At 73.2% G+C, this 103,028-nt stretch carries 100 protein-coding genes, 3 tRNA genes and 1 pseudogene; 48 read left to right on the top strand and 56 right to left on the bottom strand.

The genetic code is table 11. The features are described from left to right. Nucleotides 1-57: 57 nt before the first annotated feature. Together AB0J53_RS38635 and AB0J53_RS38640 are read left to right on the top strand one after the other, a co-directional pair. Nucleotides 58-2,196 (top strand): elongation factor G-like protein EF-G2, encoded by a 2,139-nt coding sequence (locus tag AB0J53_RS38635; protein WP_364181643.1) that lies wholly within the window; start codon nucleotides 58-60, stop codon nucleotides 2,194-2,196. Nucleotides 2,197-2,323: 127 nt separating this feature from the next. Continuing rightward, on the top strand, nucleotides 2,324-3,892 hold the full coding sequence (locus AB0J53_RS38640) for a family 10 glycosylhydrolase (protein WP_364181646.1): 1,569 nt from the start codon (nucleotides 2,324-2,326) through the stop codon (nucleotides 3,890-3,892). Nucleotides 3,893-3,901: 9 nt separating this feature from the next. On the opposite strand, the gene AB0J53_RS38645 is transcribed toward AB0J53_RS38640, so the two are convergent. Next, nucleotides 3,902-4,432: an HIT domain-containing protein gene (locus AB0J53_RS38645; RefSeq protein WP_364181648.1), complete on the bottom strand. Its 531-nt coding sequence runs from the start codon at nucleotides 4,430-4,432 to the stop codon at nucleotides 3,902-3,904. Nucleotides 4,433-4,515: 83 nt separating this feature from the next. Between AB0J53_RS38645 and AB0J53_RS38650 the strand changes: the two genes are divergently transcribed. Then, on the top strand, nucleotides 4,516-4,989 hold the full coding sequence (locus AB0J53_RS38650) for an Asp23/Gls24 family envelope stress response protein (RefSeq protein ID WP_364181651.1): 474 nt from the start codon (nucleotides 4,516-4,518) through the stop codon (nucleotides 4,987-4,989). 25 nt (nucleotides 4,990-5,014) lie between these two features. Here the strand turns inward: AB0J53_RS38650 and AB0J53_RS38655 are convergent, their stop codons facing one another. From AB0J53_RS38655 to AB0J53_RS38665, 3 genes are read right to left on the bottom strand one after another with little or no spacing between them, the layout of a single operon-like run. Beyond that, on the bottom strand, nucleotides 5,015-5,815 hold the full coding sequence (locus AB0J53_RS38655; RefSeq protein ID WP_364181654.1) for an alpha/beta hydrolase: 801 nt from the start codon (nucleotides 5,813-5,815) through the stop codon (nucleotides 5,015-5,017). A gap of 27 nt (nucleotides 5,816-5,842) precedes the next feature. Then, nucleotides 5,843-6,262 (bottom strand): hypothetical protein, encoded by a 420-nt coding sequence (locus AB0J53_RS38660; RefSeq protein ID WP_364181656.1) that lies wholly within the window; start codon nucleotides 6,260-6,262, stop codon nucleotides 5,843-5,845. 54 nt (nucleotides 6,263-6,316) lie between these two features. Beyond that, entirely contained in the window at nucleotides 6,317-7,303 is a 987-nt protein-coding gene (locus AB0J53_RS38665; RefSeq protein WP_364181659.1) for an RNA polymerase subunit sigma-70, read from the bottom strand. 50 nt (nucleotides 7,304-7,353) lie between these two features. Here AB0J53_RS38665 and AB0J53_RS38670 point away from each other — a divergent pair, with 50 nt between their 5' ends. Then, the gene (locus AB0J53_RS38670) at nucleotides 7,354-8,073 is read left to right on the top strand and encodes a PIG-L deacetylase family protein (RefSeq protein WP_364181662.1); all 720 of its coding nucleotides are present in this window, start codon (nucleotides 7,354-7,356) and stop codon (nucleotides 8,071-8,073) included. 48 nt (nucleotides 8,074-8,121) lie between these two features. Here the strand turns inward: AB0J53_RS38670 and thrS are convergent, their stop codons facing one another. From thrS to AB0J53_RS38685, 3 genes are read right to left on the bottom strand one after another with little or no spacing between them, the layout of a single operon-like run. Continuing rightward, the gene (thrS, locus tag AB0J53_RS38675; RefSeq protein ID WP_364181664.1) at nucleotides 8,122-10,107 is read right to left on the bottom strand and encodes a threonine--tRNA ligase; all 1,986 of its coding nucleotides are present in this window, start codon (nucleotides 10,105-10,107) and stop codon (nucleotides 8,122-8,124) included. A 21-nt stretch (nucleotides 10,108-10,128) separates the two neighbouring features. Continuing rightward, the gene (locus AB0J53_RS38680; protein ID WP_364181667.1) at nucleotides 10,129-10,734 is read right to left on the bottom strand and encodes a GH25 family lysozyme; all 606 of its coding nucleotides are present in this window, start codon (nucleotides 10,732-10,734) and stop codon (nucleotides 10,129-10,131) included. Nucleotides 10,735-10,764: 30 nt separating this feature from the next. Continuing rightward, the gene (locus AB0J53_RS38685; RefSeq protein WP_364181670.1) at nucleotides 10,765-11,667 is read right to left on the bottom strand and encodes a TIGR03564 family F420-dependent LLM class oxidoreductase; all 903 of its coding nucleotides are present in this window, start codon (nucleotides 11,665-11,667) and stop codon (nucleotides 10,765-10,767) included. A 99-nt stretch (nucleotides 11,668-11,766) separates the two neighbouring features. On the opposite strand from AB0J53_RS38685, the gene pgm reads away from it, so the two are divergent. Further along, nucleotides 11,767-13,395 carry a phosphoglucomutase (alpha-D-glucose-1,6-bisphosphate-dependent) gene (pgm, locus tag AB0J53_RS38690; protein WP_364181673.1) on the top strand — a complete coding sequence of 543 codons (1,629 nt, stop codon included), beginning with the start codon at nucleotides 11,767-11,769 and terminating at the stop codon, nucleotides 13,393-13,395. 105 nt (nucleotides 13,396-13,500) lie between these two features. On the opposite strand, the gene AB0J53_RS38695 is transcribed toward pgm, so the two are convergent. Continuing rightward, nucleotides 13,501-14,190 (bottom strand): DUF2786 domain-containing protein, encoded by a 690-nt coding sequence (locus AB0J53_RS38695; protein WP_219502131.1) that lies wholly within the window; start codon nucleotides 14,188-14,190, stop codon nucleotides 13,501-13,503. 19 nt (nucleotides 14,191-14,209) lie between these two features. Beyond that, nucleotides 14,210-15,448: a hypothetical protein gene (locus AB0J53_RS38700; RefSeq protein WP_219502130.1), complete on the bottom strand. Its 1,239-nt coding sequence runs from the start codon at nucleotides 15,446-15,448 to the stop codon at nucleotides 14,210-14,212. 359 nt (nucleotides 15,449-15,807) lie between these two features. Here AB0J53_RS38700 and AB0J53_RS38705 point away from each other — a divergent pair, with 359 nt between their 5' ends. The 3 genes from AB0J53_RS38705 to AB0J53_RS38715 are packed head-to-tail and all read left to right on the top strand — an operon-like array spanning nucleotide 15,808 to nucleotide 17,999. Further along, on the top strand, nucleotides 15,808-16,977 hold the full coding sequence (locus tag AB0J53_RS38705) for a cytochrome P450 (protein ID WP_219502128.1): 1,170 nt from the start codon (nucleotides 15,808-15,810) through the stop codon (nucleotides 16,975-16,977). Nucleotides 16,978-16,995: 18 nt separating this feature from the next. Beyond that, complete coding sequence (locus tag AB0J53_RS38710; RefSeq protein ID WP_364181678.1) at nucleotides 16,996-17,739, top strand: HAD family hydrolase; 744 nt, start codon at nucleotides 16,996-16,998, stop codon at nucleotides 17,737-17,739. Continuing rightward, nucleotides 17,736-17,999 (top strand): DUF4031 domain-containing protein, encoded by a 264-nt coding sequence (locus tag AB0J53_RS38715; protein ID WP_219502124.1) that lies wholly within the window; start codon nucleotides 17,736-17,738, stop codon nucleotides 17,997-17,999. The genes AB0J53_RS38710 and AB0J53_RS38715 overlap by 4 nt, the downstream gene beginning before the upstream one ends. Here the strand turns inward: AB0J53_RS38715 and AB0J53_RS38720 are convergent. The 4 genes from AB0J53_RS38720 to AB0J53_RS38735 all read right to left on the bottom strand — a co-directional run bounded on the left by AB0J53_RS38720 (nucleotide 17,962) and on the right by AB0J53_RS38735 (nucleotide 19,942). Continuing rightward, a complete protein-coding gene (locus tag AB0J53_RS38720) occupies nucleotides 17,962-18,594 on the bottom strand; it encodes a metal-dependent phosphohydrolase (protein WP_364181681.1) in 633 nt (210 codons plus the stop codon). The genes AB0J53_RS38715 and AB0J53_RS38720 overlap by 38 nt on opposite strands. A 49-nt stretch (nucleotides 18,595-18,643) precedes the next feature. Continuing rightward, entirely contained in the window at nucleotides 18,644-19,360 is a 717-nt protein-coding gene (locus AB0J53_RS38725) for a hemerythrin domain-containing protein (RefSeq protein ID WP_364181684.1), read from the bottom strand. Beyond that, entirely contained in the window at nucleotides 19,357-19,575 is a 219-nt protein-coding gene (locus AB0J53_RS38730; protein ID WP_364181687.1) for a hypothetical protein, read from the bottom strand. The genes AB0J53_RS38725 and AB0J53_RS38730 overlap by 4 nt, the downstream gene beginning before the upstream one ends. A 76-nt stretch (nucleotides 19,576-19,651) precedes the next feature. Next, nucleotides 19,652-19,942: a DUF3040 domain-containing protein gene (locus AB0J53_RS38735; protein WP_364181689.1), complete on the bottom strand. Its 291-nt coding sequence runs from the start codon at nucleotides 19,940-19,942 to the stop codon at nucleotides 19,652-19,654. 136 nt (nucleotides 19,943-20,078) lie between these two features. On the opposite strand from AB0J53_RS38735, the gene AB0J53_RS38740 reads away from it, so the two are divergent. Beyond that, nucleotides 20,079-20,501, top strand: coding sequence for a MarR family winged helix-turn-helix transcriptional regulator (locus AB0J53_RS38740; RefSeq protein WP_219502117.1), 423 nt, complete (start codon nucleotides 20,079-20,081; stop codon nucleotides 20,499-20,501). 27 nt (nucleotides 20,502-20,528) lie between these two features. Here AB0J53_RS38740 and AB0J53_RS38745 read toward each other — a convergent pair whose 3' ends face one another. The 4 genes from AB0J53_RS38745 to AB0J53_RS38760 form a co-directional block, all read right to left on the bottom strand. After that, complete coding sequence (locus AB0J53_RS38745; RefSeq protein ID WP_219502116.1) at nucleotides 20,529-20,819, bottom strand: hypothetical protein; 291 nt, start codon at nucleotides 20,817-20,819, stop codon at nucleotides 20,529-20,531. Next, nucleotides 20,816-21,274 carry a hypothetical protein gene (locus AB0J53_RS38750; protein WP_364181692.1) on the bottom strand — a complete coding sequence of 153 codons (459 nt, stop codon included), beginning with the start codon at nucleotides 21,272-21,274 and terminating at the stop codon, nucleotides 20,816-20,818. Before AB0J53_RS38750 ends, AB0J53_RS38745 begins: the two co-directional genes overlap by 4 nt. 6 nt (nucleotides 21,275-21,280) lie before the next feature. Beyond that, a complete protein-coding gene (locus tag AB0J53_RS38755) occupies nucleotides 21,281-22,678 on the bottom strand; it encodes a hypothetical protein (protein ID WP_364181695.1) in 1,398 nt (465 codons plus the stop codon). A 180-nt stretch (nucleotides 22,679-22,858) separates the two neighbouring features. Continuing rightward, on the bottom strand, nucleotides 22,859-23,446 hold the full coding sequence (locus tag AB0J53_RS38760; RefSeq protein ID WP_364181698.1) for an ABATE domain-containing protein: 588 nt from the start codon (nucleotides 23,444-23,446) through the stop codon (nucleotides 22,859-22,861). A gap of 88 nt (nucleotides 23,447-23,534) precedes the next feature. Here AB0J53_RS38760 and AB0J53_RS38765 point away from each other — a divergent pair, with 88 nt between their 5' ends. Next, complete coding sequence (locus AB0J53_RS38765) at nucleotides 23,535-24,302, top strand: MBL fold metallo-hydrolase (RefSeq protein WP_364181701.1); 768 nt, start codon at nucleotides 23,535-23,537, stop codon at nucleotides 24,300-24,302. A gap of 53 nt (nucleotides 24,303-24,355) precedes the next feature. On the opposite strand, the gene AB0J53_RS38770 is transcribed toward AB0J53_RS38765, so the two are convergent. Next, entirely contained in the window at nucleotides 24,356-25,693 is a 1,338-nt protein-coding gene (locus AB0J53_RS38770; protein ID WP_364181704.1) for a Dyp-type peroxidase, read from the bottom strand. 127 nt (nucleotides 25,694-25,820) lie between these two features. Here AB0J53_RS38770 and AB0J53_RS38775 point away from each other — a divergent pair, with 127 nt between their 5' ends. Continuing rightward, complete coding sequence (locus AB0J53_RS38775) at nucleotides 25,821-26,789, top strand: MBL fold metallo-hydrolase (RefSeq protein ID WP_364181707.1); 969 nt, start codon at nucleotides 25,821-25,823, stop codon at nucleotides 26,787-26,789. 169 nt (nucleotides 26,790-26,958) lie between these two features. On the opposite strand, the gene AB0J53_RS38780 is transcribed toward AB0J53_RS38775, so the two are convergent. Further along, a complete protein-coding gene (locus AB0J53_RS38780) occupies nucleotides 26,959-27,933 on the bottom strand; it encodes a DUF5937 family protein (protein WP_364181709.1) in 975 nt (324 codons plus the stop codon). A 78-nt stretch (nucleotides 27,934-28,011) separates the two neighbouring features. Between AB0J53_RS38780 and AB0J53_RS38785 the strand changes: the two genes are divergently transcribed. Together AB0J53_RS38785 and AB0J53_RS38790 are read left to right on the top strand one after the other, a co-directional pair. Then, nucleotides 28,012-28,470: a cupin domain-containing protein gene (locus AB0J53_RS38785; RefSeq protein WP_364181711.1), complete on the top strand. Its 459-nt coding sequence runs from the start codon at nucleotides 28,012-28,014 to the stop codon at nucleotides 28,468-28,470. After that, the gene (locus tag AB0J53_RS38790) at nucleotides 28,470-29,780 is read left to right on the top strand and encodes an FAD-binding oxidoreductase (protein WP_364181714.1); all 1,311 of its coding nucleotides are present in this window, start codon (nucleotides 28,470-28,472) and stop codon (nucleotides 29,778-29,780) included. The genes AB0J53_RS38785 and AB0J53_RS38790 overlap by 1 nt, the downstream gene beginning before the upstream one ends. Here AB0J53_RS38790 and AB0J53_RS38795 read toward each other — a convergent pair. Continuing rightward, complete coding sequence (locus AB0J53_RS38795) at nucleotides 29,762-30,589, bottom strand: MBL fold metallo-hydrolase (RefSeq protein WP_364181875.1); 828 nt, start codon at nucleotides 30,587-30,589, stop codon at nucleotides 29,762-29,764. The two genes, AB0J53_RS38790 and AB0J53_RS38795, sit on opposite strands and share 19 nt — an antisense overlap. 170 nt (nucleotides 30,590-30,759) lie before the next feature. Here AB0J53_RS38795 and AB0J53_RS38800 point away from each other — a divergent pair, with 170 nt between their 5' ends. Then, nucleotides 30,760-32,187: a PLP-dependent aminotransferase family protein gene (locus AB0J53_RS38800; RefSeq protein WP_364181717.1), complete on the top strand. Its 1,428-nt coding sequence runs from the start codon at nucleotides 30,760-30,762 to the stop codon at nucleotides 32,185-32,187. A 5-nt stretch (nucleotides 32,188-32,192) separates the two neighbouring features. Here AB0J53_RS38800 and AB0J53_RS38805 read toward each other — a convergent pair whose 3' ends face one another. Then, the gene (locus tag AB0J53_RS38805; RefSeq protein ID WP_364181720.1) at nucleotides 32,193-33,548 is read right to left on the bottom strand and encodes an FAD-dependent oxidoreductase; all 1,356 of its coding nucleotides are present in this window, start codon (nucleotides 33,546-33,548) and stop codon (nucleotides 32,193-32,195) included. 95 nt (nucleotides 33,549-33,643) lie between these two features. Here AB0J53_RS38805 and AB0J53_RS38810 point away from each other — a divergent pair, with 95 nt between their 5' ends. Further along, on the top strand, nucleotides 33,644-34,063 hold the full coding sequence (locus tag AB0J53_RS38810; RefSeq protein ID WP_364181723.1) for an NUDIX domain-containing protein: 420 nt from the start codon (nucleotides 33,644-33,646) through the stop codon (nucleotides 34,061-34,063). Nucleotides 34,064-34,079: 16 nt separating this feature from the next. On the opposite strand, the gene AB0J53_RS38815 is transcribed toward AB0J53_RS38810, so the two are convergent. Then, the gene (locus tag AB0J53_RS38815) at nucleotides 34,080-36,812 is read right to left on the bottom strand and encodes a BTAD domain-containing putative transcriptional regulator (RefSeq protein ID WP_364181726.1); all 2,733 of its coding nucleotides are present in this window, start codon (nucleotides 36,810-36,812) and stop codon (nucleotides 34,080-34,082) included. 121 nt (nucleotides 36,813-36,933) lie between these two features. Between AB0J53_RS38815 and AB0J53_RS38820 the strand changes: the two genes are divergently transcribed. The 3 genes from AB0J53_RS38820 to AB0J53_RS38830 are packed head-to-tail and all read left to right on the top strand — an operon-like array spanning nucleotide 36,934 to nucleotide 39,374. Then, nucleotides 36,934-37,386 carry a carboxymuconolactone decarboxylase family protein gene (locus tag AB0J53_RS38820; protein ID WP_364181728.1) on the top strand — a complete coding sequence of 151 codons (453 nt, stop codon included), beginning with the start codon at nucleotides 36,934-36,936 and terminating at the stop codon, nucleotides 37,384-37,386. Beyond that, nucleotides 37,380-38,072, top strand: a complete 693-nt coding sequence (locus tag AB0J53_RS38825) for an SDR family oxidoreductase (RefSeq protein WP_364181730.1) — start codon at nucleotides 37,380-37,382, stop codon at nucleotides 38,070-38,072. The genes AB0J53_RS38820 and AB0J53_RS38825 overlap by 7 nt, the downstream gene beginning before the upstream one ends. A gap of 12 nt (nucleotides 38,073-38,084) precedes the next feature. Beyond that, nucleotides 38,085-39,374 (top strand): FAD-binding oxidoreductase, encoded by a 1,290-nt coding sequence (locus AB0J53_RS38830; protein ID WP_364181733.1) that lies wholly within the window; start codon nucleotides 38,085-38,087, stop codon nucleotides 39,372-39,374. 259 nt (nucleotides 39,375-39,633) lie between these two features. Here the strand turns inward: AB0J53_RS38830 and AB0J53_RS38835 are convergent, their stop codons facing one another. After that, complete coding sequence (locus AB0J53_RS38835) at nucleotides 39,634-40,899, bottom strand: hypothetical protein (protein ID WP_364181735.1); 1,266 nt, start codon at nucleotides 40,897-40,899, stop codon at nucleotides 39,634-39,636. A gap of 955 nt (nucleotides 40,900-41,854) precedes the next feature. Here AB0J53_RS38835 and AB0J53_RS38840 point away from each other — a divergent pair. Further along, nucleotides 41,855-43,378, top strand: coding sequence for a gamma-glutamylcyclotransferase family protein (locus tag AB0J53_RS38840; RefSeq protein WP_364181737.1), 1,524 nt, complete (start codon nucleotides 41,855-41,857; stop codon nucleotides 43,376-43,378). A 974-nt stretch (nucleotides 43,379-44,352) separates the two neighbouring features. After that, nucleotides 44,353-44,895, top strand: a complete 543-nt coding sequence (locus tag AB0J53_RS38845; protein WP_364181740.1) for a tyrosine-type recombinase/integrase — start codon at nucleotides 44,353-44,355, stop codon at nucleotides 44,893-44,895. Nucleotides 44,896-45,069: 174 nt separating this feature from the next. Here AB0J53_RS38845 and AB0J53_RS38850 read toward each other — a convergent pair. Then, nucleotides 45,070-45,144 (bottom strand) — tRNA-Val (locus AB0J53_RS38850). Between the two features lie 444 nt (nucleotides 45,145-45,588). Here AB0J53_RS38850 and AB0J53_RS38855 point away from each other — a divergent pair. Further along, the gene (locus AB0J53_RS38855) at nucleotides 45,589-46,005 is read left to right on the top strand and encodes an SsgA family sporulation/cell division regulator (RefSeq protein ID WP_049570603.1); all 417 of its coding nucleotides are present in this window, start codon (nucleotides 45,589-45,591) and stop codon (nucleotides 46,003-46,005) included. A gap of 1 nt (nucleotide 46,006) precedes the next feature. Here the strand turns inward: AB0J53_RS38855 and AB0J53_RS38860 are convergent, their stop codons facing one another. Further along, entirely contained in the window at nucleotides 46,007-46,615 is a 609-nt protein-coding gene (locus AB0J53_RS38860) for a DUF305 domain-containing protein (protein WP_364181742.1), read from the bottom strand. A gap of 82 nt (nucleotides 46,616-46,697) precedes the next feature. Here AB0J53_RS38860 and AB0J53_RS38865 point away from each other — a divergent pair, with 82 nt between their 5' ends. After that, a complete protein-coding gene (locus AB0J53_RS38865; RefSeq protein WP_364181744.1) occupies nucleotides 46,698-48,074 on the top strand; it encodes a hypothetical protein in 1,377 nt (458 codons plus the stop codon). Here AB0J53_RS38865 and AB0J53_RS38870 read toward each other — a convergent pair. The 4 genes from AB0J53_RS38870 to AB0J53_RS38885 are packed head-to-tail and all read right to left on the bottom strand — an operon-like array spanning nucleotide 48,068 to nucleotide 51,578. Further along, nucleotides 48,068-48,808 (bottom strand): hypothetical protein, encoded by a 741-nt coding sequence (locus tag AB0J53_RS38870; protein WP_364181747.1) that lies wholly within the window; start codon nucleotides 48,806-48,808, stop codon nucleotides 48,068-48,070. The genes AB0J53_RS38865 and AB0J53_RS38870 overlap by 7 nt on opposite strands. A gap of 48 nt (nucleotides 48,809-48,856) precedes the next feature. Continuing rightward, the gene (locus AB0J53_RS38875; RefSeq protein WP_364181750.1) at nucleotides 48,857-49,687 is read right to left on the bottom strand and encodes an aminotransferase class IV; all 831 of its coding nucleotides are present in this window, start codon (nucleotides 49,685-49,687) and stop codon (nucleotides 48,857-48,859) included. Next, the gene (locus tag AB0J53_RS38880; RefSeq protein WP_364181753.1) at nucleotides 49,684-50,694 is read right to left on the bottom strand and encodes a chorismate-binding protein; all 1,011 of its coding nucleotides are present in this window, start codon (nucleotides 50,692-50,694) and stop codon (nucleotides 49,684-49,686) included. Before AB0J53_RS38880 ends, AB0J53_RS38875 begins: the two co-directional genes overlap by 4 nt. Beyond that, on the bottom strand, nucleotides 50,664-51,578 hold the full coding sequence (locus AB0J53_RS38885; RefSeq protein WP_364181756.1) for a LysR family transcriptional regulator: 915 nt from the start codon (nucleotides 51,576-51,578) through the stop codon (nucleotides 50,664-50,666). Before AB0J53_RS38885 ends, AB0J53_RS38880 begins: the two co-directional genes overlap by 31 nt. Nucleotides 51,579-51,635: 57 nt before the next feature. Here AB0J53_RS38885 and AB0J53_RS38890 point away from each other — a divergent pair, with 57 nt between their 5' ends. Further along, a complete protein-coding gene (locus AB0J53_RS38890) occupies nucleotides 51,636-52,799 on the top strand; it encodes an NAD(P)-binding domain-containing protein (RefSeq protein WP_364181759.1) in 1,164 nt (387 codons plus the stop codon). Here the strand turns inward: AB0J53_RS38890 and hutH are convergent. Then, entirely contained in the window at nucleotides 52,796-54,346 is a 1,551-nt protein-coding gene (gene hutH / locus AB0J53_RS38895) for a histidine ammonia-lyase (protein ID WP_364181762.1), read from the bottom strand. The genes AB0J53_RS38890 and hutH overlap by 4 nt on opposite strands. A gap of 17 nt (nucleotides 54,347-54,363) precedes the next feature. Next, nucleotides 54,364-55,098 carry a winged helix-turn-helix domain-containing protein gene (locus tag AB0J53_RS38900; RefSeq protein WP_219502032.1) on the bottom strand — a complete coding sequence of 245 codons (735 nt, stop codon included), beginning with the start codon at nucleotides 55,096-55,098 and terminating at the stop codon, nucleotides 54,364-54,366. 85 nt (nucleotides 55,099-55,183) lie between these two features. Here AB0J53_RS38900 and AB0J53_RS38905 point away from each other — a divergent pair, with 85 nt between their 5' ends. The 8 genes from AB0J53_RS38905 to AB0J53_RS38940 all read left to right on the top strand — a co-directional run bounded on the left by AB0J53_RS38905 (nucleotide 55,184) and on the right by AB0J53_RS38940 (nucleotide 59,880). Beyond that, nucleotides 55,184-55,918: an SDR family oxidoreductase gene (locus tag AB0J53_RS38905; protein ID WP_364181766.1), complete on the top strand. Its 735-nt coding sequence runs from the start codon at nucleotides 55,184-55,186 to the stop codon at nucleotides 55,916-55,918. Nucleotides 55,919-55,954: 36 nt separating this feature from the next. After that, on the top strand, nucleotides 55,955-56,428 hold the full coding sequence (locus tag AB0J53_RS38910) for a hypothetical protein (RefSeq protein WP_357587552.1): 474 nt from the start codon (nucleotides 55,955-55,957) through the stop codon (nucleotides 56,426-56,428). Nucleotides 56,429-56,462: 34 nt separating this feature from the next. Then, nucleotides 56,463-56,537: transfer RNA gene (locus tag AB0J53_RS38915), tRNA-Gly, on the top strand. A gap of 1 nt (nucleotide 56,538) precedes the next feature. Continuing rightward, nucleotides 56,539-56,610: transfer RNA gene (locus AB0J53_RS38920), tRNA-Val, on the top strand. Nucleotides 56,611-56,664: 54 nt separating this feature from the next. Beyond that, complete coding sequence (locus AB0J53_RS38925; RefSeq protein ID WP_364181770.1) at nucleotides 56,665-57,429, top strand: helix-turn-helix domain-containing protein; 765 nt, start codon at nucleotides 56,665-56,667, stop codon at nucleotides 57,427-57,429. Next, entirely contained in the window at nucleotides 57,426-58,046 is a 621-nt protein-coding gene (locus AB0J53_RS38930) for an epimerase (RefSeq protein WP_364181773.1), read from the top strand. Before AB0J53_RS38925 ends, AB0J53_RS38930 begins: the two co-directional genes overlap by 4 nt. A gap of 75 nt (nucleotides 58,047-58,121) precedes the next feature. Continuing rightward, nucleotides 58,122-59,225, top strand: coding sequence for an LLM class flavin-dependent oxidoreductase (locus tag AB0J53_RS38935; protein WP_219502268.1), 1,104 nt, complete (start codon nucleotides 58,122-58,124; stop codon nucleotides 59,223-59,225). Nucleotides 59,226-59,238: 13 nt separating this feature from the next. Next, the gene (locus AB0J53_RS38940; protein ID WP_357587556.1) at nucleotides 59,239-59,880 is read left to right on the top strand and encodes an FMN reductase; all 642 of its coding nucleotides are present in this window, start codon (nucleotides 59,239-59,241) and stop codon (nucleotides 59,878-59,880) included. 69 nt (nucleotides 59,881-59,949) lie between these two features. On the opposite strand, the gene AB0J53_RS38945 is transcribed toward AB0J53_RS38940, so the two are convergent. From AB0J53_RS38945 to AB0J53_RS38960, 4 genes are all read right to left on the bottom strand, one after another. Continuing rightward, nucleotides 59,950-62,244 (bottom strand): DUF4132 domain-containing protein, encoded by a 2,295-nt coding sequence (locus tag AB0J53_RS38945; RefSeq protein ID WP_364181777.1) that lies wholly within the window; start codon nucleotides 62,242-62,244, stop codon nucleotides 59,950-59,952. A gap of 316 nt (nucleotides 62,245-62,560) precedes the next feature. Further along, the gene (locus AB0J53_RS38950) at nucleotides 62,561-64,600 is read right to left on the bottom strand and encodes a bifunctional aldolase/short-chain dehydrogenase (protein WP_364181780.1); all 2,040 of its coding nucleotides are present in this window, start codon (nucleotides 64,598-64,600) and stop codon (nucleotides 62,561-62,563) included. Further along, complete coding sequence (gene rhaI / locus AB0J53_RS38955) at nucleotides 64,600-65,745, bottom strand: L-rhamnose isomerase (RefSeq protein ID WP_364181783.1); 1,146 nt, start codon at nucleotides 65,743-65,745, stop codon at nucleotides 64,600-64,602. The genes AB0J53_RS38950 and rhaI overlap by 1 nt, the downstream gene beginning before the upstream one ends. 13 nt (nucleotides 65,746-65,758) lie before the next feature. Next, on the bottom strand, nucleotides 65,759-66,070 hold the full coding sequence (locus tag AB0J53_RS38960) for an L-rhamnose mutarotase (protein WP_364181786.1): 312 nt from the start codon (nucleotides 66,068-66,070) through the stop codon (nucleotides 65,759-65,761). 170 nt (nucleotides 66,071-66,240) lie between these two features. On the opposite strand from AB0J53_RS38960, the gene AB0J53_RS38965 reads away from it, so the two are divergent. The 6 genes from AB0J53_RS38965 to AB0J53_RS38990 are packed head-to-tail and all read left to right on the top strand — an operon-like array spanning nucleotide 66,241 to nucleotide 71,335. Beyond that, nucleotides 66,241-67,560, top strand: a complete 1,320-nt coding sequence (locus AB0J53_RS38965; protein WP_364181878.1) for a rhamnulokinase family protein — start codon at nucleotides 66,241-66,243, stop codon at nucleotides 67,558-67,560. Further along, a complete protein-coding gene (locus tag AB0J53_RS38970; RefSeq protein ID WP_364181789.1) occupies nucleotides 67,541-68,545 on the top strand; it encodes a LacI family DNA-binding transcriptional regulator in 1,005 nt (334 codons plus the stop codon). Before AB0J53_RS38965 ends, AB0J53_RS38970 begins: the two co-directional genes overlap by 20 nt. 32 nt (nucleotides 68,546-68,577) lie before the next feature. Next, nucleotides 68,578-69,159: a hypothetical protein gene (locus AB0J53_RS38975; RefSeq protein WP_364181791.1), complete on the top strand. Its 582-nt coding sequence runs from the start codon at nucleotides 68,578-68,580 to the stop codon at nucleotides 69,157-69,159. A 28-nt stretch (nucleotides 69,160-69,187) separates the two neighbouring features. Continuing rightward, nucleotides 69,188-69,793 carry a cyclodeaminase/cyclohydrolase family protein gene (locus AB0J53_RS38980; RefSeq protein ID WP_364181793.1) on the top strand — a complete coding sequence of 202 codons (606 nt, stop codon included), beginning with the start codon at nucleotides 69,188-69,190 and terminating at the stop codon, nucleotides 69,791-69,793. After that, nucleotides 69,790-70,623, top strand: a complete 834-nt coding sequence (locus tag AB0J53_RS38985; protein WP_364181796.1) for a bifunctional 5,10-methylenetetrahydrofolate dehydrogenase/5,10-methenyltetrahydrofolate cyclohydrolase — start codon at nucleotides 69,790-69,792, stop codon at nucleotides 70,621-70,623. Before AB0J53_RS38980 ends, AB0J53_RS38985 begins: the two co-directional genes overlap by 4 nt. Nucleotides 70,624-70,657: 34 nt before the next feature. Beyond that, nucleotides 70,658-71,335, top strand: coding sequence for a type 1 glutamine amidotransferase (locus tag AB0J53_RS38990; protein ID WP_364181798.1), 678 nt, complete (start codon nucleotides 70,658-70,660; stop codon nucleotides 71,333-71,335). 18 nt (nucleotides 71,336-71,353) lie between these two features. Here the strand turns inward: AB0J53_RS38990 and AB0J53_RS38995 are convergent, their stop codons facing one another. From AB0J53_RS38995 to AB0J53_RS39005, 3 genes are read right to left on the bottom strand one after another with little or no spacing between them, the layout of a single operon-like run. Continuing rightward, complete coding sequence (locus AB0J53_RS38995; protein ID WP_308125652.1) at nucleotides 71,354-72,094, bottom strand: sulfite exporter TauE/SafE family protein; 741 nt, start codon at nucleotides 72,092-72,094, stop codon at nucleotides 71,354-71,356. A 9-nt stretch (nucleotides 72,095-72,103) separates the two neighbouring features. Next, nucleotides 72,104-73,444: an NAD(P)/FAD-dependent oxidoreductase gene (locus AB0J53_RS39000; RefSeq protein ID WP_364181801.1), complete on the bottom strand. Its 1,341-nt coding sequence runs from the start codon at nucleotides 73,442-73,444 to the stop codon at nucleotides 72,104-72,106. Nucleotides 73,445-73,480: 36 nt separating this feature from the next. Beyond that, nucleotides 73,481-74,605 (bottom strand): alpha/beta hydrolase, encoded by a 1,125-nt coding sequence (locus AB0J53_RS39005; RefSeq protein ID WP_364181804.1) that lies wholly within the window; start codon nucleotides 74,603-74,605, stop codon nucleotides 73,481-73,483. A 126-nt stretch (nucleotides 74,606-74,731) separates the two neighbouring features. Here AB0J53_RS39005 and AB0J53_RS39010 point away from each other — a divergent pair, with 126 nt between their 5' ends. Further along, the gene (locus tag AB0J53_RS39010; RefSeq protein WP_364181807.1) at nucleotides 74,732-75,403 is read left to right on the top strand and encodes an endonuclease V; all 672 of its coding nucleotides are present in this window, start codon (nucleotides 74,732-74,734) and stop codon (nucleotides 75,401-75,403) included. A gap of 36 nt (nucleotides 75,404-75,439) precedes the next feature. Here the strand turns inward: AB0J53_RS39010 and AB0J53_RS39015 are convergent, their stop codons facing one another. After that, nucleotides 75,440-75,814 (bottom strand): hypothetical protein, encoded by a 375-nt coding sequence (locus tag AB0J53_RS39015; protein ID WP_219501997.1) that lies wholly within the window; start codon nucleotides 75,812-75,814, stop codon nucleotides 75,440-75,442. 624 nt (nucleotides 75,815-76,438) lie between these two features. Beyond that, the gene (locus tag AB0J53_RS39020) at nucleotides 76,439-77,098 is read right to left on the bottom strand and encodes an NAD(P)-binding domain-containing protein (protein WP_364181811.1); all 660 of its coding nucleotides are present in this window, start codon (nucleotides 77,096-77,098) and stop codon (nucleotides 76,439-76,441) included. An 82-nt stretch (nucleotides 77,099-77,180) separates the two neighbouring features. On the opposite strand from AB0J53_RS39020, the gene AB0J53_RS39025 reads away from it, so the two are divergent. Next, nucleotides 77,181-77,534, top strand: coding sequence for a helix-turn-helix domain-containing protein (locus AB0J53_RS39025; protein ID WP_308125651.1), 354 nt, complete (start codon nucleotides 77,181-77,183; stop codon nucleotides 77,532-77,534). Here AB0J53_RS39025 and AB0J53_RS39030 read toward each other — a convergent pair. Continuing rightward, nucleotides 77,524-78,321 (bottom strand): HAD family hydrolase, encoded by a 798-nt coding sequence (locus AB0J53_RS39030; RefSeq protein WP_364181814.1) that lies wholly within the window; start codon nucleotides 78,319-78,321, stop codon nucleotides 77,524-77,526. The genes AB0J53_RS39025 and AB0J53_RS39030 overlap by 11 nt on opposite strands. A gap of 209 nt (nucleotides 78,322-78,530) precedes the next feature. Between AB0J53_RS39030 and AB0J53_RS39035 the strand changes: the two genes are divergently transcribed. Beyond that, nucleotides 78,531-78,851 carry a hypothetical protein gene (locus AB0J53_RS39035; RefSeq protein WP_364181817.1) on the top strand — a complete coding sequence of 107 codons (321 nt, stop codon included), beginning with the start codon at nucleotides 78,531-78,533 and terminating at the stop codon, nucleotides 78,849-78,851. Here the strand turns inward: AB0J53_RS39035 and AB0J53_RS39040 are convergent. Then, nucleotides 78,848-79,342: a hypothetical protein gene (locus AB0J53_RS39040; RefSeq protein ID WP_364181820.1), complete on the bottom strand. Its 495-nt coding sequence runs from the start codon at nucleotides 79,340-79,342 to the stop codon at nucleotides 78,848-78,850. The genes AB0J53_RS39035 and AB0J53_RS39040 overlap by 4 nt on opposite strands. Before the next feature lie 159 nt (nucleotides 79,343-79,501). Between AB0J53_RS39040 and pyrF the strand changes: the two genes are divergently transcribed. Next, on the top strand, nucleotides 79,502-80,308 hold the full coding sequence (pyrF, locus tag AB0J53_RS39045; RefSeq protein WP_364181823.1) for an orotidine-5'-phosphate decarboxylase: 807 nt from the start codon (nucleotides 79,502-79,504) through the stop codon (nucleotides 80,306-80,308). Here the strand turns inward: pyrF and leuA are convergent. After that, a pseudogene (gene leuA, locus AB0J53_RS39050) lies at nucleotides 80,272-81,959 on the bottom strand (2-isopropylmalate synthase). The gene pyrF and the pseudogene leuA overlap by 37 nt on opposite strands. Nucleotides 81,960-82,162: 203 nt before the next feature. On the opposite strand from leuA, the gene AB0J53_RS39055 reads away from it, so the two are divergent. Beyond that, nucleotides 82,163-82,852, top strand: coding sequence for an FCD domain-containing protein (locus AB0J53_RS39055; protein ID WP_364181826.1), 690 nt, complete (start codon nucleotides 82,163-82,165; stop codon nucleotides 82,850-82,852). 15 nt (nucleotides 82,853-82,867) lie between these two features. Here the strand turns inward: AB0J53_RS39055 and AB0J53_RS39060 are convergent, their stop codons facing one another. Further along, on the bottom strand, nucleotides 82,868-83,107 hold the full coding sequence (locus tag AB0J53_RS39060) for a hypothetical protein (RefSeq protein ID WP_364181829.1): 240 nt from the start codon (nucleotides 83,105-83,107) through the stop codon (nucleotides 82,868-82,870). Between the two features lie 101 nt (nucleotides 83,108-83,208). Here AB0J53_RS39060 and AB0J53_RS39065 point away from each other — a divergent pair, with 101 nt between their 5' ends. After that, nucleotides 83,209-83,814 (top strand): DinB family protein, encoded by a 606-nt coding sequence (locus AB0J53_RS39065; protein WP_364181831.1) that lies wholly within the window; start codon nucleotides 83,209-83,211, stop codon nucleotides 83,812-83,814. A 33-nt stretch (nucleotides 83,815-83,847) separates the two neighbouring features. On the opposite strand, the gene rbsK is transcribed toward AB0J53_RS39065, so the two are convergent. The 10 genes from rbsK to AB0J53_RS39115 form a co-directional block, all read right to left on the bottom strand. After that, nucleotides 83,848-84,732, bottom strand: a complete 885-nt coding sequence (gene rbsK, locus AB0J53_RS39070) for a ribokinase (protein ID WP_364181834.1) — start codon at nucleotides 84,730-84,732, stop codon at nucleotides 83,848-83,850. Then, nucleotides 84,729-86,057, bottom strand: coding sequence for an ADP-ribosylglycohydrolase family protein (locus AB0J53_RS39075; protein WP_364181836.1), 1,329 nt, complete (start codon nucleotides 86,055-86,057; stop codon nucleotides 84,729-84,731). Before AB0J53_RS39075 ends, rbsK begins: the two co-directional genes overlap by 4 nt. A gap of 1 nt (nucleotide 86,058) precedes the next feature. After that, nucleotides 86,059-87,198 carry an ADP-ribosylglycohydrolase family protein gene (locus AB0J53_RS39080; RefSeq protein WP_219501974.1) on the bottom strand — a complete coding sequence of 380 codons (1,140 nt, stop codon included), beginning with the start codon at nucleotides 87,196-87,198 and terminating at the stop codon, nucleotides 86,059-86,061. Then, nucleotides 87,195-88,163, bottom strand: coding sequence for an ADP-ribosylglycohydrolase family protein (locus AB0J53_RS39085; protein WP_364181839.1), 969 nt, complete (start codon nucleotides 88,161-88,163; stop codon nucleotides 87,195-87,197). Before AB0J53_RS39085 ends, AB0J53_RS39080 begins: the two co-directional genes overlap by 4 nt. Nucleotides 88,164-88,168: 5 nt before the next feature. After that, nucleotides 88,169-89,167: an ADP-ribosylglycohydrolase family protein gene (locus AB0J53_RS39090; protein WP_364181841.1), complete on the bottom strand. Its 999-nt coding sequence runs from the start codon at nucleotides 89,165-89,167 to the stop codon at nucleotides 88,169-88,171. After that, complete coding sequence (locus AB0J53_RS39095; protein WP_364181843.1) at nucleotides 89,164-90,474, bottom strand: sugar ABC transporter substrate-binding protein; 1,311 nt, start codon at nucleotides 90,472-90,474, stop codon at nucleotides 89,164-89,166. Before AB0J53_RS39095 ends, AB0J53_RS39090 begins: the two co-directional genes overlap by 4 nt. A gap of 10 nt (nucleotides 90,475-90,484) precedes the next feature. Then, the gene (locus AB0J53_RS39100) at nucleotides 90,485-91,303 is read right to left on the bottom strand and encodes a carbohydrate ABC transporter permease (protein WP_219519715.1); all 819 of its coding nucleotides are present in this window, start codon (nucleotides 91,301-91,303) and stop codon (nucleotides 90,485-90,487) included. Then, entirely contained in the window at nucleotides 91,300-92,211 is a 912-nt protein-coding gene (locus AB0J53_RS39105; RefSeq protein ID WP_219519717.1) for a sugar ABC transporter permease, read from the bottom strand. Before AB0J53_RS39105 ends, AB0J53_RS39100 begins: the two co-directional genes overlap by 4 nt. Beyond that, a complete protein-coding gene (locus AB0J53_RS39110; protein WP_364181848.1) occupies nucleotides 92,208-93,278 on the bottom strand; it encodes a LacI family DNA-binding transcriptional regulator in 1,071 nt (356 codons plus the stop codon). The genes AB0J53_RS39105 and AB0J53_RS39110 overlap by 4 nt, the downstream gene beginning before the upstream one ends. Before the next feature lie 165 nt (nucleotides 93,279-93,443). Next, nucleotides 93,444-94,664 carry an MFS transporter gene (locus AB0J53_RS39115; protein WP_364181850.1) on the bottom strand — a complete coding sequence of 407 codons (1,221 nt, stop codon included), beginning with the start codon at nucleotides 94,662-94,664 and terminating at the stop codon, nucleotides 93,444-93,446. Nucleotides 94,665-94,688: 24 nt separating this feature from the next. Between AB0J53_RS39115 and AB0J53_RS39120 the strand changes: the two genes are divergently transcribed. The 3 genes from AB0J53_RS39120 (at nucleotide 94,689) to mihF (ending at nucleotide 96,841) form a co-directional block, all read left to right on the top strand. Beyond that, entirely contained in the window at nucleotides 94,689-95,894 is a 1,206-nt protein-coding gene (locus tag AB0J53_RS39120; RefSeq protein ID WP_364181853.1) for an ROK family protein, read from the top strand. Between the two features lie 152 nt (nucleotides 95,895-96,046). Continuing rightward, nucleotides 96,047-96,430 carry a heme-binding protein gene (locus tag AB0J53_RS39125; RefSeq protein ID WP_364181856.1) on the top strand — a complete coding sequence of 128 codons (384 nt, stop codon included), beginning with the start codon at nucleotides 96,047-96,049 and terminating at the stop codon, nucleotides 96,428-96,430. A gap of 105 nt (nucleotides 96,431-96,535) precedes the next feature. Further along, nucleotides 96,536-96,841, top strand: a complete 306-nt coding sequence (gene mihF, locus AB0J53_RS39130) for an integration host factor, actinobacterial type (RefSeq protein WP_049567253.1) — start codon at nucleotides 96,536-96,538, stop codon at nucleotides 96,839-96,841. Nucleotides 96,842-97,001: 160 nt separating this feature from the next. Here the strand turns inward: mihF and AB0J53_RS39135 are convergent, their stop codons facing one another. Both AB0J53_RS39135 and AB0J53_RS39140 read right to left on the bottom strand, forming a co-directional pair. Further along, a complete protein-coding gene (locus AB0J53_RS39135) occupies nucleotides 97,002-97,649 on the bottom strand; it encodes a response regulator transcription factor (protein WP_049567262.1) in 648 nt (215 codons plus the stop codon). Continuing rightward, entirely contained in the window at nucleotides 97,640-98,887 is a 1,248-nt protein-coding gene (locus AB0J53_RS39140) for a sensor domain-containing protein (protein WP_364181860.1), read from the bottom strand. The genes AB0J53_RS39135 and AB0J53_RS39140 overlap by 10 nt, the downstream gene beginning before the upstream one ends. A gap of 185 nt (nucleotides 98,888-99,072) precedes the next feature. Here AB0J53_RS39140 and AB0J53_RS39145 point away from each other — a divergent pair, with 185 nt between their 5' ends. Together AB0J53_RS39145 and AB0J53_RS39150 are read left to right on the top strand one after the other, a co-directional pair. Beyond that, nucleotides 99,073-100,341, top strand: coding sequence for an acyltransferase (locus AB0J53_RS39145; protein ID WP_364181863.1), 1,269 nt, complete (start codon nucleotides 99,073-99,075; stop codon nucleotides 100,339-100,341). A 44-nt stretch (nucleotides 100,342-100,385) separates the two neighbouring features. After that, nucleotides 100,386-102,884, top strand: coding sequence for a DUF3516 domain-containing protein (locus AB0J53_RS39150; RefSeq protein WP_364181866.1), 2,499 nt, complete (start codon nucleotides 100,386-100,388; stop codon nucleotides 102,882-102,884). Nucleotides 102,885-103,028 lie beyond the last annotated feature (144 nt).

The following is a 103,028-nucleotide window of genomic DNA, read 5'->3' on the forward strand; positions in this document are numbered from 1 at the left end:
CCAGAACCCCTCCGCGCGGGCGCGGCGTTGGCACGCACCGACGACGCGGGAGGCGAAGTGGCGGACAAGAACGCGAACGCGGCCATGGGAGCCGCGGGCAGGGCACCAGCGGCCGACAAGGCGGACGCGATACGCAATGTCGTCCTGGTCGGCCACTCCGGATCGGGCAAGACGACCCTCGTCGAGCAGCTCCTGGCCGCCACCGGCACCATCCAGCGGGCCGGCCGCGTGGAGGACGGCAACACCGTCAGCGACTTCGACGAGGTCGAGGTGCGCCAGCAGCGCTCGGTCAACCTGGCCCTGGCCCCGCTGACGCACAACGGCATCAAGATCAACCTGCTCGACACCCCCGGCTACGCCGACTTCGTCGGCGACCTGCGCGCCGGGCTGCGGGCCGCCGACGCCGCGCTGTTCGTCGTGTCGGCCTGCGACGGCGTCGACGGGCTCACCCAGATGCTGTGGGAGGAGTGCTCGCGCGTCGGCATGCCCAGGGCCGTCGTCATCACCAAGATCGACCACCAGCGGGCCGACTTCGACGAGGTGCTCGCCACCTGCCAGGACGTCTTCGGCGACGGCGTCGCCCCCCTCTACCTGCCCGTGATCACCAACGGGCGCGTCAACGGCCTGATCGGGCTGCTGACGCAGAAGTTCTACAACTACGCCACCGGCTCGCGCACCGAGAACGCCCCCGGCCCCGAGTACGAGACCCGCATCGAGGAGTACCGAGGCCCGCTGATCGAGGGCATCATCCAGGAGAGCGAGGACGAGTCGCTCATGGAGCGCTACCTGGAGGGCGACCCGATCGACACCGGCGTGCTCGTCGACGACCTGGAGAAGGCCGTCGCCCGCGGCAGCTTCTACCCCGTGCTCTGCACCGGGCTCGGCGTCGGCGCCCAGGAGCTGCTGGAGCTCATCACGCAGGGCTTCCCCTCCCCGCTCGAACACCCGATGCCCGAGATCACCACGCTCGACGGCAAGCCCGTCACCGGCATCGCCTGCGACGCCGACGGCCCCCTGGTCGCCGAGGTCGTCAAGACCACCAGCGACCCGTACGTGGGCCGCATCAGCCTGGTGCGCGTCTTCTCCGGCACGCTGCGCCCCGACATGACCGTGCACGTCTCCGGGCACGGCCTGGCCGAGCGCGGCCACGAGGACCACGACGTCGACGAGCGCATCGGCACCCTGACCTGCCCGCTCGGCAAGCAGCAGCGCCCCGCGGCCAAGGGCATGGCGGGCGACATCGTGGCCGTGGCCAAGCTGTCGCGCGCCGAGACCGGCGACACCCTGTCGGAGGTCGACCGGCCGCTGCTGATGACCTCCTGGGCGATGCCCGAGCCGCTGCTGCCGGTCGCCATCCGCGCCAGGTCCAAGGCCGACGAGGACAAGCTCGCCCAGGCCCTGGGCCGCCTGGTCGCCGAGGACCCGACGCTGCGCCTGGAGAACAACGCCGAGACCCGCCAGCTCGTGCTGTGGTGCATGGGCGAGGCGCACACCGACGTGCTGCTCGACCGCCTGGCCAGGCGGCACGGCGTCGAGGTCGAGCGGATCGAGCTGCGGGTGCCGCTGCGCGAGACGTTCGGCGGGCGCTGCCAGGCGATGGGGCGCAACGTCAAGCAGACCGGCGGCCACGGCCAGTACGCGATCTGCCACCTGGAGGTCGAGCCGCTGCCGTCCGGAGGCGGGTTCGAGTTCGTCGACAAGATCGTCGGCGGTGTGGTGCCGCGCCAGTTCATCCCGTCGGTCGAGAAGGGCGTGCGGGCCCAGATGGAGCGCGGCGTCGTGGCCGGCTACCCGATGGTGGACGTGCGCGTCACCCTGTACGACGGCAAGGCGCACTCGGTCGACTCCTCCGACATGGCCTTCCAGATCGCCGGCCAGCTCGCGCTCAAGGAGGCGGCGGCCAAGGTGCCCACGCTGCTGCTGGAGCCGGTCGACGAGCTGTCGGTGCTGGTCGCCGACGACTACGTGGGCCCGGTGATGTCGGACCTGTCGTCGCGGCGCGGCCGGGTGCTCGGCACCGAGCCCGTCGGCACCGGCCGCACCCTGGTCAAGGCCGAGGTGCCCGAGCTGGAGATCACCCGTTACGCGATCGACCTGCGCTCGATGTCGCACGGCACGGGCACCTTCCAGCGCACGTTCCTGCGCTACGAGCCGCTGCCGTCGCACCTGGCCGACAAGGTGGCGGCCGCCGACTGACCGGCGTCCCGGGAGGGCGCACGGTCCTCCCGGGAACCACCTGCCCCGGCGATAACAGAAGTGTCACGGCCCGATTTCGTTTTTCCGGTCAGAGCACGTCAGCGGGGATGCCACACTGGTGGGCACTATGCGAACCGGACGCCCCCTCCTAGCCGCAGCCGCCCTCGCAGTCGTCGCCACCGGAGCCGCCTACACCTTCGGGCCAGGCGCCGTGGCCGACCAGGGCAAGGCCAAGGCCCAGAAGAAGCCGGCCGCCGACACCGTCGTGACGGCCGCGTGCACGCCCGACGCCCGCCACCCCAAGCGCCAGCTGCGCGGCGTGTGGATCGCCACCGTGCAGAACATCGACTGGCCCTCCCGCACCGGCCTGTCCGCCGAGCGGCAGAAGGCCGAGTACGTCAAGCTGCTCGACGCCGCCGCCAAGCGCAAGTTCAACGCGGTGTTCGTGCAGGTGCGGCCCGCGTCCGACGCGCTGTACAAGTCGTCGATCGAGCCGTGGACGCGCTTCCTGACGGGCACCGCGGGCAAGGACCCGGGCTGGGACCCGCTGCCGTGGCTCATCGAGGAGTCGCACAAGCGGGGCATGGAGTTCCACGCCTGGTTCAACCCGTACCGGGCCTCCTACGACGCCGACATGTCCAAGCTGCCGGCCAACCACCCGGCCAAGCGTCACCCCGGCTGGACCGTCAAGTACGGCGACCGCCTCTACTACAACCCCGGCCTGCCGCAGGTCCGCGAGCACGTGACGAAGGTCGTCACCGACGTGGTCAAGCGCTACGACGTCGACGGGGTCCACTTCGACGACTACTTCTACCCGTACCCGGGTGAGGGCGGGACGTTCGACGACGCCGCCGCCTTTACAAAGTACGGCAAGGGCAAGAAGCTCGCCGACTGGCGGCGGCAGAACGTCAACAAGCTCATCGCCCAGGTCGACGAGGCCGTGCACGCGACCAAGCAGCACGTGAAGTTCGGCGTCAGCCCGTTCGGCATCTGGCGCAACAAGTCCGACGACCCGAGCGGATCGGCGACGGGCGGCATGTCCGCCTACGACTCGATCTTCGCCGACGCCCGCGCCTGGATCAAGGCGGGCACCGTCGACTACGTGATGCCGCAGCTCTACTGGTCGCGCGGCCACAAGACGGCCAGTTACAAGGCGCTGGCGCCGTGGTGGGCCGACGCCGTCGAGGGCAGCGGCGTGCACCTGTACATCGGCCAGGCCCTCTACCGGGTCGGCGCCCGCGACGAGGCCGCCTGGACCAAGCCCGGCGAGCTGTCGGCGCACCTGACGCTCAACCGCCGGCACGAGCAGATCAGGGGCGACGTCTACTTCAGCGCCAAGCAGCTGCTCACCAACCCGCTCGGCGCGATCGACCAGGTCGCCAAGACGCACTACCGCCGCCCGGCGCTGCTGCCCCTGATGAAGGAGCGCGGCGGCCAGGCGCCCGCCAAGCCCGCCGGGGTCAAGGCCGCGGGCACGGCCGTCACCTGGACGGCCTCGCCCGGGGCGCGCTCCTACGCCGTCTACCGGATGCCGAAGTCGGGCGACGACTGCCACACCACCGACGCCCGCAACCTGGTCGCGGTCGTCAACGGCCCGTCGTTCACCGCCCCGTCGGCCGGCACCTACCTGGTGACCTCGCTCGACCGCCTGCACAACGAGAGCAAGGCCGTCAAGGTCAAGGTCGACCCCGTCTAGCCGCGGGGATCAGACCCAGGCGTCGGCCAGCATCTGGCGGGTGTCGCGCAGCAGCTGCGGCAGCACCTTGGTCTGGGCCACGACCGGCATGAAGTTGGTGTCGCCGCCCCACCGGGGCACCACGTGCTGGTGCAGGTGGGCGGCGATGCCGGCGCCCGCCACGTGGCCCAGGTTCATGCCGACGTTGAAGCCCTGCGCGCCGCTGGCCGCGCGCAGGGCGCGCAGCGAGCGCTGGGTGAAGTCGCCGAGCTCGGTCAGCTCCGCCGGGCCGAGGTCGGCGTAGTCGGAGACGTGACGGTACGGCACGACCATGAGATGGCCGGAGTTGTACGGGTAGAGGTTGAGCACGGCGTAGACCGTCTCGCCCCTGGCGACGATCAGGCCCTCCTCGTCGCTCATCTTGGGGATCGCGTCGAAGGGGCAGCCGTCGCCGGGCCCCTCCCCCGTCGGCTTGTTCTCGCCCTTGATGTAGGCCATGCGATGCGGGGTCCACAGACGCTGGAAGTTGTCGGGCGCCCCGGCCCCTGCCTGATCGTGCATACGTAGCAGCATAGGGCCACGACTTGGCGGACAAACGAGGCGTACATCCGGCACAATCCAGACACGCCGTCTAGGAGGCAGCCATGAGCGAAGCCATCGCCGAGCACGCCGACCTTCCCGCACCCGCCGAGGCCGCCGGCCCCGTCCAGCCGCCCGCCGCCCCCGTCGTCAAGGGCCGCATCACGGTGGCGGACGAGGTGGTGGAGAAGGTGGCCGCGCTGGCGGCGCAGGAGGTGGCGGGCGTCGCCGACATGGGCGGCGACCTCGCCCGCGCCTTCGAGTCCGTACGCGACCGCGTCGGCATCGGGTCGCGGCGCGGCAACCAGGGCGTGAGCGCGGAGATCCACGACCGGCAGGTGGCGATCGACCTGACGATCGTGGTCGAGTACGGCCACGTGGTGATGGAGGTCGCCGCCGAGGTCAAGGCGAACGTGGCGCGGAGCGTGAGCCGGATGCTGGGCATGCGCGTCATGGAGGTCAACGTGACCGTGGACGACGTCCGCCTGCCGGGCGAGGGCCGCGCGGCGCAGGACCCCGCCGACGACGAGCCGTTCTGACCGCACGCCGGGAGGCCCGGCCGGCTCAGGAGGTGTCGCGGACCCGGTCGGCCAGGTCGACGACGGCGCCGATCAGCTCCGGCCCGGTCAGCAGGGCCAGGTCGTTGTGGCCGGCCCCGGCGACCTCGACGACGGTGACCGGCCCGCCCGCCGCCCCGGCGACCGCCCTGCTCTGCTCCGGCGGCACGATCGTGTCGGCGCTGCCGTACACGACCACGACCGGCGCCCGCACGCCGGCCAGGAGCCCGCTGACCGGGAAGCGGTCGCGCAGCAGCGCCCGCACCGGCAGGAACGGGTAGCTGACCTGCCCGGCCGCCGCCAGGTCGGTGAACGGCGAGCGCAGCACCATCCCGGCGGGCGGCCGGACGGTGGCCAGCCGGGTGGTCACGGCCGCCCCCAGGCTCTCCCCGAAGTAGACCACCGGCCCGTCGCCGGCGAACTCGCGCGCCGCCAGCGCGTCACGCAGCAGCCCCTCCTCGTCGGGGCTGCCCGGGTTGCCGCCGTAGCCCCGGTAGTCCATGAGCAGCACCGGCAGCCCGTGCGCGGCCAGCGCCCTGGCCAGCGGCGCCCGGTGCAGCCGGTTGCCCGCGTTGCCGCCCGCGACGAGCACGGTCACCGGGTGGTCGCCGGGCACGTGCCAGGCGCCAAGCCGCAGCCCGTCGCCGGTGGTCAGCACGACGTCGCGGGCGCCCGGAACGACCTGCCCGGCCGGCGGCACCGGGCCGCGGTCGGGCAGGTAGACCAGCTTCCGCTGGAACAGCCAGAGCAGCCCGGTGAGCAGCGCCAGCACGGCCAGGACGACGAGGGCTCCGAGGGCGACGCGCACGGGCCCAGTCCACCACAGGCCGGGGCCTCACTTCACGCGGGTCATGTCCGACTGGTAGCCGCCCCCGCCCGGGTACACCCAGGCGCCGGTGACGGTGTCGCCGTCGGCGGAGAACGTGCCCCGGTAGTAGGCGGGCGAGCCCTTCTCCAGGCCCCAGATGGTGAGCGTGTCGCCCTCCAGCTCGTAGATGTAGTCGAGGGTGTTGCCGTTGCTGTCGTAGTAGCGGGACTTGATGTCCTCGCTCGGCTTGTCGGCGCCGAACGGGCGTTCGCGGCCGATCATCTCCACGCCCTTGACCGGCTGGCCCTCCTGGACCAGGTCGACGTCCTGGACGAGGAAGAAGCCGCCGTCGAGCCAGCGGTAGGTGACGGTGCCCTCCGCGCCACCGGTCACGTGCCAGGTGCCGATGAGCCGGTCAAGGGCCTTGAGCTGCATGTCTTCAGTCATGCCCATATGACGGCACGGCGCGGGAAAAGGAATCGGTCCGGCGGGAGAAATTTCTCAGAGAGTCGCGGGCAGGCCGAAGGCGGCGAACACCTCCGGGCCGAACGTGATGATCTCGGCGATCCGCCCGTCCTCCACCCGCAGCACGTCGAGGTTGACCGCGGTGAAGACGGTCTCGCCGGGCCGCCGCACGTAGTTGGCGGCGGCGGGCTGCCGGTTCGCCGTCGCCTCCAGAGCGCGCCACTCGCCCCACGCCTCGGGACCTTCGAGGACCGGGGCCCACAGGCCGAGGATCGCGGCGCGGCCGTCGTACAGGCGGGTCGCGGGCGGCATCGTCTGGCGGGCGTCCTCGCGCAGCAGCTCGGCCAGCGCGGTGAGGTCGCCCGTCTCCGAGGCGCGCATGTAGCGGCGCAGCACCGCCCGCTCCTCGGCGCTCGGCTCGGTGGCGGGGCCCCATTCGGCGCGCCGCTCGGGCAGGTGGGTGCGCAGCGTCGCGCGGGCGCGCTGCAACGCGCTCTTGACCGCGGCCACGCTCAGCTCCAGCGCCTGCGCGGTCTCCTCGGCGGGCCAGCCGGCCACGTCCCGCAGGATGAGCACCGCCCGCTGGCGCGGCGGCAGGTGCTGGATGGCCGCCAGGTAGGCCAGCTCGATCGTCTCGCGGGCGACGGCGAGCGCGTCGGGCTCGCCCTCCCCCGGCCCGGCCAGGTCGAGCATCCGGTCCGGGTACGGCTGCAGCCACGGCACCTCGGCGGGCGTGCCGCCCATCGTGACCACGACCTCGCGGGAGCGCGCCGGGCCGGACAGCGCGTCGAGGCAGACGTTCGTGGCGATGCGGTAGAGCCACGCCCGCAGCGACGAGCGGCCCTCGAACGTGTCGCGCCTGCGCCACGCCTTCAGCAGCGCCTCCTGCACCATGTCCTCGGCGTCGGCGTAGGAGCCGAGCATGCGGTAGCAGTGCACCTGGAGCTCGTGCCGGTGGCGCTCGGCCAGCCGCGCGAACGCCGCCTGGTCACCCGCCGCGATCGCCTTGGCCGTCTCGTCCATGCTCGTGCCTCCTCCGCTCCGCGGGCCATCGTACGTTCTAGGGTGGGCTCATGGAGCAGCTGGAACCCATGCCCGGCGACTGGCGGCGCGCCCTCGCCGTGGTCGCGCACCCCGACGACCTGGAGTACGGCTGCGCGGCGGCCGTGGCGACGTGGACCGGCGAAGGCCGGGAGGTCTCCTACCTGGTGGCCACCAGGGGCGAGGCGGGCATCGACACGCTGCCCCCGGCCGAGGCCGCCCCGCTGCGCGAGCGCGAGGAGCGGGCCGGCGCCGCCGTCGTCGGCGTGACGTCCGTGGAGTTCCTCGACCACGCCGACGGGGTGATCGAGTACGGGGTCGCGCTGCGCCGCGACATCACCGCGGCCATCCGCAGGCACCGGCCCGAGCTGCTCATCACGCTCAACTTCGCCGACACCTGGGGCGGCACCGCCTGGAACACCCCCGACCACCGGGCCGTCGGCCGGGCTGCGCTCGACGCCGCCGGCGACGCGGGCAACCGGTGGATCTTCCCCGACACCGAGGCCGAGCCCTGGGACGGCGTGCGCTGGGTCGCCGTGGCCGGCGACGACGACCCCACCCACGCGGTCGACGTCACCGCGGGCCTCGAGGCGGGCGTCCGGTCGCTGGCCGAGCACCGCGCCTACATCGAGGCCCTCACCGACCAGCCGCCGCAGGACTACGCCCGCTCGCTCGTCGAGGGGTTCGCCGCCGAGACGGCCGGGCGGTTCGGTGGCCGCCCGGCGATCCCGTTCAGGCTCTTCAGCCGCTGACCGGCCGGCCGCCGGCCAGCGGCTGGTCGGCGGCCGATCAGCGGCTGGTCAGACCTGGGCGCGGCTCTCCACCGCGTTGACGATCTCGGCGATCGCCTCGTCCACCGCCACGCCGTTCTTCTGCTCCCCGCTGCGGTAGCGGAACGACACCGCGCCGTTGGCGATGTCGTCGTCGCCCGCGAGCAGCATGTACGGGACCTTCGACTTCTGCGCGTTGCGGATCTTCTTCTGCATGCGGTCGTCGGAGGCGTCGATGTCGACCCGGACGCCGCGCTCGCGCAGCTTCTTGGCCACGTCCTGAAGGTAGGGGACGTGCGCGTCGGCGATCGGGATGCCCACGACCTGGACCGGCGCCAGCCACGGGGGGAAGGCGCCCGCGTAGTGCTCGGTGAGCACGCCGAGGAAGCGCTCGACGGAGCCGAACAGCGCCCGGTGGATCATGACCGGGGTCTGGCGGCTGCCGTCGGCGGCCTGGTATTCGAGGCCGAACCGCTTGGGCTGGTTGAGGTCGAGCTGGATGGTGGACAGCTGCCAGGTGCGGCCGATGGCGTCCTTGGCCTGCACGGAGATCTTCGGCCCGTAGAAGGCGGCGCCGCCCGGGTCGTCCTTGAGCGTCAGCCCCGACTCGGTCGCCACCTGGCGCAGCGCCTCGGTGGCCTCCTCCCACTCGGCGGGGTCGCCGATGAACTTCTCGGAGTCGTCACGGGTGGACAGCTCCAGGTAGAAGTCGGACAGGCCGAAGTCGCGCAGCACGCTCAGCACGAACCGCAGCAGCGACTTGATCTCGTCGGCCATCTGCTCGCGGGTGGTGTAGATGTGCGCGTCGTCCTGCGTCATGCCGCGCACCCGGGTCAGGCCGTGGACCACGCCGGACTTCTCGTAGCGGTAGACGGAGCCGAACTCGCACAGCCGCAGCGGCAGGTCGCGGTAGGAGCGCCCGCGCGCCCGGAAGATCAGGTTGTGCATCGGGCAGTTCATCGGCTTGACCCGGTATTCGACGCCCTCCAGCTCGAAGGCCGGGAACATGTCGTCGGCATACCACGGCAGGTGGCCGGAGGTCTCGAACAGCGACGACTTGGTGATGTGCGGCGTGTTGACGAACTCGTAGCCCGCCTCGGCCTGCCGCGCCCGCATGTAGTCTTCCATCTCCTTGCGGATGATCCCGCCCTTGGGATGGAAGATCGGCAGCCCGCTGCCCAGCTCCGGCGGGAAGCTGAACAGGTCCAGCTCGGCGCCGAGCTTGCGGTGGTCGCGCTTCTCGGCCTCCTCCAGCAGCTTGAGGTATTCGTCCTGCTTGTCGCGGGACTCCCAGGCGGTGCCGTAGATGCGCTGGAGCTGCGGGTTCTTCTCGCTGCCGCGCCAGTAGGCGCCGCCGGAGCGCATGAGCTTGAAGGCCGGGATGGACCGGGTCGACGGCACGTGCGGGCCGCGGCACAGGTCCTTCCAGTGGAGCTCGCCGGTCTTGGCGTCGAGGTTGTCGTAGATGGTCAGCTGACCGGCGCCGACCTCGACGGCCTCCTCGTCGGCCGCGCCGCCCTTGAGGCCGATGAGCTCCAGCTTGTAGGGCTCGTCGGCGAGCTCCTCGCGCGCCTCGTCGTCGGTGACGGGGCGGCGGGAGAACACCTGGCCCTGCTTGACGATCTCGCGCATGCGCTTCTCGACGCGCTTGAGGTCGTCGGGCTGGAACGCCTGGTCGACGTCGAAGTCGTAGTAGAAGCCGTTGTCGACCGGCGGGCCGATGCCCAGCTTGGCCTCGGGGAACAGCTCCTGCACCGCCTGGGCCATCACGTGGGCGGTGGAGTGCCGGATGATCGCCCGGCCTTCCTCGCTGGACGCCTCGACGGGCTCGACCACGTCGCCGTCGGCCAGCGGGTGGGCCAGGTCGCGCGCCTCGCCGTTGACGCGCGCCGCGACGACGGCGCGCCCGTCGGCCTCCAGGGCCTCGCCGGCCGTCGTGCCGGCCGCGACCACACGCTCGGCTCCGGCGAGGGTGATGCGTAGCTCGGCTGACACGGTGACTCCCTGGGATAGCACGCGGATCGGTGGGATCCGATGCTATCGCGGGTCGTACCCCAGCCTGGTCAGCTCCCGGCGGGTGCCCTCGAACACGTTGCGGTCGATCGGGCTGTTGGCGTGCTGGTGGATGGTCCACTCGCGCCACGGTCTCGGCACGGCCGGCCTGCCGCGCGGCTGGTGCGGGCTGGCGATCCACAGCGGGTATTCGGCCAGGCCGGCGCAGTTGCCCGCGCCGGCGAACGACTGGAAGGTGTAGATGAACGGGCGCACCCCCGCCTGCCGCTCGACCGCCCGGCACCAGCGGCGGGCGTAGCGGGCGACCTCGTCCGGCTTGAGCCCGTCGCCCGTCTCCAGGTCGAGCGCGAGCAGGTCGCCGCGGCGCAGCCCGCCCGCCTGGCGGATCGTGCCCAGGAAGTGGCGCGCGTGCTGCTCCGGGTCGCCCTTGGGCCGGCCGAAGTGGTAGGCGCCGCAGACGATCCAGTTCTCCCGCATGCCGTCCCAGTTGCGGGCGAACCACCGGTCCGTCCAGTCTCCTCCCTCGGTGGCCTTGGCGAAGGCGAACGCCACTCCGGACCGGGCGTGGTCAGCCCAGTCGACGGAACCCTGCCAGTTGGACACGTCGATGCCATGCAGCAAGCGCTTCACCTTTGCGGAGTCTAGGCAGGCGCCCGCCGCTCACCCACGGGACGCGCCGAGGAGCACCTGCCGGGCGCGCTCGCGGTCGCCGTAGACGGAGGCCACGAAATCGGTCACCCCGGCCGCGGCGAGGCCCTCGATCTGCTCCCGGACGGAGTCCTCGTCGCCGATGACCGCCACGTCGCCGGGTCCCTCGGCGCCCTCGCGGTCCAGCATGGCCCGGTAGGAGGGCAGCTTGCCGTACATCGCGAAGATCTCGTCGGCGCGCGCCCGCGCGGCGGGGGCGTCGTCGGTGACGCAGACCGGCAGCGTGCAGACGATGCGCGGCCGCTCGCGGCCGGCCTCCTCCGCGGCGGCGTTGATCGTGGGGGCGATGTGGCCGGCGACGGTCTTCGGGCCGGTCATCCAGAGCACGGTGCCGTCGGCGACGGTGCCGGCGAGCCTGAGCATGCGCGGGCCGAGCGCCGCCACGAGCACCGGCAGGCCCGCGCCGGGCGTGCCCAGGCGCACGTTCGCGCGGAGCGTCTCGCCGCCGTAGGAGACCTGCTCGCCGCGGGTGGCGGGCAGCAGGATCTCCAGGTACTCCTTCATGTGCCGGGCCGGGCGGTCGTAGCTGTAGCCGAACACGTCCTCGATGACCACCTTGTGCGACAGCCCGATGCCGAGCGCCAGCCGCCCGCCGAGCGCCGCGTTGACGGTCATGGCCTGCTGCGCGAGCACCACCGGGTGGCGCGGGTAGGTCGGCACCACGCCGGTGCCGAGCTCGATCCGGCCGCCCGCCCGGCTGCCGGCGACGGCCAGCGCGGTGAGCGCGTCGAGGCCGAAGATGTTCGACATCCAGGCCGAGTCGAACCCGTCGCTCTCCGCCTGGGCGATCCGCTCGCTCAGCTCGGCGAACGGGTCGTCCCCCTGGGGCTCGTTGATCAGAAGTCCGAATCGCATCGCTACAGAACTCCATTCTGGTGGCCGCAGGCGCGAGTCTAACCCGATCACCCAGGGTGTTGGCGGAGCCGTGCGGGCGGCGATTTGTAAAGTGGCCCCATGACCCACGAACGCGCGGGGAAGCCCGCTCAGCCCGCCGACCTGGTCGACGTCGCCAGGCTGGTGACCGCCTATTACACGCTGAAGCCGGATCCCGGCGAGGTCGCGCAGCGGGTGGCGTTCGGCACCTCGGGGCATCGCGGGTCGTCGCTGAAGACGGCCTTCAACGAGGACCACATCCTCGCCACCACCCAGGCCATCTGCGAATACCGGCAGGCGCAGGGCACCGACGGGCCGCTCTACCTGGGCATCGACACGCACGCACTGTCGGAGCCCGCCCGCGTGTCGGCGCTGGAGGTGCTCGCCGCCAACGGGGTGCGGGTGCTGATCGACTCGCGCGACGGCTACACGCCCACGCCCGCCGTGTCGCACGCCATCCTCACCCACAACCGCGGCCGCACCACCGGCCTCGCCGACGGCGTCGTGATCACGCCGTCGCACAACCCGCCCTCCGACGGCGGCTTCAAGTACAACCCGCCGCACGGCGGCCCCGCCGACTCCGACGCCACCTCCTGGATCCAGGACCGGGCCAACCGCCTGCTGGCCGCCGGGCTCAAGAACGTCCCCCGGGTCAGCTACACCAAGGCGCTCGCCGAGGCCGGACGGCACGACTTCCTCGGCGCCTACGTCGACGACCTGCCCTCCGTCATCGACCTCGACGCCATCCGCGCCTCCGGCGTGCGCATCGGCGCCGACCCGCTCGGCGGCGCCGCCGTGGCCTACTGGGGGGAGATCGCCGAACGGCACCGGCTCGACCTCACCGTGGTCAACCCGCTCGTCGACCCCACCTGGCGCTTCATGACGCTCGACTGGGACGGCAAGATCCGCATGGACTGCTCCTCGCCGTACGCGATGGCGTCCCTCATCGCCGGGCGCGACGCGTACGACATCTCCACCGGCAACGACGCCGACTCCGACCGGCACGGGATCGTCACGCCCGACGGGCTGATGAACCCCAACCACTACCTCGCCGTCGCCATCTCCTACCTGTACGGGCACCGCGACGGCTGGCCCGGCGACGCCGGCGTCGGCAAGACGATGGTGAGCAGCGGCATCATCGACCGCGTCGCCGCGTCGCTCGGCAGGCGGCTGTACGAGGTGCCGGTGGGGTTCAAGTGGTTCGTGCCGGGGCTGCTCGACGGGTCGCTCGGGTTCGGCGGCGAGGAGAGCGCCGGGGCGTCGTTCCTGCGCCGCGACGGGTCGCCGTGGACCACGGACAAGGACGGGATCATCCTGGCGCTGCTCGCCTCGGAGATCCGCGCGGTCACCGGCAGGTCGCCGAGCGAGCACTACCGCGACCTCACCGCCGCCTACGGCGAGCCCGCCTACGCGCGGGTGGACGCGCCCGCCACCCGGGAGGAGAAGGCAGTGCTCGGCAAGCTGTCCGCCGACCAGGTGACGGCCTCCACCCTGGCCGGCGAGTCCATCACCGACGTGCAGACGGCCGCGCCGGGCAACGGGGCGAGCCTCGGCGGGGTGAAGGTGTCCACGGCCAGCGCCTGGTTCGCGGCCCGGCCGTCGGGGACCGAGGACGTGTACAAGATCTACGCCGAGTCCTTCAAGGGGCCCGACCACCTCGCCCAGGTCCAGGAGGAGGCCCGCTCCCTGGTCTCCGCCGCCCTGAACTGACCCACCCACCCCCGGCCCCAGACACGCGCCCCACCAGGAGACGGCCACCCCACGGAGGTCACGGGCCTACGGGAGGGGGTGGTCAGTGGCCGGGGAGGGCGGGGGTCACGGGAGTTGGCGGGTCGGTGGGGTGGGGACGCCGGTGCGGCTGAGGTCGGCGCGGCGGCCGGCGGCGACGCCGTCGCGGTAGCCGGTGCCGCTGGTGCGGGGGACGCTGAGGCGGACGCGCGGGTAGACGGCGGAGACGGCGCGGTCGACCTCGGCGCGGCGGTCGGCGAGGACCAGGGCGGTGCCGGCGACGGGCGACTCGTCCTCGGCGCGCCGTTCGGCCTCGCTCAGCAGCCGGTAGACCTCGTCGGTGAAGCCGAGCAGCCAGGAGCGGCGGTAGGCGCGGACGGCGTCGACCCCGTCGGGCAGCCGGACGCGGGCCAGCCCGGAGGCCATCTGGAGCAGCAGCGACGTGGCGAGCAGTTCGGCACGTTCCAGGTCGGCGGCGAAGCCGAAGACGTGCACCCGGTGCCCGCCGTCGCCGCGCCCGATGAGCAGCGGCCGGCAGCGCAGCGCCTGCGCGACGAGGCTGACGAGCCGGGCCTTCTCCCTGGCCCACGGCCCGGGCAGGGTGACGATGCGGTCGCCGGGCCGCCGGCGGGGCTGTTCGGGGTCGAGCGCGTCGATGCCGTACTTGGCCATGAGCGCCGTGGCCGCCGCCATGAACGTGGCCCGCTCGTGCTCGTTGTCCGTGCGCTCGGCCTTGGCCAGCAGTTTCCTGACCCGTTCGAGCGTCCGCTCGCGCACCCTGGCGCCCCCGTTCCGTTCAGGACTTGGTCAGCACCCGCCCGTCGTCGGCGATGGCGGGGAAGGCGCCGGTGTCGACGATGCCGTGCTGGTGGAACAGCGCCTCGATGAGGGCGTGGGCCCGCGGCTCCAGCTTCCACAGGGCACGATACTCGCGCGCGGTGGCGAGCGAGATGCCGATCTCCTGGGCGATGTCGACGGTGCGCGGGACGATGCCCTTGGCGATCTGCCGGTCCCAGTAGGCGCGGGCGGCCCGCATGAGCGCGGCCCGCTGGGCGGTGTCGACGACCTGGGGGGTGGCGTCGAGCACGTCGACGTCCTCGTCCTCCTCGTCGACGAGTTCGGCCAGGGCCGGGGGGAGTGCGGGGCGGGCGGGCACGGGCTGGTGGTCGGGGTCGGGCTCCCAGGGCACGCGGGGGGCGGCGTCGATGAGCGCGGAGGTGTTGTAGAGGGCGGCGATCTGGGCGAGCAGGGCTTCCTGGCGGGCCTGGTCGACGGCGAGGCCGGTGTGCTCGACGGCCTGGTCCATGGCCTTGTCGAGCTTGGCGAGGGCGGCGCGCATCTTGCGTTCGGAGCCGCCTGACTCGCGCAGCGCCTTGGCGCGCTTGGCGGCCAGGGCGACGCGGGTGAGCCTGCGGTGCGCGTCGACCTCGCTGGCGGTGCGGTCGCTGACCTCGGCCAGGCCGAGGCGGACGAGGAGCCGTTCGGGGGTGAGCCGCCAGTTGATGCGCCCGGTGCCGCGGATGCGGTGGCGTTCGATGGCCATGCCGCGCTCCCACAGCCAGGCGGCGACGAGCGGGGCGGCGAGCCGGAAGATCGCTTCGGGGAGGCTGCGCGCGTCCATGCTGGACAGCACGGCGGTCAGGCAGGTCAGCGCCCACACGGCGATGCCGTCGATGCCGGCGGAGTAGTTCTCGCGCATGTTGCGCCGGGCGCGTACGGCGGAGGTGATGATGGCGACTTCGATGAAGGCGAACAGCAGCAGCCGCAGCGGCCCGTCGAGGCCGAGGACGTCGCCGGAGAAGCGCCACATGCCCTGGGCCGAGACGCCGGTGGCGATGGACGCGGCGACGATGGTCAGCAGGTCCTCGATGGGGCGGGGGGCGACGTAGCGGGCGACGAGCCAGGCGGTGGCGCGCCAGACGACGCGCAGGACCAGGAAGGCCAGCCCCAGCCCGGCCAGCGTGAGAACGGCGATGACGGCGGTCGCGAGCGGCTTCTCTGTGATGAAGGCCGCTATTTCCTCGAATGTGGGCATCAGTCACTATCCGTGAGGCTCAGTCTCGGGCTCCAAACGACGAGATCATCGCAGAATGTCGCCATCTTGTACGCCAAACGCCGCCTGCCGCCCCGGTTTGCCCGTCTTTCCCCGTACGCCCCAGGAGCAGCACAAGAAGCGGGGTTCGTACCGGACAGCTACCTTCCGTGCCGTCGCGGGAGGCGGGGACCGCCGGACGAGGTGACCAGGACACTTGCGGCCGGCGGGGCGGAATCTCATCATCAGGTGAGATGAAATCTCGTCCTTTCGGAGGGCACCAGCCACCCGTCACGGATGGGACCATCTATCGAGGGATTTATCCCAACATGGTGTGATGTATCCCAGCAGGACGGATTTCGATGTCAGACTCAGAGTTCCCGCTCGTCCAGTTCATGCGCGACGGGTTCGACCCGGCGGCCGAACTCGCCCGCATCCGGACCGAGCACCCGGTCTTCCCGATGGAGATCCCGGGCGGCCAGACGGTCTACCTGGTGACGCGGTGGGACGACGTGCGTGGCGTCCTCGGCGACCACGAGCGCTTCAGCAACGACTTCGCCGGCGTCATCGGCCTGGGCTCCAACCAGGAGGACCCGGGCGGCCTCGGCTTCCGCGACCCGCCCGAGCACACGCGGCTGCGCAAGTACCTGACGCCCGAGTTCACCATGCGGCGGCTGCGCAGGCTGGAGCCGCGGATCGAGGCGATGGTCGAGGAGCACCTGGACCGGATGGCGGCCAAGGGCTCGCCGGTGGACCTGATGGAGGAGTTCGCGCTCCCCATCCCGTCGCTCGTCGTGTGCGAGCTGCTCGGCGTCCCGTACGAGGAGCGCGCCGACTTCGTCAAGCTCAGCACGGACCGGTTCGACTTCACCGCCGGGCCCGAGGCGTCGCTGCAGGCGATCAACGACGCGATGACGTACCTGGTCGACCTGGTCGCCCGTGAGCGGCAGAACCCCGGCGAGGGCCTGCTCGGCCAGCTGCTGCGCGAGCACGGCGACGAGCTCGACGACCGGACGCTCGCCAGCATGGCCGACGGCCTGCTGACCGGCGGCCACGACACGAGCACCAGCATGCTCGCGCTCGGCACCCTGTGGCTGCTGGAGAACCCCGAGCAGGCCGCCAAGGTGCGCGAGGTCGACGGCTACGTCAACGACGTCGTCGAGGAGCTGCTGCGCTACATGACGGTCGTGCAGGTGGCCTTCCCGCGCTTCGCCCGCGACGACCTGGAGCTGCACGGGCACCAGATCAAGAAGGGCGAGATGGTGCTGTGCTCGCTCGCCGCGGCCAACCGCGACCCGAACCTCGGCGACGACATGGACGAGGTGAAGCCGGGCCGCCCGACCGCGGGCTCGCACCTGGCGTTCGGGCACGGCATCCACCGCTGCATCGGCGCGCCGCTGGCCCAGATGGAGATGCGCATCGCCTTCCCGGCGCTGCTGCGCCGCTTCCCCGGGCTGCACGTGGCCGGGGAGATCCCGTGGCGCAAGCTGGCCATCGTCTACGGCGTGGAGAAGCTACCCGTCGCCTGGTAGAGGGGTTACGTTCGCGGTGTGAGCGATCCTGTCATCGACCTGACGGCGATCGGCGCCGTCGTGTTCGACACCGACGGCGTGGTCACCGACACCGCCCGGGGGCACGCGGCCGCCTGGAAGCACGTCTTCGACGCGTTCCTGCGCGGCCGCTGCGAGCCGTTCGACATCCGCGGCGACTACCTGCGCCACGTCGACGGGCGTCCGCGCCTCGACGGGGTGCGCACGTTCCTGGCCTCGCGCGGCATCACGCTGCCCGAGGGCGCGGCCGACGACCCGCCGGGCGCGCCGACCGTGCACGGGCTCGGCCTGGCCAAGGACCAGCTGTTCCTCGCCGAGGTGGACAAGTACGGCGTCGCCGCGTTCCCCGCCGCCGTGGCGCTGCTGCACGAGCTGCGCCGGCGCGGGGCCCGTACCGCCGGGGTGTCGGCCAGCCTGCACGGGCGCAGGCTGGTCGGGGCGGCGGGCGTGACGCACCTGTTCGACGTGCTGGTCGACGGGAGCGACGCGGCGCTGATGAACCTGCCGGGCAAGCCCGACCCGGCGCTGTTCCTGGAGGCGGTGCGCCGGCTGGCGCTGCCCGCGGTGCGGGCGGCGGTGGTGGAGGCGGCGCTGCCGGGGATCGAGGCGGCCCGCAGGGGCGGGTTCGGGCTGGTGGTGGCGGTAGACCGCGACGACTCCGGCCTCGCGCGGGACGTGGACGCGGTGGTGGCCGATCTCGGGGAGCTCACCGTGCGCGGGCGGGTTCTACCCTTGACGTCGTGACGGTGCTCATCGACCCGCCCAACTTCCCCGGGCCGCGCGGCCTGCTCTGGTCCCACCTGGTCAGCGACAGCTCGCTGGACGAGCTGCACGCCTTCGCGGTGCGGCTCGGCGTGCCCGGGCGCGCGTTCGACCGCGACCACTACGACGTGCCGGAGACGGCGCACGCGCACGCGGTGTCGCTCGGCGCGCATCCGGTCAGCTCGCGCGAGCTGCTGCACCGTCTCATCGCCTCGGGGCTGCGCCGCCGTAAGCCCCGCTGAGCTCGGCGAGCTCGCGCGCCATCGCGGCCCGCGCCCGCTCCTCCCACAGCTCCCGCGCGGCGGGCGTGCGATAGAGCTCCGGTACGGCCAGCAGCCGGCGCAGCACCTGGGCCCGGCCCCGCCTGAAGAGGTCGTCGGGCACATGCGCGTACTCCTGGCGGATCGCCCGCGCGTAGGCGGCGTAGCCGTCGCCGCCGAGGACGGCCAGGTCGGCGTCGCACAGCACCGCGCCGTCGCGGTCGCCGGCGGTGACGGCGTCGTGCGCGGCGGTCAGCCGGACCAGCCTGGCGACCTCGGCCACCCGCGACGGCGGCACGCCGCAGCGCGGCAGCCTGGCCTGGGCGAGCTGGGCGCTGCGCTCCTCGTCCCAGCCGGGCCGCCCGTCGTAGACGGCGTCGTGGAACCAGGCGGCCAGCCGCACCGCCACGGGGTCGGCGGCGGAGCCCTCCAGCAGGCCGACGGCGGACAGCACCGCGCGCAGGTGGGCCAGGTCGTGGTAGCGCCGGTGCGGCTCGCTCCAGCGGGCCACCAGCTCCGCCCCCACGGCGAGCGCCGCCCGCGACTCCCCCGCCACCCCGGCCCACGCCTTCAGCACGCCTCCACCCTAGAACCCCGCGGCGGGCCGCGGCTGACCCCGCCCCGCCTCAGCGCCGCCGCACCCGGACGCGCCACTCGCCGGGCCCCTCGCTCAGGTACGTGAAGCCGTAGTCGCCGTCGGCCAGCTGCCAGCACAGCAGGTTGAGGTCATGACCGGAGCGCAGCTCGACCGCCTCGTCGCGGCCGAGCCTGCGCAGCCGGTCGCGTACGGCGTCGGCAGCCGCGGCCTGGGGCAGCGCGTCCAGGTCGATCACCGGCCCCTCGGTGAGCGGGAACCAGCGGTGCGGCTGCGCGCCGAGCGCGGCGGTCGCGGCGGCCGGTCGGCCGAGCGCGGCCAGGACGCGTTCCTCGGTGGCGAAGTGGCGTCCGAGCTGGGTGAGCAGGTCGCGGGTGAGGGTCGCGAGCCGCGCCGGCGGGCAGGAGTCGGAGGCCGCCCGGGTGATCGCGTCGACGGCGGCGCGCAGCCGGGCGTGGTCGCGGGTCAGCCGTGACAGCGCGGGCGCGGCGCCGTAGGCGGGGAACAGCAGCCACTCCTCGTCCCTGATCTGCCGGATCACCTCGGCGCGCAGGTAGGCGGTCAGGGCGCGGGCCTCCCGCTCCGGGGAGCCGCCCCGGGCCGCCGCCGCGAGCAGGGCCCGGGCGCGGGCGGTGACCTGGGCCAGGAGTTGGGCGTGCTCGCCGGTGAGGGTGTGCGGGGTCTCGCCGTCCCTGGGGCGCGCGGCCGAGGTCCTGGCGTGCCGCCTCAGCTCCGCGGGCCGGCTCATCGGGCGACGCTCCGCTCGGTGGGGAGCCGCTGGCCCGGCACGCTGTCCGGGGTCAGCTCAGGCCGAGCCGGGAGGGCGGGCGGCTCCTCCGGCGCCGCCTCCGGGGCTTGTTCGGGCGGCGTGGCCCGTTCATGCTTGACGACCCGCACGCCGAGGCCGAGCCCCAGGGCGGCCAGCGCCAGGACCGTGCCCAGCACGGCGACGATGGCGATCATTTGTTCCTCCGATATCCGCCCCGTGCGGCCGGCGGGGCATCGATGGCCGGATCCTGCCGGTGTCCCGTACGCGCGCTCAGGGCCCGTACGTGCCCGCGTCGTGGCGCTCGCGCAGCCACCAGAAGCCGGCGGCCATGCCGGAGAACACCAGCCCGCCGACGCCCGACCCGCCCACCAGGGAGAGCACGCCGAGCCCCAGGCTGAGCAGGAGCGGCAGCGTGAAGGCGGACGTGACCGGGTCGCCGGACGGGGCGTCGTCCTCGAGAAGCCGGGCGTCGGTCGAGAAGTCCCGCGCGAAAGCCGGATCGTCGGCCAGCAGCCGGCACTGGATCTCCCGCAGCGCTTCGCGATCTCGATCACTGAGCACGATACCTCCCCAGGACGCATTTGCATCGTAACACGATAGAAATCAGGTGAACATGGGCGGTCTTTCATCACGTTGACCTGGACTGACGCGTCGGCGCTGCGCCGCACGTCACCTCGTGACGCGATAGACTTGCCTGGTGTCCGACCATGAGAGCCCGCCCCTGACCAAGCAGGACTTCGAGGCGCTGGCCCGCTTCCGCTTCGGGATCCGCAGCTACCTGCGCTTCAGCGAGGAGACGGTGCGCGCCGACGGCCTCACCCCGCAGCAATACCAGCTGCTGCTGGCGCTGAAGGGCTTCCCCGGGCGGGAGTGGGCGACCGTGCGCGAGCTCGCCGACCGGCTCCAGCTCCGCCACCACAGCGTCGTCGAGCTGGTCAACCGGGCCCAGTCGCAGGGCCTGGTCAAGCGGGAGGCCCACCCCGACGACGGCCGCGCCGTGCGCGTCCTGGTGACGCCGGAGGGCGAGCAGGTGCTGACCCGCCTGAGCGCCCTGCACCGCGACGAGCTGCGCCGCATGCACACCGTGCTGACCCTGCCCGTCTGGACCAGCACCGGCTGACGGCCCCCGGCCCGCCGCCCGCCCGGGTCAGCGGCGGCGCCGGGCGGCCGCCGCGCGGATGGCCTCGGCGTACGGCTCGTCGGCCGCGCGCGTGGCGGGCGGCAGGTCGGCGTACGGGACGAGCGCCGGATGGCCGGGATCGCGCGTGCTCATCCACGCCGACCAGGCGTCGTGGACGTCCTCGGCGCTCACCGCCTCGCCCTTGGCCCGCAGCAGCACCGCGTACAGGACGAACAGGCCGGTGGCGTCGTCCGGCGGGGCGGCTCCGGCGGGCAGCAGGCTCCGGATGAGGCGCGCGTCCGCGTCCAGGTAGGTCATGCCAGGAGTCTGCCCGCCATCAGCAGCAGATGCAGCAGCACGAACACGCCGGGCACGATCCGCTCGGTGCTGCCGAGGTCGGCGTAGCGGCTCCGCAGCGGCCCGGTCCGGCTGGCCAGCAGCGCCTGCCACTCGCTGCCGAACGGCTGCACGGGCAGTTGCAGCTCGATCTCGTTGATGACGGCGAACTTGGCCCGGTTGAGATCGCGGTAGCTGCGCAACTGCACCCACCAGGTGCCCGACAGCACCACTCCGACCAGCGCGAACACCACCGGGACCGGCCACGGCCTGACGCCGGTGAACAGCGACAGCGCGGCGACCGACAGCAGCGTGCTCTGGACGGACAGGAAGAAGGCGTTGGCCAGGGTGCGCCGGGCCGAGACCCGGTCGGCCATCTCCACCGCGACCTTGTAGAGCTCGATCACGGGAGCCAGGTCGTTGCCGGGGGCGGACATCCTCGATCACCTCAGTCGTTGGAGCGCGTAGGCCAGCAGGTGGTGGGTGGCCGCCGGGCCGCCGATGGCGATCCGGCTGACCAGCAGGGTCCTGGCGCCGTCCCCGGAGTTGGGCGAGCCGGGGGCCATCCTCGCCCAGGCGTGCCTGATGTGGGTCGCCAGATAGCGGGTGTCGCTGCCGGTGTCGGCGAGGACGACGACGCGGTGGACGGGGTAGCGGTCGATGACGCGCTGGAGTTCGTAGCCGGTGCCGACGTTCTCCTTCTGGAAGCCCGACAGGTCGATGACGACGAGGTCGGCGAGCTCCAGCAGGGTGTCGACGGCGCGTTTCCAGTAGCTCCCGTGGCACAGGTAGGCGGACATGGGGTAGCTGCCCTTGCGGTCCCAGACGCGCACGCCCTTGCCGCCGGTGCCCCTGATGGTGCGGAACCCGCTGGGCAGCGGCTCGGTGGACCGCGCGCCGAGCGCCCGCAGCATGCGCCGGTCGGAGGTGATGAACAGGTTCTTGAGCGTCCCGGTGCGCCGCGCCCGGGCCAGCTCGGAGTAGCTCACGGAGGCGGCGCTGCGCAGCAGGTGCACGTGCCCGCAGCGGCGGAAGGCCCCTTTGACGAAGTCGCGCACCCGTAACTCGTTCTCGAACAGCCGGAAGTAGGCGATGTCCAGCGGGGGCCGGCCGAAGACGCTGCGCTCGGCGGTGACCTTGGGCAGGCCGAAGGTGATGCTCGGGGGCGGATCGTAGTAGGTGATCCTCAGTTCGGGGATGACCGGCGCCCGGTACTGGGCCGGGGTGGCGGTGGCGGGCGGCATCAGCGCGGCGAAGGCCGGGTCCTGGGAGAGCCTGCGCACCTGCCAGGCCAGCAGTTGCCGGCGCGTGACGTCGACGGCGACGACGACGAGCACGGCCAGCCCGACCCCGCCGGCCAGGCCGGCGACCCAGATCGCCTCCTCGGCGCGCGGGCCCATCCGCTCGGGCGTGAGCTGGGTGCCCAGCGCGACGATCACCAGCGGGAACACCACCCACGGCACGGCCAGCAGCGCGACGTTGCCCACCGTGGTGCGGCCGGGACGCGACTGGCGCAGGGCGGCGCCGTGCTGGGCCGTGGGCGGCAGCAGCAGCGCCTTGACCGGATCGCGCGCCTGCCGCCGCTGCGACAGCGCGATCTGCCAGCGGACCACGCTCGCGGCCAGCGCGACCGTGAACAGCGCGGAGATCACGCCGGTGCCGCCGGCCAGCCAGGGGAAGAGCTCGAAGTCGCGCGGGATCCGCACGACGACGGTCACGGCGGGGATCCGGCCGCTCATGTAGGAGGAGACCAGCCAGGCGATGCCGCCGGTGTAGAGGGCGCCGATCAGGTTGCCGCGTACGGCCTGCGCCTCCGCCGCCGGGTCGAGCCGATAGCGCATGCTCCGCCTCCGTCCGCGCCGCGTGCGGCCGCCCGAGACCCCCCGGCAATGGCAGCCATCCTGAATGGAACGCCACCGGCTCCGCCCCAGTCAACGCATATATGTGGCCCCGCCTGTCACACAGGTGGATATATCCCCCACCGGGGGAAACGGAGGACGCGGGAACCCCCGGCTGCGGGGTCAGCCGGCCTGCGAGCGGGCGCGGCGGGCGTAGGCGCGGGCGGCGCGGGCACGGTCGCCGCAGCGGACGGAGCACCAGTGGCGGCGGCCGCGGCTCAGCAGGAAGCGGTTGCAGGGCGCGGCCCCGCACGAGCTGAGGCGGCCGGCGTCCGGGCCGGTGAGGAGGTCGGCCGCGTCGGCCGCGAGAGCCGCGAGCGCGCGGTCGAGGATCTCGTTGACCGGGCACGGCGCCGCGCGGTACGGGCCGCGCCGGTCGTCCCAGTACAGCAGGGCCGCCGTGGGCGCCCCGCTCAGCGCGTCGTTGACGGCCGACAGCGCCGCGGGCAGGGCGGGCACCCCGGCCACGCGGGCGGCGAACAGCGACCTGACGTGCTCGCGCAGCGAGCGCAGCTGCGTCGCGCACATCTCCCGCACCCCGGCGTCGGCCGGAGCCAGGCCGCGCTCGGCCAGCCACCGGTTCGCCGCCTCCGGGGTGCCGAGAAGGTCGACGAACCGCCCTCCGGGCAGCGCGACGGCGCTGTTGGCGAAGTCGAGGGCGAGGTGGTCCGCCGCTCCCGGCGCGGGCGGCAGCAAAGGCTCGGCACTCATGGCTCTCATGGTACGGCTTGCGCTCATCCGTGAGACACCGCTACCGTCCTTCACGGATAAACGACTTCCCATCCGTGAGGAACTTGCGATGACCACTACCCATGTCCGCGTCCTCGGCGGCCCGACCGCCCTGTTCGAGTACGGCGGCCTGCGCTTCCTGACCGACCCGACCTTCGACGCCCCCCGCGACTACCCCGTGCCGCGCGGCCGGCTGACCAAGACGGCCCCCTCCGCCGCCGCCCCGGCCGACCTGGGCCGGATCGACGTGGTCCTGCTCTCCCACGACGAGCACCCCGACAACCTGGACGTCTCCGGCCGGGCGCTGCTCGCCGGCGTCCCCCTGACCCTCACCACGCCCGGAGGCGGCCAGCGCCTGGGCGGCGGGGCCAGGGGGCTGGCCGACTGGGAGGCGGTCGAGCTGGAGCGCCCCGGCGGCGGCACGGTCACGGTCACCGGCGTGCCCGCCGTCCACGGGCCCGGCGCCCGCGAGGACGTCGAGCCGTTCACCGGGCAGGTCGTCGGGTTCGTCCTGACCGGGGAGGGCCTGCCCACCGTCTACGTCAGCGGCGACAACGCCTCGCTCGAACTCGTCGAGCGGATCGCCGAGCGCTTCGGCCCGGTGGACACCGCCGTGCTCTTCGCCGGGGCTCCCCGCTTCGACGTCCTCTTCGGCGGCGCGCCGATCGTCCTCGACAGCGCCCAGGCCGCCGCGGCCGCCAGGATCCTCGGCGCCCGCCAGGTGGTCCCCGTCCACTACGACAGCTGGGCGCACTTCACCGAGGGCCGCGACGAGCTGGTGGCCGCCTTCACCGCCGCCGGGCTGCTCGACCGCCTGGACCTGGGCGAGCGGGGCTGACTTCGCGGACGGCTCCCGCACCGCGTCCGTCCTGACCGGGGGGCGGTCCGGGGTCAGCGGGCGGGGAACAGCGCGTCCGCGAGGGAACGGCCGGGCCGGACCGCCGGGGGGATGGCGAAGACGGCGCTGCCGGTGTGCTGGATGAAGGCGTTGAGCCGGTCGCCGGCGTCGGCCATCTTGCGCTGGGCGCGGACGAAGTCGCCAGGGTCCCGCAGGTAGGCGCAGAACAGGGTGCCGGTGTCGTAGCTGTTGTGCCCGGCCCCGGCGTGGTCGTGCAGCGGGTCGTCGTGGCTGTGGCCGGGTTTGTCGCCCCCGGGGTGCTCGTGGCCGGCGTCCGGCGCGGGCGGCGACTGGAAGGCGTAGTCGTAGTTGTACGAGCGCCGCAGCATGGGGATGCCGTGGACCAGGGCCACGTGGGAGTCGGCCGGGATGAGGGGTTGGCCGTCGGGCCCCTTCTTGCCGAAGTCCGCGGGGGTGAACTCGTGGCCGCCGCTGAGCGGGGCGCCGTTGTCGCGGCGGCGGCCGATGGACCGGTCCTGCTTGTCGGCGGTGGAGGTGTCCCAGGTGGGCAGGTCCATCCGGATCTTGCGGAAGACCAGGTAGGTGCCGCCGGTGAACCAGGACGGCTCGTCCGGCGCGGTGACCCGTACGGCGTCGTCGAAGGCGGCGGTGCCCGGCCTGGGGTTGGCGGTGCCGTCCTTGTGCCCGAACAGGTTGCGCGGGGTGGCGTCGCCGAACCGGCCGAGGAAGCCCTGCTGGCTCCAGCGCAGCCGGGCGAGGCCGGGGGCGCGGCCGCGCAGGGCGCGGAAGGCGTGGCTGATGCTCTGCGGGTCGTCGCCGCAGATCTGCACGAACAGCTCGCCGCCGCTCCAGGCGGGCTGGAGCTGGTCGGTGGAGAAGGCCGGCAGCCGGCGCAGGTGCCGGGGCCGCTCCTTCTTACGGCCGATCCTGCCGAACAGCTCGGGTCCGAGGCCGAACGTCACGGTCAGCCGGGAGGGCGGCAGGCCGTCGGCGATGCCGGTGTCGGCGGGCATGCCGGGGCGGCTGGACGGGAGCGGCCCGGCGGGGCGGCCCCGCATGAGCCGTTCGGCGGCGGCGCTCCAGTGCTCCATGAGGCGCTGGAAGTTGGCGGCGATCTGCTTGGTGGGCAGAGGCTTGCCCTTGGGGTCGGCGCTCTCGAGGTCGAAGGCGGCGAAGCAGGCGTAGAGCTGCTGGGGCGTGGCGATGCCGGGCTGCTGCGTCTCGTGACGCCGCTCCGGGGCCGCCTGCCTCGGCGGGGTGGCCGGCGCGTCGTCTCCCGTGAGGGCCAGTGCCCCGCTCGCGCCCGCGGTCGCCACGAGCGAGGTGACCAGGGTGCGCCGGGAGAAGGCAGGCGTGGACGAACTGGGCATGGGTGTCCTCCAAGGCGAAGGGGGTCATAACCTTCAGGTAGCCTGAAGCCTAGGCGGCGGCACCGTCGCCCCTCTCCCCGGCCCCGCCCATGACCGTCCGAAACTCCAGGAAACGGCCCACACCCACATGAACCAGGCAGAGCACCCCGACCGGCTGGAGCGGGGACACCCGTTCCGGCAGTGGAAGACGTGGCGGATCCCCGGCACCGAGCTGACCCTCACCGGCTACTCCCGGGCGAACGACAAGACGTTCTTCCACATCCCCGAACTGCGGTGCTGCCTCGACGCGGGCCTGTGCGAGGGGCGGCGGCCGGACACGGTCTTCCTCACCCACACCCACCACGACCACGCCAAGGACCTCGACCACCTGGCCGCCAACCCCTCCGGCGTGGACGTCTACCTGCCCGCCGAGGCGGTGCCGTACGCGGAGTCCTACATCCGCGCCTCCGCCGAGCTCAACCACGGGGCCGGGTTCGACCCCGCCCTGGCCGGGGGCCACCGCCTGCACGGCGTGGCCGGGGGCGACGAGTTCGGCTTCGGGCGCCGGGGACACCGGGTGCGCGTGGTGGAGTGCGAGCACAAGGTGCCCTGCGTCGGTTACGCCTTCTCGGAGCGGGTCAAGGCGCTGCGGCCGGAGTACGAGGAGCTGCGGCGGTCACTGGCGGAGCGGGGCAGGGGCGCCGAGTTCGGGCGCCTGATGGCGCGCGAACGCGAGAAGGGCGTCGAGGTCGACGCCCTGACCACCCGGCCGCTCTTCGCCTATCTGGGTGACACGCACGTGCGCGTCTTCGAGCGCAACCCCTGGCTGCTCGACTACCCGGTCGTCATCACCGAGTGCACCTTCCTGGAGGACGGCGAGCTGGAGCGCGCGGACCGGGTCGGGCACACGGTGTGGAGCCGGCTGCGCCCGATCGTCGAGGCGAACCCGCGTACGCTGTTCGTCCTGATCCACTTCAGCCTGCGCCACTCCGACCGGGAGGTGCTGGAGTTCTTCCGGCGGCAGCGGGAGCGGCCCGGCGCCTCGCGGCCGGACAACGTCCTGCTGTGGGTCCACCCGGACAGCCATCTGCCGGAGCAGCACCAGCACCGCCGCTGACCGTCAGCCGGGGCCGACACCCAGGGCCCGGCGGTGGGTGGCGGGGTCGGCCAGGACGTCGAGCATGGCGCGGGCGAGATCGCCGCGCGGCAGGCTCCAGCCGCGGACGCCGGTGGCGCACGCTCGTCCTCCTCAGCCCCGCCCGCCGCCGGTCCCGCCCCCGGCGTGCTCACCGAGGGCGGCGGGGGTGCGGCGAGGCGGCGGCCAGGAGGGCGCGGCCGGCGTCGGTGAGCTCGTGCGTGGCCGTACGGCCGGCCCGGCTGCTGTCGATCAGCCCGGCGTCGCGCAGGACCGTCAGGTGCTCGCTGGCCGTCGGGGCGGTCACGCCCACCAGCCCGGCCACCACGCCCGTCTGCAACGGGGTGACGAGCGCGGCCAGGATGCCCGCCCGGGTCGTCCCCAGCAGCCGGTCGAGGGATCGCGGCGTGGCCGGCGCCGCCCACAGGTAACGCCCGGACGCCGGGTAGTAGATCGCCGGGGCCCAGTGGGCGGAGGTGGCGCACTGCACCCGGTCCGTGATGAACAGCGACGGGACGAGGATGAGCCCGTCCGGGCAGTCGACGTCGACGTCGACTGCCGACGCGACGGTGACGGTGTCGCCCTCCAGCGCCGTCGAGTGGTGCAGGCGCGGAAGGACCTCGCGCAGCCCCTCGCGGTTGACCTGGAGGGCCCGGTCCAGCATCTCGGCCCGCAGCGCCTGCCGCATGGACGGCCATTCCGGCTCCACGGCCGCCTTCCAGAGGCGGCGCACCGCGCCGGCGGCCTCCGCCCTGACCCGGCCGGGGTCGCCGAGCAGCCGTCGGCCCAGTCCGGCCTCCCGCCCGATCGCGGCGTCGGCGAGCTCGGCGCGGACCTGGTCCAGCGGGGTGGCGAGGAGGGCGGCCACGCACTCCTCGAACGACGGCTCGCTGGACATCGGCGACGGGTCGAGGAAGTCGGGCCGGTACGCGCCGTCGGCCATGAAGATCGTGAGCGCGCCCAGGTCCAGCCCCGACAGGCGGTCGCGGCGACGGCGCAGCCACGGGTGGAACATCGGGTGACGCCGCGGCTCGGTCAGGAGCCGGGCGAGGCTGACCACCTCGTGGATCGGCGACATCGCCCACCGCACGCCCGCGGCCCCGGCGCCCAGTCGGTAGCGGATCATCTCCCCATTGTCGGCCACACCATTAGGCCAGGGCCGAAGTGAGCGCGAGCGGGCCGCGGAGTCACGAGACTCGGGGTCATGACGGAGACGAAGCCGACACCGGCGCGAACGATCCGGCTGGGCCCCGGCGGATCGGTCATCGAGGTCCTCGCCACCCCGGCGGAGACCGGCGGGACCGTGAGCCTCTACAGGTGGCGCATGTCGCCCTCCAGCCGGGGCCCTTCCCCGCACTTCCACACGACCTTCAGCGAGACCTTCGTCGTCGAAGAAGGCGAGGTCGGCTACTTCGACGGGCGGGCCTGGCGGACCCTGCGGGCCGGGGACACCGCGCACGCCGCGGCGGGCGCCGTGCACGCGATCCGGAAGGACCGCCCCGAGCCCGCCACCCTCCTCATGGCCCTCTCACCGGGCGTGCCCCGGGAGGAGTACTTCGCGCAGCTCGCCACCGTGACCGAGCGCGACCAGGGCAGGCTCCACGAAGCCCACGACAACCATTTCGCCGGCCTTGACCTTGACGAGAACCAGGAAGACAGCTGATGACGAGCAACGACCTGCGCGGCGCCCTCAAGGGGCGCGTGCTTTTGCCCGGTGACGACGGCTTCGACCAGGCTGCCGCCGCGTGGAACCTGACCGTCGGGCAGCCGGTGGCCGCCGTGGTGGAGGCCGCGGACGCCGGCGACGTGGCGGCGCTCGTCCGCTACGCGCGCCGGGCGGGCCTGACGGTGACCGCGCAGCCGAGCGGCCACGGCGCCTCGGGTGACGTGGAAGGCGTGATCCTGCTGCGTACCGGCCGGTTGAACGACGTGGAGGTGCGCGCGGAGGAGCGCGTGGCCCGGGTGGGCGCGGGCGCGAAGTGGGGGCAGGTGCTGGCGGCGGCCGGCCCGCTGGGGCTGGCCGGCCTGGCCGGCAGCGCGCCCGGGGTCAGCGTGACCGGCTACACCCTGGGCGGCGGGATCGGCTGGTTCAGCCGCGCGTACGGCTTCGCCTCCGACAGCGTGCGCGCCCTCGACGTCGTGGACGCCGACGGCGAGCCGGGCCGGGTGACCGCCGAGTCCGACCCCGACCTGTTCTGGGCGCTGCGCGGCGGTGGCGGGGACTTCGCGATGGTGACCGCCGTCGAGCTGGAGCTGTATCCCGTGCCGGTCCTGTACGGCGGGCGCGTGATCTGGCCGGAGCACCGGACCGGCGAGGTGTACGACGCGTTCCTGGAGATCACCGCCGAGGCGCCGCGCGAGCTCAGCGTCTGGATCAACCGGTTCCAGCCGCCCGGCGCGCCGCCGATGGTGACGCTGGACCTGGCCTACCTGGGTGAGGCGGCCCGGGCCGAGGACCTGCTGGCGCGCCTCGGCAAGATCGAGGGCGCGCTCTCCGACAGCCGGGGCGTCGTCCCCCTTGCCGAGCTGGGCGGCATCACCGCCGAGCCGACCGACCCGGCCCCGTCCATCGCCCGGGCGGAGCTGCTCACCGGCCTGGACGCGGACGCGGTGGAGCGCCTGCTGGCCAAGCCGGTCGAACCGCTCATCAACGTGCAGATCAGGCACCTGGGCGGGGCGCTCGCCGAGCCGGGCGGCGGCGCCGGTGCGAGCGGCGCGCTGACCGAGCCGTACCTGCTCGGGCTGCTGGGGCTCGGGCTGCCGCACGCGGCCGACGCGACGCGCGCCAAGCAGGCCGAGGTCGTGGCCGGCCTGGAGAGCCGCGTCAGCGGACGCAAGCCGTACACCATGCTCTCCCCCGGCGACACGGCGGCGCAGTCCTTCTCCGCCGGGACGCTCGCGCGGCTGCGGGAGATCAAGCGGGCCCGTGACCCGCACCACGTGTTCCGCGCGAACTACCCGGTGCTCGGGTAGTTCGGGCGGGCCAAGCGCTGGAGCTGGCCGGTGTGCACGTCGCTCACCCATTCCCAGCCGGGCTCGGCCGACGGCCCGATCCGGGGGTCACTCGGCTCATGGCCGTCCCGCAGGGCGTGCACGTACGCCCGGTCCAGGGTGATCCGGGCGCGGACCTGGCCCGCTCCGCCGGCGGAGCCGTGACCGGGGACGACGACGCCCGCGTCGCCCGCCACCTCCTCCAGCAGCCGCAGCGCCTCCAGGTAGTCCTCGACCGGGTCGGCGGCGTCCAGGTCGAGCATCGGGACCAGGACGTCGGAGAGCATGTCGCCGGCGACGAGAACCCCGCGTTCCTCGATCAGCAGCGCCGCGTGGCCCGGCGCGTGCGCCCGGTGCTCGACGATCCGGACCCGGGGACCGTCCCAGGGGACGTACGCGGTCCCGGCGGGCAGGCCGGTGATGTCGCCGAGCAGGTCGAGCGGCACCTGCCCGGCGACCTCCGTCCCGATCAGGTGGTCGGCGACGCGGGCCTTCGCGTCCGGGTCCGCGAGCTGGTCGCGGACGGCGGCCGCGCAGCGCGCCGTGCCGTGGCGGGGCGCCTGGCCGAGCCGGGGGTGCCAGAGCAGGTGATCCCAGTCGGGATGGGTGGAGAACCCCGCCACGACGGGCTGTCCCAGCTCGTGCAGGTCGTCCGCGAGGCAGCCGAGCTCGGCGCCGGTCACGCCGGGGTCGATGAGCAGCACCCCGGCCGCGCCCCGCACGACGACGGCGTTGGTCCGCACGAACATGCTCTGGTGGATCAGCACCCCCTCGGCGACCTGCGTCAGCATGGCCACGCCCGGCGGTCCGCGGTCGTCGTGCGGTGCCGGGGCGCCTGCCCGGGCTCGGTGCCGTTCATCCGCCGCCTCCTGCGATGGGTACTGAGATGCCGAAGAGAGCCGTGCCCCGCCAGGTCACACAGCCTGGCCGGACGGGGCGCCCGCCGGTAGGGTCCGATCCTATGGGGCGTTCGAGAACCGGTTCCGGCCTGGCCGAGGACCTGCTCATCGAGCTGGACCGCGACGCCGGGGTGCCGCTGCACCGGCAGATCGAGACGTCCATCCGCGCGGGCATCCGGGCCGGCCGGCTGCGGGCGGGCGCCTCGCTGCCGCCCTCCCGCACCCTGGCGGCCGGGCTCGGCGTTTCCCGTGGCGTGGTCGTGGAGGCCTACCAGCAGCTCGTCGCCGAGGGCTACCTCGCCAGCCGGTCGGGCGGCTACACGCAGGTCGCCGCGTCGATGCCGCCGGTGGCCGCCGGCGCGGGCCCCGCGACCCCGGCGGCGCACGGCCCCGGCTTCCGGGTCGACTTCGGGTACGGGCGCACCGACGTGTCGCAGTTCCCCCGGGCCGCCTGGCTGCGCTCGGTCCGCGCCGTGCTCACCGCCACGCCCAACGACAGGTTCGCCTACCTCGACGGTCGTGGCGTGCCGGAGCTGCACACGGCCCTGTGCGACTACCTCAACCGGGTGCGCGGCACCTCCGCCGCGCCGGGCCACGTGGTCGTCTGCGGCGGCTACGGGCAGGGCATCGCGCTGCTGATCCAGGTGCTCGTCCAGCACGGCGCCAGGCGGATCGCCCTGGAGGACCCCTCGTCCAACGACGACGCCCTGGTGCTGGCCCGCGCCGCCGGTCTGGAGGTGGTCGGCGTCCCGGTGGGCCCGGACGGCGTCGAGGTCGGCGCGCTCCACCGGGCCGACGCCGACGCGGTCGTGCTCACGCCGTCGCACCAGTGGCCCACCGGCGGAGTGCTGTCGGCCCCGGCGCGGGCGGAGGTGATCCGCTGGGCGAAGCGGCGCGGCGCGCTCGTGATCGAGGACGACTACGACGCCGAGTACCGTTACGACCGCTCGCCGGTCGGCGCCATGCAGGGCCTGGCGCCCGATCACGTCGTCTACTGCGGCACCGCCAGCAAGACGCTCGCGCCCGGGTTGCGGCTCGGCTGGCTGGTCGTGCCCGCCCGGCTGGTGGGCGACGTCGCCGCGGCGAAGGTGCTCGCCGACCGGGGGTCGCCGGTGATCGACCAGCTGACGTTCGCCGACTTCCTGGCGCGCGGGGAGTTCGACCGCCACCTGCGCCGGATGCGCCCGGTCTACCGCCGCCGCCGTGACGCGCTGCTGGACGCCCTGCGCACCCAGCTGCCCGAGCTGCGACCGGCCGGGATCGCCGCCGGGCAGCACGTGGTCGCCTGGCTTCCGCCCGGCCTCGACGAGGCGGAGGTGGTGGCCGCCGCCGCCCGGCGCGGGCTCGGCATCCACGGCGTCGGCCCGTACCGGATCACCGGCGCCGGGCCGGGGGGCCTGATCTTCGGCTACGCCATCCTCAGCGAGGCCGCCATCGCCGAGGGGGTCGCGCTGCTCGCGTCGGCCGTGCGCGAGGTACGGGGACGCTGACGCCGTCAGCATGCCGGGCGGATGTTCTGGTTCAGGTGGAACACGTTGGCCGGGTCGTAGGCGGTCTTGAGCTCGGTCAGCCGGGCCAGTTTCGCGGCCGGGTACGCCCGCCGCACGCCGCTCTGCCCCTCGGCCAGCTCGTCGGCCGTCAGCGAGTTGACGTACACCCCGCTCGCGTACGGTTCGAGCGACGCCCCGGCGGCGCGGGCGGCGCCCATCCTGGCGTCGTCCTCGGCCGGGTCGGTCCAGCGGGACCCGGCCCCGAACTCGAACATCGTGCCCCGGTGGCTGAACGCCGCGTCCGCCTCGGGGACGTCGGCGATCGCGCCGCCGTGCGCCTGCAGGCCGACACCCGGCAGGTACGGGTCCGCGCTCAGGTCGGCGCCGCCGCGCAGCAGGAACGCCTCGATCGCCGCGGTGGGGAATCGCCGCAGGTAGTGCGCCTTGGCGTAGCGGCGGTAGGCGTGGCCGCCGGTGGAGTCGTCGCGCCGCTGGAGTTCGAGGTAGGACGGGGTGGTGACGCGTGAGGCGACGGGACGCCCGAGCGCCCGCATCGCGGGGAGCAGCCGGCGGCCCTCGTCCGGGTCGCCGACCCACACGAACCCGGCCGTGGCGATCGGGCCCTCCGGGCCGCTGCCGACGCCGGCGGTGAACGTCGCCTGCCGGGGCGCGACGGCGTTCAGGTCACGCCAGCCCTCGAGGACCGGGACGGCGTCCTCGGCGCGGAAGTCGAACTCGGCGACCAGCGTCCGCGTGCCCGTGTGATGCAGCCGGAACTCGAACTCGGTGACGACGCCGAAGTTGCCGCCGCCGCCGCGCAGGCCCCAAAACAGGTCGGGATTCTCGGCACGGCTGGCGGTCACCACGTCCCCCTCGGCGGTGACCATCGTGTACGAGATGACGTTGTCGCAGGCCAGGCCGTACTGGCGGGCCAGCCAGCCCATGCCGCCGCCGAGCGTGAGCCCGCCGACGCCGGTGTGCGAGACGTTGCCGGCGGTGGTGGCCAGGCCGTACGCCTGGGACGCTCGGTCCAGCGCGCCGAGCAGCGCGCCGCCCTGCACCCGGGCCCGGCGGCGGGCCGGGTCGATCCGCACGCCGCCCATGGGCGTCAGGTCGATCATGAGTCCGCCGTCGGGGACGGCGAAGCCGGCGGCGTTGTGGCCGCCGCAGCGCACGCCGATCTCCAGGTCCAGCTCCCGCGCCAGCCGCACGGCGGCGACCACGTCGGCGACGCCCGCCGCGCGGACGATCATCCGGGGCCGCCGGTCGACCATGGCGTTCCAGACGGTGCGGGCGCTGTCGTAACCGGCGTCGCCGGGGGTGAGGAGCCGGCCGTCGAAGCGAGTCGCTGTCGTTGTCATGCCCTGAGCGTGACACCGATCGGTACCCTCGATAAGGGCCGATCGTGCAGCCGCCCGGAGGACCAATTCCGTCCCGTATCTGGAATGCTGGCGGCGTGGTGGATGACCGGGTGATGAACGTGGTGGCGGCGGCCGTCGTCGAGCGGGGGCGCTTGCTCGTCGTCAGCAAGAAGGCCGCGCCGGAGGTGTTCTACCTGCCGGGAGGCAAGCCCGAGGCGGGAGAGAGCCCGGAGGAGACCCTGGTCCGGGAGCTGGACGAGGAGCTCGGCGTCGCGCCGCGCGACCTGGACCTGCTCGGCCGGGTGGAGGACGTGGCCGCGCTCGAGGGCGTGCCGATGCGCATGACCGTGTTCACGGCCGCGCTGACCGGACGCCCGAGGCCCGCGGCCGAGCTGGCCGCGCTGGGGTGGACCGACGGGCGCGACGGCTACGCGCCCCGCCTGGCCCCGGCGGTCCGTGACCACGTGCTTCCCCTGCTCGTCCGGGCCGGGGCCCTCGCCCTGGACGGACCCTAGACCGGCCCCCGGTCCTTCAGGGGCTGGCCACCAGGCCGGCCAGACCGGCGCGGGCGCGAGACTGCTCCGCGAGGTCGCCCACCTCGACGGCCGCGTCGAGCGCGTCCCGGTAGAGACGCCGCGCCCGGCCGGCCTCGCCGAGCGCCAGTGCGGCCGTGGCCAGGCCGTTGAGGGCCTTGGCCTCGCCGCGCCGGTAGCCGAAACGGCGGTACAGCTCCAGGGCGTCGCCGTGGTGCGCACCCGACTCCGCCGGCCGGCCGAGCCGCAGGCAGGCGGTGCCGAGGTGGTGCAGGGCGTCGGCCTCGCCGCCCCGGCTGCCGATGGCGCGGAAGATCTCCAGCGCCTCGCGGTGCAGGGCGTCCGCCTCGGCGAAGCGGCCCTGCCGTTCCTGGGCGACGCCGAGGTAGTCCGTGGTCACCGCCTCGCCGAAGCGGTCGCCGAGCTCGCGGAACAGCTCCAGCCCCCGGCGCAGCGCGGCGAGCGCGCCCTCGTGGTCGCCGGTCGCGGCCCGTACGTCGCCCAGGCCGGTCAGCGCCCGCGCCTGGCCGCGGCGGTCGTCGGCGGCCCGGCAGGCGGTCAGGGCCCGGTCGAAGTGCTCCGCCGCGAGCCGGTGGTCGCCCTGCAGGTGGTGCACCCAGCCGAGGTCGGTCAGCGCCCGGCCCTCACCGGCGGGGTCCGCGAGCCGCCGGGCCGCCTCCAGCGCCTTGCCGTACAGGGTGCGGGCGTCGTCGTGCAGCGCGTGGTCGTACAGGTAGCGGTAGAGGGTCGTGGCCAGCGCGCCTGTGTGGGCCGGCCAGTCGGTGTCGCAGGCGTGCGCGGCGGTCCGTACGAGATTGCCGCGTTCGGCGTCGAGCCAGGCGAGCGCTTCGGCGGCGTCGCGGAAGCGCGCCGCCGGGCGGCCGGTCCTCGGCCGCCGGTGCGCACTGTCGGGATAGAGCAGGTCCATGGCGGCGGAGGCGGTGCACAGGTGGTGGTCGAGCAGCCGGGTCATGGCGGCGTGGCGTTCGGCGGGCGGCTCCTCGGCGGCGGTGTCGTGGGCGTACTGGCGCAGCAGGTCGTGGAAGCGGTAGCGGCCCGGCTCGTGCTGCTGGAGCATGTGCGTGTCGAGCAGCGACTCCAGCGTGTCCTCGGCGTCGGCGACGTCGAGCCCGGCCAGCGCGGCGGCGGCGGACGGGGTGACGTCGCGGCCGGGGTGGAGGCCGAGCAGGCGGAACAGGTGGCGCTCGGTGTCGTCGAGCTGCTGGTAGGACAGGGCGAACGCGGCCGCCACGCCGCGCTCGGCGGTGGCCAGCTCCGACAGCCTGCGCCGTTCGTCGCGCAGGCGCTGGGCCAGGTAGGCGACGCTCCAGCGGGGCCGGTGCCGCAGCCGCGCCCCGGCGATCCGTACGGCGAGCGGCAGGAACCCGCACAGCAGCAGGACCTCGGCCACCGCGTCGGGCTCCCGTACGGCGCGTTCGCCCACGATCCGGGTGAACAGGTCGGTGGCGTCGGCGGCGGGCAGCACCTCCATGGGCAGGGACCGGACGCCGTCGAGATCGGTCAGCCGGCGCCGGCTGGTGATGAGGACGAGGCTGCCGGAGGGGCCGGGGAGCAGCGGGCGTACGTGCGCGGAGTCGGCGGCGTTGTCCAGGACGACGAGGACGCGGCGGCCGGCCAGCTCGGCCCGCCACAGCGCGGCGCGCTCCTCCAGGTGGGCGGGGACGGCCTCGGCGCGGACGCCGAGCTGGCGCAGCAGGGCCTCCAGCGCCTCGGACGTGCTCACCTGCTGCCTGCCCGCCGTGTGCGCGTGGAGGTCGACGAAGAGCCGGCCGTCGGGGTAGTGGTCGGCCAGCTGGTGGGCGGCGCGCACGGCGAGGGCGGTCTTGCCGATGCCGGCCATGCCGTCGATCGCGGTGATCGACGGCAGGGGGCCGTCCCCGGCGATCAGCTGGGTCAGCTCGGCGGTGCGGCCGGCGAAGTCGGCGACGTCGTAGGGCAGGTACGTCGCGCTCTTCCCCTTCGGGCTCTCGTCGGCCCGTACGTCAGGGCCCTGGAGCACGGTCTCTTCCACGGACAGGAACGCGGGCCCCGGGTCGAGGCCCTGCTCATGGGCCAGCCGGGACCGGTAGGCGCGTCCGGCGGCCAGCGCGTCGGCCTGCCGTCCGGCGCGGTGCAGGGCCAGCATGAGCTGCCCGGTCAGCCGCTCGCGCAGCGGGTGGGCGGCCAGCTCCGCGCCGAGCCGGTCGATCAGGTCCTCGTGGCGTCCCTCGGCGAGCTCCAGGTCGGCCAGCCGTTCCACGGCGGTCAGCCGCCGGTCCTCCAGCCGCGCGCGGGCGTCCGGCGCGTACTCCGCCTGCACGTCGGCGAGCGCGGGCCCGCGCCAGAGCTCCAGCGCCGAACGCAGCCGCCCGGCGGCGTGCCGCGGATCGTCCTCGGCCGTGGCCGTGAGCGTGGTGAAGTCCTCCAGGTCGAGCTGGCCGGGCCGGGTGGTGAGCACGTATCCGGCCACGCTCGTCCGGAGCTGGTCGGCCACGCCCGCCGCGCGCAGGACGCGCCGGATCGCCGCGAGCGCGGCGTGCACCTGGGCGCGCGCGGTGTCCGGCGGCACCGGCCCCCACACCGCGTCGATCAGCCGTTCCACGCTCTGGGCGCGTCCCGCGTGAAGCAGCAGGTGGCCGAGGAAGGCACGGTGCCGGGGGGCGAGGGCGGGCAGCGGCCGGTCGCCTGCCGAGACCTCCACGGGACCCAGGATCAGGAAACGCGCAGACACCCCAGGATCGTACAAGTCACGGCATATCGGCGTTCCATAGCTCGCGCATAGCCGGCGCATCAAAGCCCCTGCCGAGACTCGTCAGCGGAAAGCGGCAACCAACTCTGCTGAGGAGTCACTCATGGAAGCACGGATGAAGAACCCCGCCCTGGTGCTGCCGGGCGCGATGCAGGCGCTGCTCGCGCTCGGCAAGGCGGCCGACGAGGCCGGGCTGCCGAAGGTCACGGTCGACCTGGTGCTGCTGCGGGCCAGCCAGATCAACGGGTGCAGCGTGTGCGTGGACATGCACGCCAAGGACCTGCGCAAGCAGGGCGAGAGCGACGAGCGGCTGTTCGCCGTGGCCGCCTGGCGCGAGACCCCGTACTTCACCGACGCCGAGCGCGCCGCGCTCGCCCTGACCGAGGAGGCCACCCGGCTGCCCGACGGCGGCCTGGTCAGCGACGCGGTGTGGGACGAGGCCGCGGACCACTACTCCGAGCAGGAGCTGGCCGGACTGCTGCTGCAGATCGCCACCGTCAACCTGTGGAACCGCCTCAACGCCGCCACCCGTCAGGTCGCGGGCGCGGCATGGTGAGCGTCGCCCTCGTCACCGGGGCCACCCGGGGCATCGGCCTGGCGACCGCCCGGCTGCTGACCGAACGCGGCGTCACCGCGATCGTCGGCGCGCGCGACGAGGCCGCCGCCGAGCGGCTCGGCCTGCCGTACGTGCGCCTGGACGTCACGGACCCGGCCGGCGTCCGCGCCGCCGCCGAGCGGATCGAGCGGGAGTACGGCGGGCTCGACATCCTCGTCAACAACGCCGGGATCGTCCTGCCCGACGGGCCGCCGAGCCAGGCCACCGCCGAGCAGGCCCGGCTCATCTACGAGACGAACGTGTTCGGCGTCATCGAGGTCACGAACGCGATGCTGCCGATGCTGCGCCGCTCCCCCGCCGGGCGCGTGGTCAACGTCTCCAGCGAACGCGGCTCGATCACCCGCGCCCTGGACCGGGGGCACCCGCTGTGGCCGATGCTCAACGTGACCTACTGCTCGGCCAAGGCCGCGCTCAACATGATCACCGTGTCCTACGCCAAGGAACTGCTGGACACCTCCGTCAAGGTCAACGCGGTCGACCCGGGCTGGGTGAAGACCGACATCAACCACGGCGCCGGGATCAAGACGCCCGAGGAGGGCGCCGCGCCGATCGTGGCCATGGCGCTGCTCGGCCCGGACGGCCCCACCGCCGCCTTCGTCCAGGACGAGGGCCCCATCCCCTTCTGAAGGAGTACATGCATGCGTGACATCGTGCGAGGCCAGGTGTTCCTGCCTGGCGACGACGGGTTCGACCGGGCCGCCGCGCCCTGGGCGATCGGGGTGCGCCAGCCGGTGGTCGCGGTCGCCGAGGTGGCCGACGCCGCCGACGTGGTGGCGCTCGTCCGCTACGCCCGCCAGGCCGGGCTGACCGTCACCGCCCAGCCGTCCGGTCACGGCGCCTCCGGTGACGTCGACGGGACGATCCTGGTGCGCACCGCCCGCCTGGACGAGATCACCGTCGACCCGGCCGGGCGGGTGGTCCGGGCCGGGGCGGGCGCGCGGTGGGGGCAGGTGCTGGCCGCCACCGGCAAGCACGGCCTCACCGGGCTGGCGGGCAGCAGCCCGGTGGTCTCCGTCGCCGGGTTCGTCGCCGGCGGGGGCGTGTCGTGGTTCGGCCGCGCGTACGGCTGGGCCGCAGACTCCGTGCGCGCGTTCGAGATCGTCGACGCCGCGGGCGAACAGGTGCGGGTCACGGCGGGCTCCGACGCCGACCTGTTCTGGGCGCTGCGCGGCGGTGGCGGCGACTACGGCATCATCACCGCCGTCGAACTGGACCTGTACGAGGTGCCCGGCCTGTACGGCGGGCGCGTCGTGTGGCCTGCTGAGCGCACCGGCGAGGTGTTCGAGGCGTTCCGGGCCATCACGGCCGACGCGCCGCGCGAGCTGTCGCTGTGGCTCAACCGGACGGCCCCGCCGCCCCCCGCCCCGGCGACGGTCGGCATCGACGTGACCTTCCTCGGCGGGGCGGCCGAGGCGGAGGACCTGCTGGCCCCGCTGGCGGCGATCGGCGGCAGCCTGTCGGACAGCCGCGGCCCGATGGACGTCGCCGACCTGGGCGCCATCGCCGCCGAGCCGGTCGACCCCAGCCCGATGCTGGCCCGCACCGAACTGCTGACCGCGCTGCCCGTCGACGTCCTCGCGGACGCCGACCTCGCGCCGCTGCTGAACCTGCAGATCCGGCACCTGGGAGGCGCCCTGGCCGAGGCGCGCCCGGACGGCGGCCCCGGCGGCGCGCTCGGCGAGCCGTACCTGCTCTACCTGCTCGGGCTCCGGCTGCCGCACCTGGCCGAGGCCGTGCAGGCCAAGCAGGCCGCGCTGGTGGCCCAGCTGGGCGAGGCGGTCAGCGGGCGCAAGCCGTACACCTTCCTCGCCCCCGGCGAGAGCGCCACCCAGGCCTTCCCCGCCGAGGTGCGGGCACGCCTGGAGCGGATCAAGCGCGAGCGCGACCCGGGCGGCGTCATCCGCGCCAACTTCCCGATCACGAGCTGAGCCCGTCATCGACCGGCCGTCCCCCTAAAAGCGGAAAGGGCCACGTCCCGTGTTGGGATGTGGCCCTTGACCTTGGTGGGCGATACTGGGATCGAACCAGTGACCTCCTCGGTGTGAAGTCGATCATGTGACTAGGTGTTCTGGCCGCGCAATCCCTCATGCACGTGCACTGCCGTGCATGATCGAACACTGCGGTTCTTGGGCGAGGTTGGTCAGTCGATCCTGTTCAGGCCAGTTCAGGCCAGATCGCTTGGCGTGGCTACCCAATCACGCGTGTCACGGTCAAGCCCAATAGCAGCTTGCCGCCCTCCCCTAGTACCAGCTGCACGATCTCCCCCTCGGGCAATGCTCGAAGCTCTTCCACTGGGGTGAGACACATTGGTCGCTGGAAGATGTACTGCTCCTCGATATCGAACTCGATCGCGTAGCTGCCGAGGTCGACTGCCAACGGGCGCGTTCGGATGATGGCGCTGCCGAGGGTGGACTGGGCCATGATCACCCGAGCTGCAGATGCTTCGATCGAAATGCTGTACCAGTCTGATGAATAGACCTGCCCCAGCAGGAGGTCCGCAACGGAAGCGATCCGGTGCATCTGTTCCTCGGTTAGGCCGTCAAGCGGCGGGAACGTGACTCGCATCAGGGTGTATTGCTGGAAGATGAGCAGTGCCTTGGTGAACTCCATCAGGTCGGCGGCACGCCGGGGCATCGAGGAAACCCCGTCCGGTACCGCTACTCGATGCCCGAGTTCACCCGCGCCCTGTACTGCCAGCACCGTCGCATTGCCCGGCAGAAGATCGCGGAGAAACCGCAGCGACGAACGCACCTGCCCCGGTGTCTTCCCGGTCAGGTCATTGAGTACGAAGCGGAGGCCATAGCGCCCACTGATTGCGTTGGCCGTCACCACCATCGTGAAGGCACCAGCGGGATCCTGCGCCGTGAGGCTGTAGCCTCCCTCGACCTGATCGGCAGACCGGGCCGGATCAACCAGGGGGACGCGATGGAGGACCTCGCCGTTGTGGTCCAAGAGTCGGACTTCGAGATCGGGAAGCAAGGTGTCGACGCTGGGGACGAAGTAGATCAGTCCTGGTCCATTGTCAGCGAGGCCAGTGGGATCGTTCAGGACCGTCACCATTCCGGGGATGTGCTGCAGCCTGGTCCCGTACTTCCAGAACTCACGAACCGCTGCGGCCTCGGGCGATCCCGGCTCGGGTGTCAAGTGGAAGTGTGTCCGGATCGGCCGCAGGTGGGCCATGCCTTCTGTACGATAGAAGGCCCGTATGATTACGCAGCGGGCGGCATCAATACTGTGGTATTTGGCATAGGCAAGTCCAGGCGGCTGGAAAAGGGCTGCGGGCACGTCGTCGAAATCCGGCGCCGGCTCGATCGTGATGGTGTATCGATAGAAGGGATCCGTCTTGGCCAGAAGGCTTTCGATCCCCATCACCTTGGCCACCAACTCGGCTAATGCCGCGGCGGCAAGTGCTCCTCCCGGGGCGATCTCGGGCGGCGACGAGACGATGCGCATCGCCTGCAAGATGAGATCGGCCAGGCGCTCTCTACCGTTCCCGATGAAGTAATCGATGGCGGCCGGGTGACGGCTCGCCAGCAGTTCGAGGCGTCTCAGCCCTTCCCATGCTGTGGGGAAGGCATCGTTGGCGGTCTCTCACTCAAACCACGCCCGTTGTTCCCGGCTTGGATCCCATGGCATAAGTACTGTCCAGCGCTTCACTTGCATCGCTGTGCCGGCGACCTCGGCTTGAAATGCCGAAAAGGAGTCCAACACCTGCGTTTTTGACCTGCTTCTAGCGCCTTGAAGAATTTCTTGATCTGGTAGACGTCCCAGCCATCCGGCGTCCAGATTCTCACATCCATGCCGCCATCGCCCCGGGGACGGGGTGATGTGCTGAGCACCGTCGGGGAATTCGCTGAACAGCAGGAGGGCAGCGAGATCTTCGACATCTTGACCGCTGAGTGTTGCCCAGGGGACGCGCATCACAGACGGCACGCTACAAGAACCCGTCAATCTTGAACAGCAGACAGTAACAGCTCGGTCACCGAGACCGGCGGTTCGGCCTTGACGCCGATGCAACCAGTACGACGCAGAACCTCTCTGCCTGCCCGTCACCTCTCGCCTCACTCACCAGGTGACGCCGGCCGCACGCCTGCCCGCTCGGGCCAGGATTGCGATCGAGCGAAGAGAGCTGCTCTGCCAAGGCTTGGCTTGGCCGGAGGACGGCAGCATGCGGTAAGCCCGGACAAGTCGTGCTGATGAGCTGTGCACCGACGGGCACAGCGCATCACCCGGGGCATCCCGGATGTCACTCACTTTGTCACTCAGCCGCGGGCCCTGCCGTCCATTTAGCACCTGAAAGATTTTCACGTTGATCCAAAGCTACTACGGTCTGCACAATTAGGCGGATTCGGCCAGTTGGACACCGGCGGAGGGTGACACCACGTTGGCCGCTGCCTACAATCCTCCCATGCGATTTCTAGCCTGGCGGAAACGGCACCCTGTCATCAAGACATCGTTTGCCTTGACCGTGAGCCGCTGGAAGCTGCACAGAATTGTTTTTCTCTATGCGGCAGTGACTATAGGCATCGGCGCCGCGACTGGACTGGCTCTTCATTTTGCCCGCGCCGAGGATCGCAGCATTTCATACTCGCTCCGCGAGGGTTTCGGAGCAATATTGAATCCAGGCGATATCCTAAAGGCCGAGGACAGCCTGCTTTTTGCTGTCATTGGATTGCTCACCTCCATGCTTGGGGTCATTTTTCCAGTACTGCTTTTAGGGGCCTTCGTTTTCAAGCTTTTCCACCAGGACCCTATTGTATGGAGAGAGGCGCTATCGATAGAGGATCACCTTGACGGATTTCCTGTACTCATCGCTCGATTCTATAATGGAACGACATCTCCATTAGTCAACATCACCATCCAGGTCTTTGCTCGAATCCAATCTACTGGCACCCCCCGCTTCATCACAAATTTTCCACAGAAGGTAGCCCAAGGCGAAAGAGGCGCCTTGAAGGAATCAGCGTACTGGGCATACGGACGGAGCGGCGTGCCCTTCAGCGTATTCACTCCACTTAGCACCGAGCTTTCAGCTCGGCAGACAGCAGAGGGGGACTACATCCTTCTGGCCGGCCAATCTCATATAATCGAGAAAAACCGCGTGACGCTTCTTGTTGTAATCACGGGAACCTCTCTCGGGAACGGCTTCCCTTTCTACAGCTCCAAGGAGTACGAGCTGACAGAATCGCTCTTGTTGGGACATTTTCAGGAGATAGAAGTCAAACACAAAGACAAGCCGCGAGCCTGGACAGGTTGGGAGAATTTCGAGTTGAATAGCGAAGTCTTTATTTTTGGGTACGCCTCATTGAGCAGCCCGGCCTCTGTGGAAGCAACCCTTGGGCATTCCGTAGACGGCACCAAGTTCTGTTACGCCAAGCTGCAAGGGTGGGCCCGGAGCTGGTGCGTAGGCTCTGACAAGAGCTCCCATCCTGAGCGGACCTATTTTCGGTCCGACGGCATGGAGTACACGGGAGTGACTGTCGTACTGGGAATCGAACCTCGCATGTACGACGAATGCGACGGGACAGTGTTTCCTGTCTTGCGAGACGACCTCTCGCTTCTCGACATGAGAGAGAGGAACTACGAGAGGATCGACGTCTCGGAGGACGTCACATGGGCAGGCAAACCGAAGAACTGCAGGGTGTACACCTATGCGCCACTGAAAGCAGCCACCGCAAGAATCACCGAAGCCATCAAGTCCGGCCGAGAGGTGAACATCCGCCAAGGATACGTGCGGTTAGTTCGAGAGGCATTTGCCAAATACGACCAGGGCGGCAAACCCAGAGAATGGGAAACGCTACCTTACAAGCTTGAGGAGATGCGAATTCATATAGACCCCAGCGCAGCTCCCCAGCAGGTCATAATCGGGTCTTCCTCCTACCTGCAAAGTCCTCCAGATGACAGAAACCTGGAGGAAGACTCTCCTTCCGGATAAAGACGTACGGAAATGTTCAATCGGCGCGATGGGCCTGGACCCAGTAGTGGCCAAGTGAGCGAAGTCGAAGAGTGAATCAGGTCTTCACAGAGCATGTTCGACCTCGGCCTGTCCGTCTGCCGTCGTCCCACCTTGGTGTAGCGGGCCAGCCGCGGGACTGCCAGGCCGCGCGCCCGGTGCCACAGCCGTGAAGAAGCGCAGGCGGCCCCGCGGCTGGTCTACTAGGGCTTGTCCCTGGGACGGCGGCAGGCGGGCAAGCTTCCACCGCAATCACTCCACCGCCGCACGCCGCGATCTTGGGCTGGCCGGAGCCGGAGTACCCCCGTCTGAGGTATGCTGTTACGTCTGTCCCGTGACTGGCTCCGCTTGCGCTTAGGGAGCTCCACCCCGTAAAGGGGCACCGCGCCTCCGTTGCGGCCCTGTCCTCGTTCGCGCCGACCGACCGGCGGTTCTGCGCGTCGGCCACAGAGCCTGAGCGGCAGTGGCTGGCCCGCGTCGCGTCGGCGGCGCGTGCGGCCCGGTCAGGGCCGCTTCAAGTATGGGAAGAAAGTTCGCACACGGGGATTCATCGGCTGAGGCCGAGGCTTATCGTCTCTACGACTGACCAGCGGTACGTACGGCCTTCACGGCGCAGCCGGACAAGCTCCATCTTGGAGGCTCCGACTTCGACTGCGGGTAGCTCTCGCAATGGCGCACGGCTTCGATAAGTGGTCCGGCTGCCACCTGCCCGCTCGGGCTCTGGTCTGTGCGCTGCGAGCAGCGTGGCTGCGATGTCGAGACGTAGCAACGATCGACTCCAGCACGATTCGGATGCTGTCGAAGAGGTGCGAGCCTGGCTGCAGACCTCAAAAGAGATGCAGGAGGACACTCCAGGAGGAGTGTCGCACTTCGCAGACAGATCACAGGCTCGCCGGATGGCGTCATTCCCCTGCATGCGAACCTCCGCGTGCGTATCTCCGGCCATCGATGGCGAGGTGCTCACGCAGGCAGAGGCCGTGCTCACGGCCGCCGAGCACGCCAAGCCCTGGCTCTCGGCGTACGTCACGCTGTCTCTTCTCACCGGCGCTCGCACCGAGGAGCTGCGTGAGCTCGCCTGGTCTCATGTGGTCGCCTACGACGAAGCCCGCCGGGTGTGGCAGCCGGTCATCCAGGCCGGTTGGGAAGACGAGGAGTTCGCCATGTACGTCTGGCGATCGGTACGAGCCACCGGGGACACCAAGGCAACCAAGTCGCGCCGCACGCTCCAGCTGCCCCATCGATGCGTCCGCGCCCTGGTCGCGCTCTGGGAGCACCTGGCCGACCGCGACCTGGCCCCGAGCGAGCGCGACCAGGCACGCCTGGTGTTCGCCACCCGGAACGGCACCACGATGAGCGCGGGCAACGTTCGTCGCGAGTTCCGGCGGGCGATCAGGCGGGCCGGTCTGGTCGATGCGGACTGGACGCCTCGGGAGATGCGGCACAGCTTCGTCTCACTGTTGTCAGCGGACGGAGTCCCGTCGAGAACATCGCCCGGCTGATCGGGCACGCCGGCGGATCGGCGGTCACAGAGAAGGTCTATCGGCACCAGATCAGGCCCGTCATCCAGGACGGCGCGACGGTCATGGATCGGATCTTCCCTGGCGACGACCATGAGGGACAGTCACTCGGAAGATCAAAAAGGCCGGTTCCAAGACTGGAACCGGCCTCTGAGCTGGTGGGCGATACTGGGATCGAACCAGTGACCTCTTCGGTGTGAACGAAGCGCTCTCCCGCTGAGCTAATCGCCCGCCCTGTGCGGCTCCTCGCGGTGCCGACGGGGAAAACCATACCGCACTCCCGACCCCCTGGCGAAACGGTTGCCCGGCGGGGGCGGGAGGCGGCCGGGCGGGATTCGGGTGAAAGGCGGCGGTTGCCCATCAGCGGGAGGGCCGGGTGGCATACCATCGTCGTGTCGCGGGTAGACGCGGACCGTGATCCATCTCAGGAACGTTCTTGGTGCGCTCGCCGGGACTGGCCCCACAACACGCAAAACCCTCGCAAATACGACCCGATTGATGCCGTTTAGCCAGGTAGATGCCCAAATGTCCAGCTGTGAGTTGCGTTACAGAAGGGCCTTGGAGCGGAATCTTTCCTACAGGTTTCTTCGTTCCGCGTCATAGCTCCGGACGAAGTCCGCCCAGAGCAGTGCAAGCCCCGTAGAGGGGACCTACGACGAAAAGGTTTGGCTGACGATGAACAGCACCACCGTCTCCGCCGAGCTTGGCCTTCGGCTTGTGGTCCCCGACCGTAGTACCGTCCCCCTGCTCGCCGGGCTGAGCTACACAGCCGACGACCCGTACGCCATCCGCATGGCTTTCCACGTAGGGAACGACGAACCGGTCGAGTGGATCTTCGCCCGTGAGCTGCTCACGGTGGGCATCGTGCGCCGGGTCGGCGACGGTGACGTGCAGGTGTGGCCGGCGCGCAACGACGGCGAGCGGACCCTGCACATCAGCCTGACCTCGCCGTTCGGGCAGGCGCTCTTCGAGGTGCCGCTGGCCCCGCTGACCGAGTTCCTGCACCGCACGTACGAGAAGGTGCCGGCCGGCCGCGAGACCGACTACATGGACCTGGACGCCGAGCTGACCAACATGCTCTGGCCGTCCTGAGTCAGGCGGGCAGCTTCTCCAGGGTCTTGCGCATCCGGGCGATCTCGATGCGCTGGCCCGCGTAGACGTCCCTGGCCATCATGCGCATGCGCTGATCCTTGCCCTCGGCCAGCTCCTCCCCCGCCATCTTCACCGCGCCCTCGTGGTGCCGGATCATGAGCTGCAGGAACATCCGGTCGAACGCGCCGCCGCGGGCGGCGCGCAGCGCCTGGAGCTGTTCCTCGGTGGCCATGCCGTAGCCGTCGCCGCCGCGGTGGGCGTGCCCGCGGGGGGCGGGGCGGCCGACGAGCGTGAGCCAGTTCGTCATGAGGTCGATCTCGGGCTGCTGGGTGAGCGCGATCTGGTCGGCGAACCTGCGGACCTCCTCGCTGCGGCCGCGGTTGGCGACCAGGCTCGTCATCTCCAGGGCCTGGCGGTGGTGCGGGATCATGCCTTCGGCGAAGCGCACGTCGGCGGCTGCGGGGGTGGCCGCGCCCTGCCCGACGCGTTCGCCGGGGGTGGCCGTGCGGCCCGGCGCGCCGGGCTTTTCGGGCACGATGACGGGCGCTCCGGTGCCGACCGCCGACGGCCCGCTCGGCGCCTGTGAGCAGGCAGCCAGGGCGTTCAGCATCAGAACTGTGACCAATAGTGCGCGCATTCCGGACCTCGCTGGCATAGCTTCCATACTGAGCTATGAAACGAGGGGGACAGGCGTGATCTTGGCCAGGCTACGGGGGGCCGTGCTGTGCGCGGCCGTTCTGCTCGTATCCGCATGCGCGGCGGGCCCGGAGCGACCACCGCAGGCCGATCCGCCGGGCACCACGGCCGGGACGCCGGCGGGCCAGGCGCTCAAGCCGGGCGAGATCCGGATGAGCGACAACGTCAAGCACGTGGCGAACGTCCCGCGCGCCGCCCCGCTCAACGGCCCGATGGACTGGAACACCGACCTGGCCTTCCAGGGCGACTACGCGTACATGGGCAACTTCGGCGGCTTCACGGTCTTCGACATCAGCGACCCGGCCAACCCCAAGACGGTGAGCCAGGTGGCCTGCCCGGCCCAGCAGAACGACGTGTCGGTCTACCGCGACCTGCTGATCCTGTCGGTGGACGAGCCGCGCAGCGGCGAGGGCTGCGACTCGACCGACGGCGAGCGCGCCTGGGAAGGGCTGCGCATCTTCGACATCAGCGACAAGTCCAGCCCGCGGTTCGTGTCGGCCGTGGCGACCGACTGCGGCTCGCACACGCACACGATGGTGCCCAAGGACGACACGCTGTTCGTGTACGTGTCGTCGCCGGGGCCGGAGCCGGAGTCGACGACCTGCCCTCCGCCGCACGAACTGATCCAGATCGTCGAGATCCCGATGGCCAACCCCGCCGCCGCCCGCGTCGCGGCCTCGCCCGACCTGCCCATCCAGGGGCACGAGGAGGCCACCGGCTGCCACGACATCACCGCCTACCCGGAGAAGAACCTGGCCGCGGCCGCCTGCTTCGGCGACGGCTTCCTGCTGGACATCGCCGACCCGCTCAACCCCAAGCTGCTGCAGCAGGTCAGCGACCGGGAGAACTTCCAGATCTGGCACTCGGCGACGTTCAACAACGACGCGACCAAGGTGCTGTTCACCGACGAGCTCGGCGGCGGCTCGGCGGCCACCTGCGACCGCAACACGCCCGCCACCAAGGGCGCCGACGCGGTCTACGACCTGGTCAACGGCCAGTTGCAGAAGCGCGGCTACTTCAAGATCCCGCGTGAGCAGCAGGAGGACGAGAACTGCGTCGCCCACAACGGCTCCCTGCTGCCCGTGCCGGGCAAGGACATCATGGTCCAGGCCTGGTACCAGGGCGGGGTGTCGTTCGTCGACTTCACCGACTCCGACAACCCCAAGGAGATCGGCTTCTTCGAGCGCGGCCCGTTCGACGGTGACGACGGCGGCATCGCGGGCTCGTGGTCGGCCTATTACTACAACGGGTACGTGTACTCGGCGGACATCCGGGAGGGCCTGGACGTGCTGCGGATCGACGACCCGCTGACCGACCCGGCCGCGAAGGTGGAGATGGCCGACTTCAACGTGCAGACGCAGAAGAGCTACTGAGCCGCCCGCCAGCCGCTGTAGGCGGTGGTCCAGGACGAGGTGAGCACCGCGCCCTGGACCGGCGCCCGCCATTCGACGGCGAACCGTGACGGCAGGCCGTGCGCGCCGAGCGTGAGCGTCCAGACGAGGGTGCTGCGCGCCAGCTCGTCCCTGCTCCAGCCGCCGGCGATGTCGCGCAGCAGCTCCTGGACGTCCTGCGGGGCGTCCGTGGCGGGCACCTCACCGCGGTGGACGTCTCCCGTACGGTTCACGCCGGTGGTGGCGGCGGCCAGCGCGGCGGCGGTGCCGGTGGAGGCCAGGACGGCGATCACCCGGGCGTGGTCGGCCACCCCCTCGGGGACCCTGCCGGGGCGGCCGTCGCGGACGGTGACCTCGACGGGCCTGTTCTCGGAGGCGGGCGAGGTGACGGTCATGGCGAGCTCGGCGCCGCCCCGGCGGTGGGCGATGCGGCCCCGGGCGTCGGCGTAGAAGTCGCTCTGCGACAGCCCGCCCTCGTAGGTGAAGTCGGCCGCCGGGGTGCGCGCCAGCGCCTGCCGTAAGGAGGCGGCGAGCGACGGCCCGGCCGGCGGTGAGGCGGCGGGCAGCGGGCGGACGGCCGCGGTGGTGGCGGCGGGGTCGCCGCCCTGCCACCAGGCCAGGCCGGCGGCCACGACGGCGGCCGCGGCCGCGACGGACACCACGCCCGCCAGCGCCCTGTTCCGCCGTCGTGCCGGTGTCGCGCCCTGCCCCGCCATCACGTCTCCGCTCGCCTCGTCATGATCACGCCCGCCGGACCCGGCGGGTCAGGGGTTGAGGTCGGCGGCGGAGCGCTCGGCGAAGACGCGCATGGCCTTGGCCGTGATCGGCCCCGGCGCGGCCGGCAGCTCGGTCTCGTCGACGAGGCTGATCGGCTGCACGTCGCGCGTGGTCGAGGTGAGGAACGCCTCCTCGGCCCCGTAGAGGGCGCTCAGCGGCACGTCGACCTCCTCGGCGCCGAACCACTCCAGGACCAGGGCGCGGGTGACGCCGGCCAGGCAGCCGGACTCGCGCGTCGGCGTGAGCAGCTGCCCGTCGCGGACGATGAAGACGTTGGACCCGGTGCCCTCGCACAGGTTGCCGGCCAGGTTGCCGAAAACGGCCTCGCCGCCGCCGCGCGCCTTGGCGTAGGCCAGGGCCTTGGCGTTGTCGCCGTAGGAGGTGCTCTTGACGCCGGACAGCGCGCCGCGCTCGTTGCGCGGCCAGGGCACGACGGTGACCTTGGCCGTGGCGGGGAACGGCTTCTGCTCGTCGACGATGACGACGCAGGTGGTGCCCTGGTCGCCGCGGTCGGAGCCGAGCGGGCCCGGGCCGCTGGTGTAGGTGATGCGGATGCGGCCGAGCGCCCAGGCGGGGGCGGCCTCCAGGCATCGGGCGACGCCGTCGGCGATCGCGTCGAGGTCGGGCTCCGGCAGGTCCATGCGGCGGGCCGACAGCGCGAGCCGGTCGAGGTGGCGGGTGAGCGCGAAGACCTCGCCGCGGACGATCTTCACGGTCTCGAAGACGCCGTCGCCGACCATGAGCCCGTGGTCGAACACCGAGACGGTGGCCTGCGCGGGGTCGATCAGCTCTCCGTTGACCCAGACCGGGATGTTCATCGATTTCCTCCTGAGGATGCCAGTGCCATGAGCCTGGACGCCTTGAGCTCGGTTTCGAGCCACTCTCGCCGGGGGTCGCTGCTCCAGGTGATGCCCGCTCCGGTGCCGAAGCGGATCTCGCCGCCGCTCATCCAGAACGTCCTGATGCCGACGGCCAGCGCCGCCGTGCCCCGGTCGGCGTCGACCCAGCCCACTGCCCCACAGTAGGGCCCGCGCGGCTCGGGTTCGAGCGCATTGATGATGCGCAGGGCCGACGACTTGGGCGCGCCGGTGACCGAGCCGGGCGGGAACGTGGCGGCGAACAGCTCGGGCCAGCCCGCTCCCGGCGCGAGCCTGGCGCGCACGGTGGAGACGAGGTGGACGAGCCCGGGGTGCTCCTCGACGGCGCACAGCCGGGGCACCTCGACGGTGCCGACGGCCGCGACCCGGCCGAGGTCGTTGCGGACCAGGTCGACGATCATCACGTTCTCGGCGTGGTCCTTCTCCAGCAGGTCGCCGGCGGTGACGCCGGTGCCCTTGATGGGGCCGGACTCGACGACGTCGCCGTCGCGCGACAGGTAGAGCTCGGGCGAGGCGGACACGACGGCGAGGCCGGGCACCTGGACGACGCCCGCGTAGGGGGCGGGGTTGCCCTCGGCGAGGCGGGCGGCGAGGGCGAGCGGGTCGGCCCCGTCGGGGAGCGGCGCGGTCAGCACCCGGCACAGGTTGGCCTGGTAGACCTCGCCGCGCTCGATGTGGTCGCGGATGATGCGGACGCCCCGCTCGTAGGCGTCCTGGTCGAGGGAGCCGCGCCAGTCGCCGGGGCGCGGGCCCTGCCAGGGGGCGCGCGGGCGGGGCAGCGGGGCCTGGCGCACCTGGTCGAAGCGGGCGCAGGTGACCTTGCCCTCGAAGCCGACCACGACGGCCCACCAGCCTTCGGAGTCGAGCGCGGCCAGGTCGGTGGTCACGTCACGCAGCCCGGTGGCGAGCCGGCCGTTCAGGTGGGCGAAGCCGTACACGCTTCCCATTCTTTCAGCATTCGGACAAACTCCAGCGCCGCGGGCAGTGGCGCTTCGGGCAGGGCAGCGTACACCTTCCGTACGGGCAGCTCGTCCCGCAGGGGGCGCAGCACGAGCCCGGCGGGGACGGCGCGGGCGGCGAGCTCGGGGACGAGGGTGACGCCGAGCCCGGCGGCGACGCAGCCGAACTTGCCCGACCACTCGGCCACCCGCAGCCCGCCGCGCGGGGTGAACCCGGCGGCGGCGCAGGCGGCGGCGAGCAGCGTCGGCTGGCCGCGCGGCGCCGCCTCGATCCACCGTTCGCCGGCCAGCTCGCGCAGGTCGACGGCGTCCTCGCCGGCCAGCCGGTGCCCGTGCGGCAGGCAGACCAGCAGCCGGTCGTCGCGCAGGTGGACGACGCGGCCGCCACCGCCGGGCAGCCCGGCCGGGTAGTCGCTGATCACGGCCAGGTCCAGCGCACCGGCCTGGAGCCGTTCGGTGAGGCGGGGGCTGAGCGCTTCGACGAGCCGCAGCTCCACGCCGGGCCGCCGGTCGGCGAAGCGGCTGAGCGTCGCGGGCACCAGCTCGGCGTTGGCCGTGGCGAACGCGCCCACGCGCAGCGTGCCGCCGCTGCCGCCGTGGATGGCGGCCAGCTCCTCGCCGGCCCGGTCGAGCCGGTCGAGCACCGCGGTGGCGTGCCGGTGCAGCGCGGCCCCGGCGGGGGTGAGCCGCACGCCCCTGGGCAGCCGCTCGAACAGCGGGCCGCCGGCGGCGCGTTCCAGGGCGGCGACGCGCCGGGAGACGGCCGACTGGGTCTGGCCGAGCAGCTCGGCGGCGGCCGTGAACGAGCCGCCCCTGGCCACCTCGTCGAACAGGCGCAGGGCCGCGGTGTCGAAGGCATTCACGTCATGCATGGCTGGCATGCAATCTAGTCGGTGGTGGAATACCGTGCGAATCCCTTCAATGGTGACGTGATTGCATTTCTTGGACAGGGACGCATGGGCGTCCCCATGGCCCGGCGGCTCACGGAGGCCGGGCACGAGGTGACGACGTGGCGGCGCGGGACCGGGATCTCGCCCGCCGAGGCGGTGGCCGGGGCGGACCTGGTCATCACGATGCTGCGCGACGGCGACGCGGTGCGCGAGGTGCTGACGGCGGCGCTGCCGGGGCTGCGGCCCGGCGTGACCGTGGTGGAGATGTCGACGATCGGCCCGGACGCGGTGCGCGAGCTGCGGGCGCTGCTGCCGCCCGAGGCGGGCCTGGTGGACGCGCCGGTGCTGGGCAGCGTCGCCCCGGCGGCCGAGGGCAAGCTGACCGTGCTGGCCGGGGGCGACGTGGCGGCCGTGCGCGAGGTGCTGGCGGTGTTCGGCACCGTGCGGGAGCTCGGGCCGCTGGGCGCGGGCGCGGCGCTGAAGCTCGCCGTCATGAGCGCGCTCGTGCCCGCCCAGGTGCTGCTCGCCGAGACGTTCGCGTACGGCGAGGCGCACGGCGTGGACCGGGACGCGCTCGCCGCCGTGCTGGCGGGCACCCCGCTCGGCGCGCTGGCCGGGCGGCTGGCCGCGCCCGCGCGGGAGACCCGTTACGCGCTCGGGCTGGCGGCCAAGGACCTGGACCTGGCCGCGTGGGACGGCGCCTCGCTGGCCGCCGCCGCGCTGCGCCGCCTGCGCGAGGCCGAGGCGGCGGGCCTGGGCGAGCGCGACCTGACCGCGATCGCCGGGCACGTCGGGCGGCCCGCCGCGCCGGGCCGGGCGGTGCCGCTGAACCCGGCGGCGGTGCCGGCCACGAACGGCATGTACTCGCACGCGGTCCGCGTGGGCGACATGCTGTACGTCTCGGGCCAGGCGGCCTTCGACGCGAACGGCGACGTGGTCGGCGAGGGCTCGATGGCGGCCCAGGCCGAGTGCGTCTTCGAGAACCTGTCGCGCATCCTGGCCGACCAGGGCGCCACGTTCGCCGATCTCGCCTTCATCCGCACGTACCTGACGAACATGGACGACAGGGTCGAGTACGGGCGCGTACGGAGGAAGTACATCACCGGGACGCCGCCGGCGAGCACGACCGTGGAGGTGTCCCGGCTGTTCATGCCCGGCCTGCTGCTGGAGGTGGACGCGATCGTGGCGCTGCCCCGGCGTTAGGCCAGCGGGCCGGTCACCGACTCGACGGCCTCGACCACGCCGCCGTCGGCGACGAGCCGCGCGGCGGCCTCGATCTCCGGCGCGAGGAAGCGGTCGGGGCCGGGACCCGGCACGGTCTCGCGCAGCGCCTTGACCACGGCGGCCGTGGCGGGGGCGGGCTCGAGCGGGCGGCGCAGGTCGAGCGCGCGGGCGGCGGTGAGCACCTCGACGGCCAGCACCCGGGTCAGCCCGTCGACGGAGCGGCGCAGCTTGCGGGCGGCCGACCAGCCCATCGAGACGTGGTCCTCCTGCATGGCCGAGCTCGGGATGGAGTCGACGCTGGCGGGCACGGCCAGGCGCTTGAGCTCCGACACGATCGCGGCCTGCGTGTACTGGGCGATCATGTGGCCGGAGTCGACGCCGGGGTCGTCGGCCAGGAACGCGGGCAGCCCGTGGTTGCGCGCCACGTCGAGGAAGCGGTCGGTGCGCCGCTCGGACATCGAGGCCAGGTCGGCGGCCACGATCGCCAGGAAGTCGAGCACGTACGCGACGGGCGCGCCGTGGAAGTTGCCGTTGGACTCGACGCGGCCGTCGGCGAGCACCGCCGGGTTGTCGACGGCGCTGGCCAGCTCCCAGCCGGCGACGGCGGCGGCGTGCGCGATCGTGTCGCGGGCGGCGCCGGCGACCTGGGGGGCGCAGCGCAGCGAGTAGGCGTCCTGGACGCGGGTGCAGTTCTCCGGGTCGCGGTGGCTGGCCATGATGCCGGAGCCGGCCAGGATCTTCACCATGTTGGCGGCGGCGAGCGCCTGGCCGGGCTGCGGACGCAGCGCCTGCAGCTCGGGGGCGAACACGCGGTCGGTGCCGAGCAGCGCCTCGACGCTCATCGCGGCGCTCACGTCGGCGGTGCGCACGAGCCGGGTGAGGTCGTCGATGGCCAGCACGAGCATGCCGAGCATGCCGTCGGTGCCGTTGATGAGCGCCAGGCCCTCCTTGGCGGCCAGCTCGACGGGCTCGATCCCGGCCTGCTTGAGCGCCTCGCCCGCCGCCGTGACGTCGCCGGACGGGTCGCGGACGACGCCCTCGCCCATGAGCGTGAGCGCGACGTGCGCCAGCGGGGCCAGGTCGCCGGAGCAGCCGAGGCTGCCGTACTCGTGGACGATCGGCGTGATGCCGGAGCTGATGAGGGCGGCCAGGGCCTTGGCCGTGGTCGGCCGCACGCCGGTGTGGCCGGTGGCGAGCGTGTGCAGGCGCAGCAGCATGAGCGCGCGCACCACCTCGGCCTCCACCTCGGGCCCGTTGCCGGCGGCGTGGGAGCGCACCAGGGAGCGCTGGAGCTGGGCGCGCAGCGAGGGGTCGATGTGGCGGGTGGCCAGCGCGCCGAATCCGGTGGACACCCCGTACGCGGGGACCGGGCTCTCGGCCAGCTCGTCCACCCGCTGCCTGGAGGCCGCGACGGCGGCCATGGCGTCGTCGGTGAGGCGTACGGCGGCGCCGTGGCGGGCCACCCGGATGACGTCGTCGAAGGTGAGGGGTTCGGGACCGACGTTCACGACTCCGTTGTCGCGCATGATGTGATTTCTCCCGCTTAGGTAACCGGCGATTGCCAGGTTAGCTCCTTACTCCAGGGCGCTGTCACGTGGCTCGGGAAGAGCGCCGCCAGCTCACTCCTGCCCTCGTCGGTGAGGGTCAGCGCGCGCGGCGCCGCGCCCTGCCGGAACCAGCCGCGTTCCAGCAGCACCGCCGTGACCGCCGCGCCGAGCGCGCCGCCGAGATGGGGCCGCCGCTCGGTCCAGTCGAGGCATTCCGGGGCGAAGCGCCGCCTGGTCGCGCGCGCCCCGGCCACGTGCACGCCGATCCCGGCCAGCAGCCGCTCCCCCTCGGCGGTGACCTCCTCCCCCGCCAGGCAGCCGCTGCCGCGCAACGCCTCCAGCAGCGCCACCCCCGCCTTCCCCGCCAGGTGGTCGTAACACGTACGCGCCTCCTCCAGCAGGCGGGCCTGCCGCGACTGGCGCAGGGATCGCACCGGCGGGCGGGCGCTGACGCGGGCCAGCACCTCCAGGACCTCGGCCACCTCCGGCCCGGACAGGCGGTAGTAGCGGTGCCGTCCCTGCCGGACCACGGTCACGAAGCCGCCGTCGAGCAGCCGCGCCAGGTGCGCGCTCGCGGTGGCGGCGCTCACCCCGGCCAGCCGGGCCAGCTCGCCCGCCGCCAGCGCGCGCCCGCCCAGCAGCGCCGTCAGGATGGCCGCCCGGGTCGGGTCGGCGATCAGCGCCGCCACGGGGGCGATGTCGGCGTCACGAACGGTGTGGTCAGCAGCCATACCGTGACGTTAACCCACCCATCCTTCGCCGCCGGACGAAGCAATAGGCTCGCGACCGTGACAACTGAGGCAAAGGACCGCGCAGGTGACAACTGAGGCAAAGGTCGCGCTCGTCACGGGCGCGTCGCGGGGGCTCGGCGCGGTCATCGCGCGCAGGCTGGCGGGCGACGGCTGGACCGTCGCGGTGAACTACCGCTCCGACCACGACGGAGCCGAGCGGGTGGCGGACGGGATCCGGGCCGCGGGCGGCCGGGCGGAGACGTTCGCCGCCGACGTGACCGACGAGGAGTCGACCCGCGCGCTGGCCGAGGCCGTCGCCGGGCGGCTCGGACCGGTCGGCGCGCTCGTGCTCAACGCCACCGGGCCGCAGCCCGAGGTGCCGATCGAGGACCTGACCTGGCAGGACCACCTCGACCAGCTCACGTTCTTCGTCAAGAGCCCCACCCTGCTCGTACGGGCCTTCCTGCCCGGGTGGAAGGAGCGCGGCGGCGGCCGGGTGATCCAGATCGGCTCCGACGTGGTCGACCGCGCGCTGCCCCGCATGTCCGCCTACATCGCGGCCAAGGCGGCGCAGCAGGCGCTCACCCGTTCCTGGGCCCGTGAGCTCGGCCCGCACGGCGTCACCGTCAACCTCGTCGCCCCCGGCTGGATCCCGGTCGAGCGCCACGCGGGCCTGGAGGTGGACGAGTACCTGGCCGAGGTGCCGCTGGGCCGTATGGGCACCCCCGGCGACATCGCCGGAGCGGTCTGCTTCCTCGCCTCGGACGCGGCCGCGTTCATCACGGGCGAGCGCGTCACCGTCAACGGCGGGCACACTTAGACCCCCGGTTGAACGTCCGGCCGCCAGGATCGGGCCATGACCGATTCCGCGACGAACCCCGCGATCGCCGTGGCCGAGGCCGCCGACCGCTGCCTGGCCCTGGCCGCCACCTGGCTCGCCTGGGACGGCAGGCCGATCGTCACCGAGGGCCTGTGGACCCCCGCCAAGGCCGCCCGCCGCATCCAGGACCACCTCGTCGACCACCTGGCCGAGGTGGAGGCACTGCTGGCGGGCGAGCCGCCGCTCGACACCCCCTGGCACGGGCGGACCGTGACGCTCGACTCCGACTGGGCCCGCTTCACCGAGCTCGACCTGGACGAGGCGCGCGCCCGCTGGCCCCGCCTGGCCCAGGCGTACGTGCACCGCTACGCCACCGCCCCCGACGCCTGGGACACCCCGCGCGACCCGAACTGGACGCTGCGTGAGATCGCCGCCCACGTCGCCGGGATCACCTGGTACGCCGAGCAGGTCGGAGCGCTCCGGTTTGGGGAGTCGGCGAGTTTTCGCTAGAGTTCTCTCGTCGCCCGGCACCGGCCGGGCGGGCGCGGAAGTGGCTCAGTGGTAGAGCATCACCTTGCCAAGGTGAGGGTCGCGGGTTCGAATCCCGTCTTCCGCTCCAAGGACGATTAGCTCAGCGGGAGAGCGCTTCCCTGACACGGAAGAGGTCACTGGTTCAATCCCAGTATCGTCCACACGGTCAACTTTTCAAATGGCGCACCGGCCCGCCACGGCGGATGCTGGGGTGCATGAGCGGCGATGAACCCAGCGACCTGATCCGCAGCGTGTCACGCGCACTGCGCGTGCTGGAGGAGGTCGCCCAGTCCGACCGGCCGCTGACGGTCAAGGTGATCGCCCGCCGGTGCGGACTCAACCTCTCCACCTCCTACCATCTGGTCCGCACGCTCTGCTACGAGGGCTACCTGCTCCGGCTGCCCAGCGGCGACTACCTGCCCGGCCCGCAGGTGGCCGAGCGCTTCCACGAGATGCTCGGCGCGCTGGGCCGCCCGCCCAACGCCCGCGCCGTGCTCGGACACCTGGCCGCCAGCACCGGCCACACCGCCTACCTGGCACGGCTGACCGAGGGACGGCTGGTGGTCGCCGAGGTGGCCGAGGGCCTCTACTCGCCGTGGCTGGAGGACCTCCAGGCCGGGCTGGAGGCCGCCCCGCACGCGACCGCGCTCGGCAAGGCGCTGCTGGTCGCGCTGCCGCCCGCCGAGCGGCGCGCGATCCTGGAGGAGTCGGGGCTGCGCCGCTTCACCTCCCGCACGCCCGCCACCGCCGACGACGTGGAGAAGGAGTTGTACGGGCTGCGTCCCGGGCAGGTGGTGGAGGAACACGGCCAGTACCGGGAAGAGGTGGCGTGCGCGGCCATCACCGTGCCCGTGCCGACCGGCGGCGACGGTGACTGCCTGTGGACCCTCGGGATCTCCACGCTCGGCCTGGAGATCCCGCCGTGGGCGCCGTCCGTGCTGCGGGAGGCCGCCAGGGACCTGGGAGGCAAGGATCCGTGAAGGTGATCGTCGTGGGGGCGGCGGGCGTGATCGGGCGAGGCGTGCTGCGGGTGTGCCTGGACGACGACCGCGTCGGGGCGGTCCTCGCCGTCGGCCCCGTCCCCACCGGGGAGCGGCACCCCAAGCTGCGCGAGCTCGTCCGCCCTGACCTGTCCGACCTCGCGCCCGTACGGGACGCGCTGGCGGGCCACGACGCCTGCTTCTGCTGCCCGGAAGGCTCCCCGGCGGACGTCGCCCTGGCCGCCGGGACGGCGCTGGCCGAGGTCGCCCCGGGGTCGGCGTTCCTGTACGTGTCGGGCGCGGAGGACGGGGATCCGACCGAGGAGGCGCTGCTGGCACTGCCGCTGCGGGCCTACATCTTCCGGCCGGGGTATGGGCCCGGGTACGTGCCGCGCGGGGTGCCCGGGCATGGACAGTCCATGCACGGCGGCGTCGCGCGCACCCGCCTGCACCGGCCGGCCTACGTGGCCGCGGCGCCGTTCCGCCTGCTGCTGCGCCTCCTGCGCCCGGCGGCGGCGGTCACCACGGCCGAGCGGCTCGGGCGGGCTATGATCGCCGTTGCCGAACGGGGGGCTCCGCGGCGGATCCTCACGGCGGCCGACATCGACGCCTGGTGAACCGCTGGAATAAACAGGCAGCCTCGATTGCTGAGCTGGCTGTTGAAACTTCAACAGTATGGGCTGGTGACCAATATGCAGTTCGGGATCTTCAGTGTCGGCGACGTGACCACCGACCCGACGACGGGCCGCACCCCGACCGAGGCGGAGCGGATCCAGGCGATGGTGACGATCGCGCTCAAGGCCGAGGAGGTCGGGCTCGACGTGTTCGCCACCGGCGAGCACCACAACCCGCCGTTCGTGCCGTCCTCCCCCACGACCATGCTCGGCTACATCGCCGCCAGGACCGAGCGGCTGCAGTTGTCCACCGCCACCACGCTGATCACGACCAACGACCCGGTCAAGATCGCCGAGGACTACGCGATGCTGCAGCACCTGTCCGGAGGCCGGGTCGACCTCATGATGGGCCGCGGCAACACCGGGCCCGTCTACCCGTGGTTCGGCCAGGACATCCGCCAGGGCATCCCGCTCGCCATCGAGAACTACGCGCTGCTCCACCGGCTGTGGCGCGAGGACGTCGTGGACTGGGAGGGCCGCTTCCGCACCCCGCTGCAGGGCTTCACGTCCACGCCCCGGCCGCTCGACGGCGTGCCGCCGTTCGTGTGGCACGGCTCGATCCGCAGCCCGGAGATCGCCGAGCAGGCCGCCTACTACGGTGACGGGTTCTTCGCCAACAACATCTTCTGGCCGAAGGAGCACTTCGTCCGGCTCATCACCCTCTACCGGCAGCGCTACGCCCACTACGGGCACGGCACCCCGGAACAGGCCATCGTCGGGCTCGGCGGCCAGGTGTTCATGCGCAAGAACTCGCAGGACGCCGTGCGCGAGTTCCGGCCGTACTTCGACAACGCCCCCGTGTACGGTCACGGGCCGTCGCTGGAGGAGTTCACCGCCGAGACGCCGCTGACCGTGGGCAGCCCGCAGCAGGTCATCGACCGGACCCTGGAGTTCCGCGAGCACTTCGGCGACTACCAGCGGCAGCTGTTCCTCATGGACCACGCGGGGCTGCCGCTCAAGACGGTCCTGGAGCAGCTCGACCTGCTCGGCGAGGAGGTCGTGCCGGTGCTGCGCGCCGAGTTCGCCAAGGGCCGCCCGGCCGAGGTGCCGGACGCGCCCACCCACGCCTCCCTGCTGGCGGCCCGCACCGGACAGCCCTCCCAGCCCGCCCCCCGTTCGTAAAGGAGAAACCCCGATGAAGCTCGTCGTCGTCACGGCGGGACTGACCCAGCCGTCCTCCACCCGCCTGCTGGCCGACCGCCTCGCCGAGGCGGCCGGGCGGCGGCTCGGCGGCGCCACGCCGCGCGTCGTCGAGCTGCGGGAGCTGGCGGTGGACATCGCCAACAACTTCGTCACCGGCTTCGCCGGGGCCCGGCTGCGCTCGGCGCTGGACGCCGTGGCCGAGGCCGACGGGGTCATCGCGGTCACGCCGGTGTTCAGCGCGTCCTACAGCGGGCTGTTCAAGTCGTTCTTCGACCTGCTGGACCAGGACGCGCTGGCGGGCACCCCGGTGCTCATCGCCGCCACCGGCGGCACCGCGCGGCACTCGCTGGCGCTGGAGCACGCGCTCCGGCCGCTGTTCGCCTACCTGCGCGCCGTGGTCGTGCCCACGGCGGTGTACGCGGCGTCGGAGGACTGGGGCGGCACCGGCGACGCCTACACCGGCGGCCTGCCGGACCGCATCACCCGCGCGTCGGGCGAGCTGGCCGACCTCATGCTCCGCCTGGCCCCCGCGCGGGAGCCGAAGGCCGGGCAGACCGAGGACGTGAGCGGGCCGCCGGAGATCGAGGAGGTCGTCCCGTTCGAGCAGCAGCTCGCGGCGGTCCGCCAGGGATGAGCCCGTAGATCGCCCGACATTTCCGGATATCGGGTCCGGATATCGGGTCCGGACGCGTGGGGCGGGGCTTCAGGGGCGGATCTGCCGCAGGATCGACTCGTCGGTGATCGCGCTGTCGCGGGCGAGCAGGAACGCCTTGCTGAGGATCTCCGTCAGCCGGCCGTCCTCCTCGAACGGCAGGAACTGCCTGCCCGTGGCCCGGCGGGCGACCACGCACAGGTAGACGTCGCCCGGCTCCATGAAGACGGCGCCGCTGCTCAGATGGATGCGGTAGGTGCGCAGGTCGCCGCGGACGATCAGCTGCCGGTCGGCCAGCTCGCAGCGGCCGGCGATCGCGGTGCGCGGCAGGATGCGGGCGAGCGCGTCGCGGCGCACCTCCGCCGACGGGGGCAGCTCGGCGTCCGGCAGCGTGCGCCAGTAGGCGCGGTGCCGCTCGCCGCCCCGGCCCGACCAGCCCGGATCGGCGCCGATCGAGGTGATCGCGACGAACAGGTCCACGTCACGCATGGCCTCGCTGAACACCAGCGGCGGCACCTCGGCCAGGGGCGCCTCCGCCCACCGGCGGCCCGCGCGCCGTTCGAAGCGGACCGCGCCGGTCGAGGCCACCAGCTCGCCGCCCTCGCGCCCGGCCGACACGTAGCGGAAGCGCGCCCGCCAGGCGCCCTCGGCCAGCTCCTTGCGGGCGTCGGCCTCGTCGTGGTGGTGCAGCCACTCGGCCTGCCAGCCGCGCTCCTTGACCAGGGCGTAGAGGCGGTCGTGGACGACGAGGTGGGCGGCGAACCGCTCGGAGCGGGGCGAGGTCTCCAGCTCGGCCGGGGTGAGGAGGTAGACCTCGCGGAACGCCTGCTTGAACGGCTGGCGCAGCTGCCGCGCCGTCACCGTCTCGCGCCATTCGCGGACCTCGTCCAGGGAGGCGCGGGCCGGATGCCACAGCCGGACGCGGTCCCCCACCGGCTCGGACTCTCCGGGCAGGAAGGGCTCGCCGTCGCCGCTCTGCCAGATCAGGGCGCGGGTGACGGCTCCGGTGATCGGGTGGTCGCGGTAGTGGCGGGCCCACTCCTCGTACGGCCACGAACGGTCGACGGTGAACAGGGACTCCAGGCGGGCCCGCTCGGCCGACAGGGTGCGGCGGACCTCCTTGGCCACGGCCTTGATCTCGGCCGCGAGCTCGGGGCCGCCGCCGAGGTCACCGGGCAGGCTCCGGCGGACCGTGCCGTCGTCGGAGCGGGCGGAGACGCGTACGGTCCGGGCGTCCTCGACCGCGAGCGTGACCGACCACGGGGCGCACCGCCACGAGCGGGTGCCGTCGGCGGCCAGCCCGTGCGCGGGGACGGCGCGCTCGACGAGCTGGGCGGCGGTGATGCCGTCGCGGGCCGCCGCCGTGGTGAGGGCCGCGTCGATCTGCTTGTGCAGCGCCCGGCTCCTGACCGTCCGCTGGAGGCGGCGCAGCGCCTCGACCGCGCCGTCGCACTCGGCCATCGCGTGGACGGCCGCGCCGGCCAGCTTGAGATCCATCACCACCTGCCGCCCGCCGCCCGCCGCCGCCTCCGCCAGCCGGGCCAGCGCCGCCACGGCCCCGTCGACGCCGGTGAGCGCCGCCGCCCAGGCGAAACCCCGGGCCATGTCACTGTTGACCTCGACCCGCAGCAGCCGGACGTGCCCGGCGGGCAGCGGGCCGTCGAACGCGCGCACCGCCGCCGCCACCAGCTCCGCCGCGCCGTCGGCCGCCAGCAGGTCCACGGCGCGGGCACGCCACGCCTTCGTCGGCCGCGGGCTGCCCGCCTCCGCCAGATGCTCCACCAGCTCCACCAGGTGCGGGGCCGGCGAACCGCCCAGGTGGGCGCGGACCAGGGCGCCCCAGCCGTCGAGGCCCAGCGGCAGGGGCGGCGCCTCCGGGTTGACCGGAGCCAGCGCCCGCTGCACCAGCCGGCTCTCCTGCCCGCCCAGGTAGAAGCGTCCCGTCTCGTCGATCAGCCGCTCGGCCACCGCCCACAGCCCCGCCCGCCGCTCCGGAGGGAACGCGGCGGCGCGCTCGCCCAGCAGCGGGATCCACCCCAGGTCGTGCCAGCCGTTGCCGCCCCTGCCGATCGCCTCGCACAGCTCCGTCAGCTCCTCGACGCTCCACCCGTCGGACCGGGTGAACGCCAGCGTGAACTCCTCGCTGTGGTCGTCGGCCGTTAACCGGGCGAGGGCGAGCGCCGCCCGGCGGCACGTCTCGTGGTCCGCCTCGCGCAGCTCCGCCGCCACCGCGCGGCGCACCGGCCTCACCCGGTCGCGCAGCTTCTCCCGTACGTCGTGCGCGGTCAGCGGGAGCGCGGCCATCTCCCGGTCGTGGGCGGCCAGCTCGTCGAGCGAGGGAATCATGCGGCCGATCCTGCCGTACCGCACCGACAATCCGCCCCTCCCAGGCGAACCTCCCCGCCGGGCCCGGCCCCGTACGGAAAGGCCGCCCCTGGTGACCGCCTGCGGGCCCTCCCGGTGGGGTGGCGGCCCCTGGAGAGCGGACGGGGGTGGGGCCGCCCCCGCCCGGCGCCGGTCCGCACGGGGTTGGCCCCCGCCTGGGTCGGCCACGGCCCCGGGATGGCCGCCCGCCCGGGAATGGTCCCCGCCCGGGGATCGCCCGATGGGGGCGGTTCCCTGGGCGGCGGGCGGGCGGGCCAAACGGCCGGGGCCGGGTGGGTCAGCGGAGGAAGGCGGCGGGGACGCCGGCGTCGACCGGGATGTGGAGGCCCGTGGTGACGCTGAGGTCGCCGGAGGTGAGGGCGAGGACGGCGGCGGCGACGTGCTCCGGCAGGACTTCCTGCTTGAGCAGTGTGCGCTGGGCGTAGAACTCGCCGAGCTTCTCCTCCTCGACCCCGTAGACGGCGGCCCGGTTGGCGCCCCAGCCGGAGGCGAAGATGCCGGAGCCGCGGACGACGCCGTCGGGGTTGACGCCGTTGACGCGGATGCCGTGGCCGCCCAGTTCGGCGGCGAGGAGCCGTACCTGGTGGGCCTGGTCGGCCTTGGCGGCGCCGTAGGCGACGTTGTTGGGCCCGGCGAAGACGGAGTTCTTGGAGGAGATGTAGACGATGTCGCCGCCCGTGCCCTGGTCGATGAGGACGCGGGCGCTCTCGCGGGAGACGAGGAACGAGCCGCGCGCCATCACGTCGTGCTGCAGGTCCCAGTCGTCGAGGGTGGTCTCCAGGAGGGAGCGCGACAGGGAGAGGCCGGCGTTGTTGACGATGAGGTCGATGCCACCGAAGGCGAGGACGGCCTGCCGTACGGCGTCGGTGACCTGGTCCTCGGAGGTGACGTCTACGGCGACGGCGATGGCGGCGTCGGCGGGCCGGTGGGCGCGGGCGCCGAGTTCGGCGGCGATCTTCTCGGCGGCGGCGTGGTCGCGGTCGGCGACGACGACGCAGGCGCCTTCGGCGGCGAGGCGGCGGGCGGTGGCGGCGCCGATGCCGGAGCCGCCGCCGGTGACGAACGCGACGCGCCCGGCGAGCGGCTTGGGCGCGGGCAGGCGGCGGAGTTTGGCCTCTTCGAGCTCCCAGTACTCGATGCGGAACTTCTCGGCCTCGTCGATGGGCCGGTACGACGACAGGGCCTCGGCGCCGCGCATCACGTTGACGGCGTTGACGTAGAACTCGCCGGCGACGCGGGCGGTCTGCTTGTCCTTGCCGAAGCTGAACATGCCGACGCCGGGCACGAGCACGATGGCCGGGTCGGCCCCGCGCATGGGCGGCGAGCCGGGTGTGGCGTGGCGGGCGTAGTAGGCGGCGTACTCCTCGCGGTAGGCGGCGTGCAGTTCGCGCAGTCTGGCCAGGGCGTCGGGCAGGGGCGCGTCGGGCGGCAGGTCGAGGACGAGCGGCGCGACCTTGGTGCGCAGGAAGTGGTCGGGGCAGGAGGTGCCGAGGGCGGCCAGGCGGGGGTGTTCGGCGCGGGACAGGAAGTCGAGCACCTCGGGGCTGTCGGTGTAGTGGCCGACCTGCCGGGTGTCGGTGCCGGCCAGGCCGCGGATCACGGGGAACAGCTCGGCGGCGCGGCGGCGGCGGGCGTCCTCGGGCAGCGGCTGGTGGACGACGGGGCCGAACGGGTCGGGGCGGCCGTGCTCGGCGATGTAGCGCTCGGCGGTGCGGATGATGTCGAGGGCGTTGGCCTGGCATTCGTCGCTGGTGGCGCCCCAGGCGGTGATGCCGTGGCCGCCGAGGACGCAGCCGATGGCGGCGGGGTTCGCCTCCTTGACGGCGGCGATGTCGAGGCCGAGCTGGAAGCCGGGCCGCCGCCAGGGCACCCACACCACGCGGTCGCCGAAGATCCGCTCGGTCAGCGCGGGCCCGTCGGCGGCGGTGGCGATGGCGATGCCGGAGTCGGGGTGCAGGTGGTCGACGTGGGCGGCGTCGACGAGGGCGTGCATGGCGGTGTCGATGGACGGGGCGGCGCCGCCCTTGCCGTGCAGGCAGTAGTCGAACGCGGCGACCATCTCGTCCTCGCGTTCGACGCCCGGGTAGACGGCGGTGAGGGCGCGGACGCGGTCGAGGCGGAGCACGGCCAGGCCGGCGGCGGTCAGCGTGCCGAGGTCGCCGCCGGAGCCCTTGACCCACATGAGCTCGACGTCGCCGCCGGTGACCGGGTCGGTGCCGGTGCCCTTGGCGGAGGCGTTGCCGCCGGCGTAGTTGGTGTTGCGCGGGTCGGAGCCGAGCGTGTGCGCCCGGGCGAGCAGTTCGTCGACGACGGTCATCAGGCTCCCCATCCTGCCTGGTTGCCGCCCACCCGATCGGCGGCGATCTTCGCGAAATATCCGGACTTGGCGTAGGCGGCCATCGGATCGGGCGCCAGCCCCATCTCCTCACGCAGCTCGGCCAGCAGCGGCCGCACGTCCGTGTTGTACGCGTCCATGAGCACCGCGTTCGCGCCGAGCACGTCACCGGCGCGCTGCGCGGCGGCGAGCGCGTCACGGTCGACGAGCAGCGCCTTGGCGGTGGCCTCCTGGACGTTCATGACGGACCGGATCTGCCCGGGGATCTTCGGCTCGATGTTGTGGCACTGGTCGAGCATGAACGCGGTCCGCTCGGTGTAACCGCCGCCGCCGATCACCTCGAACATGATGCGGAACAGCTGGAACGGGTCGGCCGCCCCCACCATGAGGTCGTCGTCGGCGTAGAAGCGCGAGTTGAAGTCGAACCCGCCGAGCTTCCCCTCGCGCAGCAGGAACGCCACGATGAACTCGATGTTCGTGCCCGGCGCGTGGTGCCCGGTGTCGACGACGACCTGGGCCTTGGGCCCGAGCCGCACGCAGTGGGCGTAGGCGGTGCCCCAGTCGGGCACGTCGGTCACGTAGAAGGCGGGCTCGAACAGCTTGTACTCCAGCAGGAAGCGCTGCCCGTCGCCGAGCCGCTCGTACACGCTCGACAGGGCCTCGGCGAGCCGGTCCTGCCGGGCGCGGATGTCGTCCTGGCCGGGGTAGTTGGTGCCGTCGGAGAACCACAGTTTCAGCGTGTCGGACCCGGTCTCGTCCATGATGTCCACGCACTCCAGCAGGTGCGCCAGCGCCTTGGCGCGCACCGCCGGGTCGGGGTGGGTGACGCTGCCCAGCTTGTAGTCGTCGTCCTGGAACACGTTGGAGTTGATCGCGCCGATCCCGACGCCCAGCTCGGCGGCGTGCCGGGCCAGGTCGGCGTAGGAGTCCACCTTGTCCCACGGGATGTGCAGGGCGACGGTGGGCGCGACGCCGGTGAACCGGTGCACCTGCGCGGCGTCGGCGATCTTCTCGTACGGGTCGCGAGGGACGCCGGGTTGCGCGAAGACCTTGAACCGGGTCCCGGAGTTGCCGTAGGCCCACGAGGGGGTCTCTATCCGCTGCTTGCGCAGCGCTTCCTTGATCATCCACTTCCCCGAATCAGTCCAGATGGAAGATTTCGCCGAGCCTGACCATGCTCTCGTCGGGCCGGCCCTCCTCGAAGAACGGCGCCATGTCGCGCTGCCAGCGGGTGTTCACCTCGGTGGCGGCCATCGCGCGCCGGGCGGCGGCGAAGTCGTCGGTCTCCAGGTAGCCGACGAGCAGCCCGTCGTCGCGCAGGAAGAGCGAGTAGTTGCGCCATCCGGCCTCCCGCAGCGCGTCGAGCATGCCGGGCCACACCTGCCGGTGCCGTTCCCGGTACTCGTCGAGGCGGCCGGGCCGTACGTTCAGCAGGAAGCACACCCGCTCCACGCGCGATCTCCTTCGTTAGGAACGTTTTAACCAGCCGCCTCCGGAATCTAGGTGCTGTTCCTTCCGTCGTCAATGCCTCCAGGAGCACTCTGGCGCAGATGTGATTGTTACGTTTTAATCGGGCTGTGCGATTCACGGCTGTTGATCTGGGTGCGTCCAGCGGACGGGTGATGCGGGCCGACGTGTCGGCCGGGCGGATGACGCTGACGGAGGTGCACCGCTTCCCCAACCGGCCCGTACGGGTGTCCGGGACCCTGCACTGGGACATCCTCGGCCTCTACCGGGGCGTGCTCGACGGGCTGCGGGCGGCGGGGCCGGCCGAGTCCGTCGGCATCGACTCCTGGGCCGTCGACTACGGGCTGCTCGACGACGCCGGGCGCCTGATCGGCAACCCGGTGCACTACCGCGACGCGCGCACCGCCGGCGTCACCGCGCGGGTGGACCCGTACGGGGTGACGGGCGTGCAGTTCCTGCCGTTCAACACGGTCAACCAGCTGCTGCGCGAGCGCCTCGACGGGGCCGCGACGATGCTGATGATCCCGGACCTGCTCGGCTACTGGCTGACCGGGACGATCGGGGCCGAGCGGACGAACGCCTCCACGACCGGCCTGTACGACGTGAGGCGGCGCGACTGGGCCTGGGAGCTGATCGACACGCTGGGCCTGCCGCGCCGGATCTTCCCGGCGATCTCCGCGGACGGCGGCGCCGCGCTGCTGGACGACGTGGCCGAGGAGGTCGGCCACCGGACCCGGGTGGTCAGGGTCGCCTCGCACGACACCGCCTCCGCCGTGGTGGCCGTGCCCGCCGAGACCTCCCGGTTCGCCTACATCTCGTGCGGCACCTGGTCGCTGGTCGGCGTGGAGCTGCCCGCGCCGGTGCTCACCGAGGAGAGCCGGCTGGCGAACTTCACCAACGAGGCGGGCGTCGACGGCACCACCCGCTACCTGCGCAACGTCATGGGCCTGTGGATCCTCCAGGAGTGCCTGCGCGTGTGGGGGAACCCGCCGCTGGAGCCGCTGCTGGCCGAGGCGGAGCGCGTCCGCGCCAAGGCGGTCGTCGACCCGGACGACCCGGCGTTCCTGCCGCCCGGCGACATGCCCGCGCGCATCGCCGATCACTGCGCCAGGACCGGGCAGCGCGCTCCGGAGGGGCGGGCACAGGTCGTACGATGCATCCTGCGGAGCCTCGCCCTCGCCTACCGGCGGGCGATCGACGACGCGGTGCGGCTCAGCGGCCGGCCCGTCGAGGTCGTCCACCTGGTCGGCGGCGGCTCGCTCAACGAGCTGCTGTGCCGGCTGACGGCCCGGGCGACCGGGCTGCCGGTCGTCGCCGGGCCCGTCGAGGCGGCCGCGCTCGGCAACGCGCTGATGCAGGCCCGGGCGCGCGGCCTGGTCGGCGACCTGGCCGAGATGCGGGACCTGATCCGGCGCAGCGCGGGCGTGCGCACCTACGAGCCACACGGGGGCGAAGATGACCACGGTGAGCATTAAGGACGTGGCGGCCCTGGCCGGGGTGTCCCCCGGCACGGTGTCCAACGTGCTCAACCGGCCCGAGAAGGTGGCCGGCTCGACCCGCGACCGGGTGGAGACCGCGATCAGGCAGCTCGGCTTCGTCCGTCACGGCTCGGCCTCCACGCTGCGCGCCGGCCACAGCCGCACGGTCGGCCTGTCGGTGATCGACATCGGCAACCCGTTCTTCACCGACGTGGCCGCCGGGGTGGAGGACCTGGCCAGCGAGCGCGGCTACGCGGTCATCCTGGGCAACTCCTCCGGCAGCCCGGCCAAGGAGGAGCGCAACCTGCTCGTCTTCGCCGAGCAGCGGGTGCGCGGGGTGCTCATCACGCCGTCGGGCGCCGACCCGCGCCGGCTCGCCCTGCTGCGCGAGCGCGGCATCGCCGTGGTGCTGGTCGACCATCCGGCCGAGTGGCCCGACCAGTGCGCGGTCGCGGTCAACGACGTCGCCGGGGGCTCCCTGGCAGTGACGCACCTGCTGGCGGGCGGGGCCGACCGGATCGCGTACGTGTCGGGGCCCGCCTCGATCCGGCAGTGCCAGGACCGGCTGCGGGGGGCCGGGCGGGCGCTGGCGGCGGCCGGGCGCGACCCGGCGGAGCTGCGGGAGCTGGCCATGCCGGCGATGACGGCGGCGGCGGGCCAGCAGGCCGCCCTGACGCTGCTCGCCGAGGACGCGCTGCCCGACGCGCTGTTCTGCGCCAACGACCTGCTGGCGCTCGGCGTGCTGCGCGGGCTGCTCCAGGCGGGGGTGCGGGTGCCCGCCGACGTGTCGCTGATCGGCTATGACGACATCGACTTCGCCTCGGCGTCCGCGGTGTCGCTGAGCTCGATCCGGCAGCCGACCTACCAGCTCGGCCGGGCGGCGACCGAGCTGCTGCTGGACGAGTGCGACAACCCGGCCACGCACGCCCACCAGCAGGTCATGTTCCAGCCTGACCTCGTCGTGCGGGAGTCCACGCGGTAGCTTGGGACATAAGCGGAGCAACGGGGTGAATGATGTCAAATGGTGTTCGTCATGGGCTGGGGTTCGTCGCGGGGCTGCTCCTGCCGCCGCTGGCCGCCCTGGCTCTGATGTACGGGGTGTCGCACCTCTCGCTCACGCTGGCGCAACGCTTCGAGCTGTCGTTCCCGGGGCTCGGCCTCGTCGTGCTCGCGGGGGCCGGGCTGGCGTTCCTCGCCGGGTCACGGATCTCCCCCGTCGCCTCGCTCATGGGCGGGCTGCTGTACGTGCTGCTGGGCGTGGTGCCGTTCCTGGCTATGTACGGCATCGAGTTCCGGCCCGAGCAGCTGCTGCCCGGCCTCCTGCGCAACGGCTACACCGGCCTGGCGCTCCAGGGCATCCTGCTCATGCTCGGCGTGATGCTGCTGGTGGCCTCGGCGTTCCCGTCGCGCTGGCGGGGCCGGGCCAGGGCCGACGCCGCGCCCGCCTACCCGGGCTACCCGCCTCCCGCCTACCCGGGTCCCGCCGACCAGGCCCCTTCCCAGGACCCCTACCAGGCGCGGCCGTATCCGCCGGAGCCGTCCTACGGCGCCGAGTCCCGTCCCGAGGACACCACCCGGCCGATGCACCGCGAATGAGCCCGGCGCCGCCTGGCAGAATGCCGCCATGCGCGACTCCACGATCGACGACTTCCTGACCACGCTGGCCGACCGGGTCCCCGCGCCGGGCGGCGGCGCGACCGCCGCGCTCCACGCGGCGCAGGCCGCCGCGCTCCTCGGCATGGTCGCCCGCTACACCACCGGCGAGAAGTACGCCGAGCACGCCAGGGCCGTCGAGGCCGTGATCGCGGAGACCGACACGCTGCGCGCCGGCGCGCTGGACCTGGCCGAGGCCGACGCGGCGGCGTTCACCGCCGTCACCGACGCCTACCGGCTGCCCAAGGGCGAGGCGCGCACCGCCGCGATCGCCGCCGCGCTGGTGGGAGCCGCCGAGCCGCCCGCCCGGGTGGCCGAGACCGCCGCGCGCCTGGTGGAGCTCTGCGAGCTGCTGCTACCGATCGGCAACCGCAACCTGGTCACCGACGTGGCCGCCGCCGCCGAGGCCGCCCGCGCCGCGCTCACCACGGCCCGCGTCAACGTCGAGGTCAATGTCGCCGGCCTCACCGACCCGGCCGCCCGCGAGCGGCTGCGCGACCGGCTGACCGTCGTGGCCGGGGCCGTGGCCCGCGCCGACGCCGTGACGGCCGCCGTACTGAAGGAGATCACGCGATGACCGCGCGCAAGCTGACGGGCAAGGAGCTGGCGGCGGCCATCAGGGCGCAGACGGCGGCCGAGGTGGCCGCCGGGCCGCAGCCGAGGCTCGCCGTGGTCGTCGCCACCGGCGACGAGGCGAGCCTGTGGTACGTGCGGTCCATCGCCAAGGCCGCCGAGGGCGTGGGCATCGCCGCCGACGTCGTCGACCTGGGGCCCGAGGCGCGGCCGGAGCAGATCCGCGAGACGCTGGCCCGGCTCAGCGCCGACGCGGGCGTGCACGGCGTGATGCTGCAGACGCCGCTGCCCGAGGGCGCCGTCGCGCAGGAGCTGGCAGGCGCGATCGACCCGCGCAAGGACGTCGACGGGGCCAACCCGCTGTCGCTGGGCCGGCTGGCCGCCGGGCTGCCCGCGTTCGTGCCGGCGACGGCGGCGGCCGTGATGGCGCTGCTCGACCACTACGGGGTCGAGCTCGCGGGCCGGCGGGCCGTGGTGGTGGGGCGCTCGACGGTCGTCGGCAAGCCGCTGGCGCACCTGCTGCTCGACCGGCACGCCACGGTCACCGTCTGCCACTCGCGCACCCGCGACCTGGCGTCCGTGACCGCGACCGGCGAGGTCCTGGTGGCCGCCGTGGGGCGGGCGGGGCTGATCGGCGCCGGCCACGTCGCCCCCGGCGCGGTGGTGATCGACGTCGGCACCAACCCCACCGACGACGGCGGCCTGACCGGCGACGTCGACTTCGACGCGGTCGCGGAGCGGGCCTCGGCCCTCACCCCGGTCCCCGGCGGCGTCGGCCCCGTCACCACCGCCCTGCTGCTGCGCCACACCGCCCGCGCGGCGAACCTGCCGTGAACCTCCGGCCGTACCTCCCCCGAAAGGCTCTTCCATGCGTGACGTCCTGATCATCCAGAACAGCCGGAGCGGCGGCCCGGGCCGGTTCGGCGGCTGGCTGGAGGAGGCGGGGCTGCGGCTGGACGTGGTCCACGCGCACGAGGGCGCCCCCGTGCCCGACCGGCTCACCCACGACGCCATGATCATGCTGGGCGGCGGCTACCTGCCGAGCGAGGACGACCGGGCCCCGTGGCTGGCCCCCGCCAGGCGGCTGGTGGGCGAGGCGATCGAGCGCGGCGTCCCGCTGTTCGGCATCTGCCTGGGCGGCCAGATGCTCGCCGAGGTGGCCGGCGGCGAGGTCACCGGCGACGCGGGCGCGCCCGAGAACGGCAGCGTCCCGGTCACGATCAGGCCCGAGGCCGCCGCCGACGCCCTCTTCCAGGACCTGCCGCCGGTGGTGCCCGCCATCGAGCACCACAAGGACGCGATCACCGCGCTGCCGCCCGGCGCGGTGTGGCTGGCCGAGACCGAACGCTGCCCCTACCAGGCGTTCCGCGTGGGCGAGCAGGCGTGGGGCGTGCAGTTCCACCCCGAGGTGCTGCCGGAGCGCATCCGCCAGTGGGAGGTGGACGGCTTCGACCCCGACGAGGTCTACGCCCGCGCGGTCGCCGACGAGCCGGTCTCCACGCCGATCTGGCGCGAGGTGGCCGCCCGCTTCGCCAAGCTCGTCTGACGAGTGGCGGGCGGGCGCTCAGCCCGTGTAGGCGTCCCAGCCGAGCTTGACGGCGACGGCCAGGCCGCAGGCGGCGGCCAGGTAGCGCAGGCTGTGACCGGGCAGGCGGCGGGCGATCTTGGGGCCGAGCCAGCCGCCGGCCAGGAAGCCCGCCGCCAGCGGCGCCGCCGCCCCCCAGTCGACCGGCCCGAACAGCGCGAACCCGGTCGCCGCCACCGCGTTGGCCAGCCCGGACAGCACGTTCTTCAGCGCGTTGAGCTTGGCCGGGGTGCCCGCCAGCATCGACGACAGCACCGCGAACATGAGGATGCCGCCGGCCGCCCCGAAATAGCCGACGTAGATCGCCACGGCGAACAGCGCGCACCGGGTGAGCAGCCCGTGCTCGCTGTGCCGCTCCCCCTTCGGCGGCCGGATCAGCAGCAGCGACGCCAGGCCGATGAGCCACGGGGCGATCTGCTCGAACGTCCGCGACGGCGTCACCAGCAGCAGGTACGCGCCCGTGGCCCCGCCGAGCGCGGTCAGCCAGCCGAGCCGGAGCACCCGGGGCCCCTGTCCGGCCAGCTCGGGCCGTGAGCCGAGGGCCGCGCCGAGGCCGGTGAACAGCAGCGCGACGGTGTTGGTGACGTTCGCGGTGAGCGGCGGCAGGCCGAACGCCAGCAGCGCCGGGTAGGAGACGATCGAGGCGAGGCTCACCACGGTGCTGACCACTCCGGCCGCCAGCCCGACTCCGAGCAGCCCGAGAACCTCGCCGACGATCACCCAGACATGCTAGGGCTTGTCCGTTTTGTCCAGCCCACCGGGCCGGCGTCCGCGTGCCATCATCCCGAGCCCCGCCAGCCCCGCCGCGCCGAGGAGCAGCCCTCCAGCCGCCCACCCGCGCTGGCGGGCCACCCGGCGCTCCACCTCGGCGTACGGGGTCGTGGAGAACGACACCAGCTCGTAGCGGGAGGCGTACCGTCCCGGCAGCGCCCGCTCCAGCGCGTGCTCCAGCCGCTTGCCCGCCAGGAACATCCGGGAGCCGACCTTGTCCCGCATCTCGACGAAGTTCGCCAGCGCCAGCCGGGCGATCACGTCCGTGTCGGCCCGGCGGCGCTCGAACAGCGCCAACGCCCCGGCGAAGTCGTCGCCCGTCTCGTCCAGGCACCGGTCCAGCTCGACGCAGTCCTCGAAACCGCAGTTGGCGCCCTGGCCGTAGAACGGCACGATGGCGTGCGCGGCGTCGCCCACCAGGCCGACCACGGCGGCGTCGGTGGTCACGTGCCACGGGTCGCAGCGCATGGTGACGAGGTGGCCGACCGGGTTCGCCGCGAAGTCCGCGGCCAGGTCCGGCATCAGCGCGAAGGCGTCGGGGTAGTGCTCGGCGAAGTGCTCCCGCACCCGCGCCGGATCGCCGAGCCCGGCGAACGCGCGGTGCGGCCAAAAAAGCGTGCAGGTGAAGGAGCCGTCGGGGTTCGGCAGCGCGATCATCATCGACGCGCCGCGCGGCCAGATGTGCAGCGCGCCCCGCTCCAGCGCGAACGCGCCGCCCCTGGCCGGGATCGTGAGCTCCTTGTAGCCGTAGTCGAGGTAGCTCTGGCTGAAGCTCACGCCGGGCAGCGCCTGCAGCCGGGCCCGCACCGCGCTGAACGCGCCGTCGGCGCCGATCACCACCCGCGCCCGCGCCTCGCCCGGTCCGGTCTCCGTCTCGAACGTCAGCCGCCCCGTCCGCTCGTCCAGTCCGGTGAGCCGGTGGCCGAAGCGGACCTCGACGCCGGGCAGCGCGGTGGCGGCGTCCAGCAGCTTCATGTTCAGCTCGGCGCGGCCGATGGAGTTGATCGCCTGCCGGTGGTCGGCGCTGTAGGGCTGGAAGGTCAGGCCGCCGTCGAGCGCGTGCATCATCCGGCCCGGCATCGGGATCGCGTCCTTGAGCACCTCCCGGTCGAGCCCGACCCGGCGCAGCGCGTCGATGCCCCGCTCGGAGATCGCCAGGTTGATCGACCTGCCCCGGTCCGCGCCGCGCTCGCGCGGGTCCTGGCGGCGCTCGTACAGCGTCACCCGGTGCGAGCGGCGGGCCAGGAAGCAGGCGAGCAGGCAGCCGACGAGGCCGGCGCCGACGATCGTGACCTCCATCCTTCCTTCGTACGGCGGGCGGCGGGGAATGTCCAGCTATCCGAGTGCGGCGTCGACGGCGCGGACCGTGGCCTGCCAGATCGGCGAACGCGGATCGATCACGTCGAAGTGGTCGCCGGGCATCTCCACGTACGTCACCCGGTCCCCCGCCGTGGCGGCGGCCCGCGCGTAGCGTCGCGCGAAGTCGCGCAGGTCAGGGTCGTCCCCGGTGCCCTGGACGACGACCTGCCTGACCTTCAGCGGCAGCCTGGCGAGCGGGGCGGCCTGCGTGTACAGGTCCGCGGGGCCGCCCGGCTCGGGCTGCCCCGGCGGTCCGGGAGGCGGGGCGGGGGCGCCGAGCGCGTCGGCCACGGCGCCCTGGCCGATCCAGCGCCTGCCGCCTTCGACCAGGTCGAGCACGCCCGCGAGCGACACCGCGACCTTGGCGGGGGCGCCGTCAGCGACGGCGCGCAGGGCGAGCTGCGCGCCCGCCGAGTGGCCCGCCACGGCGACCCGGTCCAGGTCGAGCGGCGCGTCCAGGCCGGTCAGCGCCTTCAGCCCGGCCGCCACGTCGGCCGTCGTCGCCTCCCATCCGTGCAGGTCCGGCGGCCGGTACTCCAGGTTCCAGACCGCGTGGCCGCTGCCGGTGAGGTCGGCGCAGAGCGCCTCCATGAGGTCGGCCTGCCACACCGACCGCCAGTACCCGCCGTGCACCAGCGCCACCACCGGCAGCCCGCCGTCCCCGGGCAGCCGTTCGGGCAGGTACAGCTCGCCCCACTGCTGCCGGTGCTCGCCGTACGCGACACGGCGGCGCGGGTGGCGCAGGCGGTGCACGGCGTGGCGGATCGCCCACGACAGGCCGTCGAGCCCGCGCCCGTGGATGTGCGTGGCGCCCTCGCCGGTCTCGACGCCGTCGGCCCGCCAGACGTCCAGCCAGACGACCAGGCCGAGCGGCTCGCGCATCAGGCTCCTGATGCCCTCGTCCGGGCCCGGGATGATCACGACCGCCCGTTCGGAGCCGCCCCGGCGCCTGGCGGTGCGGGCCCGGACGGCGGCGGCGTCACGCGCGTACGTGATCACCCCGCGCACGCCCAGCGCCGTGAACTCGCCTTCGGCGATCTCGCCCAGCAGAGCTTCGTCGATCGCCGCTCCCGGCCCGATCAGCACCAAGACATCGCTCACGAATCCCGACACTACAGAACTTCCTCCCAGCAAGCCCACGTTCGTGCTGGTATCGGGATGGAGATCGAATTCCGGTCTTCCGGAAGGCGTGCCGCGGCCATGTTGAAAGGTCGTAAGTTGGGTCGGGTGCGTGTAAAGCAGCTTCACCCGTGGCCTCACAGTGTCGCCGAGGCGGAGGCGATCCAGGAGCGGCTCCGGCCTCACATCGAGCTGGACGGGCCCGGCACGTTCACCACGGTCGCGGGCCTCGACGTGCACTACCACGGGCGGGGCGACGACCACGACGCGCTGTCGGCCGCCGTCGTCGTGCTCGACGCCGAGACGCTCGACGTCGTGGAACGGGTGGTCGTGCACGGGCGGGCGGCCTTCCCGTACGTGCCCGGCCTGTTCGCCTTCCGCGAGCTGCCCGCGCTCGTCGAGGCGCTCGAACGGCTCACCGTCACGCCGGACCTGCTCGTCTGCGACGGCTACGGGCTCGCGCACCCGCGCGGCTTCGGCCTGGCCTGCCACCTGGGCGTCCTCACCGGGCTGCCGTCGCTCGGGGTCGGCAAGACGCCGTTCGTCGGCGCCCACGAACCGCCCGGAGCGGCGCGCGGCTCCTGGTCGCCCATCGTCCTCGACGGCGTCCCCGTGGGACGGGCGCTGCGCACCCGGACCGGCACCAAGCCGGTGTACGTGTCCCAAGGGCACCGCGTCAGCCTCGACACCGTCACCGGCCAGGTGCTGCGCCTGTCGCCCCGCTACCGGCTGCCCGAGCCCGTACGCCAGGCCGACCACCTGGCCCGCCACGGCACCTGACCCCCTGCGGCGCTTGCGGGCTTGCGAGCCCCGGTGTCAGCGGCGGAACGTCCAAGCCAGCAGCCACACGCTGAGCCCGAACAGCACCATGCCCAGCGGCACGTGCACGGCGACCGCGCCCGAACCGCCCACCATGGACTGGACCAGGCCCAGCAGCAGCACCGCCAGGCCGACCAGCGACGGCCAGAGCGGTCCCCGGCCCGGCCGCCACACGAGCACCGCGCTGACGACCAGCGCCAGGCCCAGCAGGTGGACGGCGCCCGCGCCCGCGCCGTGCAGCGCCCGGCCCGCACCCTCCATCAGCTGCCCGGCCGTCACGGCCTGGAGCAGCACGGCGGCGGCGTTCAGCAGGGCGACCGCTTTGAAGGCGGTCAGATATCCGCTCGTCCTGGGGGCGACCTCGGTGACCACGCGACTCTCCTTCGCTCGGTGCGGGCCCCCAGCATCCCGGCGCCGCGGCGCCCGTACATCCACCCCACGTCGTCATCCGCCCTACACCCCCGGTCGTACACCCCTACCGCCCCCACCCCACGACCTCGCGCACCCGGGGGCCGGGACCGCGGGTGGAGGGGCAGGGCGGCCCGACAGCCGCGACGCCCCAAGGGAACCACCCCCCGAGGGGCCCACCCCCCCGGGGGTCACGCCGGAGGGCCACGCCGGAGGCCACGCCGGGGGCCCCACCCCAGAGGGCCCACCCCAGGAGGGGCCGCGCCCGGAGGGCCGGGACCTCGATGAAGCCCGGGAGCGGATGCCCGGAAGGGTGTGCCCGGCGGCCGCCGCACCCGAGGTGAGCCCCCAAGAGGCCCGTACCCAAGGGCCTGGGCCTCGGGGAGCCGGGAGCGGCACGGCGGCCGGGGTACCCAAGGTGGACCGCCCCCCGAGCGGGCCGCCCCCGAAGTGGGCCACCCCCGAAGGGCCTCACCCGAGGGGAGTCGCGCCCGAAGGGGGGCGCACCCGGGCGGGCCCGAAGGGGGCGCACCCGGGCGGGCCCGAAGGGGGCGCACCCCAAGGAGCGGAGCCCTTCCCCAGGGGTTCCTAAGGCTCGTGCGGGTGGGGGCCGGAGTGGGGGAGGGGTGGGGGGACTGCTTGGGCGTCGGCGCCGCTGGTCCAGAGGCCGATCATGAAGGCGGCCGTGGCTTCCAGGAGTTTGGCCCGGTCGAGGCCGCCGCCGTGGACGGGGGTGCAGCCCAGGTCGGTGACGAGGGTGCGGGCGAGGCCGAGGGCGTGGTCGTCGTCGCCGCAGAGGGGCACGGCGAGCGGCCGGCCGTCGAACACCGGGGGCGTCATGCGCCACACGTCCACGTGGCACAGGTTGAACGCCTTCACCACGTGCCCGCCGGTGAGGGCGGCGATCCGTTCGGCGACGGAGCGTGTCACGTCGTACGCGCCGGGCCCGACGGCGTTGGTCACGTCGATCAGCGGCTTGCCGCGCAGCGGCGGTCCGGCGGCCCGTACCACCTGGTCGGCCGCCTCCTCCAGCACGGCCACCACGACCACGTCGCCGAACGCGGCGGCCTCCTCGAACGTGCCGGACGTGGCGGGCACGCCGTGCGGGGCGGCGGCTGTCAGGGTGGCGGCGGTCGCCGCGGCGCGGCCGGGGTCGCGGCCGCTGACCATCAGGGCGTGGCCCGCGCGGGCCCACTGCGTGCCGAGGGCGTCGGCCATGCCGCCGGCGCCGAGAATGCCGATCCTCATGCTCATCCTTCCGAGGACGTCTGCTTGCATGGGGACTCTAGGAATGCCAATACGCACCGGACGGTGCCTATCGGGAGGGCTCGTGTTTCTCGCCGACTGCCAGGCGCGGCTGGCCTTCGACCTGATCTCCAACACGTGGAACGCGGTCGTCCTGTGGTCGCTGCGCGACGGCCCGCGCCGGCCGGCGGACCTGCGGGCGGGCATCGGCGGCATCAGCGCCAAGGTGCTGACGGAGACGCTGCGCCGGCTGGAGTTCAACGGCCTGGTGACGCGGCGGGCGTACGCGGAGGCGCCGCCCCGGGTGGAGTACGAGCTGACGGCGCTGGGCCGGAGCCTGCTGGGGCCGATCGGCGTGCTGGGCGAGTGGGCCTTCGAGCACGCCGAGGAGGTGATGGCCGCCCAGGACGCGAGCCCCGGGCAGCCGGTCAGCGGGTGAAGAGCTGTTCCAGGACGACGGCCACCCCGTCCTCGTCGTTGGACAGCGTGCGCCGCCCGGCGGCCCGCAGCACCATGGGGTGGGAGTTGGCCATGGCGTAGCCGGCTCCGGCGTAGGCCAGCACGGCGAGGTCGTTGGGCATGTCGCCGAAGGCCACCACGTCGTCAGGCCCGGCTCCGAGCCGGTCGCAGAAGGCGGCCAGCGTGCCGGCCTTGGTCACCCCGGGGGCGCTGATCTCCAGGAGGCCGGGCACGCCGGAGTGGGTGACCTCGGCCTGCCCCTCGACGGCCGCGGTCGCCGCGGTGAACAGGTCGTCCAGCGGGTGCTCGGGCAGCCAGGCGAGCAGCTTCACGATGGGCTCGCCCGCCGCGCACACGTCGGGCACCGAGCGGCGCCAGGCCTCGTCGCCGGGGTGGCTGCGGCCGTAGCCGGGCTGGCACAGCACGGCGTGGCCGGTCTCGGCGGCGAACGCGATGCCGGGCAGCGCCTCGGTCAGCGCGCCGACGACCTTCCTGGCCGCCGCCGGGTCGAGGGCGTGCATGGTGACGATCTCGTCGGCGGTCACGTCGTACACGATGGCGCCGTTGCTGCACACGGCGGTGCCGAGCGCGCCGGCCCGGCGGGCGATGGGGGCCATGGAGCGGGGCGGGCGGGCGGTGACGAACACGATCTCGGCCCCGGCGTCGCGGGCCAGCCGCAGCGCCTCCCGGGTGCGGGGGGAGACGGTGCCGTCGGAGCGCAGGAGGGTTCCGTCGAGGTCGGTGGCGACGATGCGCGGAGGGTTCACGTACCCGATTATGGGCTCCGGCCGCCTTCCGGGCCGGGCCGCCCGGCGGTAGGGTGCGCCGCGTGACCTCCCCCGAGCACGCAGACGACCGGACAAATGACCGGGCAGGCGACCGTGCGGACGACCGTGCGGACGACCGGGCAGGCGACCGGGCCCATACCCGGCCGGACGGCCGCGCCGGTGCCCGGCCTGATGACCGGGTCGCCTCGGTGTTCCGGTTCTCGACCGAGCTGGTCGCGTGGGTGGCGGCGCCGTGGGCGCTGGCCTCGTTCTCGGTGCCGCTGGCGGTGCTGTCGGTGGTGGTGCTGATCGGGCTGCCGGCGGTGTTCGCGACGCCGGGCGACAAGCGGCAGGTGCTCGTGGCGGTGCCGGGGCCGGTGACGATCGCGCTGGTGCTGCTGCAGCTCGTGGTGGCGGTGGCGGCGTCGTGGGCGGCCTGGCATCCGGTGGCCGCCGGGATCGTGTCGGCGCTGGCGGCGGTGACGGCGGTGCTGGAGCTGCCGCGCTGGCGGTGGCTGCTGCGGCGCTAGATCCGCAGCTCCGGGGGCAGCCGGACGCCGGCCTGGGCGATCTCGAGGCCGAGGAGCTCGCCGGAGTCGCCGTAGCCGAGCACGACGTCCTCGGCGACGACGTGGCGGGTCGCCTCGCCGGGCGCCGCCTCGGGCCTCATCGCGACGTAGGCGACGTCGTGCCCGGCGTCCCAGTCGACGTACACGGTCAGCGGGCGCCTGCCGCCGGGCTCGTCGTCCCAGGCGAGCATGCCCTCCTTGGCCTCGTGGGAGCCCGCGAGCGCCGCCCGCACGGTGACGAGGGCGAGCTCGACGGCGCGCAGCGAGTCGTCGGCGGTGACCTTCCGCTCGTGCTCCCATCCGGCCAGCCCGTCGATCCGGTACGGGCACGACCACTCCCCCGTGGGCTCCTCGTACGGCATCCCGACCGCCGCGACCACCTCCCCCGGCGGCTCGGTGCGCAACGTCAGCGTCCGTCGGGCGATCTCGTACATGCTGGCTGATCTACCCATGACTCATACCCGGAAAGACTGTCAGAGCGCGGGACTCTAGCCGACATGCCGGACATATCGGATGCTGTGGGGGGCGGGAGCCCACAGATCCGCCGCCCGGACTACTGGTGTGCGGCTCCCGCCCCATAGTCTTCCTACCGGTCGTGAGGGGGCCTGGGGATGGATGAGCCGTTCGGAACACGGTTGCGGGCGAGGATGGACAAGTACGGACCGCTGTGCGTGGGCATCGATCCGAGCCCGGAGCTGCTCGGGGCGTGGGGCCTCGACGACTCGCCGATGGGGCTGGAGCGCTTCAGCCGCACGGTCGCCGACTCGGTGGGCGACCTGGTCGCCGTGATGAAGCCGCAGTCGGCCTTCTACGAGCGCTGGGGCAGCCGCGGCATCGCGGTGCTGGAGCGCACGATCGCCGACCTGCGCGACGCGGGCACGCTGGTGCTGCTCGACGTCAAACGCGGCGACATCGGCAGCACGATGGCCGCCTACGCCGAGGCGTACCTCGACCGGGGCAGCCCGCTGGCCGCCGACGCGGTGACGCTCAGCCCGTACCTGGGCTTCGGCAGCCTGAGCGGCGCGATCACCTCCGCGCTCGCCGGCGACGCGGGCGTGTTCGTGCTCGCCCGCACCTCCAACCCCGAGGCGGCCGCGCTGCAGAGCGCGGTCGCCGGCGAGGTGTACGAGGGGGTGCGGGCGGCCAACGAGGGGGTGCGGCCGCTCGGCTCGGTCGGCGTGGTCGTGGGCGCGACCGTCGCCTCGCCGGGCTACGCGCTCGACCGGCTCAACGGGCCGGTGCTGGCGCCGGGGCTCGGCGCGCAGGGCGCCTCGCCCGCCGACGTGGGCCGGCGTTTCGCCTCGGTACGGCACGCGGTGGTGCCGTCGGTGTCCCGGGCGGTGCTGGACGACCCGGCGCGGCTGCGCGCCCGTACCGAGCGTTACCGGGACGAGTGCGCCAAGGCGCTGTCGCTCTGAAGGGCCCGGTTGACGGCGGCGAGCACGGCATGCACCGACGCGGTGAGGACCGACGAGTCGCGGCCCGCGCCCCAGCGGGTGACGCCGCCGGCGCGCGCCTCGACGTAGGCGACGGCCTGGCTGCCGCTGCCCGTGCCGGTGGCGTGCTCGGCGTAGTGCAGGATGTCGGCCTCGACGCCGGCCCCGGCCAGCGCGGCGGCGAGCGCGGCCAGCGGCCCGTTGCCGGTGCCGTGCAGCGGCGTGCCGTCGTCCAGCGTGCCGGTGAACTCGTGGGTCCCCGGCGCGGTCTCGGCGGTGCGCCAGCCGGTCAGCGCGAGCGGCCCGGCCACGTCCAGGTACGTCCGCCTGAACAGCGTCCACAGCCGCTCGGCGGTGATCTCCTCGCCGCTGCCGTCGGCGTCGCGCTGCACCACGGCGGAGAAGTCGATCTGCAGCCTGCGCGGCAGCTCCAGCCCGTGGTGGGCGCCGAGCAGGTAGGCGATGCCGCCCTTGCCCGACTGGCTGTTGACGCGGATGACCGCCTGGTAGCCGCGGCCCACGTCGGCCGGGTCGATCGGCAGGTAGGGCACGCCTGTGACTCCGGCACGCCGAGCTCGGCGGCCCGCCGGGCGTGGTGGGCCAGGCCCTTCTTGATCGCGTCCTGGTGGGTGCCGGAGAAGGCGGTGTGGACGAGGTCGCCCGCGTACGGGTGGCGTTCGGGCACGGGCAGCCGGTTGCAGTGCTCGACGGTGCGCCTGACCTCGTCGATGTCGGACAGGTCGATCATCGGGTCGACGCCCTGGGCGTGCAGGTTGAGCGCGAGCGTGACAAGGTCGACGTTGCCGGTGCGCTCGCCGTTGCCGAACAGGCAGCCCTCCACCCGCTGCGCCCCGGCCAGCACGGCCAGCTCGGCGCAGGCGACGCCGGTGCCGCGGTCGTTGTGCGGGTGCACCGACAGGATGACCGAGTCGCGCCGGGCCAGGTGGCGGTGCATGTACTCGATCTGGTCGGCGTACACGTTGGGGGTGGCGATCTCGACGGTGGCGGGCAGGTTGTGGATCACCGGCCGGTCGGGGCTCGCGTCCCACAGCGCGGTCAGCTCGTCGCACACCTCCAGCACGTAGTCGGGCTCGGTGAGGTTGAACACCTCGGGCGAGAACTGGTAGCGCACGCCGTCGCGGGCGTCGCCCAGCCTGGCGACGAGCGCGGCGGCGTCCACGATGAGCGCCCGCAGCTCGTCGCGGTCGCGCCCGAGCACCACGTCGCGCCAGACGGGGGCGGTGGCGGTGTAGAGGTGCACGACGACGCGGGGCAGCCCTTCGGCGGCGGCGTAGGTGCGCTCGATCAGGTCGGCCCTGGCCGGGGTGAACACCACGACGGTCACGTCGTCGGGCACCGTCCCGGAGGTGGCGAGCTGCCGGACGAAGTCGAAGTCCGTCCGGCTGGCCGACGGGTAGCCGACCTCGATCTCCTTGTAGCCCCTGCGCACCAGCAGCTCGAACATGCGTCGCTTGCGCGCGGGGTCCATCGGCTCGGCCAGCGCCTGGTTGCCGTCGCGCAGGTCGACGGGCACCCAGAGCGGGGCCCGCGTGGTCCGGTTCGCCGGCCACTGCCGGTCGGTGAGGGGCACGCTGACCCGCTCGTGCGCGGGCCGGTAGCGGTGCGAGGGCATGACGCTGGGCTGTTGCGGATTCCACCGCATGGTCGTCTCCTTCTCTGATCCGAACGCGGACCGGCAGCACTCGACCCCGCCGCGGCGGGGTGCCGGCCCTCGGTCAGGCCCCGCCGCGGCGGCCGAGAAGGAGACCGCGGTACGTCATGCCGGGTACGATAGCCACAACTCAGGTCCTCAGACAAGCTGAGAGGTGGATTCCGATGGCGCTCGGAGCGCTGCGTCCCAGCCCGCTGGTCGAGCAGGCCACCGCCCGCCTGCGCGAGCAGATCACCGGCGGCCACTGGCCCGTCGGCACCCGCCTGCCCAGCGAGAACGCGCTGGCCCAGACCCTCGGCGTCGGCCGCTCCACCGTGCGCGAGGCGCTGCGCGCCCTCACCGGCGCCGGCCTGGTCCAGCCGCGCCAGGGCAGCGGCGTCTTCGTCATCGCCGCCGAACCGGCCGAGGACTGGCCCGCCCGCCTGCGCCGCGCCGCCATCACCGACGTGTACGAGGTCCGCGTGATCGTCGAGACCCGGGCCGCGCGGCTGGCGGCGGCCCGCCGTACCGACGACGACGTGCGGGCGCTCCGGGCGGCGCTGGCGGCCCGGCGGGCGGCGGCCGGCGGCGGCGACGCGGCCTTCGTGGACGCCGACATCGCCCTGCACGCGGCCGTCGTCGCGGCGGCGGGAAACCCGGTGCTGACCGGCCTGTTCGCCGAGTTCGCGCCCGCGCTGCGCGAGCGGCTGATCGACCTGGTGGAGCTGCTGGGGCTGCGGCACGACGACGCCAACCCCGGCGACGACGCGCACGCCCGCCTGGTCGAGGCCGTCGAGGCGGGCGACCCCGACACCGCGGAAGCCGTCCTCCAGGCGGAACTGGACCAGACCCTGGCCCTGCTCCGGAAGGCGTAGGGAGCTGCCGGGCGCCTAGCCGGTGGGGCCCGCGTCCGGGCGGGTCACGTCGTCCTCGTCGTCGTCCCGCTCCTCACCCTCGGCCCTGCTCTCGGCCTCATCGTCGTTCGCGGGCTCGTCCCTGGCCTCCGGCGGGTCCACGGGGACGGGCCGGCGGAGCCGGGGCGTGGTCGACCCGGACCGCTCGGCGACCACGTCGCTCTCCCCGCCCAGACCGGAGACGGCCTCCGGCAACTCGTCCGTTCTGTCGCTCATGCCCCCTCTCTTCCCTCCTGACCTCGGCTGATGCCCCGGGCGCGGGTGGCGGCGCCGGTTATTCGGTGGCGGCCGGGGGACGGATGGCCGACGATGCCGGGATGACGACCTCGGACGCGAGCGAACCCGTACCCGCGCGATGGACGCGGGCGACCGTCTACCCCGACATGTGGGTCGACCCGGACGACGACCCCCGCGAGAGCGACGCCGCGCCCACCGGCGAGCGCGGCATCCTGCTCGACTACCTGCGCCACTACCGGCTCACCCTGGAGATGAAGTGCGCCGACCTGGACGCCGAGCAGCTCGCCCGGCGCTCCGCGCCGCCGTCCACCATGTCGCTGCTCGGGCTGGTGCGGCACCTGGCCGAGGGTGAGCGGCACCTGCGCCGGGTGATGGCCGGCGAGGACGCTCCCCCGCTCTACCGCACCGAGCAGGACCGCGACGGCGACTGGAACGGCGCGGTCGCCGACCCGGAGGTCGTCGCGGACGCCTGGCGGCGGTGGCGGGCCGAGTCGGCGGCCACCGACCGGTACGTGGCCGGGGTCGACGACCTCGGCGCCTGGAACGCGGGAGCCTCCGACCTCGGCCCCGACGGCGCGAACCTGCAGCTGCGCGACATGCTGGTGGCGCAGATCGCCGAGTACGCGCGCCACTGCGGCCACGCCGACCTGCTGCGCGAGCGCATCGACGGCCGCACCGGCCAGTGACCCACCAGCGGTCAGGCCAGGGCGGCGCCGACCTCAGGCCAGGGCGGCGTCGATCTCGGCACGGGTGGGCATCGAGGTGCTGGCGCCCTCCCGCTGCACCGACAGCGCCGCCGCCGCCGAGGCGAACCGCAGCGCGCCGGCCGCCTCCCGGCCCTCGGCGCGGGCCACCGCGAACGCCCCGGCGAAGGTGTCGCCGGCGGCCGTGGTGTCGACCGCCCTGACCTTGACCGCCGGCACGCGCAGCCGCTCCCCCGTGCGCCCGCCGTACAGGGCGCCCTCGGAGCCGAGCGTGATGACGGCCTCGTCGACCCGTTGCAGCAGCGCGTCCATCGCCGCCTCCGGGTCGGTGGCGCCGGTGATGTCGGCGGCCTCGTGCTCGTTGGGCAGCAGCAGCGTGACCGCGTCGAGCAGGGCGGCGGGCAGCGGCTGGGACGGCGCCGGGGTCAGGATGACGGGCACCCCGGCCTCCCGGGCGGCCCCGGCGGCGGCGACGACGGCCTCCATGGGCAGTTCGAGCTGCAGCAGCAGCGCCTGGGAGGCGGCGATGACGGCGCGTTCCTCCTCGGTCGGCCCGGCGATGGTGCCGTTGGCGCCGGGCACCACGATGATCGAGTTGCCGCCGTCGTCGTCGACCACGATGTGCGCGATGCCGGACCTGCCGGAGACCTGGCGCAGCAGGGCGACGTCCACGCCGGCCCCGGCGAGCGTGTCGCGCATCTCGGCGCCGAAGGCGTCGTCGCCGACCGCGCCGAGGAAGGCCACCCGGGCTCCCGCGCGGGCGGCGGCGATGGCCTGGTTGGCGCCCTTGCCGCCGGGGATGGTGCGGAACTCCCGGCCCGTCACCGTCTCGCCCCGTTTGGGGGCCTGGGAGACGTACGCCACGAGGTCCATGTTCGCGCTGCCGAATACCGAGATCATGAGGTCATCATCTCCTGCGTGCGGCGGGCCAACTCCTCCAGCGTGATGCCGTCGAAGCCGGTCAGGCTGCTGGCCAGGCTGTCGCGCATCCGCCACCGGGCGGGGACGCCGCCGTTGAGCGCGCCCACGACGGAGCCCGCGGTGGCGCCGGCCGAGTCGGTGTCCCAGCCTCCGGCGACCGCCCCGGCGATGGTGGCGGTGAAGTCGCCCCGGCCGTGCACGAGCGTGGCGGCGACGAGGGCGGCGTTGTTGATCGTGTGCACCCAGTGCAGGCCGCCGTGCCGCTCGTGCAGCCGGTCGACGACGCGTTCGAAGTCGCTCTCGCGTCCGGCGTCGTCGACCGCCTGGCGGACGGCCCGGTGCAGCCGGGAGCGCGGCGGCACCACGGACAGCCCGGCCTCGACGACCTCCTCCACGCTGCCGGCGACCATCGAGGAGGCGCACATGGCCGCCACGAACATGGCGCCGTAGACGCCGTTGGCGGTGTGGGTGAGCCGGGCGTCGCGCCAGGCCAGCCCGGCCGCCGCGCCCGGGTCGCCGGGGTTGACCCACCCGTACACGTCGGCCCTGATCAGCGCGCCGATCCACTCCCGGAACGGGTTGCGGTAGGTGGCGGTGGCGGGCGGCTCGATCCCGGCGAGCAGGTTGCGGTAGGCGACGCGCTCGGCGGTGAACGTGCGCCCGGCGGGCAGCTCGTCGAGCCACAGCTTGGCCACGTCGCCGGTGGTGAAGTCACGCCCGTGCCGTTCGAGCAGGGACAGGGCGAGCAGCGGGTAGTTGAGGTCGTCGTCCTCGGGGATGCCGTCGATGTTCTCGGCCAGGGAGTTGACGGCGCTGCGCCGGTTCCACGGCCAGCGCGCGGCCACGTCGGCGGGCAGGCCCTCGGCGGTGAACCAGCCGCGGATCGGCCAGTTGCCGGTGGCCTCGGCGATCTCCCTGATGCCCGCGCGGGGGATCTTCTCCACCGGCTTGCCGAGCACGCAGCCCGCCGCCCGGCCCTGCCAGGCGCCCAGCACCCGCTCCGGGGGTACGGCGGCGCCGGGCTTGGCCGCCGGCCAGCCGGGGCAGGCGTCGATGACGGCGGCCAGCTCGCCGGGCTCGTCGAGCGGGGACGGGACGGCGGCCAGCTCGTCCAGCAGCTCCTCGGCCAGGCCGCGCAGCCGCTGCGCGCCGGGCTCGGAGGCGCCGGCGCGCGGCGGCGCGTCGTGGCCCCCGGCGGCGTGCCAGCGCGCCGCGACGGCGCTCGCGTCACGGCCGTCCTCGGCGGCCTGGCGGAGCTCGTGCCCCACCAGGTCCTCGGGCTGCACCCAGGTCAGCCGGATCATGTCAGTCCTCCAGGAGACCGGCGAAGGCCGCCTCGTGGGCGCGGCGGCGGGCCAGGTCGCCGGCGTGGACGCGGCGCGCCACCTCGGCGATGACGCGGCCGGGCCCGACGATGTCGGTGCGGCTGGCCGTGCCCACCTGCTCGACCCACTCGGCGGGGACGGCGGCCAGGCCGCCGAGCGCGCCCGCGATCGCGCCGCCCATCGAGGCGATGGAGTCGGCGTCGCGGCCGTAGTTGACGCCGCCGAGCACGGTGTCGCGGTAGTCGCCCTTGGCGATGACGAGGAAGGCCAGCGCCAGCGGCAGCTCCTCGATGCTGTGCGTGCGGCTCGGGCGGCGGGCGCCGAGGCCCTGGTCGCGGTAGGTGTCGGCGACGGTGTCGTACGGGCGCATGGCGGCGCGCAGCGTGGCGAACGAGCCGTCCCAGTGGCCGAGCCCGCGGGCCGCCTCGCACACGGCCTCGATGGCGGCGCGAGTGCCGTCCTTGGCCAGGCGCAGGCAGGCGGCGACGACGGAGTCGGGGGTGGCGCCGGGCCGCATGGCCTCGGCGACGGCGGCGGCCATGACGCCGGCGGCCTCGCGGCCGTAGCTGGACTGGTGGGCGCCGGTCAGGTCGATGGCCTCGGCGTAGGCGGCGTCGGGGTCGGCGGCGTTGACGATGCCGACCGGGGCGACGTACATGGCGGCGCCGCAGTTGACGATGTTGCCGACGCCCGCCTCGCGCGGGTCGACGTGCCCGTAGTGCAGCCGGGCCACGATCCACTTCTCGGCCAGGAAGATCCGCTGCAGCGGCAGCGCCTCGGCCTCCAGCTCGGGGATCCACTGGCGCTGCCCCATGAGCTCAGGCACCAGGTGCTCGGCCATCGCGTACGCGCCGAGGTGGCCGCCGACCTTCTCGTAGACGCGGATCAGCGCGTGCGTCATCAGGGTGTCGTCGGTGATGTGGCCGTCGCCCTTGTGGTAGGGGGCGATGGGCCGGGCGTTGCGCCAGTCCTCGTTGAACGGGGGCACGATGCCCTCGACCTGGCCGCCGTAGCGTTCGACGATCTGCTCGGGGGTCCACCCCTCGGTGGCGCCGCCCAGCGCGTCACCGACCGCCGCCCCCGCCACGCAGCCGATCGCCCTGTCGTCAAGCGGCGTCATGAAAGTCCCTCCACAATGTCGATGAGATCCTGGCCTGCCATTTCGGGCAGGCAGCAGCCGGCCAGCCTGCGGGCCGGTGCGGTCCACCCCTCCGGGATCGCACCGTACCCCCCGCAGGCGCCGGTGATCGCGCCGGTCAGCGCCGGCGCGGAGTCGGCGAGCGCGGCCAGGCAGGCCGCGGCCGGCACGGCCCGGACGAGCGCCCCCTGGGCGGCCTCGGTCAGGGCCAGCGCCACGGGCACCGTCTGCGCGGCGCCCACCCCGTAGCTGTAGACGTGGTCGAGCAGCGCGGCGTCGAGCGCGGGCACCGCCGCGAACGGGTCGCCCGCCGCGCGGGCCGCCGCCAGCGCCACGCGGGCGTTGTGCCCGATGGCGGTGTCCTCGGGCAGGACGTCCAGCGCGGCGGCCACCGCGCGGGTGGCCGAGCCGGTGGCGACCGCCTCGGCCACGGCCGCCGCCATCGCGAGCGCGCCGAGGACGCCGTCGCCCGCGTTGGTGACCCGGGCGTCGTCGCCGGGGTCGCGGCCGAGCGCGCCGAAGGCGACCGCCCGGACGGCGGCGGCGTCGTCGAAGTGGTGCGGGTTGTCGTGGCCGCTCGCGGGCGGCTCGACGCCCCGGGCGAGGTTGTCCAGCGCGGTGGCCACGGACACGCGCGCCCGGATGTCGTCGCGGCCGGCCAGGGCGCGGAACGCCTCGGCGCGGGGCCGGTCGATGGTGAGCGCCGTCCAGGCGAGCCATTCGGCGTCGTCGGACGGGCCGACGGCCAGCGGCGCGATCGGCTGGTTGAGCGCGAACGGCACCGGCAGCGTGGTGACCTGGTGCTCCTCGGCGAACGCGTCGAGCTCGCGGTGCAGGCGCCGGCTCCACGGCGCGTGCAGCGCCGCCCGGTGCCTGCTCGCGGGCCAGCCCACGGCGTCGCCCACGGCGAGCCCGGCGAAGGCCCCCGTGATCCTGTCCCCCGACATCGTCCTCAGCGTCCTCTCGTGTCTGCCACGGCCCCGGCCAGTTCGTCGGCGACGTCCAGCACGTGCTTCCCGGCCACGACGGGCAGGCATTTCCCGGTGACCGGGCCGATGCGGGCCGCCCACCGCCCGGGCACGCCGCCCTCTCCGGAGGTCGCGCCCGCGACGGCTCCGGCGATGGCGCCGATGGTGTCGGCGTCGCGGCCCAGGGAGACCCCGAACGTCACCGACGCCTCCACCTGGCCGCCGCCCGCCAGGTAGGCGGCCAGCGCCAGCGCGACGGCCTCCGGCGCCACGTCGGTCCACGGGTAGTGGCGTACGACGACGGCCTCGTGCAGCGCCTCGACCAGCGGCCCGTCGTCGCCGTCCGGGGACGGCGGGCCGGACCGTTCCAGCACCGCGACGGCGCGGCCGATCGCCCGCGCCGTCCAGGAGTCGGCGGGCACCACCGCGAGCGCCGCGCCGACCGCGTCGCCCGGCGTGGCGCCGCCCATGGCGGCGGCGACCGCCCCGGCGACCGCGCGGCCGCCGAGAATGCCCTCGCCCGACTGGCTGACCAGCCCGTCCTGCTCGACCAGCCGCGCCGCCTCCGCCGGGTCGCCGGGACAGAAGATCCCGTACGGCGCGGCCCGCATGGCCAGCCCGTCGGACCAGCCGTGCTGGTGCACCATCCCGGTCAGCGGCGGCTCCAGCCCGCGGCGCAGCGCCTCGATGGTGCCGAGCTCGGAGAACCCGGCGCCGCGCATCGGCCCGGTCACCAGCGGGATGATCCGCTCCCGGTAGGCGGCGGCCACGTCGGCCGGGGTCAGCTCGTGCCCGTGCGCCACCAGCAGCGACGCGGCGAAGATGGCGTACTCGGTGTCGTCGGTGCCGCCGCCCTCGATCTCGGTGAGCCGCCCCCAGCGGCGGCGGATCTCGGCGGGGGTCAGGTTCTCGGCGGGCGCCCCGAGGGCGTCGCCGGCCGCCAGGCCGAGCAGACACCCCCGGGCCCTGTCGCGATACGTCACCGCTGGTACCGCTCCAGCACCTCGTTGCCCTCCTCGACGAGCCGCTTGGCCGCCTCGTCCAGGGTGATCTTGTTGGCGAAGAACTCCTGCAGCACCGGCGTGGCGACCTTGCTCTTCCACTCGTCGAACCCGTTCACCTTGAGGAACGGCGCGACGACGAGGCTCTTGGCGGAGGCGGTGGCCACGTCCCAGCCGTTCTCCTCGGTGGTGATGGCGGGGTCGGCGGCGGCCTTCTGCGAGGTCGGCAGCAGCCAGTCGCCCTTGGCGAGCTTGGCCTGGTTGGGGCCGTTGAGGAAGAACGCCATGAACTTCATGGCCTCCTCCGGGTGCTTGCTGTCGGCGGCGATGGACAGCGTCTGGGAGACCGCGCCCTGCTCGGTGGTGGTGCCCTTGAGCGGCGGCAGCGTCACCCACTCGAAGCCGTCGGGCGCCTGCTCGGCGACCTGCTGGCGCAGGTAGACGCCGACGGGCAGCATCGCGTACTTGTCGGCGAAGAAGCCGGGCAGCGGGTCGGCGGTGCCCATGCCGAGCGCCGAGGTGTCGGCCGTCTTGTCCTTGTAGAGCTGGTCGTGGATGCGCTGGAGGACTTCCTTCTCCTCCGCGCCGACCTTGACGGTGGTCTTGCCGTCGGCGCCCGTCTGGAAGAAGGTGCCGCCGAAGTTGAGCGCCAGGTTGAGCGTCTTGTTGACCGGCGACTTCATCGGCCAGGCGACGCCGAACGTGTCGCCCTTGGTGAGCTTCTTGCTGACCTCGGCGAACTCGTCCCACGTCCACGGCTCGCCGGCGGTGGGGATGCGCACCTTGGCGGCGTCCAGGAGCTTCTTGTTGGCGATGATGACCTGCGACTCCTGCAGGAACGGCACGCCGTAGACGCCCTGGTTGCCCTTGCCGTCGTCGAAGGTGACGGTGTCCCAGGCGGCCTGCGGGATGTCGGACTTGAGCTCGTCCGGCACCTTGCCGGTCAGGTCGAGCAGGTAGCCCTTGGAGGCGAAGCCGGACAGCGCCGGGGAGTCGTCGTGGATGACGTCCGGCGCGTCGCCGCCCTCGAAGGAGGTGACGAGCTGGTCGTTGACGTTGTCCCAGCTGCCCTGGACGTAGGTGACCTGGATGTTCGGGTTGGCCTTGTTCCACTCCTCGACGAGCGCCTTGTTGGCCGCGACCGACTCCTTCTGCCAGGCGAGGCTGAGGAAGTCGAGCTTGACCGGCTCGTTCGGGGTGCCGGAGGACCCGCTGTCCCCGCCGCTGCCGCCGCACCCGGCGGCCAGCGCGACGACCGCCGCCGCAGCCAACGCGGATTTGATACGCATGTGAGCCCTCCTAGCCCTTCACAGCGCCGGCCATCAGACCTGACCTCAGCCTGCGCTGGATGATTGCGAAAAAGATCAGGCTCGGGATCGTCGCCATGAGCGACGCCGCGGCGAGCGGGCCGAGCCTCGACACGCCCTCCGGGCCGGTGAACCTCACCAGCGTCAGGGGGAGCGTCATCACGTCCGGGTCCTTCAGGACCACGAGCGCGAACAGGAACTCGTTCCACGAGGAGATGAACGAGAACAGCAGTGTCGCCACCACGCCGGGCGCGAGCAGCGGCGCGACGACGCTGACGATCGCGCGCAGCCGGGTCGCCCCGTCGACGGAGGCGGCCTCCTCCAGCTCGCGCGGCACCGAGCGCACGTAGCCCTGGAGCATCCACAGCGCGAACGGCAGCGTGAACGTCACGTGCACGACGACGAGTCCCGGCAGGGTGTTCACCAGGTCGAGCTGCCGCAGCACCATGAACAGCGGGATGATGATCAGGATGAACGGGAACACCTGGCTGACGAGCACCCAGCCGAGCGCGACCCGCTTGAGCGCGCCCTGGTAGCGGGCCAGCGCGTAGGAGGCGGGCAGCGCCACGGCCACCGTCAGCGCCGAGCTGGCCAGGGCCACGACCAGGCTGCGCAGCCCGGCCCCGACGAGGTCCTGCTCGCTGAACGCGTCGGAGAAGTTGGCCAGCGTCGGGCTGCGCGGGATCCACGTGGGGTCGAGGCTCGCCATCTCCTGCGGCGTCTTCAGCGCCGTCGACAGCAGCCACACCAGCGGGAAGGCCAGGAACACCATGTACGCCAGCAGCGCGACGTACTGGGGGATCTTCTTCATGACGCCTCCCTCAGTTGCCGCCACAGATAGACGCCGAGCAGGCCGAGCACGACGATGACGATGCTGACGCCGAGCGCGGCCGCGTAGCCGAAGAAGCCGTAGCGGAACGCCTCCTCGTAGGCGAACAGCATCGGCAGCCGCGTCTGCCCGCCGGGCCCGCCCTGGGTGAGCACGTAGACCAGGCTGAACTGGTTGACGTTCCACACGAAGTCGAGCGAGGTGATGGTGACGATGATCGGGCGCAGCTGGGGCAGCGTGATGCTCCAGAACTTGCGCCAGGTGCCCGCGCCGTCCATCGCGCCGGCCTCGTACAGCTCCCTGGGCACGTTCTGCAGGCCGGCCAGCAGCACCACGGTGGTCTGCGGCATGCCGCTCCAGATGCCCATGACGATGATGGCGGGCAGCGCCCAGGAGAAGTCGGCCAGCCAGTTGATGTCGGTGCCGAGCGTGCTGTTCACGATGCCGGCGTCGGGGTGGTAGACGAGCCGCCACATCAGGCCGATGACCACGGGCGGCATCGCCCACGGCACGACGGCGAGCACCCGGGCCAGGCCGCGCAGGAACAGCTTCTGGTTGAGCAGCAGCGCCAGTCCCAGCGAGGCGAGGAACTGCAGCACGGTCACGGTGACCGACCAGATCAGGCCGATCCGCATGGACGACCAGAAGTCGCCGTCGCCGAGCAGGTCGGCGAAGTTCTCCAGGCCGACAAAGCTCGTCTCGTGGTTGCGCCCGGCCTCGGCGTCGGTGAACGCCAGCCCGATCCCGTACAGCAGCGGGCCCACGCTGAACAGCACCACCGGCACCAGCGCCGGCAGCATCAGCACCCACATCTCGCGGGTCTGCCTCGGCCGCTGCCGGCCGCGCGCGTGCCGCGCCGGCGGCGCCGGCTTCGTCGCGGTGGCCGTCATGACCTGCCCCCCTCCCTCTTGTCAGCTCGTGTACGGCCCGCCGCCCGGGAAGCCGGGTAGGGCTCCTCCCCCGTCGTCGAGGCGCGCACCGCCAGGCGGGGCGGGACCGTCACCAGGCGGGGCTCGCGGTCGCCGTGCTGCAGCCGGTCCAGCAGCAGCTCGGCCGCGGCCTTGCCGCGTTCGGCCGAGCCGAGCGAGACGCTGGTCAGCGACGGCCAGGAGGCCGCGGCCAGGTCGGTGTCGTCCATGCCGACCACGGCCACGTCCTCGGGCACCCGCCGGCCGGCGGCGCGCAGCACGTCGAGCGCGCCGAGCGCGATGAGGTCGTTGGCGCACATGAGCGCGTCGACCCCGGGCTCGCGGAGCAGCAGCTCGGCGACGGCCCGGGCGCCTTCGGCGCGATAGAAGTCGCCGATCTCGACGAGGTCCTCGTCGTAGGGCAGCCCGAGCGCCTCCAGCGCCTCGCGGTAGGCGGCGCCGCGGGCCGCGCCGGGCACGGTGTCGAGCGGGCCGTTGACCATGCCGATGCGCCGCCGCCCGAGCGCGTGCAGGTGGTCGACGGCCAGCTTGACGCCGGTGCGCGAGTCGGCGCGCACGTTGTCGACCGGGGTGCCCTCCGGCACCGATCCGATGATCACGACGGGGGCGCGGGCGGCGCGCAGCATCTGCAGGTGCTGTTCGGTGACGCGCAGCGGGCTCATGATGAGCCCGTCGACGTAGCGTTCGCCGAGGCTGTGCAGCACGTCGATCTCGTCGGCGGCCACGGCGTCGGTGGAGTGCAGCACGAGCCGGTAGCCGGCGGCCTTGAGCACGGGCTGGATCTGCCGCAGCATGGCGAGGTAGGCGGGGTTGCCGACGTCGGCCATGGCGAAGGCGACCTGGTGGGTGCGGCGCGACTTGAGCGAGCGGGCCACGGCGTTGCGCACGTAGCCGAGCTCGTCGGCGGCGGCCATCACCTTGCGCACGGTCTCCTGCCTGGTCGGCAGGCCGTTGAGCACCCGCGACACCGAGGCGATGGAGACACCGGCGCGCTCGGCGATCGTGGTGATCGTGGGTCCGTCGGCCAAGGCTGTCCTTCCAGATTCGTAAACGATTTCAGACACCTGCTGTAAACGTTTACGGTGTTTGGCACATGAAACAGCCCCCGTAACCGCAGGGTCAAGTCACGATCCCATAACACCAGGTCAGGGGGCTGTTTCCCAAATCGGGGCCAGGCGGACGGCTACGGAGCGTCAGTCGCGGGCCGTGGCGGGCACCGGGTCGGGGGCGGGCGTCAGCCGGTCGAGCGAGCGGATGGACGGGGCCCCGGTGAGGGCCACGACGGCCGACAGGACGGCGGGCACGATCAGCGCGATCGGCAGCGAGGACGCCTCCGCCACGTAGCCGAGGACGGCGGGGCCGACCAGGAGCCCGCTGTAGCCGAAGGCCGTCACCAGCGACAGCGCCTTGCCGACGGGCCCGCCCGCGGCGCCGACCGCGCTGAAGATCACCGGCACGACGGTGGCGAGGCCGACGCCCGCCAGGGCCCAGCCGGTCCAGGCACAGGCCAGCGCGAGCGAGCCGGTCGCCGGGGCGGCGAGCACGAGCACGTAGCCGCAGGTGGCGAGCAGCCCGGCGAGCTGGATGGTGCGGATCGAGCCGAGGCGGGCCCGGATCGGGTCGCCCAGCAGGCGGATGGTGGTCATGGCGACGGCGAAGACCGTGTAGGCCAGCGGCGCGGCGGCCGGGTCGGCGTCGAGGACCCAGCGGGCGTGCAGCGCGGCCCAGTCGATCGCGGCGCCCTCGGCCAGGTGCCCGGCGAACGCGGCGACGCCGAGCAGCGCGATCAGCCCCCACTTCAGCGGCGCCCCGGACCGGGCGGCCTGCTGCTCGGCGGCGTGCGGGGGCGGGTCGGGCAGCAGCAGCCGCGCCGCCGGCAGGTACAGGAACGGCACCACCACGCCCGCCACGACGAGCAGCGCCTGGGCGTCCAGCCCGGCCTGCAGCACCAGGGCGGTGATCGCGCCGCCGGCCGCCCCGCCGAGGCTCCAGGTGCCGTGGAACGCCGAAATGATCGGCCGCGCGTAACGCCGCTCGACCTCGACCGAGTGGGCGTTCATGGCCACCTCGGTGACGCCCAGCCCCAGGCCGAACAGCACCGCCAGCACCGCCAGCCACAAGTAGTCGGGCGCGAGCGCGGGCCCGAGCAGCACCACGGCCGACGCCGGCCCGGCGAACCAGCACACCGCCCGGCTGGACCACCGGTCGACCAGCGGCCCGGCCACCAGCATCGACACCAGCGCGCCGCCCGAGATGAGCAGGAGCACGCTGCCCAGCCGGGCCGGGCCGAGGTCCAGCCGGTCGTTCAGCGACGGCAGCCCGGCCGCCCACAGGCCCATGACGAGTCCCGCCAGGAAGAAGAAACCGAACACCCCGATACGGGCACGTCGAGCGTCATCGCGTCTTTTGTTCACGTCTAGAGCATAATGAGCGTCACGATGTCTGGGAACAGTGGAGCGACGACGACCGGCGAGCTGCGCGCGCACAACCGGGTACGGCTGCTGCGCGCCGTGCACGACGGCGGGGCCACGCTGACCAGGTCGCGGCTCACCCGCGATCTGGAGCTGGCCAGAGGCACCGCGTCGGTGCTGGTCGGCGGCCTGGCCGAGGACGCCCTGCTGCACGAGGAGCCGGCCCCCGAGCAGACCAGGGGCCGCCCGACGATGGTGCCGGGGCCGCATCCGCGAGGTCCCGTCGTGCTGGCCGCCGACCTGCGGGAGGACGCCTGGGAGCTGGCGGCGTGCGAGCTGGGCGGCCGGACGGCCGTGCTGGAGGTGCGCGGCCACGACGGCACCCCGCGCGGCGCGCTGGAGCCGCTGGGGACCGCGCTGCGCGAGCACCGGGCGCGCCTTCGCGGGCGGGCCGTGGGCGCCGGCGTGGCGGTGGCGGGCCCGATCGGCCCCGGCGGCCGGGCGGACGTGCCGCACCTGGGCTGGCGCGCGGTCGACGTGCCCGCCCTGCTGGGGCTGCCGTCCGGCTGGGCCCGGGTCGGCAACGACACCGCGCTGGCCGGGCTGGCCGAGGCCAGGCGCGGGCTGCTGCGCGGCGTCGGGGTCGGCCTGCACCTGCACGTGGACTTCGACCTGGGCGGCGTGCTCGTCGTCGGCGGCCGGCCGCTGGAGGGCGCCGGCGGGATGGGCGCCGAGTTCGGACACATGCCGCTGACGGGCGGCTCGCTGCCGTGCGCGTGCGGCGCGACGGGCTGCTGGGCGCTCGACGTGGGCGCGAACGCGCTGCTGCGCCACATGGGCCTGGCCCACGGCGGCGGCCGGGGCCGCGAGCAGGCCGAGCGGGTGATGGCCGCGGCGCGGGCGGGCGAGCCGGCCGCGGCGCGCGCGGTGGCGGCCGCCGCGCGGGCGCTCGGCCAGGGCGCGGCCGCCCTGGTCAACGCGCACGACCCGGAGGTGGTGACGCTGTCCGGGCTGGCCGCCGACCTGCACGGACAGGCCGGCGCGGTGCTCGCGGAGTCGCTGACGGGCGGGCTGATGACGATCCGCCGCGAGCGCCCGCCGCTCGTCACCCCGGCCGCGCTGGGCCGGCGCGCCTCGCTGGTGGGCGCGATGGAGTCGGTCTTCGACGCGTTCCTGACCCCGGAGGGCCTGGCCGGCTGGCTGGCCCGCGACACGCCCGGGAGCACAGTGTGATGCATACCACGAAATATCGCTAGAAAGCACGCTTTAAGGCTCAAAACGACCATCCCGTACGTGATCCGAACGGCGATCCTGGCGGGTCTGTGCACCGGCGGCGGCGGTGAGGCGTCGAGCAGGCAGGTGACCTGACGCGAGGGGGACGGCCGATGGATCTGGAGATCGCGTTGCGCATGTGCGAGGCGGCGTTGCGGCAGGCTTCCCGGGAGGGTTCGGCGATCTCCGTGGCGGTGGTCGACGCGGGCGGACACCTGGTGTCTTTCCAGCGTATGGCGGGTGCGGGGTTCGCCGGCACCACGCTCGCGCCCGGCCGGGCGAGCGCCGCCGCGGCCCACCGCAGGCCGACGGCCGAGCTGCCCGGGACGGGCGGCCCGGGAGCCGGGCCGTGGGAGCGCACGCCGGGCGGTCTGCCGCTGTGGTCCGGCCGCGGCCGGAGCGGCTGCGTGGCCGGCGGCGTGGGGGTCAGCGGCGGCACCCCGGAGCAGGACCAGGCGTGCGCCGAAGCGGCCGCCTCGGTGTGGCGGACACGTTGACCGGGCGCTTTGGGCAACACGAACCGCTGGTATCCGCCATGATTAGCCACTGCACTACGGGTAACAGAAACCCCGATCGTCAACTCCCCGAGGAGAGAACAGCAGATGGCACTTCCCACTCTTACCCCAGAGCAGCGCAAGGCCGCGCTGGAGAAGGCCGCGGAGGCTCGCGCCGCCCGCACCGCCCTGCTCGCCAAGGTCAAGACCGGCGAGCTGTCGTTCTCGCAGCTGCTGGAGCGCGATGACGACATCGCCAAGAAGATCAAGGTGTCGCAGGCCCTGCGCGCCGTGAAGGGCGTCGGCCCGGCCAAGGCCACCGCGCTCATGGAGGAGGCGGGCGTCGACGAGAAGCGCCGCCTCGGCGGCCTGGGCGCCCAGCAGCGCAAGAAGCTGGTCGACGCGCTCGGCTAAACCGGCCGGGCGGCCAGGTCCGCGCGCAGCGCCGCGCGGACCGGCCGGCAACGCTCCAGGAGACCGGCACACCCCTCCGCATCACCGGCCGCCTCCCGGAGAGATCCGCGACGCCCCCGCCAGGGACCTCCCCGGTGCCGCCCCCGGGAGGGCCGGGCGCTCAGCTGCGCAGGTAGGCCAGCACCGCCAGCACGCGCCGATGCTGGTCGCTGTCGTCGGCGTAGAGGCCGAGCTTGCTGAAGATGCTCCTGATGTGCTTCTCCACGGCCCCGTCGCTGATCACGAGCTGGCGGCCGATCGCGGGGTTGGACTTGCCCTCCGCCATCAGGCCGAGCACCTCACGCTCCCGCGGTGTGAGCTGGGCCAGCGGGTCGTCCTTGCGCCTGCGCACCATCAACTGCGACACCACCTGCGGATCGAACACGGTCCCGCCCGCGGCGACCCGCCGCAGGCCCTCCAGGAACTCGTCCACGTCGACGACCCGGTCCTTCAGCAGGTAGCCCACCGCGCCCCGGGCGTCGGCGAGCAGGTCGTCGGCGTAGGAGACCTCGACGTACTGCGACAGGATGAGCACCGGCGCGCCCGGCACCCGGCGGCGCGCCTCCACGGCGGCACGCAGCCCCTCGTCGGTGAACGACGGCGGCATGCGCACGTCCACCACCGACACGTCGGGCCGGTGCTCGGCCACCGCCTCGACGAGGCCGTCGCCGTCACCGACGGTCGCGACCACCTCGCAGCCGAACTCCTCGAGCAGCCTGACCAGGCCCTCCCTGATCAGAACCGCGTCATCGGCCACGACTACGCGCACGGTACCTCCGCTGCTATCACCGTCGGCCCGCCGTCGGGCGAGTGCACCTCCAGCTCCCCGTCGACCGCGCGGAGCCGGTCGGACAGCCCGGCGAGACCATGTCCCTTGGCGACGTGGGCGCCGCCGACCCCATCATCCACGATCGTCAGCACGAGGGCGTCGTCGGTGTGGGTGAGGCGGATGGTGCACACGGTCGCCTGGCTGTGCTTGGCGACGTTGGTGAGGGTCTCGGCGACGACGAAGTAGACGGCGTTCTCCACCGCGGCCTCGTACCGGCCGGTGGCGCGCACGTCCAGCTCGACGGGGACGATCGAGCGCCCGGCGAGGGCGGCGAGCGCCGGGGCCAGGCCGCGGTCGGACAGGATGGGCGGGGCGATGCCGCGCGAGAGCGCGCGCAGCTCGTCGAGCGTCTCGCGGGTGGCGGAGATCGCGGAGGTGAGCGTGGCCTGGGCGGCCTCGGGGTCCTTCTTCAGCTGCCGCTGGGCCCGCGAGAGCTCCATGGCCAGCGACACCAGGCGCTGCTGCGGCCCGTCGTGGATGTCGCGCTCCAGCTTGCGCAGCGCGTTGGCCTCGGCCGACACGGCGGCGGCGCGGCCCTGGGCCAGGTCGTCGATGCGCTCCTGCAGCTCGGCGACGCCGGTGAGCAGGGCCCGGCCGAGCCCGGCGCGCACCAGCGCCGCCCCGCGCACGGTGAAGGGCAGGATGAGCAGGAACAGCAGCCCCAGCGCCACGTAGAAGATCGAGTTGATCAGGTAGCCGTCGCCCAGGCCGAGCAGCTCGGGCAGCTCCACGTTGTCCTCGATGCGCGAGGTGATGAGCCCGTAGATCGGGTAGGTCAGGCCGGCCAGCGGCAGCGCCCAGCAGACCAGGGTGAGCACGAACGCGATCAGCGCGGGCGGGAAGTTCACGATGGAGTGCAGCAGGTCGAGCCAGGACTGCCCGCTGGTGAGCGGGTTGACGATCCGCCGGAAGCGGCCCGCCCCGGGCGGGGCCGGCTTGTAGCGGGGCCGCACCGGGGGCCGCTTGAGCACGTCGGACAGCCAGCCGCGCTCCGCGTCGGCGAATCCCCTGGCCGCCAGGAGGGTGGCCGCGAGCACCGGCACTCCGACCCACACCACGGCGGTGCCGACGCCGGCGGACAGGCCGACCAGGGTGACGGCGAAGCCGATCAGCGTGGTGGGGAACCCCACCAGGGTGTAGCGGGTGTCGAGCATGACCCGCCGAATCAGGGAGCGCATGCCTCCACGCTAGAGCCCCGGAAAGCCGTTTTCGAACCGGTGCGCCGGTCTTGCGATGGTAGGGCCAGCCCCACCCCCGGGGTGGTGGCGGGCCGACCGCAAGACGGTGGTTCGCGGCAATGTGCGCGAGCCGCCCGGACGGAAGCCTTGGGACATCGCCCCACCCCCGATGAAACGAGGCTTCCATGACCGTCCTGCTGGAGCGGCCCGCCCTGCGCGAGCAGCCGGCGCGCACCGGTTCCCCGCGCCGGGCCAGGGACCCGTTCATCGACATCCTGCGGGTGTTCGGGATGGCGCTGGTCGTGCTGCAGCACTGGACGATCCCGGTCCTGGACTACGACGGGGCGCGGCTGACCACCGGCAACGCGCTGGCCGAGCCGGGCGTGTGGGTGGTCACGTGGATCAGCCAGGTGATGCCGCTGGTGTTCTTCGCGGGCGGGGCGGCCAACGCGATCAGCTTCGGGCGGGCGGCGCACGGCGGGCCGCAGTGGATCGTCACGCGGGTGCGCAGGCTGGCGTGGCCGCTGCTGCCGCTGGCGGCGGTGTGGCTGCCGCTGCCCCACGTGCTGATGACGCTGGGCGTGCCGGAGCAGCCGCTGGAGGTGGGGGCTCGCCTCACCGGGCAGCTCCTGTGGTTCCTGGCGGTCTACCTGATCGCGGTGACGGCGACGCCGTACCTGCTGCGGCTGCACGCGGCGCACGGGTGGCGGGTGGTGGCCGTGCTGGCGGCGGCCGCGGTGCTGACCGACGTGGTGCGCTTCTCGACCGGCGTGGACGCGCTGGGCTACGCGAACATCGTGTTCGTGTGGCTGGCGGTGCACCAGCTCGGCTTCCTGTACGCCGGCGGCCGGCTGCGGCTGCCCGTGCTCATGGCGGCGGGCGGCTTCGGCGCGGCGGCGCTCCTGGTGGCGTACGGGCCCTACCCCGGCAGCATGATCGGGCTGCCCGGCGCGGAGATGTCGAACATGGCGCCGCCCACGCTGGCGATGCTGGCCGTCTCGTTCGGGCAGGTGGGCCTGGCGGCGCTGCTGCGGCCGTGGATCGTGCGGCTGCCGCTGACGCGGGTGCTGGCCTGGGCCGGGCCGCGCATCATGACCGCCTACCTGTGGCACATGCCGGCGCTGTTCGCGGTGACGGGCGTGGTCGTGGTGGCGATGCGGGTCGAGACGCCCACGCCGGGCAGCGCGTTCTGGCTGGCCGGGTGGCCGGTGTGGTTCGGCGCGCTGTGCCTGCTGCTGTGGCCGCTGCTGCGCTGGTTCTCCCGGTTCGAGGAGCCGCCCGCGCTGCCGTACGGGAAGGCCACCTGGGCGACGGCGCTCACGTCGGCGGCGCTGACGGGCGGCGGGCTGCTGGCGCTCACGGTCGCCGGGTTCGCGCCCGGCGGGGTGCCGTTCCTGGGCGTCATCGCGGTCCTCGGCGGGCTGCTCCTGACCGGGCCGCGCACCCGGATGTGAGGGCGCCGGTTCGACCACGCGGTGAACTTCGGCAGGATAGGGGTGTGAGCCTTCTCGTTGACCGCCTGCCGGAAGAGATCGACGCCGATCCCGACGCCATTTTCGACGCCTTCGCGTCCTGGAACTCCGAACGGGGGCTCACCCTCTATCCCGCCCAGGAGGAGGCGCTGATCGAGGTGGTGTCGGGCAGCAACCTGATCCTGGCCACGCCGACCGGCTCGGGCAAGAGCCTGGTGGCCGCCGGGGCCCACTTCGCCGCCCTGACCCGGGACGTGCGCACCTTCTACACCGCGCCGATCAAGGCGCTGGTGTCGGAGAAGTTCTTCGACCTGTGCGCGATCTTCGGCACCGAGAACGTCGGCATGATGACCGGCGACGCGAGCGTCAACGCGGGCGCGCCGATCATCTGCTGCACCGCCGAGATCCTGGCCAACGTGGCGCTGCGCGACGGCGCGGCGGCCGACATCGGCCAGGTGGTGATGGACGAGTTCCACTTCTACGCCGAGCCCGACCGGGGCTGGGCCTGGCAGGTGCCGCTGCTGGAGCTGCCGAACGTGCAGTTCATCCTGATGTCGGCGACGCTCGGCGACGTGTCGATGTTCGAGCGCGACCTGACCCGGCGCACCGGGCGGCCGACGGCCGTGGTCAAGCACGCCGAGCGGCCGGTCCCGCTGGTCTACTCCTACCGGATGACGCCGCTGCACGAGTCGCTGGAGGAGATGCTCTCCACCGGCCAGGCTCCCGTCTACGTGGTGCACTTCACGCAGGCGGCGGCGATGGAGCGGGCCCAGGCGCTGATGAGCATCAACATGGCCTCCAAGGCGGAGAAGGAGGCCATCGCCGCGATGATCGGCGGCTTCCGCTTCACCACCCGCTTCGGCCGGGCGCTGTCGCGGCTGGTGCGCCACGGCATCGGCGTGCACCACGCCGGCATGCTGCCGAAGTACCGGCGGCTGGTGGAGCGGCTGGCGCAGGCCGGGCTGCTCAAGGTCATCTGTGGCACCGACACGCTGGGCGTCGGCGTCAACGTGCCGATCCGCACGGTGCTGTTCACGGCGCTGTCGAAGTACGACGGCAACAAGGTGCGCCGGCTGCGCGCCCGCGAGTTCCACCAGATCGCCGGGCGGGCGGGCCGGGCCGGGTTCGACACGATCGGCTACGTGGCCTGCCAGGCGCCCGAGCACGACATCGAGAACGCCAAGGCCCTGGCCAAGATCGGCGACGACCCGAAGCGGCGGCGCGGCTACGCCCGCAAGAAGCCGCCGGAGGGGTTCGTCGGCTGGAGCGAGGAGACGTTCGAGAAGCTCCAGCAGGCCGAGCCCGAGCCGCTCAACTCGCGTTTCAAGGTGAGCAACGCGATGCTGCTGGCGGTGATCAACCGGCCGGGCGACTGCTTCCAGGCGATGAAGCACCTGCTGACCGACAACCACGAGGACCGCAAGTGGCAGCGGCGGCACATCAGCCAGGCCATCGCCATCTACCGGTCGCTGCTGGCGGGCGGCGTGGTCGAGCAGCTCGCCGAGCCCGACGAGCAGGGCCGCAGGGCCCGGCTGACGATCCAGCTCCAGGACGACTTCGCGCTCAACCAGGCGCTGTCGACGTTCGCGCTGGCCGCCTTCGACCTGCTCGACCGCGAGTCGCCGAGCTACGCGCTCGACATGGTGTCGATCGTGGAGTCGATCCTCGACGACCCGCGCCAGATCCTGTCGGCCCAGCTGAAGAAGGCCAGGGGCGAGGCGGTCGCGCAGATGAAGGCCGACGGCATGGAGTACGAGGAGCGCATGGAGGCGCTGGCCGAGGTCATGTACCCGATGCCGCTGGACGACCTGCTGCTCGGCGCGTACGAGACCTACCGGCGCGGCCACCCGTGGGTGGGCGACTACACGGTCAGCCCGAAGGCCGTGGTGCGCGACATGTTCGAGCGGGCGATGACGTTCGGCGAGTACATCCAGTTCTACGAGCTGGCCCGGTCGGAGGGCACGGTGCTGCGCTACCTGGCCGACGCCTACCGGACGCTGTCGCGCACGGTGCCCGAGCACCTGAAGACCGAGGACCTGACCGACCTCATCGAGTGGCTGGGCGAGCTGGTCCGCCAGGTCGACTCCAGCCTGATCGACGAGTGGGAGAAGCTGGCCAACCCGGATCTGGCGCTGGAGGAGCGCGAGGCGCTGGAGACGAAGGTGCGGCCGGTGACGGGCAACACCCGGGCGTTCCGGGTGCTGGTGCGCAACGCGATGTTCCGGCTGGTGGAGCTGTGCGCGCTGGAGAAGGAGGAGGAGCTGGAGGAGCTGGCTCCCGACGTCGACTGGGGGGCCGCGCTCGACGCCTACTACGCCGACCACGAGGAGATCCTCACCGACGCCGACGCGCGCGGGCCCGCGCTGCTGCGCATCGAGGAGGAGAGCGGGCTGTGGAAGGTGCGCCAGACGATCAAGGACCCGGCGGGCGACGGCGACTGGGGCATCGACGCGCAGATCGACCTGGCCGCCTCCGACGAGGAGGGGCGCGCGGTCGTCCACGTGACGGGGCTCAACCGGCTCTAGGAGCTGTTTGGGGTTCGGATCTTGGCAGGTCTGACGGTGAGCTGGCTGTGACTGGTAGAACTCCGGTGTGGCGCGCTTCGATGTGACCGATGCTGAGTGGGCTTTGATCGAGCCGCATCTGCCGGTGGCGGCTACCGGGCCGCT

The organism is Nonomuraea sp. NPDC049725 (assembly GCF_040674795.1).
Lineage (GTDB): Bacteria > Actinomycetota > Actinomycetes > Streptosporangiales > Streptosporangiaceae > Nonomuraea > Nonomuraea ceibae.

What these genes read in the sequence shown, in the direction of transcription:
- AB0J53_RS38640 (WP_364181646.1), top strand. Translation starts at nt 2,324, where the DNA reads ATGCGAACCGGACGCCCCCTCCTAGCCGCAGCCGCCCTCGCAGTCGTC.
- AB0J53_RS38645 (WP_364181648.1), bottom strand. Translation starts at nt 4,432, where the DNA reads ATGCACGATCAGGCAGGGGCCGGGGCGCCCGACAACTTCCAGCGTCTG.
- AB0J53_RS38650 (WP_364181651.1), top strand. Translation starts at nt 4,516, where the DNA reads ATGAGCGAAGCCATCGCCGAGCACGCCGACCTTCCCGCACCCGCCGAG.
- AB0J53_RS38660 (WP_364181656.1), bottom strand. Translation starts at nt 6,262, where the DNA reads ATGACTGAAGACATGCAGCTCAAGGCCCTTGACCGGCTCATCGGCACC.
- AB0J53_RS38665 (WP_364181659.1), bottom strand. Translation starts at nt 7,303, where the DNA reads ATGGACGAGACGGCCAAGGCGATCGCGGCGGGTGACCAGGCGGCGTTC.
- AB0J53_RS38670 (WP_364181662.1), top strand. Translation starts at nt 7,354, where the DNA reads ATGGAGCAGCTGGAACCCATGCCCGGCGACTGGCGGCGCGCCCTCGCC.
- AB0J53_RS38685 (WP_364181670.1), bottom strand. Translation starts at nt 11,667, where the DNA reads ATGCGATTCGGACTTCTGATCAACGAGCCCCAGGGGGACGACCCGTTC.
- pgm (WP_364181673.1), top strand. Translation starts at nt 11,767, where the DNA reads ATGACCCACGAACGCGCGGGGAAGCCCGCTCAGCCCGCCGACCTGGTC.
- AB0J53_RS38700 (WP_219502130.1), bottom strand. Translation starts at nt 15,448, where the DNA reads ATGCCCACATTCGAGGAAATAGCGGCCTTCATCACAGAGAAGCCGCTC.
- AB0J53_RS38705 (WP_219502128.1), top strand. Translation starts at nt 15,808, where the DNA reads ATGTCAGACTCAGAGTTCCCGCTCGTCCAGTTCATGCGCGACGGGTTC.
- AB0J53_RS38725 (WP_364181684.1), bottom strand. Translation starts at nt 19,360, where the DNA reads ATGAGCCGGCCCGCGGAGCTGAGGCGGCACGCCAGGACCTCGGCCGCG.
- AB0J53_RS38730 (WP_364181687.1), bottom strand. Translation starts at nt 19,575, where the DNA reads ATGATCGCCATCGTCGCCGTGCTGGGCACGGTCCTGGCGCTGGCCGCC.
- AB0J53_RS38745 (WP_219502116.1), bottom strand. Translation starts at nt 20,819, where the DNA reads ATGACCTACCTGGACGCGGACGCGCGCCTCATCCGGAGCCTGCTGCCC.
- AB0J53_RS38750 (WP_364181692.1), bottom strand. Translation starts at nt 21,274, where the DNA reads ATGTCCGCCCCCGGCAACGACCTGGCTCCCGTGATCGAGCTCTACAAG.
- AB0J53_RS38755 (WP_364181695.1), bottom strand. Translation starts at nt 22,678, where the DNA reads ATGCGCTATCGGCTCGACCCGGCGGCGGAGGCGCAGGCCGTACGCGGC.
- AB0J53_RS38760 (WP_364181698.1), bottom strand. Translation starts at nt 23,446, where the DNA reads ATGAGTGCCGAGCCTTTGCTGCCGCCCGCGCCGGGAGCGGCGGACCAC.
- AB0J53_RS38765 (WP_364181701.1), top strand. Translation starts at nt 23,535, where the DNA reads ATGACCACTACCCATGTCCGCGTCCTCGGCGGCCCGACCGCCCTGTTC.
- AB0J53_RS38770 (WP_364181704.1), bottom strand. Translation starts at nt 25,693, where the DNA reads ATGCCCAGTTCGTCCACGCCTGCCTTCTCCCGGCGCACCCTGGTCACC.
- AB0J53_RS38775 (WP_364181707.1), top strand. Translation starts at nt 25,821, where the DNA reads ATGAACCAGGCAGAGCACCCCGACCGGCTGGAGCGGGGACACCCGTTC.
- AB0J53_RS38780 (WP_364181709.1), bottom strand. Translation starts at nt 27,933, where the DNA reads ATGATCCGCTACCGACTGGGCGCCGGGGCCGCGGGCGTGCGGTGGGCG.
- AB0J53_RS38785 (WP_364181711.1), top strand. Translation starts at nt 28,012, where the DNA reads ATGACGGAGACGAAGCCGACACCGGCGCGAACGATCCGGCTGGGCCCC.
- AB0J53_RS38790 (WP_364181714.1), top strand. Translation starts at nt 28,470, where the DNA reads ATGACGAGCAACGACCTGCGCGGCGCCCTCAAGGGGCGCGTGCTTTTG.
- AB0J53_RS38795 (WP_364181875.1), bottom strand. Translation starts at nt 30,589, where the DNA reads ATGCTGACGCAGGTCGCCGAGGGGGTGCTGATCCACCAGAGCATGTTC.
- AB0J53_RS38800 (WP_364181717.1), top strand. Translation starts at nt 30,760, where the DNA reads ATGGGGCGTTCGAGAACCGGTTCCGGCCTGGCCGAGGACCTGCTCATC.
- AB0J53_RS38805 (WP_364181720.1), bottom strand. Translation starts at nt 33,548, where the DNA reads ATGACAACGACAGCGACTCGCTTCGACGGCCGGCTCCTCACCCCCGGC.
- AB0J53_RS38820 (WP_364181728.1), top strand. Translation starts at nt 36,934, where the DNA reads ATGGAAGCACGGATGAAGAACCCCGCCCTGGTGCTGCCGGGCGCGATG.
- AB0J53_RS38825 (WP_364181730.1), top strand. Translation starts at nt 37,380, where the DNA reads ATGGTGAGCGTCGCCCTCGTCACCGGGGCCACCCGGGGCATCGGCCTG.
- AB0J53_RS38830 (WP_364181733.1), top strand. Translation starts at nt 38,085, where the DNA reads ATGCGTGACATCGTGCGAGGCCAGGTGTTCCTGCCTGGCGACGACGGG.
- AB0J53_RS38835 (WP_364181735.1), bottom strand. Translation starts at nt 40,899, where the DNA reads ATGCGCATCGTCTCGTCGCCGCCCGAGATCGCCCCGGGAGGAGCACTT.
- AB0J53_RS38840 (WP_364181737.1), top strand. Translation starts at nt 41,855, where the DNA reads ATGCGATTTCTAGCCTGGCGGAAACGGCACCCTGTCATCAAGACATCG.
- AB0J53_RS38855 (WP_049570603.1), top strand. Translation starts at nt 45,589, where the DNA reads ATGAACAGCACCACCGTCTCCGCCGAGCTTGGCCTTCGGCTTGTGGTC.
- AB0J53_RS38860 (WP_364181742.1), bottom strand. Translation starts at nt 46,615, where the DNA reads ATGCTGAACGCCCTGGCTGCCTGCTCACAGGCGCCGAGCGGGCCGTCG.
- AB0J53_RS38870 (WP_364181747.1), bottom strand. Translation starts at nt 48,808, where the DNA reads ATGGCGGGGCAGGGCGCGACACCGGCACGACGGCGGAACAGGGCGCTG.
- AB0J53_RS38875 (WP_364181750.1), bottom strand. Translation starts at nt 49,687, where the DNA reads ATGAACATCCCGGTCTGGGTCAACGGAGAGCTGATCGACCCCGCGCAG.
- AB0J53_RS38880 (WP_364181753.1), bottom strand. Translation starts at nt 50,694, where the DNA reads ATGGGAAGCGTGTACGGCTTCGCCCACCTGAACGGCCGGCTCGCCACC.
- AB0J53_RS38885 (WP_364181756.1), bottom strand. Translation starts at nt 51,578, where the DNA reads ATGCATGACGTGAATGCCTTCGACACCGCGGCCCTGCGCCTGTTCGAC.
- hutH (WP_364181762.1), bottom strand. Translation starts at nt 54,346, where the DNA reads ATGCGCGACAACGGAGTCGTGAACGTCGGTCCCGAACCCCTCACCTTC.
- AB0J53_RS38900 (WP_219502032.1), bottom strand. Translation starts at nt 55,098, where the DNA reads ATGGCTGCTGACCACACCGTTCGTGACGCCGACATCGCCCCCGTGGCG.
- AB0J53_RS38910 (WP_357587552.1), top strand. Translation starts at nt 55,955, where the DNA reads ATGACCGATTCCGCGACGAACCCCGCGATCGCCGTGGCCGAGGCCGCC.
- AB0J53_RS38925 (WP_364181770.1), top strand. Translation starts at nt 56,665, where the DNA reads ATGAGCGGCGATGAACCCAGCGACCTGATCCGCAGCGTGTCACGCGCA.
- AB0J53_RS38935 (WP_219502268.1), top strand. Translation starts at nt 58,122, where the DNA reads ATGCAGTTCGGGATCTTCAGTGTCGGCGACGTGACCACCGACCCGACG.
- AB0J53_RS38940 (WP_357587556.1), top strand. Translation starts at nt 59,239, where the DNA reads ATGAAGCTCGTCGTCGTCACGGCGGGACTGACCCAGCCGTCCTCCACC.
- AB0J53_RS38945 (WP_364181777.1), bottom strand. Translation starts at nt 62,244, where the DNA reads ATGATTCCCTCGCTCGACGAGCTGGCCGCCCACGACCGGGAGATGGCC.
- AB0J53_RS38950 (WP_364181780.1), bottom strand. Translation starts at nt 64,600, where the DNA reads ATGACCGTCGTCGACGAACTGCTCGCCCGGGCGCACACGCTCGGCTCC.
- rhaI (WP_364181783.1), bottom strand. Translation starts at nt 65,745, where the DNA reads ATGATCAAGGAAGCGCTGCGCAAGCAGCGGATAGAGACCCCCTCGTGG.
- AB0J53_RS38965 (WP_364181878.1), top strand. Translation starts at nt 66,241, where the DNA reads ATGCGGGCCGACGTGTCGGCCGGGCGGATGACGCTGACGGAGGTGCAC.
- AB0J53_RS38970 (WP_364181789.1), top strand. Translation starts at nt 67,541, where the DNA reads ATGACCACGGTGAGCATTAAGGACGTGGCGGCCCTGGCCGGGGTGTCC.
- AB0J53_RS38975 (WP_364181791.1), top strand. Translation starts at nt 68,578, where the DNA reads ATGTCAAATGGTGTTCGTCATGGGCTGGGGTTCGTCGCGGGGCTGCTC.
- AB0J53_RS38980 (WP_364181793.1), top strand. Translation starts at nt 69,188, where the DNA reads ATGCGCGACTCCACGATCGACGACTTCCTGACCACGCTGGCCGACCGG.
- AB0J53_RS38985 (WP_364181796.1), top strand. Translation starts at nt 69,790, where the DNA reads ATGACCGCGCGCAAGCTGACGGGCAAGGAGCTGGCGGCGGCCATCAGG.
- AB0J53_RS38990 (WP_364181798.1), top strand. Translation starts at nt 70,658, where the DNA reads ATGCGTGACGTCCTGATCATCCAGAACAGCCGGAGCGGCGGCCCGGGC.
- AB0J53_RS39000 (WP_364181801.1), bottom strand. Translation starts at nt 73,444, where the DNA reads ATGGAGGTCACGATCGTCGGCGCCGGCCTCGTCGGCTGCCTGCTCGCC.
- AB0J53_RS39020 (WP_364181811.1), bottom strand. Translation starts at nt 77,098, where the DNA reads ATGAGGATCGGCATTCTCGGCGCCGGCGGCATGGCCGACGCCCTCGGC.
- AB0J53_RS39040 (WP_364181820.1), bottom strand. Translation starts at nt 79,342, where the DNA reads ATGGGTAGATCAGCCAGCATGTACGAGATCGCCCGACGGACGCTGACG.
- pyrF (WP_364181823.1), top strand. Translation starts at nt 79,502, where the DNA reads ATGGATGAGCCGTTCGGAACACGGTTGCGGGCGAGGATGGACAAGTAC.
- AB0J53_RS39055 (WP_364181826.1), top strand. Translation starts at nt 82,163, where the DNA reads ATGGCGCTCGGAGCGCTGCGTCCCAGCCCGCTGGTCGAGCAGGCCACC.
- AB0J53_RS39060 (WP_364181829.1), bottom strand. Translation starts at nt 83,107, where the DNA reads ATGAGCGACAGAACGGACGAGTTGCCGGAGGCCGTCTCCGGTCTGGGC.
- AB0J53_RS39065 (WP_364181831.1), top strand. Translation starts at nt 83,209, where the DNA reads ATGACGACCTCGGACGCGAGCGAACCCGTACCCGCGCGATGGACGCGG.
- rbsK (WP_364181834.1), bottom strand. Translation starts at nt 84,732, where the DNA reads ATGATCTCGGTATTCGGCAGCGCGAACATGGACCTCGTGGCGTACGTC.
- AB0J53_RS39075 (WP_364181836.1), bottom strand. Translation starts at nt 86,057, where the DNA reads ATGATCCGGCTGACCTGGGTGCAGCCCGAGGACCTGGTGGGGCACGAG.
- AB0J53_RS39080 (WP_219501974.1), bottom strand. Translation starts at nt 87,198, where the DNA reads ATGACGCCGCTTGACGACAGGGCGATCGGCTGCGTGGCGGGGGCGGCG.
- AB0J53_RS39085 (WP_364181839.1), bottom strand. Translation starts at nt 88,163, where the DNA reads ATGTCGGGGGACAGGATCACGGGGGCCTTCGCCGGGCTCGCCGTGGGC.
- AB0J53_RS39095 (WP_364181843.1), bottom strand. Translation starts at nt 90,474, where the DNA reads ATGCGTATCAAATCCGCGTTGGCTGCGGCGGCGGTCGTCGCGCTGGCC.
- AB0J53_RS39100 (WP_219519715.1), bottom strand. Translation starts at nt 91,303, where the DNA reads ATGAAGAAGATCCCCCAGTACGTCGCGCTGCTGGCGTACATGGTGTTC.
- AB0J53_RS39105 (WP_219519717.1), bottom strand. Translation starts at nt 92,211, where the DNA reads ATGACGGCCACCGCGACGAAGCCGGCGCCGCCGGCGCGGCACGCGCGC.
- AB0J53_RS39120 (WP_364181853.1), top strand. Translation starts at nt 94,689, where the DNA reads ATGTCTGGGAACAGTGGAGCGACGACGACCGGCGAGCTGCGCGCGCAC.
- AB0J53_RS39125 (WP_364181856.1), top strand. Translation starts at nt 96,047, where the DNA reads ATGGATCTGGAGATCGCGTTGCGCATGTGCGAGGCGGCGTTGCGGCAG.
- mihF (WP_049567253.1), top strand. Translation starts at nt 96,536, where the DNA reads ATGGCACTTCCCACTCTTACCCCAGAGCAGCGCAAGGCCGCGCTGGAG.
- AB0J53_RS39140 (WP_364181860.1), bottom strand. Translation starts at nt 98,887, where the DNA reads ATGCGCTCCCTGATTCGGCGGGTCATGCTCGACACCCGCTACACCCTG.
- AB0J53_RS39145 (WP_364181863.1), top strand. Translation starts at nt 99,073, where the DNA reads ATGACCGTCCTGCTGGAGCGGCCCGCCCTGCGCGAGCAGCCGGCGCGC.